We start from the raw sequence: 115,343 nt of genomic DNA on the forward strand, positions 1-115,343 counted from the left end.
AGAAGTCCGCGTCGAAGTACTCGATGTTCGGGAACACGCCCTTGGCGCGGACGTACTTCTCGTCCTCCAGCGTCGCCTTGGCCACGCCCATCTCGAGCAGTTCGTCGTCGGTGAAGCGGGAGATCGCGTCGACGCCGTCGACCAGGTTGGCCCAGAAGCGGTCGATGTCCTCGGCCTGCGGGAACCGGCCGGCCATGCCGATGACGGCGATCTCCAGCCCGGTCTCCCGGCGCTTGACGGCCTTGTTCTCCGGCATGGTCAGAGCTCCTCTTCAAGCTCGGCGGCGAGTTCCTCGGCGATTTCGTCCGCGATCTCCAGCAGCAGCGCGCTGGCCGAGAAGGCGCGCTCCTCCTCCTCCTCCTGCTCGGCGGAGGTGTCGTCGGGTGCGGACTCGTCGGCCTGCGACCCGGCCTCGTCGTCGCTGCCCGTGCTGTCGAGGTAGGCGGCGAGCGAGGCGATGGAGGTGTGCTGGAAGAGCTGGACCAGCGGCACGTTGCGGTCCAGCACCTTGCGCAGCCGGTTGTTGATCGTGAGCAGGTTGAGCGAGTTGATGCCCAGGTCGAAGAAGTTGCGGTTGACGTCGATGGTCTCGACGGGCACCAGGTCGGCGATGATGTCGAACAGGATCCGCACCACGTCGGACACCGGGCCGAGGTCCGGCGCCTGCCGGACCGCCTCCGGCTCGGGCCGGATCTCCGCCAGCCGCGTCCGGTCGACCTTGCCGCTCTTGTTCAACGGGATCCGGTCGAGCTGCGCCAGGCCCGCGGGCACCATGTACGGTGCGACCTTCTTCAGCATCGCCTGCCGCACCGCGTCCGGCGCGATCGGCTCGCGGGCGACGTAGTAGCCGCGCAGGCTCTTCTCCCCGTCCACCTCGACGCAGATCACGGCGGCGTCCTCGATGCGGTCCAGCGACCGCAGCACGCTCTCCACCTCGCCGAGCTCGACCCGGAAACCGCTGATCTTGACCTGGTCGTCGGCGCGGCCGAGGTAGTCGAACGTGCCGTCGGGCAGCTCGCGGACGAGGTCGCCGGTGCGGTACAGCCGGTGGCCGGGCAGCGCGGGCACCGTGACGAACGCGGCGAGGTCGAGGTCCGGCCGGTTGTGGTAGCCGCTCGACACGCCGTCGCCGCCCACGCACAGCTCGCCGATCGCGCCCGGCGGCAGGACGTTCAGGCCCCGGTCCAGGACGTGGGCCGAGGAGTGCGCCAGCGGGCGACCGATCGGGATCCGCTCGCGGTGCAGGTCCTCGGCGCGGATCTCGTGCGTCGTGGAGAACGTCGTGTTCTCGGTGGGGCCGTAGCCGTTGGTGATCCTCAGGTTGGGGCACGCGGCGCGGACCTTCACCAGGTGCTGGACCGACAACGCGCTGCCGCCCACGAGGAGGTGCTCCAGCCGGTCGAAGATCGCCGGGTCGTAGGCGCACAGCTGGTTGAACAGCGGCGAGGTGAGCCACATGGCCGTCACCTGGTTGCGCTTGATCGTGTCGCGCATCAGGTCGCCGTCGAGCACGTCCAGCTCGTCGGCCAGCACCAGGGTCGCCCCGAACAGCATCGTCCCCCAGATCTCGAACGTGCTGGCGTCGAACGCGGGCGAGCCGGTGAACATGACGACCTGGCGGTCGTGGAAGTCGAAGAACTCCTGGTCGGCGACCAGGCGCAGGATGTTGCGGTGGGTGATCCGGCAGCCCTTGGGGGTGCCGGTGGAACCCGACGTGTACATCAGGTAGGCGGTGGCGCCGTTGAGGTTGCGCAGACGCGGGAACGGCGGCACGTCGCCGGCGGGCCTCGACACCAGCAGCACCCGGGACGACGACGGCACCTTGTCGGCGTACTCCGGCACCGTGCACAGGTGCTCCACGCCCGCGTCGGCGACGACGTACTCGACCCTGGGCTTGGCGTCCTTGGTGTCGATCGGGACGTAGAAGTTGCCGTTCTTGAGCAGGCCGAGGATCGCCGCGATCAGCTCCGGGCGGCGGTCCGCGAGCACGCCGACCGCCGTGCCCGGCACGACGCCGCGGTTCTTCAGCTCCCACGCGACGGCGTCCGACCAGCGGTCGAGCTCGGCGTAGCTGTACTCCTCGCCCCGCCACACCAGCGCGGTCTTGTCGCCGTGGGACGCGACGACGTCGGCGAACACGTCCACCACCGAGGAGTCCAGCAGAGCGGACGGAGCCGCCTGCGGCGCCGGGGCGTCCTCCGCCCGGCCGTCGCCGAGCGCGATGTCCGCCACCCGCACCCGCGGGTCGTCCACGGCGGCCGTGAAGACGCGCACCAGGCAGCGTTCCAGCTCCCGGATCAGCCCCGGCGCGTAGTGGTTCTCGTTGTAGGCGAACGTGATCGCGAACTCGGCGCCGGGGTTGACCACGATGTGCAGGTCGTAGCTCGTCCGCTCGAAGACCTCCACGCCCTCGAACGCGAGCCCGTCACCCTCGTCGCCGCCGAAGTCCTGCAGCTGCTCGGACAGCGGGTAGTTCTCGAAGGCGACGACGTGGTTGAGGAGCTTGTTCTTCAGCGGGGTGACGCCCTGGATCTCGTGCAGCGCGTAGTGCTCGAAGGCGTTGGCGCGCAGGTAGGACTCCTGCACGTCGCGGCACAGCCCGGCGAAGTCCTGGTCCGCGCCGGCCGTCACGCGGACCGGCTGGGTGTTCGCGAACAGCCCCACCGCCTCGCCGATGCCACTCAGCTCCGTACCGCGCCCGGACACGACGCTGCCGAAGACGACGTCGTCGGCGTAGTTGAACTTCTGCAGCACGACGCCCCAGGCGGCCTGGAAGACGGCGCTCTGCGTCACCTGCGCCTCCTGCGCGAACCGCTTCAGCCCTTCGTGCAGCTCGGCGGGCAGGACGAACCGGTGCGTGGCGCCGCGGTAGCTACCGGGACGCGGGTCGGCGGGCAGCACGGCCTCGTTCTCGTAGCCGTCCAGCACCTCCGCCCAGTACCGCCGGGCGTCCTCGCCGCGCTGCCGCTCGTACCACGCGATGTAGTCGCGGTAGGGCAGCACCTCGTGCCGCGGCTGGAACGAGCCGGAGGTCGTCAGCTCCTCGTAGTAGCCCATCATCGTCCCGAACAGCGGGCCGAGCGACCAGCCGTCCAGGATGATGTGGTGGAAGGTGAAGACCAGGCGCCAGCGCCGGTCGCCGACCCGGATCAGGGTCGCCCGCAGCAGCACGTCGGTGCTGAGGTCGAACCCCTTCGCGCGGTCGGCGACCTTGAACTCCTCGACGTCCCGGTCGAGCTCGGGCCGGTCGCGGTAGTCGCGGACGTCGAGCGCGGGCGCCCAGTCCTTGAGCACGATCTGGTACGGCTCGTCGGTGTTGCGGTACGAGAAGATCGTGCGCAGCACGCTGTAGGTCCGGGACACGCCGGCGAGCGCGGTGCGCAGGTGCTCGACGTCCACCTCGCCCGCGATCACGAAGTCGAACTGCTCCACGTAGGCGTCCGAGCCCGTGTCCACGGCATGGCTGAACAGCATGCCCTTCTGCATCGCGGCCAGGCCGGAGATGGACTCGATGTTGTCTTTGTCAACCATGAACCAGGCTCTCTACTTCGCCCTGACGCGGTGCTCAGGTCGTGGTGGCCGCAGGCCGGTGCTGGGGTGTTCGGTCGTGGTCATGGCGCCGGTCAGTTCCCACCCGCGACATCCAGCAGGATGTCGGCGAGCACGTCCTGGCGGATCGGCGATGACACCTGGAAGCCCCGTGGCCCACCGGACTTCAGGGCGTCGCGGACCTCGTGGTACGACCTGTCCACGGCCGCGGTGATCTTCCGGGCGAGGCCGCTCGACTCCCACGAGCGCGGGTAGCGCACCTCGACCAGGAGATCGCGCCCGCTGCGGGTCACGAGGATGTCGAGGGCGTGCGGTGAGCGGACGTCCGCGTCGGTGGTGATGTCCGCCGGGAGGTGGGTGACGGCGACGCCATCGGAGCCGTCGGTGCCGTCCTGGTCGCCCAGGTAGTTGAAGCAGACGCCCGGCCGGACCGCGGCCAGCGTGCCCCGGTCCGCGCCGAGGCCCTCGTCGAACCGGAGCAGGGGGCCGAACCCGGCGCCCTTGTCCGGCAGCCGCTCGAACGAGCGGCGCACCGCGTCCAGGGTGTCGGCGACACCCCGCTCGACCTCGACCAGGTGCGGGAACGTGCTGGTGAACCAGCCGATCGTCCGGCTGAGGTCGTGGTCGCCCGCGATGGGCTCGCGGCCGTGCCCCTCCAGGGTGAACAGCACGCGGTCCCGGCCGGTCACCGAGGCCAGCGCACGCGCCACGACGGTGAGGACGGTCTCGGCGGCGCTCGCGCCGTGCGCCTCCCGGGCGGCGTCGAGCAGCGAGAAGTCGTCGGCCTCCGCCAGCCGGACGACCGCCGTGGTCGTCTCGGACCGCGTCACGTCGCGCTCGGCGAACACCTCGCCCGCGTCACCCGCGGACCGCGCCAGGTCGAGCCAGTAGGGCAGCTGCGCGCGGAAGCCGCCGTCCCGCGCCCGCCGCTTCACCTCGGCCGTCCACGCCGGGAACGGCATGGTCTTGGCCGGCAGCTCGACGTCGGGGTCCGCGAGGCAGGCGAGCAGGTCCTCCAGCACGACGCCCCACGACACGACGTCCACGGCCAGGTGGTGGATCGCGATGGCGAACTGCCCGCGCCCCTCCCCCAGCCCGGCGGCGAGGCTCACGACCGGGCCACCCCGCACGTCCACCCGTTCCTGCACCGTGCGCAGGTACTCCGCGAGTTCCGCTTCGGACAGCCCGGCCGGTGCTTCCTCGCCGTGCACGAGCGACGGCGCGTCGACGTCCCGGACGGTCAGCCCGCCCTGGTCGTCCACTTCGACGCGCAGCAGGTCGTGGTAGCGCACGAGCCGTTCGGCGGCGCGCACCAGGCGGTCCAGCGGCGCGGGACCGGGCGGGGTGACCAAAAGGCACTGGTTGAACAGCAGTGCCCGGCCGGACTCCTCGTCCAGGAACGCCTGCTGGATCGGGCTCGGCGTGATCGGGCCCGACAGAGGTGCCTGGTCGTAGCCACCCGGACCGGCGCCGGCGGAGTCGGCGAGCTTCTCACCCAACGTCCGCAGCGTCGCGTTGCCGAGCAGGTCCGCGACCCGGACCGCGACGTCCTGCTCCTTGAGCCGGGCCACGATCTGGATCGCCTTGATCGAGTCGCCGCCCAGCGCGAAGAAGTTCGCGTCGATGTCGTCCACCGGGACGCCCAGCACGTGGTGCCACGCGTCGGCGAGCACCCGCAGCGAGTCGGTCTCCGGCGCCGCGGCCGTCGCACCGGCGGTGAAGTCGGGCTTCGGCAGCCGCGCCGCGTCGACCTTGCCGCTGGCGTTCAGCGGCACCTCGTCCGCGCGGATGATGAACGACGGCACCATGTAGTCGGGCAGCCGTCGCGCCAGCGCCGCGCGCAGCACCGGCTCGTCGTGCTCCCGGCCGTCCTCGTAGCCCACCCAGAGGCACAGGCTCCGGTTGCCCTCGGCGACCTCGTGCACGCCCGCGTGCGCCCAGCGGACGTAGGGCTCGTCCAGGGCGACCTGGATGATCTCCGCCAGCTCGATGCGGTAGCCGCGCAGCTTGATCTGCTGGTCGACGCGCCCGGTGTAGTAGAGCAGGCCGTTGGTCTTGAAGGTGACGATGTCGCCGGTCTTGTACAGCCGCTCGCCGGGGACGGCGGGCGAGTGCACGAACCGCTCGGCGGTCAGCTCCGGCCTGTTCAGGTACCCGTCCGCCACGCCCGCGCCGCCGACGTAGAGCTCGCCGCTGACGCCGATCGGCACCGGCCGGAGCTGCTCGTCGAGCACCCGGAGCGAGGTGTCGTTGATGGGCCTGCCGATCGGTATCGCGTCGTCGCGGTCCAGCTCGTCGAACACGTGCACGGCCGCGAAGACCGTGGTCTCGGTCGGCCCGTAGCCGTTGGCGAGCCGGCCCGGCCCGAGCAGGTCGAACGCCCGCTTCACGTGCACCGGCGAGGCCATCTCGCCGCCGAAGATCAACCTGCGGAGGCTGCGCAGCGAGCCCGGCGCGTGGTCGACCAGCGCGTTGAACATCGCCGCGGTGATGAAGAAGCTGGTGACGCCGTGCCGCTCGATCGCCGCGCCGAGCCGGTCGAGGTCCAGCACGGATTCCTTGTCCAGCAGCACGAGCGACCCGCCGTTGGTCAGCGCGCCGTACATGTCGTAGACGGAGCCGTCGAACGAGTAGTCCGAGAGCATCAGGAACACGTCGCTCGGGTCGGCGGCGTAGAAGACGGACCGGTGGACCACGCGCAGCACGCTGCGCTGCCGGATCACCGACCCCTTCGGCACACCGGTCGTCCCCGAGGTGTACATGACGTACGCCTCGTCGTCGCTGCTGCCCGGCAGCGCCGGGTCGTCGGTGGCGGCCCTCGACTCGACCAGCGCCTGCAGGTCCACGATCCGGAGCCGGTCGGAGACCAGTTCCGCGGCCTGCCCGATGCGCGCGCCGGTGGTGAGCAGGATGCCCGCGCCGGCGTCGTCCAGCATCAGCCGCAGGCGTTCGGCGGGGAAGTCGGTGTTCAGCGGCACGTAGTAGCACCGCGCCTTCAGCACGCCGAGGATGGCGACGACCGTGTCGAACGAGCGGTCCACGAGCAGCGCCACCGGCGAGCCGGGCGTCGCGCCCAGCCGGATCAGGCTGTGCGCGACCTTGTTGGCCCTGGCGTTCAGCTCGCCGTAGGACAGGCGCCGGTCGTCGGTGATCAGCGCCGTGCGGTCCGGGTCGGCGGCGGCGTGCTCCTCGAACAGCCGGGCGATGCCCCGGGTGTCCAGGGGTGGCGCCGGTACCGTGGCGAACGACCGGATCAGCTCGGCCTCCCGGGCGGGCATCAGCTCCAGCGCGCCCACCGGGTCGTCGTCCGCGGCGGTGACGAACGATCGCAGCAGCGTCGCGTAGCGCTCCGCGTAGAGCGCCATCGTCTCCTCGCGGAACAACGCGGTGGAGTACTCCCACTCCAGCAGCAGCTCACCGCCGGCTTCCCTGGTGCTGAGGGTGATGTCGTACTTGGCGCTGCCGTCGTCGAACGGGAGGACCTGCTCGTCGTCGGGGTCGAGCCCCATGTCGGTGTTCTGGTGCACGAAGCAGACGTCGAACAGCGGACGGCGGCCGGGCACCCGCGGCGGGTCCAGCTCCTCGACCAGCGCCTCCAGCGGGTACGCCTGGTGCTCGAACGCCTCCAGCACGGTCGTGCGCAGGCCGCCGAGGAAGTCGCCGACACCGGTCGTGGGCGCGGCGGTGACCCGGACGGGCAGCGTGGTGACGAACATGCCCACGAGGTCCTGGTAGGTCAGGTCGGGCCGGCCCATCACCGGCGCGCCGACCACGACGTCGCCCTGCCCGCTCAGCCGGGACAGCAGCTGCTGGAAGACGCCCAGCAGCACCATGTAGAGGGTGAGGTTGTGCTCCCGCGCGTAGCGCTTGGCCGCCTCCAGCGTCTCGCCGTCGACGGACGCGAAGAGCGTCGCGCCCGCCGCGGTGGCCGCCTCCGACCGCTGCCAGTCCGTGGTGAGCTGGAGCGTCGGCGCGCCGTCCGCGAACCGGGACAGCCAGTAGTCGCGGTGCGGCACCATGTCCGCGCCGCCCTGCCGCTCCAGCAGCCCGCGGACCGCCGAGCGGTAGTCCCGGTGCAGCGGTGGCAGTGCCCTGCCCTCCGCGATGGCGCCGAGGTCGCGGAACAGGATGCCCATCGAGGTGCCGTCGGTGATGATGTGGTGGATGTCGATCGCCACGCACGACACGCCGTCGTCGAACTCGAAGTAGCCGACGCGGAACAGCGGCGCGGTGTCGAGGACGAACGGGCGGACGAACCGCGCCATCTCCCGGCGGGCCGCGGTCTCGTGGCTCTCGCCCTCCGCGAGGGCGCCGAGCCGCCGGTGCTCGACCGCGACCGGCACCTCCGCGCGCACCCGCTGGAACGGCTCGCCGTCGCGCAGGTGGAACGTCGAGCGGAGGCTGTCGTGCCGGCGCACCAGCACGCGCAGCCACTCCTCCAGCTCGGCGACGTCGAGCGGGGTGGGGCGGATGGTCAGGCCGCTGACGTTGTACGCCACCGAGTTCTCGTCCACCTGGCCCGCGAAGTACATGCTCCGCTGCGGCGCGGTGAGCGGCAGCTCGTAGTCCTCCAGGACCTGCGCCGGCTGCGCCGGGCGGCGGGCCGACCCGCTCAGCCGCGCCCGGATCAGCCCCTCGTCCAGGCCGAAGTCGCGGATCACCAGGTCGGTGAACTCGTCGAACGTCGGCTTGGCCAGCAACGCGGTCAGCGGGATGTCGACGTCGAGCACCGCGTTGAGCAGCTGCGTGATCTTGACCGACGAGATGGAGTCGCCGCCGAGGGCGAAGAAGTCGTCCTCGCCGCGGATGGTCGGGTAGCCGAGCACGTCGGACCACACCCCGGCGACCACCTTGCGGGCCACCGCGTCCACCGCGGACTCGTCGAGCCCGTCGAGGTGCGGCGGCTGCGCCAGGATGGCGCGGAGCCGGTCGACCGGGTCGGCCGACGCCTCCTCCTCGGCACCGGGTGCCTGCTGGACGCGGACGGTCTCGTCCCACAGCCGCACGTGGTGGAACAGCTGGGGCGGCAGCGGCACCCGCCGCACGTCGGGGTCCCGGGCCAGGCCCGCGAACGGCCGCGCGCGTCCGGCGAGGAAGGCGGTGACCGCGTCGCCGAGGTGCCGGAAGTCGCCGGGCAGGGACGACGGGTCCTCGCGCAGCACGACGCCACCGTCGACCAGGCGCGAGCCGTCGACGTCCTGCGGGCTCAGCAGCCGCCGCAGCCCGTCCAGCAGGCCCTCACGGGTCTCGCACAGGATGACCGCCCGCGCGGCCTGGTGCTCGCGGCCCACCTGCATGGTGAAGCACACGTCGGCCAGGCGGTGCCCGGGATGGCGGTCGAGGTGCTCCAGCTGCCGCGCCGCCGTCCTGGCCAGCAGTTCCTCGTTGCGCGCCGAGATCGGGTAGACCTGCGGCCGACGCGCCTGGTCCGTCGCCGCGCGGGTGGGCGCTTCCTCCAGCACCACGTGGCAGTTCGTGCCGCTCAGGCTGAAGCTGCTCACGCCCGCGCGGCGCGGGGTGTCGGACTCCTCCCACGCGGTGAGCCGGTCGGCGACGTACACCGGGGCGTTGGGGAGGTCGAGCAGCTGGTTCGGCACGTCGAAGTGGATCGACGGCGGGATGGTCCGGCGCTCCAGCGACATCAGCGTCTTGATCAGCGACGCCAGACCCGCGGCACCGACCGTGTGGCCGATGTTCGTCTTCACCGAGCCGAGCGCGCAGAACTGCCTGCGGTCGGTGAACTCGGCGAACGCGCTGGTGAGGCCCTTGATCTCGATCGGGTCGCCCAGCGCCGTGCCGGTGCCGTGCGCCTCGATGTAGGACACCGACTCCGGCGCGATACCGGCCCGCTTCCACGCGCTGACCAGGAGGTTCTTCTGCGCCTGCGCGTTGGGGGCGGTGAGGCCGTTGCTGCGGCCGTCGTTGTTGACGGCACTGCCGAGGAGCACGCCGTAGACGTGGTCGCCGTCCGCCAGCGCGCGCGACAGCGGCTTGAGGTAGACCCCGGCCACGCCCTCGCTCCACACCGTGCCGTCCGCCGCCGCGTCGAACGCCCGCACCCGCTGGTCGGCGGACTCGGTCTCGTTGCCGAGGCTGGACGGCGACAGGAACAGGTTGACCGCGGCGACGAACGCGGTGTCGCAGTCACCGTTGCGCAGCGCCTTGATCGCCGCGTCCACCGCGACCAGGGCGGACGAGCAGCCGGTGTCGATGACGCCGGCCGGTCCGCGGAAGTCGAGCAGGTACGACAGGCGGCTGGCCAGGATGCCCGACCACGACCCGGTGATGGCGGAGAAGTCCAGTTCCGAGAGGAACGGCAGGTACGACGTGATCAGCCGGTGCGTGTGGTCGTTGCCGACGAAGACGCCGGTGTTGGACCCGTACAGCTCGCTCTTGGCGTACCCGGCGTCCTCCATCGTCTCGACCAGCACTTCGAGCAGGACGCGGTGGTACGGGTCGAGCTGCGTGGCCACGTGCGGCGGGATGCCGAAGTACTCCGCGTCGAACAGGTCGACCCGGTCAAGGTAGCCGCCCTTGCGGACGGCGTCCGTGCCGCCTTCGACCCGCCGCAGGTCCTCCAGCCGCTGTGGCGGGAAGTCGCCGATCGACTCGCGGCCCTCGACCAGGTTGCGCCAGAACTGCTCCTTGTCCGACGCGCCGGGGAACCGGCAGGCCATGCCGACCACGGCGACGCGGTCGTCGTCCCGGCCCGCGTCACCGATCGCCCGGATGAACTCCTTGGCCCGGTCGACGTCGAGCGACTCCTGCTTGACCTGCATCAGCAGGTACCGCAGCAGGTCCTTCCTCAGTTCCGCGTTCGACGTCATCGCTGCTTCCTCCCGGCACCATCGGTGTCGGCGAACATGGTCATCAGCTCGGCGTCGCCGATCTCCTCCAGGACGTCCTGGAGCGACTGGTCGACACCCCCCGCGTCCGCGGTGCTCCGCGCCGCACCCGACTCGGCCGCGATCCGCTCGTCGATGTAGCCGGCGAGGCTGGTCACGGTCGCGTAGGAGTACAGGTCGGCGATGTCGATCCGGCCGGGGTAGACGTCCTCGACCTTCTGCAGCAGCTGCGCCGTCATCAGCGAGTTGCCGCCCAGGTCCTGGAAGCTGGCGTGGGCGTCGACCTCCGCCAGGCCGAGGACCGCGCCGTAGACCGCGCCGATCCTCAGCTGGGTCTCGTCCGGGTCGGACAGGCCGAGGAGGCGGACCTCGGTCACCTCGCCACCGGTGGACGCACCGCCCGCACCGGCCCGCGCGACGGCGTCGGCGACGTCGTCTTCGAGCAGGAACGGCATCTCGTCCAGGCGTTCCCGCAGCACACCCAGGTCGAACCGGGACGGGATGACCCCGTCGGCCGGGTCGCGCAGGAAGTGGCTCAACCAGGCCACGCCGTCCTTGACGGTGAGCGCGCGGAACGGCGAGTCGCCGTCGCCGACCCCGTACTGCACCGCCATGCCGACCTCGGCCCACGTCGGCCAGTTGACCGACAGCGCGCGCACGCCCTCGGTCCGCGCCCGCGCGGCCAGCGAGTCCATGAACGCGTTGGCGCTGCAGTAGTCGCCCTGCCCCTGCCCGCCGGTGACCGCGGTGATCGAGGAGAAGAACACCAGGAAGGCGCCCGGGTGCTCCTTCACCAGCTCCACCAGGGCGACGCTGCCGTCGACCTTCGGTGCCAGCACGGCGTCGAACACCGGCCGCGGCTTGTTGGCCAGGAACCCGTCGCCCGCCACGCCCGCCGCGTGGACGACGCCGCCGAGCGCGACCGACTCCTCCCGCAGGCGGGCGGCCAGCCCGCGCACGTCGTCTTCCCGCGACACGTCGCACACGACGTACTCGGCGCCGGCGATCTCCCGGACGCGCCGCGCGGTCTCGTCGTCCAGGGTCCGGCGGCCCAGCAGGATGATCCGCTCGGCGCCCTCGCGGGCCATCTCCTCGGCGACGCTGAGCCCCAGGCCGCCGGCACCGCCGGTGACCACGAACGTCCCGCCCGCGTACAGCGGCTCGCCCGCCTCGGCGCCGGACTCCTCTGGGGTGGCCTCGGCGTACCGCAGGCGCCGCAGGTAGGTCTCCGAGCCGCGGATGGCCCGCAGCACACCGCCCGCGCCGCTGAGGGCCTCCTTGAGCAGGAAGCCCGGCTCCGCGTCGGCCCGCGCGTCGACCACGTCCACCTGCAGGTGCCGGTGCTCCTGCCCGACGACCTGCGCGAGCGCCTCGGTGGCGGCGGAGTGCGGGTCGGTGGCGCCGTCGCCCGGCACGACCTGCCAGGCGTCCTTGCCCAGGACCTTCAGGCCGTGCGCGAGCTTGACCCGGTGCGACACGAACGCGCGGTACAGCTCGAACAGCGCGTCCACGCCGCCCGCCCGCCGCCGCGCGTGGGTGAGTTCGTCGTCGGCGGTGAAGTCGGTCGCGAACAGCACGCCCTCGACCGCCTCCTGCCGCAGCCGTTCGGCCAGCAGCGCCGCGCCGTCCTCGTCCAGGGCGAACACGTCCCGGCCGGTGTCGGTCCGCTCGCTTACGTAGCACGGCACGACCCGGTGCCCGAGCGCCTCGACCTCGGCGACGAGCCGCCTGCCCGCCGCGTTGTCCAGCACCACCGGCGCCCACACCGCGGGTTCGACCGCCGCCTCCGGCCGGGGCACCGCCAGCCACTCGACCTCCAGGTACCGGCGCGGTCCCGTCAGGCTGAACCGCCGCCAGTCCACCTTCTTCACGGTGTAGTCGGTGATCCGCGCGAACGGCACCCCGTCGACGTCGACCAGGTCCACGTCGTAGGTGATCGTCTCGCCGTCGCGGCTGTCGTCGCGGACCGTGCGGATCCGCGCGTAGCACGTCTCCGGCATCGGCCGGTGCAGCACGAAGCTCTTGTACAGGTACGGCAGGAACGTCTCGCCGCTGTTCTGCGAGATCAGGTTCACCGCGTTGTCGAGCTTGGCCGGGTGCAGCCCGAAGGTGTCGCCCGGCACGCCCTCCGGCAGCCGCAGCAGGGTCAGCGCGCCGGTCTCCTGCTTCCACACCGCGCGGACGTTGTCCCAGCGCGGGCCGAACTGGAACACGCCGGTGTCGGTCTCGGTGGGGTACGGGTCGGTCACCTCGATCGCGGCGGCCTTGAGGCCGTCGACGTCGACGGCGTCCAACGGGGCAACGTCACGCAGAGGGCTGATCCGGCCCTCGACATGCGTGACCCACTCCCCGGCCTGCGCACTGGCCACCTGGAACGAGTAACCGCGCTCGACCCGGTCCAGCCGGGTGCGCACGGTCGCCTCCTCCCCCTCCTCCACGGCGAGGGGCACGAGGAAGAACACGTTCTCGAACCGCATGCTCTGCGTGTTCTCCAGCGCGGCCAGCGCGGCCCGCGCCATCTCCAGGTAGGTCGTGCCCGGCACCACCGGCTTGTGGTCGATCCGGTGGTCGGAGAGCACCCAGTGCCGGTCGACCGACAGCTTGTTCTCGAACACGATCCCGCCGTCCGAGCGGCTGACCTCCGTGCCCAGCAGCGGGTTCGGCTCGGCGGTGGCGAAGCCGCGCACGCTGGTCTTCATGGGCTTGGCCCAGTGCCGGATCCGCTCGAACGGGTAGGTGGGCAGCGGCACCCGCCGCCGCGGCTCGTCGGCGTAGAACTCCGCGAACTCGACCCGGGCGCCGCGGACGTAGGCGTTCGCCAGCTCGGTGAGGGCGGAGTGCTCGCCCCGCGCGCGGTACTCGGCGAGCTTGGCGTTGGCGGTGTCGGACAGCCGCTTGCCGATCTGGGCGGTGATGTCGCCGGGACGCAGGTCGCCCCGCTTGTCGCTGACGACGGCGTGCACGCCGTGGAAGATTCCGCGCTGCTCGTCGGTGCCTAGGCCGCGTTCCCGGAGCCGGTCGATCGACTCGGCCAGCTGCTCCTTCGTCGCCGCGACGATCATCACCCGGTGCTCGTGGTGGCCGCGGCCGATGTTGGAGGTGTAGCAGATGTCGGCGAGCGACCACGGGCTGTCCGCCAGCACGGCCGCGTACCCGTCCAGCAGCCCGGTCAGGGCCGCCTCGGTCTTGGCGCTGACGGTGAAGCAGTAGCGCTCCCGCAGCTGCGGCTCGGCGCGGTAGCGGGGCGCCTCCTCCAGCACCATGTGGCAGTTCGTGCGGATGAAGCCGAACGAGCTGATCCCGGCCCGCCGCGGCTCGCCGCCGGTCTCCCACGGCACGAGCCGGTCGTTGACGTACAGCGGGCTGTCGGTGAAGTCGATGTACGGGTTGGGCACGTCGAAGTTCACCGACGGCGCCAGCAGGCCGGACTCCAGCGACTTCACGACCTTGGCCAGCGACGCCGACCCGGACGCGGCCACCAGGTGGCCCATCGTGGTCTTGAGCGAGCCGATGCCGCAGAACTGCTTGCGGTCGGTGTGCCGGCGGAACGCGTTGGACAGGCCCTTGACCTCGATCGGGTCGCCGAGCACCGTCCCCGTGCCGTGCGCCTCCACGTACGTGATCGTCTCGGGCTCCACGTCGGCCTTGGCCCAGGCGTCGAGGATGACCCGCTCCTGCATCAGCGCGTTGGGCGCGGTGATGCTGTTGGAGGTGCCGTCGTTGTTGATCGCGGAGGCCTTGATGACGGCGCGCACGTGGTCGCGGTCGGCCAGCGCCTTCTTCAGCGGCTTGAGCAGCACGATGCCCGCGCCCTCGCCCCACAGCGTGCCGTTCGCGCGGGCGTCGAAGGTGCGCACGCTGTCGTCGCCCGACACGACGCTGTCCATCGTCGCGCCGGACAGGAAGCTGGTCTTCGGCTCGCCGCCCGAGGACAGGTTGATACCGCCCGCCAACGCCATGTCGCACTCGCCCAGCAGCAGCGACTGGATGGCCTGGTGCACGCTGACGCTGCCCGCGGAGCACGCGGTGTCGGTCATGATGCACGGGCCCTTGAGGTCGAGCACGTAGGAGATGCGGCTGGCGACCATGCCCTCCCACGAGCCGGACAGCTGCATCGGGTGCCGCTCGGAGAACATCCGGTAGTACGAGTAGTTCGACTGGTCGCGGCCGAGGAACACACCGGTCCGCGACCCGACCGCGCTCTCGCCGCCGTAGCCCGCGTTCTCCAGCGCCTCGTACGCCACTTCGAGCGCGATGCGCTGGTTCGGGTCCATGTAGTCGGCTTCGAGCGGGGGGATGCCGAAGAAGCGCGAGTCGAAGTGGTCGATCCGGTCCAGGTAGCCGCTCACCGAGTAGAGCCGGTCCAGGTCGGCCTCGTCCACCGGACGGCCCAGCAGGACCTCCGCGTAGTACGGGTTGCGGAGGATGTCGTACATGTCCTCCTTGCGCGACTGCGGGTAGTCGCGGATGCAGTCCCGGCCGACCTTGAGGAACTCCCAGAACTGGTCGACGTTCGTGGCCTCGGCGAACCGACCGGCCAGGCCGATCACCGCGATGTCCTCGTGCAGGTTGGCTTCGGACAGTTCGAGCAGCAGCCTCTTGGTGCGGTCGCGGTCGATCTGCTTGTTGACGAATTGCTCGAGGATGAAATCCTTCACGCTGTCCATCTGGTGTCCGTTTCCTCGAGAAGACCCTGCCTGTCTTCGACCGTGATCGCGCCCTGCTCCAGCAGGTCCAACAGCTTGTCGATGTCGCCCTCGTCGGCCTTGGCGGCGGGCGGCGGGTCCCCGGCGGCCGGTTCTTCGACGTGCAGCTTGGCCTTGAGGCAGGCCACCTGGGCGGCGACGGTGGTGTAGCGGAAGAGGTCCGTGATGTCCATCAGGCCCGGGTAGCGCTCGTCGTAGAGCTTGAGCACCTGCGCGGTCAGCAGCGAGTTGCCGCCCAGGTCGCCGAACTCCTCGTGCGCGTCCAGCACGTCGAGGTCGAGCGCTTCCGCCCAGATCGCCGCGACTCCCCGTTCGAGGTCGCCGACGTCGTCCAGGCCGTGCAGCTCGACGGCACGCCCACCGGCGCCCCGGTCGGCCTCGCGCGGCGCCTGCCGGACCGGCTTGCGCATCCGGCCGGGCATGACCACCGGCACGGCGTCATCGGACGTCATCAGCGCGTCGAGCAGGTCCACCGCCTCGGCGGTGTCCAGCGGCGGGAACAGCTCGTCCTCGTCGGCCGCGCCCATGCGCTCGGCGATCCCGGTCTCGCGCCACGCGGGCCACTGGACGCTCAGCCCCGGCAGTCGCGCGCGGTCGCGGTGCTGGGCCAGGCTGTCCAGCACCAGGTTCGCCGCGGTGTAGTCGGTCTGGCCCTGGTTGAGCAGCAGCCCGGCGATGCTGGAGAACGCCACGAAGTAGTCCGGCTCGTCCACCAGCGTGGCCTCGTGCAGGTGCACACCGCCCAAAGCCTTGGGCCGGTACACCTTCATGAACCCGTCGAAGTCCTTCGTGTACAGGAACCCGACACCGGGGCGCCCGGCGAGGTGCAGGACGCCGGAGATCCGGCCGTGCCGCTCGCGCACGTCGCGCACGGTCCGCTCGACCGCGTCCCCGTCGCCCAGGTCGAGCCGGACGACCTCGAACACGTCCAGGTCGCGCTCGAACTCCGCCCAGTCCGCCCGCGTGCCGTCCGCGGTGTCGGAGCCGAGCAGGACGAGCTTGCGCACACCGCGCGCCACCAGGTGCCGCGCCACGGCGGTGCCCAGGTCGCCGGTGCCGCCCGACACGAGCGTCACGCCGTCGCCGGGCAGCGGTGCCCGTTCGGCGCCCCGCAGCGGGATCGGGTGCCGCTTCACGTGCGGCTCGTGCGGCTGCCCGTCCCGGTAGAGCAGGAACGGCGGCCGGTCGGCGCCGGTGGCCTCGGCCACCAGCAGCGCCGGTCCGGTGTGCTCGTCGCTGTCGACGCACCGGATGCCGAGGGCCTTGTACTCCAGCGCCGCGACGCGCATCAGGCCCAGCACACCGGCCTGGCCGGGGTGCAGCGCGGTCTCGTCACCGGTGACCGCGAGCGCGTTGTGCGTCAGCACCAGCAGGCCGTCCGCGAACGCGAACTGCCGGTCGGAGATGAGCTTGAGCAGGCCCAGGGCCCGCTCGACCGGCTCGGTCGTGGCTTCGGCGAGCGAGGCGTCCCGGTCGGGCAGGCAGGCCAGCACGCCGAAGGCGAACTCACGGCGCTCGTCGGCGACCGCGTCCTCGGCGCTCGACACCACGACGCAGTCGTAGCCGGAGGCTTCGAGAGCGCCGCGCACACCGTGGAACGCGGTGCCGAAGTCACCGCAGAGCAGGACGGTCCCGTTGCCCTGACGCGGTGTCGCCGGAGCGACGCGCCGGTAGGCCTGGACGTACCCGTACTCGCCCGGCCCCTGCACGTTCACGTCGTCCGCCGACTTGATGCAGTAGTTGTCCACCGTCAGCAGCACCCGGCCGGTCGGGTCGACCACCGTCACGTCGAACGCGTACAGCGCGCCGTCCACCGACTCGGGCCGCTTGCGGAAGTGGGCCAGCACGCGGGCGGGCAGCGAGTCGCGGACCGTCAGCACGCCGTAGGAGAACGGCAGGTACAGCCGCTCCTGGTCGTAGACGTTGCTGGGCGCGTTGATCACGGTGTCGAACAGGGAGGGGTGCAGGACGTAGTCCGCCAGCTCCGACCGGTACCGCGCGGGCAGCTCGAACTCGTACAGCAGCTCGGTCGACTCGCCGTCCGCGTGCCCGTCGCCCAGCGTCCCGGTCCAGCGGTCGCTGACGTCCAGGCCCTTGGCGTGGTCGGAGCCCTCGGGCTCTTCGAGCTCGCGGTCCAACCGCCGCCGCAGGTCGTCGACGTCGAGCGGCGCGACCGCCTCGGCGACCGTGCCGCGGACCAGTTCGGCCCGCGCGTTGCGCACCCAGCCACCCTCGGCGTCCCGGCTGGCGATGGTGACGGCGGTGACGTCGTCCTCGGTCTCGAAGATGACGTGCACCTCCTTGACCTCGCCGTCGGCGACCGCGAGCGGCGCGGCGAACAGCACGTCGCGCAGCGTCACGTCCGACCCGGCCAGGCCGAGCCGGCGGGCCGACGTCACGACCATCTCCACCAGCCCGGTGCCGGGCAGCACGCTGACACCGTGGATGCGGTGCTCGGCCAGCTCCCAGAAGTGCTCCGGGTCGAGCCGGCACACGACGGTGTCGCGGTCGAGCGAGCGCACCACCTCGGCGCCGTCGACCAGTCCCCGCCTGCCCTGCTCGGCGGGCTCGACCCAGCACCGGGACCGCTCGAACGGGTAGGTGGGCAGCGACGTCCGCCGGGCGCCCCCGGGCGCGGCCCGCCGCCAGTCGACGTCGGCGCCGCGGGTGTAGAGCGCGGCCAACCGGCGCAGTGCGGCACGGTCGGCCTCCGGGGCGACCACGGACGCGGCCTCCCGGTCCAGCTCGTCGCGCTCGGCGTGGCTGAGGTCGTGCGGCTCGCGCTTGTCGCCGTCGTCCAGCACCAGCCGGAACGAGCCCCGGCTCACGTCCGGGTTCGCGGCGGCGCCGTCCTCGATGAACTGCGCGAGCAGCGCGTCGAGTTCCGCGCGGCTCTCGAAGACGAACGCGGCGCGCACGCCGTGGTGCAGCCGGCCGACCGACGCGGTGAACGCGAGGTCGGCGAGGTCGACCTCGTGGCGGGCCAGGAAGTCGCGGTAGCGCTCGGCGAGCCGGACCAGCCCCTGGGCGTTCTGGGCGCTCAGCGGCAGCAGCGAGCACGACACCTCGGCGCGTTCCCGGGCCGGCGGGGCGTCCGCGCTGCGCAGCACGAGGTGGCAGTTCGTCCCGCTCAGCCCGAAGCTGTTGATCCCGGCGTACAACGTCTCCCGGTCGTCGTCCGACCAGGGCACGGTCCGGTCGTTGACGAACACCGGGGTCTGCGCGAACGCGATGTTCTGGTTGGGCTCCTCGAAGTTGAGGCTCGCCGGCAGGACGCGGTGCTTGAGCGACAGCACGAGCTTGGCCAGACCCGCCAGGCCGGACGCGTTGTCCATGTGGCCGATGTTGGTCTTGACCGTGCCGATGCCGCAGAACTGCTTGCGCGCCGTCTGCCGGGAGAACGCCCGCTCGATGCCGCTGACCTCGACCGGGTCACCGAGCCGCGTGGCGGTGCCGTGCGCCTCGATGAAGCTGATCTGCTCGGCCCTGACCCCGGCGTCGGCGAGGGCCTCGGTGATGAGGTCCGCCTGCGCGTCGGCGTTGGGCGCGGTGATGCCGTTGGACGCGCCGTCCTGGTTGACCGCGCCGCCCACGATGACGGCGTGCACGTTGTCGCCGTCGCGCCGCGCCCGTTCCAAAGACTTGAGCACGAACACGACGCAACCCTCGGCGGTGCTGGTGCCGTCACCGCGCCGGTCGAACGTCCGGGTGCGGCGGTCGCCCGCCAGCGTGTCCTGGATGTCCTTGATGCCGATGCCGGACTCGTCGTCGGCGTCGACCGGGAGCAGGTCTGTCTTCACCGCGCCGACGATCGCCATCGAGCACTCGCCGTTCTGGATCGCGCGGTAGGCCGTGTAGGCGGCCACCAGGCCCGACGAGCAGGCCGTGTCGACCAGCAGCGACGGTCCGCGCAGGTCCAGCAGGTAGGCGATCCGGCTGGCGATCATCGACCGGATGTTGCCCGCGACGGCGATCTCGGGTGCGCCGGGGTCGACCGCGGCGATCATCGCCCGGTAGTCCTCGCCGAAGTCCGCCGACATGCCCGCGTAGACGCCGACCTTGCCGCCGCCGATGTCCTTGTTCAGGTAGCCGGCGTCCTCGAGCGCGGCCCAGGCGGTCTCCAGGAAGATCCGCTGGTTCGGGTCGATGGACTTGGCCTCCTGCCGGGACAGCGAGAAGAACCGGTAGTCGAACTCGGACACGCTGGGCAGGCGGGTGCCGCCGGAGTAGCGCTCGGCCGCGATCGGCAGCCGCACGCCGCGTGCGGCGAGGTAGGCGTCCACGTCGGCGCGTCGTTCGTCCGACAGGTCGCGGTACCCCTCCTCGCCGCGCAGCAGGCTCGACCAGAACCGGTCGAGGTCCTCCGCCTCGCCGACCCGGCCGCTCATCCCGATGATGGCGACGGGTTCGGCCTTCTTCCGCGGGCTGGAGTGCGTGACGCGGACACCGGAGTCGTCGTCCGGCGGTCCGGTCAGGTCCAGGTCGTCAAGACCGAGCAGGGAGGTCATGTGGCGAGCGCCCCCGCGATCGTCCGGAGGCCGACGTCACCCGTGCGCCGCAGGATCGACTCGACGCGGTCGAGCTGCTCGTCCTCGGGGACCCGCTTGGTCCTCATGATGGTGAGCAGCAGGTCCAGCGCGGTCTGCTTCTGCTCGTCGGTGAGCGCCTCGGGGTCGAGCTTGGCCAGTTCCTGGAGCTTGCGGTAGGACGCCACGACGCCTTCGTCGTACTCCTCGGCGTCGAAGTTGCGGTTCCGCGTGGCCGCGGCGGCACCCAGGAACAGCCCGACCAGCCCCGGCTCGCGCTTCTTCAGCTCCACGAGCTGGTCGAGCACCGCGTGGACCTGCTCCGGCTCCTCGTCCAGGCTGTAGACCTCGCCCGAGCCGACGGCGCCGGTGAGCATCTTCTTGAGCACCTGCTTGGGCCCGACCTCGATCCACACCGCGGCCTTGCGCTCCACCAGGGACGACACGATGGCGCTCCAGCGCACCGGGCTGGTCAGCTGGACGGCCAGCGCCTCCCGGATCGCCTCGGGGCTCTCGTACACCTCGCCGGTGACGTTGCTGTAGACCGGCACGGCGGGCTCGGCGAACTCGACCGCGTCCAGCGCCTTGGTGTACTCCGGCAGCGCGTTCGCCATGAACGTGCTGTGGAACGCGCCGGCCACGTTGAGCTTGACCACCTTCGCCCCGCGGTCCTCCAGGTGGGCGGTCATGCCCTTCAGGTCGTCCACCGTGCCCGACAGCACGGTCTGCGTCTCGGCGTTGTAGTTGGCGACCTGCACGGTGTGGCCGGCGGAGTTGAAGTCCTCGACGCACTTCTCCACGTCGGTGACCGGCATCCGCACCGCGGCGATCATGCCCGTGCCGCCCTCGGCGACGCAGCTCTCCATCGCCTCGCCGCGCACCTTCACCAGGCGCACCGCGTCCTCGAACGACAGCGCGCCCGCCGCGGCCAGCGCGGTGATCTCACCGAGGCTGTGCCCGGTCATGGACGACACCGGGATCTTGCGACCCTCGGTCATCACCTCGTACATCGCGTAGCTGAGCACCAGCAGCGACACCTGGGCGTACCTGGTCCTGGTGACCTCGGCGGGAGGCGCGGTGAAGCACAGGTCGGCCAGCGAGTAGCCGACGATGTCCGAAGCCTGCGCGAAGCGGTCCCGGACGCTCTCGTGCCCGTCGAACCACTTCTTGCCCATGCCCGCGAACTGGGAGCCCTGCCCCGGGAACACGATCACGAGATCCTTCATGACTGCACCTTCTCCTTCGACGCGGGCTTGGCCAGGATTCCGAGGAGCTTCACGTGGCCGCCCAGCAGCTGTTCCACCCGCGCGGGGTCCACCTCGCGGGCGTAGTCGATCCGGACCGCGACCGGGTCGGACTCGACGTCGACGGCGAACACGACGTCGAAGTGGCCGAGCAGGTCGGCCTCCTCCACCTGCCGGGCGCTGCCGCACGCGATGGACACCGTGCGGTCGACGCCGCGGCAGGCGACGAACCGTTCGAGGTCGAGCCGGTCGTTGCCGTCGAGCTGGCGCCGGTAGTCGTCCAGCACCTCGGCGAGGTCGGCCTTGCCGGCGAAGTCGAACCGGACCACGGCCACCCGGCCGTCGTCGTCCACGACGCACAGCGAGACCTCGTCCTCGCCGAGCACCTTGTTGAGCGTGACCGCGAGCGCGACGTGCGCCAGGTCCGCCGGGTCGTGGGCACCGGCCTTCCGCAGCCGTTCCAGGGTGGCCCTGGTCCGCGCGGGCAGCGTGGCCTCGACCCGGCCGTCCGCCGTGGCGTCGGTGGTGAACCACGACTCGGGCAGCCGCACGCCGAAACCGGTCAGCAGCGCGTCGGCGTCACGCCGGGCGAGCCTCGACTCCAAGTGCTTCTGCAGCTTGCCGATGGTCGGGTTCGCGAACAGGTCGCTGACGTCGAGCATGCCCGGGAACTGCCGGTGCAGCTCCTCCAGCAGCAACACGAGGCTGAACGAGTTGCCGCCGAGGTCGAAGAAGCTCTCGTCGTAGCCGATCGGGATGTCGCCGAGCACCTTGCGCCAGGCCGCGACCAGCTCCTGCGCCACGCCCGTGCGCGGCTCGTCCGCCCGCCCGGTCTCCACCGGTTGGTCGGCCCGCGCCTCCAGCGTCCTGCGGTCGACCTTGCCGCTGGTCGTCATCGGGATGTCCGCCACCGGGGACAGCGTCGCGGGCACCATGTAGTCGGTCAGGCGCTCGGCCAGCCAGTCCCGCAACGCCTCCGGCGCCAGGTAGGCGCCCTCGCGCACCTGGTAGAACCCGCGGATGACCTGGCTTCCGCTCGGCAGCTGCTGGACGATCACCGCCGCGCCGGTCACCAGGTCGTGCCCGGTGATCGCGAGCTCGATCTCGGCCAGCTCGACGCGGTAGCCGCGGATCTTCACCTGGTCGTCCACCCGGCCCAGGCAGTGCACCTCGCCGCCCTGCCACAGCGCGCGGTCGCCGCTGAGGTAGATGCGGCCGTACCCGAACGGGTTCTCGCGGAACCGCTCGCCGGTCAGCTCGGGCCGGTGCAGGTACCCGGGCGACACCCCGAGTCCGCCGATCCACAGGTTCCCGGCCGTGCCCTCGGGCACCAGCCGGAGGTTGTCGTCCAGCACGTAGAACGTCGTGTTGACGATCGGCGTGCCGATGGTGACGGGCCCGGTGGCGCCGGTGAGGTCCTTGACGCTGGACCAGATGCACGTCTCGGTCGGGCCGTAGACGTTGTACAGGCCCAGCGAACCGTGCTCCCGCAGCTGCGGCAGCAGGTCTTCGGGGAAGCCCTCGCCGCCGACGATGAGCTTCTCCAGCCGCGCCAACGTGGTCCGGGCGGCCTCGGGGTCGGCGTACAGCAGGCGCAGCCGGGTCGGCGTCATCTGCAGGTACTCGACGCCGTTGGCCGCGACGAACCCGGCGATGTCCGCGGGCGTGCGGACCTCCGACTCGCCCGCCACCACGACCGTGCCGCCCTTGGCGAGGGTCAGCAGGGTCTCCAGCAGGAAGATGTCGAACGACGGGGTGGTGAGGCAGCCCACCGCCTTGTGCTCGGCCCACCCGAGCGCCTCGGGCATCCCGACGAGGAAGTTCGCCAGCGACCCGTTCGTCACCGTGACGCCCTTGGGGGTCCCGGTCGAGCCGGACGTGAAGATGACGTACGCGAGGTCGTCCGGCCCGGACGGCGTCGCGGTGGCCGCACGCCCGGCGGGCGGACCGTCCGGCGGCGGCACCAGCGCGAGGTCGCCGAGGTCCACCGCGGCGGCCAGCGCCTCGGTGCACACAACCTTCTTCGGCTCGGCGGTGTCGATCACCAGCCGCAGCCGCTTGGCCGGGTCCTTCACGTCCATCGGCAGCCACGCGGCGCCGATGCGGTTGACCGCCAGCATCAGCGTGAGCAGTTCCGGTGACGGCGGCAGCAGCAGCCCGACCAGGTCGCGCTCGCCGAGGCCCTGACCGCGCAGCAGACCGGCGTACCGGTCCACCCGCTCGTCCAGCTCGGCGTAGGTGATGTCTTCACCGCCGAAGCGGATCGCGGGACGTCCCGCGTGGTCGCGCAACGCCGTGTCGAACAGCTCGGCGAGGGACGGCACGTCCGTCACGACCGGCCCGGTGCCCCAGGCCAGCAGCCGGTCCCGGGTCTCGTCGTCCAACCGGGACAGTTCTTCGACGGTCTGGTCGGGCTCGCGCACGACCCGGGCGATCAGGTCCACGTACCGCTCGACCAGCTCGGTCATCCGCCGCTCGCCGTACACGCCGGAGAAGTTCAGGTCGCCGAACAGGCCACCGTCGCGCTCGGTGAGTTCCAGGGACAGCGCGAACATCGAGCGCGGTACGCCGAAGTCCTCCGACGTGCCCTCGACGTCACCGAACCGGTGCACGCGCTCGCGGGCGTTGGTGAAGGTGAACATCACGTCGAACAGGGCGTTGCGGCCGAAGTCGCGGTCGAGGTCCAGTTCCTGGACCAGCACGTCGTAGGAGTACGACGAGTGGTCCACCGCCGCGAGGCTGGTGTCGCGCACCGCTTGCAGCAGGTCCGGCACGCGGGTGTCCGCGGTCGGGCGGATGCGCAGCGGCAGCGACTGGGCGAACATGCCCACGGTGTCCTCGAACGACCCGATGATCCGCTGGTCCAGGGGGATGCCGACGCACAGGTCGTCGGAGCCCGTGGCGTCGGCCAGCAGCACCGACCACAGCGACAGGTAGAAGATGAACGGCGTGGTGCGGTGCCGCTCGATGACCGCCTTGGCCGCCTGGTGCAGCTCGTCGTCGATCCGGAAGTAGTGGTGCGTCCCGGCGAAGTCGTTCACCAGCGGGTACGGCGAGTCGGTCGGCAGGCTCAGCGGCGGCGGGACGGTCTCGAACTCCCGCAGCCACCACCTCCGGTGCTCCTCGTACGCGGGCAGGCCGACCGAGCGGACCTGCTGCCGCACGAACGCCGGGTAGCCGGCTGAGCGCACGTCCGCCAGCTCGCCGCGGGCGAGGTACTCGGCGAGGTCGTCGAGGATGATGTCGATCGACCCGCCGTCGGCGATGATGTGGTGCAGCGAGAGCACCAGGTGGTGCGTGCCCTCGGCGTCGATGACGATCCCGCAGCGCCACAGCGGCGGGTTCGCCAGGTCGAACGGCCTGTTCATCACCGCGACGACGTCCTCGCGGCGCAACGCGGGGTCGCTCGCCTGGTCGAAGACGTGGAACTCCGGGGTGACGTCCGGCGCGACGCGCGCCTTGATGTCGGTCGCGTCGATCTCGTAGTAGCCGCGCAGCTTCTGGTGCTTGCGCGCGATCGCCCGGAACGCCTCGGCGATCCGCTCGCGGTCCGGCGCGCCGTCGAACCGCAGGCCGGTCACGATCTGGTAGGCCTCGTTGCCGCCGCGCATCCGCGACAGCACGTAGACCCGCTTCTCCTGCTCCGACACCGCGGTGTCGGCGATCGGCGCCAGGACCGGACGCGTGCCGGACGCCACACCGCGCGGTGCCGTCGAGGTCGACCGCCGGAAGTCGAACCCACCGGCGCGCAACGCCTCCACGCTGGTCCGGATGACCTCGAAGATGCGGTCCTGGTGCTCCTGCGTGTGCGCCAGGGAGAAGAACGCGGTCCGCCGCTCCCACACGTACACGCCGTGGAACACCATGAGCTTGAAAAACAGGTTTAGCGTCAACGACAGCTGCGACATGTCGCGCGGGACGACCGTCTCGTACCGGTACAGCGACGAGAAGTGCGCCACCTTCAGCGGCACTTCCTCCGCCTCGAAGTAGTCGTTCACGCGCTCCGCGAAGTCCGCGGTGAGCTGGTTGACCCGGGCCAGCTCCTCGGCGCCGTGGTCGCGCAGGTGGGTCAGCGCGGCCTTGCAGGCGGCCATCGTCAACGGGTGCTTGCAGAACGTGCCGGCGAAGAACGTCGTGGGCACCGCGGGCTTGGAGTCGTCCACGTCGCTCCACGCGCCGCCGTCCACGGCGTCGAGGTACTTGCTCTTCCCGGCGATGATGCCGATCGGCATGCCGCCGCCGACGAGCTTGCCGTACAGCGACATGTCCGACTCGACGCCGAAGTACTCCTGCGCGCCGCCCAGCGCGGCCCGGAAGCCGACGATCATCTCGTCGAAGATCAGCGCGATCCCGTGCTCGGTGCAGATCTCCCGCAGCTCGCGCAGGAACTCGGTGGGCTGCAGCGCCGGGTTGCGCGACTGGACCGGCTCGACCAGCACGGCGGCCAGCTCGGCGCCGTGGCGCCGGAGGCGGTCCAGCGACTCGGGGCTGCCGTAGGTGAGCACGATCGTGTCGTCGACCGCCGACTGCGGGATGCCGATCGAGGTGGGGATGCTGTCCTCGCCGTCGGCCTCCGCCAGCACGGCGTCGTAGCTGCCGTGGAAGGAGGTGAGGAACCTGGCCACCTTGTCCCGGCCGCTGACCGCGCGGGCCAGCCGCACCGACACCATCACGGCCTCGGTGCCGGTGTTGCAGAAGGCGACCCGCTCGGCGCCGGTCATCTCGTGGACCAGTTCCGCGACCTCGCCCGCCACCCGGTTCTGCGGGCCCAGCTCGTAGCCGCGGTCGAGCTGGTCGCGCACGGCGTCGACGATGAAGTCGGGCTGGTGGCCGAAGAAGTGGACGCCGTAGCCCATCGCGGTGTCGATGTACTCGTTGCCGTCCACGTCCCAGAACTTCGCCCCGCGCGACCGGGCCGACACGACGGGGTAGACCGTCTCCTTGATGCTGGGGTTGAAGTTGAGCGAGGCGATCCAGTCCGCCAGCACCTCGCGGTGCTCACCGGTGTACACCTTGGACGTCGGGGTCTTCGCGGTGAACCGGGCCACGAAGTCGCGGATGAACTCGGCCTGCTCGGGGGTGAGCCGGTCGTCGACCAGCTCGATGTTGTTGGTGTACGTGCCGACCTTGCGCGCCTCGGGGGCCGGGCGGCGCGTCTTCGCCTTCGGCGCGGGTGCCTGGACCTCCGCACTCGTGGTCGCGCCCGCGAGCACGTCCAGCTGCTGCTGCATGATCTCCAGCTGCGACCGGATGATGCCCTCGATGCCGGGCGCCTGCGCGGCGGCACCGACCTCGAGCCGGGCGCGGACCTCGGCCACCGGGGCCACGGCGGCACCCGGCTGCGGGGACGGCGTCGGCTCGGCCGGGATCAGCGGCGCCGCCTCGGCGGGCCGGTGCTCCAGCACGAAGTCGGCCAGCAGCCCCGGCGTGTAGAGCGACTCGAAGAACGCCTTGATCGGGATGTCGAGGGAGTACTCCGCCTCGACGCGCTTGCCCAGCTGGACCAGCATCAGCGAGTCGATGCCCAGCGCGAACAGCTGGACCGACTCGTCGATCGCGTCCGCGGCGACACCGGTGACCTGGCTGATGCACTGCTTGACGAACGCGACGACCACTTCCCGCTCGGCCATGCGCCGCACACCGGTCCTTTCCTCCTCGGCGACGACGGGACGCGCCACCACCTCACCGCTCTGCTCCCCGGCCCGGTCGGAGTACCAGGTCCGGCGCCGGTCGAACGGGGTGCGCGGCAGGTCGCGGACGAGGGTGCCGGACCCGCCGCCGGGCAGCCTGCCCCACTCCAGCGAACGCCCCAGTTCCCACAGCACGGCCGCGCTCTCCAGCAACTGCCGGGTGTCGGACCGTCCTTTCCGGAGGCTCGGCAGGACGACCGCGGTGTCCGCGAACTCCTGCGCGACGAGACCGCCGACCGTGGCGGTGGCGCCGATCTCCAGGAAGACGCGCGCGCCGCCGTCGATCGCGCTGCCGACCGCCGCCCGGAACAGGACGGGCTCGACCAGGTGCCTGCTCCAGTACGACGCGTCGATCGGCGAGTCCGCCGCGACCGGCTCGCCGGTCACCGCGGAGATCCACGGCAGGGCGGGCGGGTCGAACGCGTGGTGGCGGATCTGCTCGTGCAGGTCGTCCGCCGCCTGGGCCATCTGCGCCGAGTGGTACGGGTGCGTGACGTCCAGCCGCTCGGTGAAGATCCGCTGCTTGCGCGCGGCCTTCAGCACCGCGGCCAGGCTCTCGGTGGCACCGGCCACGGTCGTGTTCTCGGCCGCGTTCACCGCGGCGACGGAGACGTCCGGGTAGTCGGCCAGCAGCTGCTCCGCCCGTTCCCGGGAGCACAGCAGCGTCGCCATCGAACCGTCCTGCGTGGACGCTTCGACCACGCGCGCCCGGCGGGTCACCAGGTCGACCGCCTGGGTGAGGCTCATGACCGACGCGAAGCAGGCCGCCGCGTACTCGCCGATGCTGTGGCCGATCACGGCCGAGGGCGCGACGCCGAGCGCCTGCCAGTACCGGGCCAGCGCCAGCTCGACGGCGAAGATCATCGCCTGGGTGTGGCGCGGCGACCGGAACGGTGCCTCGTCGTCGCCGAACATCGCCTCGATCGGGGAGACGTCGCCGATCCGGCGGAACACCCGGTCGATCTCGTCCAGCTCGTCCCGGAAGACCTCGGCGTGCTCGTACAGCTCACGCGCCATGCCGGGGTACTGGGTGCCCTGGCCGGAGAACACGAACACCTGGCCCGCGTCGGCCTCGGGCCGGGTCGCGAGGGAGCCCAGCGCGGTCTCGACCGCGGCCGGGATGCCGGTGACGGAGTCGCTGACCAGCGCCGCCCGGTGCCGCAGGGCCGCGCGCCGCTCCCCCAGCGTGTGGGCGATGTCGGCGAGGTCCGCGGTGGTGCCCTCGCTCCACTCGGCCAGGTTGCGCAGCGCGGTGCGCAGCGCCGCGTCCGACTTCGCCGAGACGGGCAGCAGGCGCGCCAGGCCGGGCGTCGACCGCGCCGGGACGGCCTTCGGCTCGTACTCCTCCACGATCATGTGCGCGTTGCTGCCGTTGATGCCGAACGAGCTGATCCCGGCCCGGCGGCGGTCGCCGACCGGTTCCCACGGCACCTCGTCGGCCACCACCTCGATCGGGATGGCGTCCCAGTCGATCAGCCGGTTGCCCTCGCGGAAGTGCAGCGTCGCCGGGAGCCGGCCGTGCCGCATGGACACGATGACCTTGCACAGCGCCGCCATGCCCGCCGCGGACTCCAGGTGCCCGAGGTTGGACTTGACGCTGCCGACGCGCAGCTTCTCCCGCCTGCCCGCGAAGACCCGGGCCAGCGCGTTGACCTCCTGCGGGTCGCCGATCGGCGTGCCCGACCCGTGCGCCTCGACGTAGTCGACGTCCTCGATCCCGACGCCCGCCTCGGCCATCGCCGCCTCGACCACGCGCTGCTGCGCGGTGCCGCTCGGCACGGTGAACCCGCCGCCCTGGCCGTTGTGGTTGATCGCCGAGCCGCTGATCACGGCCAGGATGTCGTCACCGTCGCGTTCGGCGTCCGACAGGCGCTTGAGGACGACGACCGTGCCGCCCTCGCTGCGGATGTAGCCGTCCGCGCCGTCGTCGAAGCTGCGGCACCGCCCGGTCGGGGACAGCGCCTGCAGCCGCGACCACGACACGTGGCCCTCCGGGCTGAGGATCAGGTTCACCGCCGCGGCCACGACCATGTCGCAGCCGCCGTGCTGGAGTTCCCGACCGGCCTGGTGCAGCGCGTACAGCGAGGACGCGCAGGCCGCGTCGATCGCCTGGCTGGGTCCTTCGAAGCCGTAGGTGTAGGAGATCCGGCCGGCCGCCGAGTTCGCCATGTTGCCGGTGTAGCTGTACCGCTCCGCCGGATGCCCGAGGTTCTTCGCGACCTGGACGTAGTCGTTGGTGTAGATGCCGACGAACACGCCGACGCGCCGGTCGCGCCCGGCGGCGGTCGGGTCCATCCCCGCGTCTTCGAGCGCTTCCCAGGTCAGCTCCAGCAGCAGGCGCTGCTGGGGGTCGATCGACTCGGCCTCGGTGGGCGAGATGTTGAAGAACAGCGGGTCGAAGCCGTCCACCTGGTCGAGGTAGCCGCCCTGGGTGGTGGTGACCTCGCTGGTGTCGAGGTCGCTGTGCGCCCACCGGTCGGCGGGCACCTCCCGCACCACGTCGACCTTGCCGCTCAACGTCTCCCAGAGCTGGTCGCGGGTCTGGATGCCGCCGGGCAGCCGGAACGCCATGCCGACCACCGCGATGGGCTCGGCGGAGAACGTGCCCGCCGCAGGCACCGGGCCGGAGCGCACCTCGGCCGGCGCGCGGTCCCGGTCGACCCGTCGGGTCAGCTCGTCGGTGAGCGCGTTCGCGGTCGGGTGGTCGATGATGAACGTGCTCTCCAGCGAGACGCCCAGCTCACGGGCGAGCCCGCTCTGCAGCCTGATCAGCTGGACCGACGTGCAGCCCAGCTCGAACAGGCTCTTCTCGTAGTCGTCCTGGCGCAGCTCGGTGCCGATGCCGAGCACGTCGGCGACGTGCTGCGACACCAGGTTCGCCAGCGACGCGCCGCCTGCGGGCTTGGCGGGCGCGGCGTCCGCGCGGGAGTCGGCGGCGGGTGCGTCCAGGTCGGGCAGGTCGATCGTCCGGCCGCGGCCGGCGAGCACCGGTTCCCAGTCCACCGCCAGGCCCTGCACGTGCGCCTCGGCGAGCGAGGTCAGGAAGTGGTCCAGGCGCTGCTCGTCGCGCCGCAGGGAGTTCAGCACCGGCACCGCGACGCCGACTGCCTCCGCGGTCTGCCGCAGCGCCAACGTCAGCACCGGGTGCGCGGTGACCTCGACGAACGCCTGGTAGCCGTCCGCCAGCATGGCCCTGGTCGCGCTCTCGAACAGCATCGGCTGACGCAGGTTGCGGTACCAGTACTCGGCGTCCAGCCCGGCGGTGTCGACCGCCGCGCCCGCCATGCCGGAGTAGAACGGGACGTCCGACGCGCGGGGGGTGATCGACGCCAGGGAGGTCAGCACGGTGTCCCGCACCTCCTCGACCCGCGGGCAGTGCGCGGCCAGCGGCACGGACGTCACGTGGGCGTAGACGCCCGCGGCGCGCAACTGCTCCGCCGCCAGCGCGAGCACCGCGCGGTCACCCGAGACGACCACCGTGCGCGGCGCCATCACGCCCGAGACGTCGACGTCGTGGCCGTGCTCCGCGAACCACGAGGTCACCTCGTGCACCGGCAGCGCCACCACGGCCATGCCGCCCCGACCGGCCAGCGTCGACTGCGCGCGGCTCCACAGCACGGCGGTCTTCGCGGCGTCGTCCAGCGACAGCGCGCCGGACACGCAGGCCGCGGCGACCTCGCCGATGCTGTGCCCCACCACGGCCCGCGGCCGGACACCGTAGGACCCCCACAGCTCGGCCAGGGCCACCATGATCGCGAACAGCACCGGCTGCACGACGTCCGTCTGCTCGTACAGGTCCGGCGCGTCCGACCTCAGCACGTCGACGAGCGACCAGTCCGCGTGCGGTGCCAGGGCGTCGGCGCACTCTTCGATGCGCCGGGCGAACACCGGTGCGGTGTCGAGCAGTTCGGCCGCCATGCCCGGCCAGATCGCGCCCTGGCCCGGGAAGACGAACGCGGTGCGTGCCGCGTCGGTGGCCGTTCCCTCGACCACCCGCGGGCTCGGCCGCCCTTGGGCGAGCAGGGTCAGCGGTTCGGCGAAGTCGTCGCCGGCGCCCAGCAGCACCGCGCGGTGGGCGTGCGGCGGACGGGTCGTCGCCAGAGTGCGACCCACGTCCCACGCGTCGACGCCACCGCCCACGGCGAAATCGCGCAACCGCCCGGCGACGTCGCGCAGCGCCTGTTCGCTCGGCGCGCCCAGGATCCAGGGAATCGTCATCGCCGCCTCACCTCCCGGTCGCACGGGGTGCTTGCCATGACGGCCTCCGGTGTGTTCGCGGCGCGCGGGATCTGACACGGTTCATTGGCTCTGGTTCTTCCTGGCGTACTTCTTGTAGCCGAAGTCGGCGATCATGACCTGCTGCAACTGCGAGGTGCCCTCGATGATCTCGAGGATCTTCGCCTCCCGGAACAGGCGTTCCGCCGGGAATCCCGACCAGCACCCGTTCCCGCCGAGCACCTGCACCGCGTCCGACGTCGCGCGTTGGGCGATCGTGGACGAGAAGTACTTGGCGATGTTGGTCTCCATGGCCGCGTCGGCGTTGCGCGGCGCGAGGAAGCGGCCCGCGCGCCGACACAGCTCCCGTGCGGCGGCGACGTTCGTGACGGCGTCCGCGACCATCTTCTGCACCAGCTGCTGGGTGCCGATCTTGACGCCGAACTGCTCGCGGCGGGTGGCGTAGGAGCACATCTCCTCCAGCGCCGCCTGCGCCAGCGCGACACCCGCCCACGCGATGCTGTACCGGCCGTGCAGCAGGGCGGTGTTCACCACGAAGCCGAAGCCGGCGCCGATACCCGCGATGAGGTTCTCCGCCGGCACCTCGACGTCGGCGAAGGAGACCTCCGCGATGTGCGTCGCCCGGTTGCCCAGGAACCCGGACATGGGCCGGGTCTCCACGCCCGGCATGTCCCGTTCCACGACGAACGCGCTCGTGACACCGTTGTCGGAGGCGATGACCAGGAACAGGTCGGCGATCCCGGCGAAGGACGTCCACTTCTTGCGTCCGTTGAGGACGAAGGTGTCGCCCTTCCCGGTGTAGGTCGTCTCGACCGCGGCGGCGTCGGACCCGGCGTTCTCCTCGGACAGCGCGAAGCAGCCGATCTTCTCGCCCCGCGCGAGGGCGGTGAGGTACTTCTCCTTGAGCCGCTTGGACGCCAGCTCCAGCAGCGTCGTGGCCACGATGGACGTGTGCACGGTCAGCAGCGCCCGCGTGGAGGCGCACGCCTTGCCGATGATCTCCGTGAGTTCGCCGTACGCCAACGGGTCCAGGCCGAGGCCACCCCACTTCGCCGGGATCGACGCGCCGAGGAAGCCCTCGTCGGCCATCCTGCGCACGACGTCGTGCGGCAGGCGCTCCTCGCGGTCGAACTCCGCGGCCCGCGGTGCGAGTTCGGTCTCGGCGAACGACCGCGCCCTCGCGATGACGTCGGACCGGTCGACCTCACTCACCTGATGTTCGCTTCAGGTCGGCGACCATGTCCGCGAGGCGGCGGACCGAGCTGAAGTTGCGCAGCATGATGTAGTCGTCCGGCACCTCGACGTCGAACGTCGACTCGACGTAGTGCAGGAGCTGCATGGCGAACAAGGACGTGAAGAAGCCGCGCTCGAAGATGTTGTCCTCGTCGTCGAGCTCGACGTCCTTGAACGCGGTCATGTTCTCCCGCAGGTAGGCCCGGATGTTGGCCGCGTAGTCCGCCACCGTGACGTCTGCCATGTTCACCACCGCCTCGTCATGCATCGATCTCGACCTTGATGTACTCGGGGTATTCCTGGCGCACCGCGAGATCGTTCTCGTACAGGTAGTCACTGCCCTCGTGCGACACCACGCGGAAGTTCGCCAGCTGGTAGGTCACCAGCATCTGGCGGTTGCGGTCGGTGCGGCGGAAGCGGGCGAACAGGCGCTTGCCGTTCTCCGCGGCCTGCTTGAGCAGGAACGACAGCAGCACCGTGCCGACGCCCTTGGACACCGTCCGGCAGGACATCAGCAGGAGGTTGATCGTCCAGCGGTCGTCCTGCTTCTCCACCAGCGCCATGCCGATCTTGCCGTACGAGCCGTAGCGGTCGGTCAGCTCGCACACCCACAGGTCGTGGTCCGGGCTGTGCATGAGCTCGTCGAGCTGCTCGTAGGAGTACTGGATGCCGGTGGAGTTCAGCTGGTTGGTGCGCTCGGTCAGCTCTTCGAGCCGGCGCAGGTCGTCGCCCTTGGCCCGGGAGATGTGGAAGATCATCCCCAGGCTGCCGAGGAACTCGTCCGCGGCGCCCTGGTAGTCCAGTTCGGCCTCGCTGCGCGCCTGGTCCTCCAGGTACATGAGCCGACGACGGCTCGCGTCCTCGGTCACCACCTTGGGGCTCAGGCGCGGCATCGTCAGCAGCGTGGCCAGTTCCGCCGAGTCGACCGTCTCGACCTCGGGGTGGGCGAAGGCGACCTCGTCGCGCTCGAACGGCTGGTCGTCCACGAACATGATCGTGTCGATGCCGATGTTGAGCTTCTGCCGGATCGCGGCGACGGAACTGGACTTGCTGTTCCAGTTGATCTGCGGGTACAGGAAGTACTCGGCCAGGCCGAGCTCGTCCAGCTTGCGCATCGCGTCGTCGTGGTTGTTCTTGCTGGCCACCGACTGGAGGATGCCGCGGGCGTCCAGCGTCTTGACCAGGTCCACCACACCCTCACGCAGGACGAGGTCGTCTCCCGCGGACAGGGTGCCGTGCCACAGCGTGTCGTCGAGGTCCCACACGACGCACTTGACCATCTTCATGTATCGACGTCTCCCAATGTGAACCCTGCTTCGGCGGTTCTGCGGTTCAGCGAGCCGAGTACGTGTAGAACCCCTGACCGCTCTTCCGGCCGAGCAGACCGGCGGCGACCATCTTCTTCAGCGTCGGGCAGCAGCGGAACTTGCTGTCCTGGAACTCTTCGTAGAGCACGTTCAGGGAGTTCACGACGGTGTCGAGGCCGATCAGGTCGGCCGTCTCCAGCGGACCCATCCGGTGCCCGTAGCCCAGCTTGAAGATCGCGTCGACCTGCTCCGGCTCGGCGACCCCGTCGTGCACCAGGAAGGCGGCCTCGTTCATGAACAGGTGCGACAGGCGGTTCGACACGAACCCCGGCATGTCGTTGACCACGATGGACCGCTTGCCGAGCGAGCCGACGAACTCCTCGGCGCGCTTGATCGTGTCGGCGGAGGTGTGGAAGCCGCGCACGACCTCCGCGCACTCCAGCAGCGGGACGGGGTTCATGAAGTGGATGCCGACGACGTCCTCCGGGCGTGCCAGGGCGGCGCCGAGCTTGGTGATGGAGATGCAGCTGGTGTTCGCGGCGACCTTCACGCCCTCGCCGCAGACGTCGCGCAGGTCGAGGTACAGCCGCTCCTTGGCGGCCAGGTCCTCGACGATGTTCTCCACGATCCAGTCGGCCTCGGCCAGGTCGCCCAGGTCGGCGCTGAAGCGGATGCGGCCGAGGATTTCGTCGGCTTTCCACGAGCCCGTGGTCGGCGACATCATGCGGAACTTCCGGACGAGCTGACGGGCGTCCCGAGGTGCCGCGGCGAGCACCGCGGGATCGTGATCGGACAAAATAACGTCGTAACCGTTGGCCGCGCAGGTGATGGCCACGTCCTTGCCCATCACACCCGCGCCGATAACTCCTACTGTCGCCATGCCCCAGTCGCCCCTGTAATGAATGAGAGTGCGCGCAGCGCGCCCTAACGTCCCCACACGTTATTCCGCGCGCGCCACCTGCCGACGTGACGCCAAGGGCTGGCACAACGTCGGCGGAGAGACTTCGCGCCCTATTACCCCATCCTTCGGACCCGCACATCCGAAATAAGCGGACCCAGCTCGCCCGAACCATGCGAGATCAACCCCTCCGGAGGCCATTCGTCCAGGAGGAGGCTTTCACTACGCCGTTTGCGAACTACGTCCGGTTAGTACCTTCCGTGCGAGGGACGATACACAGAACGCCGCAGGCACGTAAAGGTTTCACCGAAGCTACGGGAGGTAGTCGCACGATTGCGGCCCGTACGTGCGCGTACATTCCCGGTAGCGACCGAGAAGTCATGCAGATAACGAGTCGCGCACTTCGGACCACCGAAGTCGATCTTGACGGTTGGTGCGCGGCAATGCCGCCGGGACCGGAAGTGGATCTTCATCCCGACGTTAGTCCACCACGCCTGGACTAGCGGAACCGTTGTGCCACAGGGATTTCCCCGAACCCTGCGGAGTACTCACATTCGAGCCCGCGGCGGCCCACCGGTCGGTACCCGGCACGTCCCGCGGGCTGGACGGCCGCGGTGAGCGACGTCAGGACAGCGAGCCGGACACTGAGGCGCTGACCTGCACCGAGCCGCCCTGGGTTACCACGCTGCGAGGTCGCCTCGTCACCCTGCGTCGATCCGAACCCAGGTCCGCGGGTACGTTCTAGGGGGACGTCCGACACCGCCGTGGACAGCCTTTCCCCGGGATTCGACGTGGATTTGTGTGAAGTTAAGAGAAGGGCAATGGAACTGCCACGGCCTACCTCGTGACGGGCCCGGAAGTGGCCGGATGACCACCCAATCCCTCATTCGGACCAACGTCGTCTCAATTGGCTCGGATTGACCGGCCGCACTCCACCCCGACCGGAGTCGATCCCTTCCGCAGGTCAGCACGCCGTGCACCGGACCCGGTCGACCCACCGACCGGAACCCCCATACCAGGCCGGACGCCCGCGCCGCAGGGAATCCACCAACCTGCTCGAACCAGGGTCGAACCAGAAAAACTTTCAAATCCGTCCGACCCACTCCCACGTCCACCGAACAGCGTTCGCCATCGCCGGGCGGACGGGTCGCCGACAAATGCCGCCGGCAGGCACCGGCCCTCTCCCCCGATGTATCGGAACGTGTTCACCACGCGTTAACCCGAAGTCATACCCGCAAGGGGTCGAACGCACCCTTGTCGCGTTCCCGGGCACCCTCTAACATGCCCCCAGCCGAAGGGGGGCTTTCGCGGGTTCTTCGCGCGTTCCCGCGCGCGCCCGGCACCGACTCGTGGTCCATCGCCGATTCGCCCCGGCGAAACTCCCGACTTTGAAGGAACAACCGTGGACAGAACGTTTGCCGAAGACGTGGGCGATTGGCTGGTCGCCCAGGCCGATGATCTCCTCAAGGTCGGCGGCACCAAACAGCTCATGGGATTGAACTGGACCGTCCTGCCCGAGGTGTGGCCGCCCGACCCGGCGACCGAGGTCTTCACCTCCTCCCTGCCGCTCGGTCCGGGCACGCGGTTCCTGGAAATCGGGTGCGGTGCGGGGGTGACGAGCGTGATGGCCGCCAGGAGCGGCTGCGAGCGCGTCGTCGCGGCCGACATCAACCCGGCCGCGGTGGCCAACACCGAGCTCAACGCCAAGGCGCACGACGTCGGGCACAAGGTGGAAGCGCTGACCAGCGACCTGTTCCACGAACTCGGGCCGGACGACGTGTTCGACCTGATCGTGTCGAACCCGCCGCTCGTCCGGGCGCGCGAGGACCGCACCTACGACCGGCCGATCGAGCAGTCGGTGTTCGACCCGGGCTACTCGATCCACCAGCGGTTCTTCCAGGAGGTGAAACCGCACCTGGTCGAGGGTGGGCGCATCTACATGAACACGAGCGACACCATGGGCGACCCGCAGGCCATCGTCGCCCTCGCGGTGAGGATGGGCTTCCTGGTGCGCAAGCACCACTCGAACCGGATCGAGATCCCCGGCGCGCTGATCGGGTGGACCCCGGCGATCGCCGCGGCCGCGAACGAGCACGGCATGGTCCACATCGAGTCGTCGATCTACGAGTTCCAGCTGATCTGACCGACCTGGGGTCGCCCGGATCCCGTGCTCCCGACGTCCCGGCCGACCCCGCGGCCCGCCGCACCCGGTTCACGTCGAACCCACTGGCGGCAGTCGTGGGGCGGTGTGGCCGGCCTCGCCGGTGAGCCGGTGGTGCTGAACGCCTCGTACGGCGACGTCCGGGCGTGGCGGGTCGCGGACGGCACGCGGCTGTTCACGCTGTCGGCCCACGTGTGGAGCGGCCCACCGGCGCTGGGCGACGTCGCGGGCAGGGCCGTGCTCGCCACGAGCGGCAACGACGAGCTCATCGGCGAGGGCAGCGACGAACCGGTGACGGCCACCCGGACGTGGCTGGTCGTGGACGGCGGGCTGATCGGCCACGGCGACCGCGGCCTGATCCGGTTGTGGGACCCGGTCGACGGCGTCGAGACCGGACGGATCGAGGTTCCCGGCGGTGTCGTCACCGACCTCGCGTGGGGTCGCTGGAACGGGCGGGACGTGCTCGCGGGCTCCGTCGACGACGGCCTGGTCCGGCTGTGGGACGTCGAGGGCGCGGTGGTGGCGTCGTTCCCCGGCACCGCACCGCTCGCGTGGGGCGAGGTCGACGGACGTGCCGTGCTCGCCACCCGCACCGCGGACGGCGACGCGCAGGTGTGGGACGGCGAACCGCGGACGTTGCGCACGCCGGACGGGGTGACCGCGCTGGCGTGGGGCGAGGTGGCGGGCCGACCGGTGCTGGCCTGCGCCGGGAAGCGCGGGCGCGTGCGCCTGTGGTCCGACTTCGCCCGGCGCCCGGCGGCCGAGCTGACGACCGCGTTCACCTGGGACCCGACCGGTCGGCTGCTCGCCGCCGGGTCCGCGGCCGGGCGGGTCGCGGTGCACGGACCGGACGGCGCGTCGTCCTTCACCGCCCACGACGGTGTCGTCGTGGCATTGGCGTGGGGCGCGGCGGCGCTCGCCACCGCAACCGCGGAGGGCGAGGTGCGGCTGTGGGACCCGGCTACCGGGGCACTGGTCGCCGAACCGCCCGTGCGGCCGGGCTACCCGATCCTGTTCGACTGGGTGCGCCCGGCCGAGGGCGACCGCCTGGTGGTCGCCCGTGGGTCGGCGGACGTCGAGCTGTGCGCACCGGACGGCACGTCCCGGCCGCTGGACCTGCCTCCGTGGGGCCACCCGGTCCGGTCGCTCACCAACGCGTCGACCGACGCCGGGGAGGTGGTGCTGTCCGCCGCGGGTGACGAGCTGCGGCTGCTCGACCCGGACACGCTGGAGCAGGTGGACGTGCTGCGGCAAGGGATGCGGTACGCGGACGTCGACGCCGAATCCGCAGTGGCAGTCGGGATCACACCGGACGGCGTGGGCGTCGCGCGCGGCGGGGACGCGGGCTCGCTGAGCTTCTGGGAACCCGGCACGAGCCTGCTCCACCCCGGGACCTGGATGCGGGACGTACCGGTGGACCACGCGCACGACGGTCGGGTGAACGCGGTGGTGTGGCTCCCCCACCACCCCGATGGGCCCCGCGTGGCGACCGGCGGTGACGACGGCGCGGTCCGCCTGTGGGACCCCGCGGAACCGGACCGGCCCTCCGGCATCACCGGTGCGGGCGGAGCGGTCCGCGCCTTGGAGTCGGTCGGTGACGTGCTCGTCGTCGGCACGGCGGACGGCACGGTCCGCGTGCACCGCGTCCCGGACGGGGACGAGCCGCACGTGCTGCCCGGCACCGGTGCGGCGGTCGAGTCGCTGGCCTCCGTCATGACCGACAGCGGGCTCTACGTCGCGATCGGCACGGGCGACGGCACGCTCCGGCTGTGGAGCACGTGGTCCGGCGAGGTCCACGACGAACCCGTGGACGCCGGCGCGATCCTCGCCCTCGCGTGGGGCGAGGTCGAGGGGGTGCCGGTGCTGGGCCTCGGCCTCGCCGACGGCAGGGTCGGCTGGTGGAGGCTCTACGAGCCGGACGGCGAGCGGGCGCTCACCGAGTGGACGGGCCCCGCGGTGACCGCGCTGACCTGGACGGCGCACGGCCGCCTGCTGTGCGCCGGTTTCCAGGACGGTTCACTGTGGACGCTCGACCCCACCGGCACCACCGAGGGCCGGGCCGCTCCACCGCCGCCGCACGGGGACGGCGCGATGACCACCGGGCTGATGGACGGGCGGGCCGTGCTGGCGGCCGGTGGCGGCGGTGCGCCGTTCCGGGTGTGGGACATCGAGGAGAGCGCGTTGCTGGTGGTCGACGCGTACCTCGGCACTGACGGCCGCTTGCTGCGGTGGGGCGAGGACCGGGTCGTCGCCGCACGCGGGCCCGGCACGGTGCGGCTGGTCGACCCGGTGGACGGCACCGTGCGGCACGAGGTCGAGGTACCCGAGGACTTCGACGCCCTGGAACTGGCGTTCGGCCGCCTGCACGGCCGTGCCGTGTGCGCGGTGGCCACGAGAGCCGGTGCCATCACCGTGGTGGACGTGGAGGACGGCACCAGGCGGACGGTCGAGTGGCACGAGCCGGTCCTCGGGCTGGCGTTCGGCGCCGACGACCGACTCGCGATCCGCGACGCCTACGGCTGCACGGTGATCCTCCTGCGCTGACACCCCGCCGCGGACCGGGAGGCCGCACGTGGCGCGCACGGCCTCTTCGCGGTGGCCATCCTGGTGGTCCTGTCAGCCGGCCTCCGGTCGCGAGGCGACGCCCCGGCGCCGGAGCCGGGCGAACGGGCTCTCGCGCTGCGCATCCCGGCCCGCTTCGACCGGGCGACGTTCCGGTACCGGGTGGACGCGCCCGAGCAGGCGCAGGTCGCGGCCCACCCGCTGACCGGCCGGGTACTGCCTGCTCTACTGTCCTCTGCGCACACGGCCGGCAGCGGGTTTGCGGCGTTCCAGCAGCCAATCCGTGAGCAGCAGCAGGAGCAGGGGACTGAGCCAGGGCCCGATGCTCGCGGCGCTGTACTGCACCAGTTCCACGCTGCCGCGGTAGGTGGTGTCCACCTGGGGCATGAGCGCGATCGTGGCCACCACGTTGATGATTCGGCTCAGGACGATCGACATGGTGAGCGCGAAGCTGCGGGACATCCACCTCCGGTGTTCGCCGTAACGGCGCCGGCGGGCCATCCGCAGCCCCGCGATCGTGACCGCGAGCCACAGCGCCGAGCCCACGAGGTTGGCCACCCGCACCGAGGGGCCGGCCGCGGTGTGCCAGCCGATGTAGAACCCGAGCAGCGCGGCGGGCAACACCCCGCCGAAGACGTAGATCCGGCCGGTGATCCGGTGCCCACGCGGGTGTTGTGCGCGGAACGCGGGCCAGATCTGGAAGCACGCGGTCGTCATCGCGACGGCGCCGAAGAGGACGTGCGCGACGAGCAACGGGTAGTAGAGGCCGTCGCCCTCCGGCGGTTCCAGGCGGGAGAGGGACGGGTCGAAGGTCAGGTAGGGCGGTACGGAGAAGGCCAGGAACGCCGCGACCACCAGCAGCAGCGGGACGATCCAGGGGCGGCGCCACCAGGCCGGGGCACGGCGGGGCGGTGCCGCGGGAGGTGCGTTCGTCGTGTGGGTCATGACGATCCGTTCGTGAGGTGGCCGGACTGAAACTACGTACAACGTACATCAAAACGTATGACGTACATAGTTTTAGAATGGCGGCGACGACACGGACGGGATGGCGCATGGCGACGCACGACAGCAAGGGTCACGACCTGCAGCGCAGCCTCACGCTGCTGTGGGCCGGGCGCTCCCGGGGCCGGCGCGGACCCCGGCCGAAGCTCACCGTGGCGCAGATCGCGGACGCCGCGGTCCGGGTCGCGGACGCCGATGGGCTGGAGGCGCTGTCGATGCAGCGGATCGCCGCCGAACTCGGCTACTCGACGATGTCGCTCTACAACCACATCCCGAGCAAGGACCTGCTGCTGGAGGTCGTGGCCGACGTCGCGGCCGGGCCACCACCCGAACTCGACGGCACAGGCGACTTCCGCCACGCGGTCCGGCAGTGGGTCGGCGCGCTGTGGGCCGGCTTCCAGACCCGGCCCTGGCTGCTCCGCGTCCCGCTCGACCACGCACCGATCGGGCCCAACCAGCTCGCGTGGCTCGACCGCCTGCTGCGGCCCCTGCTGACGGCCGGGCTGGTGGGTGGCGAGGCGCGGGCGGCGGCCCTGCACCTGACCGCGGTCGTGCGCGGCACCGCGCAGATCACCATGGACATGGCCGGCGCGCAGGCCGCCGACGGGTCGCCGCACAACGAAGCCGAACTGGCACACGCGCTCGCCGAGCTCATCGACCCGGACGCCTACCCCGCGCTGGCGGCCGTCCACGCCGCCGAAACCACCGGCGACCGCTCCGCGCCCGAGCGGGGCGACGGGCGGGCACTGCCCGTCGAGCTCAGCTTCGGGGTGGACCGGTTCCTCGACGGCGTCGAGGCCTGGGTGGCGGCGAAGGCCCGCGGCGGCTGAGCGGCTCGCGTTCTCGTGCGGTGGTCGGTGGCGGACGCCTCAAGGCGGAGCCCGAGGACTCCGCCTTGAGGAACTCGTCGATCGACTGGTCGGGTCGGGCGTGGAGTCAGGCGGGAACTCCGTGGCCGTCGACCCGCTCGACAGCGGCGGTCCGGTACCCGAAAGCCTGTGCTGCCTCGTAGTAGACCTTCGCCAGGGAGTCGCAGGCGGGACGCACCGCGTCGGGGTACGTGGCGCACACCCGCTGCAGGTCGCCGTAGAAGGCGAGGTCGAGCCGGGCCTTGTTGGCCGCGAACCGCTGGGCCGCCTTGTAGTTGCGGTATCCGAAGTCGTGGCGGGCGCAGGCCGACTCGAACGTGAACCCGAGCGGGTTGTCCGGCGCCCAGCTGCAGAGGTTGGTGCTCCAGTCGAACTCGTACGCCGCGTAGGTCGGGTAGAACCGCCCGATGTTCCACGCGTCGTAGCTGCCGGAACCGGGCGAGGTCAGGCTCTCCAGCACCGCCAGCCGGTTGGGCGCCAGGCCGGTGGACACCTCGCCGGACCCGACCGCGACCGACACGGTGCCGGTGCCGAGGCCGGAGCACGCGCTCAGGTAGCGCAGCCCGTTCGGCAGCGCGAGGCAGCCGGTCCAGATGCCGCCGTTGAACGCCTGCAGCGCCAGGTTGAACCCGACCTCCATCCGGGCGCCGCCGTCGTAGACGTACCCGTCGATGATCACCGCGCCGTAGCTGTAGCCGTAGTAGCCGTTGACGAACGAGAACGGGGTCGCCGCCGCGACGACCTGCCCGTTGTACGGCGAGCCGGACGTCCGCTCGATCAGGTACGCCTGCCCGGCACCCGCGAGGTAGAAGTTGCAGAGGACTTCCGCCAGGTAGTCGATCCGCACGCTGAGCCCGACCTTGCTGATCGTCCCGCTGATGTAGGGCGTGCAGCCCGCGTCCTCCTGCTGCGCGCCCCCGACCATGCCCGGTGCCTTGCCGGCCGCTTGGGGACGCAGCGCGATCGCGGAGCCGTTCGCGAGTTCGGCCACCGAGCGCGGGCCGACGGGTCGCTTGGCGCCGTCCGGCTTCTGCTCGGACACACCAGGTGCCGCCGTGACCGCCTGCTCGCCGAGGCCCGGGGCGCCCGCGGCGTGCGCCGGGAGCGTGTTCCCCAGCGCGCCGAACAGCACGAGCGCCACTACCGCTGTCAATGCCGGAATTCGTCTGTTGATCGGTTTCGATCCCATGTCCACCCCGTCCGTGTCGCCTCCTGCCGGCACGCTCCCAGCGGGCGCTGGACGGGGACTGGACATCGTCTGGACGTGGTGGGAGTGGCGTTCACACCGTGATCACGACCTTGGCGCGGGCGTGCTCGTCCTCGACGTACCGGATGGCGTCGGGCACCTCGCCGAGTCCGTAGGTCCGGTCGATCACCGGCACCAGCGTGCCCGCTTGGGCGAGTTCCGCCAGTGTCGCCAGGTTCTCCCTGTCCGGCCACGCGTCGAGGACGAGCACCCGGTGCCGGCGGATGAACGCAGCCGCCAGTTTCGCCCGCACGATGAGGCCCAGTGGCCCGAAGAGGCTGCCGCCGGTGGACACGCCGCCGCCGGACAGGACGAGCGTGCCCCCGGTCTTGAGGGTGCGTCGCAGCGCGGTCAACGAGTGGTTGCCCACGAGGTCGAACACGACGTCGTAGCGACCGGTGTCGCGGGTGAAGTCGTCCTGGTTGTAGTCGATGACGTGGTCCGCGCCGAGCGAGGCGACCAGCTCCACGTTCCTGGTGCCGCACACCGCGGTCACCTCGGCGCCCAGCCACTTGCCGAGTTGCACGGCGAACGTGCCGACACCGCCCGACGCGCCGTTGACCAGGACCCGCTGCCCCGGCCGCACCCGTCCCTGGTCGCGCAGTCCCATGAGCGCGGTGTTGGCGGCCAACGGCAGCGCCGCCGCCTGCTCGAACGTCAGGTTGGCCGGCTTGTGCTCGACGACGTCGTGCGGCGCGCACACGTACTCGGCGAACGCCCCGTCCGCCTCGCCGTACACCTCGTCGCCCGGCCGGAACCGGGTCACCCGCGCGCCGACCGCCTCCACCACGCCGGCGAAGTCGGTGCCCCGGATCCTGGCCCGCGGCCCGCGCAGCCCCATCGCACCGGGCATGAGCCGCGCCAGGTAGGGGTCGCCGCGCATCACGTGCCAGTCGCGGGCGTTCACCGTCGCGGCGCGCACCCGCACGAGCACCTGGTCGTCCGCGGGCGCGGGCCGGTCGACCTCGCTGAGCAGCAGCACGTCCGGCGATCCGTACCGGTCCTGGGTGATCGCCTTCATCGTGCCTCCGCGGACCGATCGGCGGGTGGCCCCCTCGGGCGTCGTCATCGTCATGCCACAGATGGTGGCCGGGAGGACGGCGCCGGATCATCGGGCATCCGGCCACGGCTCCACCGACCGGAAGACCGGGGCCGGCGTCGTACTTTCGGCCACCGGCCCACCCACCGCGTCGAGCGCGGTGTCCTCACCCGCCGGCCCGGGGCGGGCGGGTCGCGTCACGTCGCGCCCGCCCCGGCTGCCGATCAGGCGGTGGTGCAGGTGATGGCGGACGGGGCGGGGTTGCTGCCCGCGAACGAGCCGATGAAGCCGAACGTGGTGGTGCCGTTGGCGTTGAGGGTGCCGTTGTAGCCCGCGTTGCGGACGGTCACCTCCTGGCCGGTGGTGGAGGCCACGCCGTTCCACACGTTGCCCAGCCGCTGCCCCTCGGCGAGCGTCCACCTGACGGTCCAGCCGGTGATGCCGGCGGTGCCGGTGTTGCGGACGGTGACCTCGCCCTGGAAACCGCCGTTCCACTGGCCGACCACCCGGTAGGTCGCGGCGCAGCCGGAGGTGTTGCCGCCCGTGGTGGTCGTGGTCGTGACCGGCGTGCCGCCGAGGGCCTCGTACACGGCCCAGTACGACGGCTTCTTGGCGAAGTTCTCGTCGTAGATCAGCGCGGCGCCTTCACCGGGGAACACCGAGGGGATCCAGGAGTGGCCATCGGAGAAGTCCCAGACGGTGATGCCGACGCAGCGGGTCACGGCCAGGCAGGCGTTGACGACGGCGCGGTAGTCGGCCGCCTGCTGGGCGTCCTTGGTGGCGTCACGGGGCGTGCGCATGCGGATGTCGAGTTCGGTGATGGCGACGTCCACGCCGAGGTCGGCGAAGCGCTGGATGTTCTGCCGCACCGTGCTCGGGATCTGGCCGAGGATCAGGTGGGCCTGCAGGCCGACGCCGTCGATCGGGATGCCCTGCTGCTTGAACGACTTGACCATGTTGTACATGGCGTCGCTCTTGGCGTTGACGCCTTCCACGTTGTAGTCGTTGTAGTAGAGCTTGGCGTTCGGGTCGGCGGCGCGGGCGGCCTTGAACGCCTCGGCGATGTAGCTGTCGCCGATCTTCTGCTGGAACACCGACTGGCGCCGGGTGCCGTCCTCCTCGAACGCCTCGTTGACCACGTCCCAGTGCACGACCTTGCCCTTGTAGTGGCCGGCCACGTTGGCGATGTGGTTGCGCATCACGCCGAGCAGCTCACCGGCGGGCACGTCGTTGACCCAGCCGGGCAACTGGTTGTGCCACACGAGGGTGTGACCGCGCACGATCTGGTCGTGCGCTTGGGCGAACGCGACGATCTGGTCGGCCTGGCGGTAGTCGAACTGGCCGCGGCTGGGTTCGGTGTACTGCCACTTCTGGGTGTTGCCCACGGTGATCTGGTTGAACTCGCTGCCCAGGACCGCGGTGTAGGGCGCGTTGGTCAACGTCGGGTTGTCCGTGGCGGAGCCGAAGTAGCGGCCCTTGGCGGCGGCGAGCTGTCCCAGGGTCGGGCCGGGCTCGGCCGTCGACGGCGCGGCCACCGCCATGCCGACGGCGAGCACGCCCACGACGGCGGCGGCTGTCGCGGCGAGGACGCGCCGTGCACGGCCTGCTGGTGCTGACATGTGTCGTCTCCTGACATCGGTGTCGGGACCGGCCACGCGGTGGAACGCCGGGCAAGTGGCGGCCGGTGGACCATCCACTTCGAAAGTTTCGACTAACCCCCCGAATGTTAACGCGGCCGACAGTAGGGCGGGTCACGGCGGCCGTCAAGGCGTTCGGGCACCGAGCCGAACCGTTCGGTGCGGAGACCGCCGCACTAGACTTCCGCCATGACCTCCACCGGACGCCCGACCGAACCCGCCGGGCGTGGTGGCGCGACCATCGCCCGCATCGCGGAGCTGGCGGGCGTGTCCACCGCCACGGTGTCCAAGGTCGTCAACGGGCACTCGGAGGTCGCCCCGGACACCCGCGCGCTGGTCGAGAGGGTGATCCGGGAGCACGGGTACCGGCGGCAGAAGAAGCCCAACCGCGCCACGCTGGTCGAACTGGTGCTGCACGAGCTCGAAGGCGCCTACGCGATGGAGGTCATCAAGGGCGTGGAGCGCGTGGCGGGCGAGCACGGACTCGCCGTCGTGCTCACCGAGCTGCACGGCCGCCACACGCCCGGCCGCACCTGGATCGAAGGCGTGCTGGCCCGCAAACCCGCGGGCGTGATCACCGTCTTCTCCGCGCCCACACCCTCCCAGCAGGCGCAGCTGGCCAGCCGCGGCATCCCGTTCGTGCTGGTCGACCCCACCAGCGACCCGGGGCACGAGTTCCCCACCGTGGGCACCAGCAACTGGAGCGGCGGCCTGTCCGCGACCCGCCACCTGCTCGACCTCGGGCACCGGCGCATCGCCGCCATCACCGGCCCCTCCCACGCGCTGTCCAGCCGCGCCCGCCTCGACGGCTACCGCGCCGCCCTCGACGCCGCCGAGGTCCCCGTCGACCCCGAACTGGTCCACGTGGGCGACTTCAACGTCGTGGACGGCCTCGCCCGCGGTCGTGACCTGCTACGCCTCGACGACCGCCCGACCGCGGTCTTCGCGTTCAACGACGCGCAGGCCATCGGCGTGTACCAAGCGGCGCACGAAGCGGGCCTGCGCATCCCGCAGGACCTCAGCGTCGTCGGCTTCGACGACCTGCCGCCCGCGCGGTGGGCCATCCCCGCCCTGACCACCGTCCGCCAGCCGCTCAGCGACATGGCGGCGGCGGCCGCGGACATGATCGTCGGCCTCACGCAGGGCACGCCACCGGCCCAGCCCCGGGTCATGCTGGCCACCGAGCTGGTGGTGCGGGCGAGCACGGCCCCGCCCGCTTAGCACCCGGAAACACCACGGGCGATGGCCGAACCGTAAGGCCGTGGTGCCCGTCCTCGCCCTGCTCGGCGGCCCACCGGTGTGGCCAGGCCGTCGCGCTCCGCGTGGTTCAGCGCCCGCCGGGGTTGGCGCGCGTGGTGTCGTCGTCGAACCGGACCGACGCCACCACCTCGGCCTTGTTCGCGTAGTCGACCGGCGGGATCGCGCGCAGCGCCCTCGCCGTGATCTCGTCCCCCCGTTCCTGGGCCGCGTAGATCAGTTCGTCCTTGCTCGCGGGGAAGTCGACCTCTTTCAGGCAGCCCGCCAGCCGTTCGCGAGTGGTGTATGCGGTCATCGCCACCTCCGTGCGTTCCCGGTACGAGCCCGTGTCGGGGCCATACCCGCTCTCACGTCCGGAAAACGCCGCACGGCCGACTCACGCGGGTCACGGGCGCAGGAGGTTTTGATCGCACGGCGCTCGTCCATCGCCCGGTAGCCCTCCGCGGCCTGGTCGAGCGGCAGTTCGAGGTCGAAGACCCGGCCCGGGTCGATCCGCCGGTGCCAGATCAGGTCGATCAGCTCGGGCAGGAAGCGCGGCGGCGACCGCCGCGAACCACCCGGTGCCCGGCACGTCGGACGCGGCCGGGAACGACGGGACCAGGTCGGCGGGTGGCACGTCGGGCGTGGCGACCAGGGTGCCGTCGGCCAGCGGCACGCGCAGGTACTCCGGTCACCGCGACCGACCAGGTGCCGCGCAGAGTGCGTGGAAAAAGTCTCCCGACACTTGCCGGACATTCACACGAATGGCCACACGGGATTTTGACCGTACCCGATCGGAGCATTTCCCGAGGTCGCACCGACGTGGAAGTGTGGTGGACGGCCGACGCCCGGCCACAGGAATCCGGCCCTCGCCGGGATTCGCCCGCGAGTCGACGGAGGCCTGGATGAAGAGACTCGTCGCCACCTGCTGCGCCGTGGTCCTGGCGCTGCTCGGCGCCTCCGGTGCGGCCACCGCGGCAGCGGCTCCCCGGGCGGACATCGCCGCCGCACCGAACTGCCAGCACGGCAGCACGTACGGGATCGTGGTTTCGGCGGCGCACGTCACGAGATATGACGGAGTCGAACTCGGCGCCATTCAACTGTGCCGGGACACCTCGTCGAATTACTGGGCCTTCGTCCTCTTCTACGGCCCGGTGCCGACCGGGAACTGGGGATACGCCTACTTGAACCGCTTTCTCGACGGACAGCCCGTGGACACCTTCGGCTGCAACCCGGGCGGGAACGGGTACGTGGAGCCGCGGCAGACCAAGTGCTGGACGCCGAAGATCTCCGCGCCGAGCTCCCGGGTCACGTTCCTCGCCTCCGGGGTCCAGTGCGAGGGGTCGTTCCCGACCTGCAACTTCATGCTGGGGGAAGGCTACACGGCCCGGATGCGCTGAACCCCGGCCCGGCCAGGTGACGACGGCTCGGCCGACCAGGTGACGGCGCCAGGGCAGCCAGGCGTGCGCAGTGGGCGGATGGCGGGTCGCCGTTGGCACCGCAGTCGGACAGCAGCACGTCTCGGGCACCACCAACGATGTTCGATGTTGTTGAATCTGCTATCACAGCGCCTGATCTGTGCCGGATTTCGTTGAATTTCGGTTGACAACGTTGACCAGCTCTGGACATCCCGGCTTACCGCGGTTACGGTCGTGCCACTGATGTTTGCGTAAACACCGCCTCGGGGCTCCGGCACCGAGGCCCTGCCCGCACCAGTGGTCGCATCCCGGCCCGGCCCTTTCACACCGTGGTGAAGGAGACCTGCCATGCCCGTGTCCCCCGCTCTGGCACGGCCGCACCGCCCGAGGTCCCGCGACGCGGTCCCGGGCGCACCACCCGGGTCGACGGCCTGATCCACTCCGCACTTCGCCGCGGGCGCGATCGGCCGCACCACGCGGGTTCCGCGATGTCCGGATCGACTCCTCCCCGTTCCGCGGACCCGCGACCCGGCCGTGCCCGCGTTCCCCGACCGCTGACGGCCGCCGCCACCGCTCAGCGATGACCGACTCCCCGCAGGAGGACTCATGATCAACCGCAGAACGGTGTTGGCCTCGGCCGGTGTCGCGGCGGCGAGCGGCGCGCTGGGCACGGGCACCGCCCGTGCCGACGCGACCATCGGCGTGAACCCCGGCGTCGACTACGGCACCTGGGAGGGCTGGGGCACCTCGCTCGCCTGGTGGGCCAACGTGTTCGGCGACCGGGACGATTTCGCCGACCTGTTCTTCACCACCAGGACCGTCACCTACAACGGCGTGGCGATGCCCGGTCTCGGCCTGAACATCGCCCGCTACAACCTCGGCGCGTCCAGCTGGAACGCGGTGAACGGCGAGCGCATGATCGCCTCACCCAACATCCCGCGGTTCAAGCAGATCGAGGGCTTCTGGCAGGACTGGAACAACGAGGACCCGAACTCGACCGCGTGGAACTGGAACGCCGACGCCAAGCAGCGCGCCGCCCTGGTCAAGGCCACCCAGCGCGGCGCGATGAGCGAGCTGTTCGCCAACTCGCCGATGTGGTGGATGTGCCTGAACCACAACCCTTCCGGCGCGGCCAACGCCGCCGACAACAACCTCCAGCCGTGGAACCACCGCCAGCACGCGCACCACCTGGCCGTCACCGCGCGCCGCGCCCGTGACCAGTGGGGCGTGAACTTCCGCACCGTCGACCCGTTCAACGAACCGTCCTCGAACTACTGGCACGCCAACGGCACCCAAGAGGGCTGCAAGATCGACGCCACGACGCAGCGCAGCGTGCTGGCCCACCTGCGCACCGAGCTCAACCGGCAGGGCTTGAGCGGCACCAGGATCTCGGCGTCCGACGAGACCAGCTACGACCTGGCCCGCACCACCTGGAACAGCTTCGACGCCACCACCAAGGGCCTGGTGAACCAGGTCAACGTGCACGGCTACCAGGGCACCGGCGGCCGACGCGACCTGCTGTCCAACGACGTCCGCGCGGCGGGCAAGGTGCTGTGGAACTCCGAGCACGGCGACGGCGACGGCTCCGGCCTGCAGACGGCCCGCTGCCTGCTGCTGGACTTCAACTGGCTGCACCCCACCGCCTGGTGCTACTGGCAGGTCATGGACCCCACCGCCGGCTGGGGCGCCATCAAGTACGACGGCAGCACCCTGCGCGCGGGCGCGGTCGAGACGAAGTACTACGTGCTGGCCCAGTTCACCCGCCACATCCGACCCGGCATGCGCATCCTGCACACCGGCAGCGATCTGGCCGTCGCCGCCTACGACGCCACCGCACGACGCCTGGTCGTCGTGGCCGCCAACACCGGCTCCGCCCAGACCCTGACCTTCGACCTGACCCGCTTCGGCCAGGCACCCGACGGCGTGGTCACGCGCTGGTCCACCGCCACCGCGGGCGGCGACCGTTACGTCCAGCGCCAGGACACCCGCGTCGGCGGCAAGGTCCTCCGCGTCCCGTTCGGCGCCGGTCAGGTGCAGACGTTCCAGGTCGACGGCGTGGTGGTCTGAACCCCGCGAGCCGTGGTGCGGGTCCGCGTGCACACGTCGGACCCGCACCGCCGTGCCCGCCGGGAAGGGTTTCGGTCGGACCGTAGGAAAAGCGCGCGAGCGTTGTGACGACCGCCGGCCGGCTGCGACCCTGACCGCGGTTTCCGCGAGGTGCGGGAACGGAGTCGACGTCAGACGGGGGAACACGATGGCGGACGGTGTGGACCTGGGGTCCCGACTCGACGACCTGTCGGCCCGGGTGCGGGAGCTGGAGGCGGTCCGCGCGCTCACCGAGCTGCGCCACGCCTTCCACCACTGCCTCAACCGCCGGGACTGGGCGGGGCTGGGCGCGCTGTTCACGGTGGACGCGCTCCTGGACTACGGCGAACTGGGCGAAGCGCGCGGCAGTGCGGCGATCCGGGAGTACTACACCGAGCTGCTGCCGAAGCTGGTCGAGATGCGGGGCGCCTCGAAGCTGGAGCTGAAGAACTTCAACCACGTCCACCAGGTCGAGGTCGACGGCGACCGCGCGACCGGCGTCTGCTACTTCGAGGAACACATCCGGTTCGACGAGGAGGAGTTGGCGCACCAGAGCGTCGGCCGGTTCTCGGACCGCTACGTGCGCCAGGACGGCCGGTGGCTGTTCGAACGGGTCGAGCTGGAGCACTACTGGGTGGTGCCGCACAACAAGGGTTGGCACTGGCCCTGGTGACCGCGTTTCACACGTTCGCGTGAAGGTGGCGGGCATGACCGGAGACCGCGTTGACACCTCCGCGAAACTGCCACTAACCTCGTTGCAGTTCGACCGGCGCGGTTCCGGTCGGCCTCCTTCCTCGAGACGGGTGCGGCAGTGGGCGTCAGCAGCAGGAGCGCGGTCGCGATCCACGCACTCACCATGCTCGCGCGCTGGGGCGAGAAGCAGTTGACCTCGGCCGAGATCGCGGACAGCCTGGTGAGCAACCCGGTCCTGGTGCGGCGCATCCTCGGCAGCCTGAGGGTGGCCGGGCTGGTCCGGTCGACGGAAGGGCGCAACGGGGGCTGGACGCTGGCGCGCCCGGCCAAGCGGATCACGCTCTACGACGCCTACGCCGCCGTCGAGGACGGCCCGGTCCTGTCCCGGCACCCGCACCCGCCCAGCGCCGACTGCGAGGTGGGCCGCAACATCCAGAGCCTGCTCGAAGTCGAGTTCCAGGACGCGGAGCGGGCCATGGCAGAACGGTTGGGCCGCACCACGATCGACGACCTGGTCCGGGAAGTGCTGGCGATCGAGCGCCGACTGCCGGCGCGGCACCGCTAGCGAGAGCCGAGGCGGAGGAGTGATCCTCCGCCGTTTTTCCACCCTAAATGTAACCACGATGGTGGCAGTAAGCCACGCGAAGGACGTCCCGCATGACTTCCACGTCGACCACGAGCGAGCGCACCGGGCCGGGGCTGGCGCTGCTGGCACTGGTGCTGCCCGCGATGCTGGCCACGGTCACCGCCAGCGACATGGTCAACCTGATGCTCCCGGCCATGGGCACCCAGTTCGGCGCCACCGAAGCCGAACTCGCCTGGGTGGTCACCGGCTTCCTGCTCATGTTCTCCGTCGGCATCCCGCTCTACGGGCGCGTCTCCGACCGGGTGAGCCTGCGGCGCCTGTTCGTCTTCGCCCTGCTGACCTACGCCGTCGGCAGCGCGGTCTGCGCCCTGGCCCCGAACCTGTTCGTACTGGTCACGGGCCGGATCGTGACGGGTATCGGCGCCGCGGCGATCCCGGTGCTCTCGATCATCGCGGTCACCAGGCTGCTGCCCGCCGAGAAGCGCGGGGTCGGCATCGGCGTGGTCTCCGCGGGCGCGGGCGTCGGCACGGCGGCAGGTCCCGCGGTGGGCGGGCTGGTCGGCCAGTGGCTCGGCTGGCCGGCGCTGTTCTGGATCATGCTGGTGGTCGCGCTGGTGCTGGTGCCGCCGGCGCTGCGCGTGCTCCCGGACGACTCGCCGGCGGGCCGCGGCCCGATCGACATCCCCGGCGGCATCCTGCTCGGGCTCGGCGCGGGCCTGGTCCTGTTCGGCATGACCCAGGCGCAGGTCTCCGGCTTCGCCGCGCTGTCGGCCTGGGGCAGCCTGCTGGTCGCAGTCGTGGCGCTGGTCCTGTTCGCGTGGCGCACCGCCCGGGTCGACCACCCGTTCGTGCCACCCGCGCTGTTCGCCAACCGCGTCTACCGCACCGGCCTGCTGGTGGCGTTCCTGGCCATGGTGGTCAACCTGGGTGGCCTGGTGTTCGTCTCGCTGCTGGTGGTCGAGGTCAACGGCCTCACGCCCGGCCAGGGCGCGCTGGTCATGATCCCGGCGGGTGTCGCGGTCGCCGCCCTCTCGCCGCTGATCGGCCGCCTGGCCGACCGGGTCGGCACGCGGCCGCTGGTGCTCGCCGGCCTCACGCTGGTCGGGTTGTTCTCGCTGTTCCTGTCCACGTTCACCGGCGGCTCCTCGCCGGTGCCGGCGGCCATCGGGATCCTCGGGCTCAGCATCGGCTTCATCCTGGTGATGACGACCCTCATCGGCGCCGCGGCGGCCGAGCTGCCCGGCGACCAGGTCGGTGTCGGCCTCGGCATCCTGCAGGGCGTCCAGTTCCTGGGCGCGGGCACCGGCCCGGCGGTGTTCGGCGTGCTGGTGTCCGCCCGGCTGGAGAGCGGCGCCGGCGCGGTCAACCCCTTCTACGCCCGGCCCGAGGGCACCGCGTACTCCGACGTGTTCCTGGCCATGGCCGTGGTCATCGTCCTCACGCTGGTCGTGGCGTCGAGGATGCGCCCGTCCGCGGCACCCGCGGCGGCGACCCAGGAGGCCGGGACCGTCCACTGAAGACACTGCCATCAACGGGAGGGATCGGCATGGCCGTGCAAGATCGGACGTTCTCCAGCGAGAACAAGGACTTCGAGGCGCTGTACGCGGGTCGTGCGGCGTTCGGCGGGGTCGAGCCCGGTGACGAGGTGATCCCCTGGGACATCGGGGAGCCGCAACAGGCCGTGGTGGACCTGGCGCGGACGGGCGCCTTCACGGGCCGGGTGCTGGACGTGGGGTGCGGGCTCGGCGAGAACGCGATCCTGCTGGCGGAGCACGGTTGCGACGTGACCGGTGTGGACGGTTCGCCCACCGCGATCGCGGAGGCGGGCGACCGCGCCCAGGCGCAGGGTGTGGCGGTGCGGTTCCTGGTGTCCGACGCCACGGAGCTGGACAACGTCGGGACGGGTTTCGACACCGCCCTCGACAGCGGGCTGTACCACTGCCTGGACGACGGGCAGCGGGCGGCGTACGCGGCGGCGCTGCACCGGGTGTGCCGGCCGGGTGCGGTGCTGCACCTGTTCTGCTTCGCCGAATCCGTGCCGTCCGGGACACCGATCGCGGCGGAAGCGCTGGTCGGCAGGGCGAACCTGCACGCGAACCTCGGCCTGCACTGGGAGATCCTCGACATCGCCGACGCCGAGTTCGCCACGACGTTCACGCCGGAGCTGCTCGCCCGGATGGCTGCCGCGGCCGAGCCGACCGGCGACCGCAGGCCGGGCCCGGAGGCGGTCCGGCTGGACGAGCGCGGACGCGTGCTGACCCCGATGTCGTACGTGCGGGCGCGGCGGAAGTGAACGACGGCAGCCCTCTTGGAGGAGGACCTCGGTGAAGACCATCGTCGTGACAGGTGGCACGTCCGGGATCGGGCTGGCGCTCGCGCGGACCTGCCTGGACCGGGGTGATGAAGTGGTCGTCGTCGGCCCCGACCCGGTCAAGGGCGAGCGGTACCTCGACGCCGCACGGCGGGCGGGCGCCGCCGACCGGGCCCACTTCCTGCAGGCCGACCTGAGCCTGGTCGCCGAGAACCGGCGGGTCGTCAAGGAGATCACCGCGCGGTTCCCGGTGGTGCACGCGCTCGTGCTGTGCGCGCGGTACTTCCGCAGCCGCCGGGTGGTCACCGCCGAGGGGTTCGAGCACAACTTCGCGCTGTACTACCTGAGCCGGTACCTGCTGGGGCACGGCCTGGCCGACCGGCTGGACCAGGCCGAGCACCCGGTCGTGGTGAACCTCGCCGGCCCCGGTGTGGGCACGCCGGACATCCGGTGGGACGACCTGGAGCTGGCGCACGGCTACGACGGCTGGTCGGCCATGTTCCAGGGCGGGCGGCTCAACGACCTGCTCGGCGTCTCGTTCGCCGGTCACGGGTACCGCGCCCGGTACGTGCTGCTGTTCCCCGGCGGCACGCGCACCGGGTTCGCGGGCGACTTCGATCCGGCCTCGGCGGCCCAGGCCGACCGGATGAAGCGCGCCGGGCAGCCGGTCGAGCTGACCATCCCCCGGATCGTGGGGTTGATCGACTCGCCGCCGCGCGAGCCGCTGAGCGCGTTCGTGGAGGACACGCGGATCGGCCTGGCCCACCCGTCGTTCGACCAGGCCGCCGCGGCACGCCTGGAGGGCATCACGAGGGACCTGCTGGGCGACGAGCCCCGCGTCCGATGACCGATCCGCCGTCAGGGAAGGTGGCGACACCCATGACCGAACCGGTTTCCATGCCCCACAACGACCGTGCGGCCGGTTGCCCGTTCCGACCCGGACCCCGGCTCGTCGAGTCGCACGGCGACCCGGTCCTCCCCCGCGTCCCCGTGCCCACCTCGCAGCTCGGCGCGATCGACGCCGTCCTGATCACCCGGGACGACGACGCCCGCGCCGTGCTGTCCGACCCGCGCTACGAGGTCGGGTTCGCGTTCGACCCGCACACGACCGGTCCCCGTTCGGTGATGAACCAGCCGGGCGTGCTGCTCAACTACGACGGCGACGAGCACACGCGCTACCGCCGCATGCAGGCCGGTGCGTTCACGATGAAGCGCGTCCGGTCGCTCAGCGGCGTGATCGAGAAGATCGTCACCGAGCACCTGGACGCGGTGGAGGAGGCCGGTCCGGGTGTCGACCTCATCGCTGCGTTCGCCGAACCGCTGCCGCTCATCGTGATCTGCGAGCTGCTGGGCGCGCCGCAGGAGGACCGGGCGGCCATCCTCGAACGCAGCTCGATCGCGAGCAGCGTCGACACCACGCTGGAGGTGCAGCAGGACAACTTCGCCGCGATGATCGACTACATGGCGGAGCTGGTCGCCGCGCACCGCCGCGAGCCGGGTGACAACATCCTCGGCGACCTGGTCCGCCACCACGGCGCGGAACTGTCCGACGACGAGCTGGTCGGCATGGGGCTGGAAATCCTCGTGGCGGGCCACGGCACGCTTTCAGGCATGATCGGCACCAGCGTGCTCGCGCTGCTGGCGCACCCGGAGCAGCTGGCCGTCCTGCGTGACGACGAGTCGGCGGCCGGCGGTGCCGTCGAGGAGCTGTTCCGGTTCCTGGCGGTGGCGCCGCCGCTGATCCGGCGGGCGAACACGGACCTGTCGGTCGGCGGCGGCCAGTGGATCCGGGCCGGCGAGTGCGTGGTCGTGTCGAGCCTGATGGCGAACCAGGGCGCCGACCTGCCCACCCCGGCCGACGAGCTGGACCTGCGCCGCAAACCCGTGCCGCACCTGGCGTTCGGCTACGGCAGGCACCAGTGCGTCGGCCAGCAGCTCGCCCGCCTGGAACTGCGCCTCGCCTTGACGGGGTTGGTGCGCCGCTTCCCGGACCTCCGGCTCGCGGTGCCGTTCGAGGACGTCGAGTACCGCACGGGACAGCTGGTGTTCGGGGTGGAGAGCCTGCCCGTGACGTGGTGATCAGGGAATCGACACGGCCAAGAGGGGAAACCACATGGACGAGTCACGACGGGTGGCGTTGATCAGCGGCGCGAGCCGGGGCATCGGCGCGGCGACCGCACGGGAACTGGGGCGACGCGGGTACCACGTGGTGGTGAACTACCGGCGCGACACCGCCGCCGCGCACGGGGTGGTCCACGACATCCGGGAGGCGGGCGGCTCCGCCGAGGCGCGGCAGGCCGACGTCTGCGACGGTGCGCAGGTGGCCGACCTGGTGCGGCACGTGCACGCGGACCACGGCCACATCGACGTGCTGATCTGCAACGCCAACACGGTGAACCCGCCGTTCGAGCCGTTGCTGTCCCTGTCGTGGGAGTCGTTCATCGGGAAGGTCGGCGGTGAGCTGGCGGCGTCGTTCTTCCTCACCCAGGAGGTGCTGCCGGCGATGCAGCGGCGGCGGGCGGGGCGGATCGTCTACATCTCCAGCACCGCGGCGGACTGGGTGGGCAGCGTCGCGGCGCACTCCACCGCCAAGGCCGCGTTGAACACGTTCAGCCGCCACGTCGCGGCGGCGGCGGCCCAGCACGGCGTCGCGGTCAACACGGTCGCGTTCGGCACGGTGAAGACGGACGCGACGGCGGCGGTGCTCAACGAGGACCTGCGCAAGTACACGGAGGAGCGTTCGGTGCTCGGCAGGCTGCTGGACGCCGAGGACGCGGCGAGAGCGGTGGCCGCGGTCGCCGACGGCTTCGACGTGGCGATCGGTCAGGTGATCCGGGTGGACGGCGGCTACGACGTGCTCGACCAGCAGCTGCACGCCACCGCCAAGTTCTTCCAGTGAGCCGAGGACAGCGGGGCCGGGGGATTCGCTCCCCCGGCCCCGCTGTCGTCCAAAGTGGACCCGTGCCGTTACACCGCATGATGTTGGCGATAACATACGGTCCGGACCAGGACCGTCAGGGGCAAGAAACGCCTGCCCATCCGGCCAGCTCAGCCGACATGTGAGCGATCAAGAATCGAATTGGTTCGACAGCCCCCATGTCTGTTAGCGATAACAGAGGGCTTGCCGGACACCGGAGACCTCTCGTATGGTTCCGGGAAGCGCTCCCAGCGGGGTGGTACCCGGCAACCCGGCCGGTCGCGCTTGACGATTCCTGCTCGCAAGGAGGCGACGCATGGGTCCGCGCACGTACAGAGCTGCCGGGCTGCCGTGTTCCGACAGCCCCGCGCCGCGCCCGTCAGCCCATCGGCGACGGAGGCCGGCGCACCCCCGCTGAGCCCGATCACACCGCACCTGCTCCGCGCCCCGGCACCGCCGTGGCGTCGGGCCGGGTGCTGCCGTCCACCCACGCCGCCAGCTCGCCGCCACCACCACTCCAACCGAGGGATTCGAGGAAACCGTGGTCGCATTGAGAAAACTGGCCCTGACGTTGATGACCACCGTGGCCGTCACGGTCGCGCTCGCGCCGCACGCGTCGGCCTACCCCGGGCCGGGTCACGTCACCGGTGACATCGGGGTGCACGACCCGAGCGTGGTCAAGCGCCCGGACGGGAGCTACCTGGTGGCGCACACCGGGAACAACATCGCGCTGAAGACCTCCACCGACCGCACCGCCTTCCGCAACGCGGGCTCGGTGTTCCCCAACGGCGCCTCCTGGACCACCACCTACACCAACGGCAGCCGCAACCTCTGGGCACCGGACATCTCCTACCGCAACGGCCAGTACTACCTGTACTACTCGGCCTCCACGTTCGGCTCGAACCGGTCGGCGATCTTCCTGGCCACCAGCCCCAGCGGCAACTCCGGCACCTGGACCCACCGCGGCCTGGTCGTCGAGTCCCGCACCAGCGACAACTTCAACGCCATCGACCCCGACCTCGTGGTGGACGACCAAGGCCGCTGGTGGCTCAGCTTCGGCTCGTTCTGGTCGGGCCTCAAGATGATCGCGCTCAACCCGTCCACCGGCCTGCGGTCCGACTCCACGATCCGCTCCATCGCCGGCCGCAACGGCGGCGCGATCGAGGCGCCGAACATCTTCAAGAAGGGCTCCTACTACTACCTGTTCGTCTCGTTCGACCGCTGCTGCCAGGGCGCGGCGAGCACGTACCGCGTGATGGTCGGCCGTTCGACCAGCGTCACCGGCCCGTACGTCGCCCGCAACGGCACGGCCATGACCTCCGGCGGCGGCACCGAGATCCTCGCCGGCCAGGGCAGCATCCACGGCCCCGGCCACCAGGACGTGTTCGCCGACACCGACAACGACATCCTGGTCTACCACTACTACGCCGACAACGGCGCGTCGCTGCTGGGCATCAACTGGCTCGGCTGGGACTCCGCCGGCTGGCCCTACGTCCGCTGATGACCGGTAACCCGGGCAACGTCGCAGGGAGCGCACCTTGACACCGATCAGCAGAGCGGGCCGCCGGACGCCTCTCGTCCTCCTGGCCACCGCCGCCTTCCTCGGCGGCGTCACCTCGGCCCTGCCGCCGACCGCCGCCGCGGCCGTGGTCGACACCACCGCGTCCTACGTCCTGGTCAACCGCAACAGCGGCAAGGCGTTGGACGTCTACGACCTCGCCACGAACGACGGCGCGCGGATCTCGCAGTACACGCGCAACGACGGGGCGTGGCAGCAGTGGCAGTTCGTGGACTCCGGCGGCGGCTACTACCGCCTGAAGTCCCGGCACAGCGGGAAGGTGCTGGACTTCCCGTCCACGGCCGACCGCACCGGCCTGGTGCAGAACACCGACGCCAACCGCACCGGTCAGCAGTTCCGGCTCGCCGACTCCGCCGGCGGGTACGTCCGGCTGCTCAACCGTGCCAGCAACAAGGCCGTCGACGTGCTGGACTTCTCCACCGCGGACGGCGCGCAGGTGATCCAGTGGCCGGACACCGGTGGCACGAACCAGCAGTGGCAGCTGGTGCGGCTGGGCGCGCCGGCGCCGGGCACGTTCACCAACCCGATCAAGCGCAACGGCCCGGACCCGTGGCTGCAGTACCACGACGGGTACTACTACCTGGCCACCACGACCTGGAACTCCACGATCACGATGCGCCGGTCCCGCACGCTGGCCGGCCTGTCCACCGCGGCCGACCAGGTGATCTTCAGCCTGACCAGGCCCAACGGGTGCTGCAACATGTGGGCGCCGGAGTTCCACCTGCTCAACGGCCGCTGGTACCTGTACTACGTGGCCGGGCAGAACGTCCCGGACTTCAACCCGACGCAGCGGCTGCACGTGCTGGAGAGCGCGGGCACCGACCCGATGGGCCCGTACAGCTTCAAGGCCGACCTGGGCAACACCTGGGAGCTCGACCCGAGCATCCTGCGGCACAACGGCCGGCTGTACCTGCTGGGCAGCGCGACGGACGGTACGCAGTCGCTGACCATCACCCCGCTGTCCAACCCGTACACGATCAGCGGCGCCCGCCGCACCATCTCCCAGCCGACCCTGTCCTGGGAACGGCAGACCCACCCGGTCAACGAGGGCGGCGAGCCGCTGTACCACAACGGCCGCACCATGATCGTGTACTCGGCCAGCGCCTGCTGGGGCCCGGACTACAAGCTGGGCCTGCTCACCCTCACCGGCACCGACCCGCTCAACCGGGCGCACTGGACCAAGTCGCCCAACCCGGTGTTCCAGCGCAACGACGCCAACGGCGTGTACGCACCCGGCCACAACGGGTTCTTCAAGTCGCCTGACGGCACCGAGGACTGGATCGTCTACCACGCCAACGACTCGGCCGGCGGCGGCTGCGACATGAACCGCTCCACCCGCGCCCAGAAGTTCACCTGGAACGCGGACGGCACACCGAACTTCGGCACGCCCGTCCGCCTCGGCACCACCCTCACCGCACCCTCCGGCGAACCCGCCAACTGAAACCGCACGGCGGTTTCCCCGACAGGTGCCGGTGGTCCCCCACCACCGGCACCTGTCGGCGGCAGGATCAGTCGTCCTCCGCACGCCGACCCGTCGACAGACCGCGCCTACCCCACCGAGGCGCGGTGCGCGGGCGGTGTCCGGGTGCCGACCGCAGTCGGGCCCCGGACGGCGGCCCTGATGGCGGGGATCAGGTGGTCGAGGCCCTCGCGCTCGGTCAGGTAGGCCAACGCGCCGAGGTCGACGCACTTGAGCGCGGTGGCACTGTCCGCGTGCTGCGAGTAGACGACGACCCGGCGGCTTTGTCCACCGGCCTGCGCAGCGCGGCGAAGTCCGGTCGACCGGGCACCAGCTCCAGGTCGAAGATCACCACGTCCGCGGCGGCACCGCGTAAGTCGCCGGCTGGACTAGCGGGAAGTCGTGGTCGCCCCACCGGCGCACCAGGTTGGCGCGGCCGAGCCCGCCGACCACCACCCCCGTGACCGGCAGGGTCGCGACCCGCAGACCGGACAGCAGCTGCACCCGGACCGTGTCACTCATCGCGACGCAACGACGTTACCCGCACCGGGTCCACGTGGGACACGCAGGTCAGGGCCTCGCCCTTCGCCGAACGGCAGTTCCGCTCGTCGTCAGGGGCGAGGTCTTCCCGCCCGACGACGTGCGCCTACGGGTGCATCCGCGCGCCCTTGAGCACCTTGTCCACCGCATTGCGCGGGCCGTGCACGCCGATGCCCACGAGATCGAGGGCGTCGCGCGGCACGGCGCGCACGGCGGCCCGGTTGTCCACGTCGTTGCCGGTGGCGAACAGGTCCGAGGTGAACACCGCGAGCGCCAACCCGCGCCCGACCGCCTTGGCGTGGGCGCTCACCAGCACCTCCTTGCCGCCGTTCAGCACCAGCACCGGTCGGCCGAGCATCGGCAGGTATTTCGTGCCGTCCGCGTCCTCGTACGGCTCACCGACCGCCTCGGGCACGGCCGCGGTGAGGCCGCTCGCCAGGAAGGCGGTCACGTTCAGCGCCTGCCACGGCGCCAGGTCGTCGCGGAGCAGGACGGCGAACTTCGTCTCGAATCGTTCCACGCCGACACCGTCGCCGACCGGGGGCGACCCGGTCTTGTACGTTCTTGACGTGGGCCCCGACATCTCCGCGTGGCGGCCCGTCGTGCCCGGCATCGTCGAGGTGCTGCACGCGCGCTTCACCGACCACGCCTACCCCGCGCACACGCACGACGCGTGGACGCTGCTGCTGGTCGACACCGGCACGGTGACCTACGGCCTGGACCACCGCGAGCACGGCGCGCCGCCCGCGTCGGTCGCCCTGCTGCCGCCGCACGTCCCGCACGACGGCCGCAACGCCACCGCCGAGGGCTTCCGCAAGCGGGTGCTCTACCTGGACACGTCCGTCTTGGGCACGGACCTGGTCGGCGCGGCGGTCGACCACCCGGCGTTCACCGACCCGGCGCTGCGGTCGCGGGTGCACCAGCTGCACGGCGTGCTGCACGGCGGCGACGAGTGGGAGGCCGAGTCCAGGCTGGCCCTGATCCGCGACCGGCTGCGCACCCACCTGACCCGCCGCGCGCCGTCCGCGCCGGCCGTTCAGCCGGGCCTGGCCCGCACCCTGCGCGACCTGCTCGACGCCCACGTGACGGACAACCTGACCCTGGCCGACGCAGCCGCCCGCCTGGCCGCCGCCCCCGAACACCTGGTCCGCTCGTTCAGCCGCGAGTTCGGCCTGCCACCGCACCGCTACCTGACCGGCCGCCGCGTCGACCTCGCCCGGCGCCTGCTGCTCGACGGTGTGCCTCCGGCCCGGGTCGCACCGGCGGTCGGCTTCTACGACCAGTCCCACTTGACCCGCCACTTCCGCCGGATGCTGGGCACCACCCCCGGCGCCTACGCCCGGTCGGGTGCCTCCCGGACGTCCCGCTAGGAGAGGCCGAGCATCCTGGTGCAGCGGTGGATGGACTCCGGCGGGCCGTCCACCTTCACGTCACCGGTCACGATGGCGTCGAACGGGGTGAGCAGCCGGGCCCCGATGCGCACGAACACGCCCGCCGCGCAGGTGATCGTCAGGTCGGGCGTCGCGACCGGCCCGAGGACGAACGAGATCTCGCCGCCGCGCACCTCGATGGCGTAGCTGCTGTCGCCGACGCGGAACTCGTAGGTCTCGTCCACGTCCGGGATGTGGTCGTGGTCGATCATCGCCTGGAGCGCGAGGAAACCCCACTCGTCGCGGACGGCCTTCTTGCTGTCCTCCTCGGCCAGGAAACCCATGCCCCACTTGGCCAGCGCCAGCACCGGCTCGCGCAGCTCCGCGCCCTTCTCGGTGAGCCGGTACATCCTGCCGCGCGAGTCGCCTTCCACCGGCAACTGCTCGATCACGCCGTGCTCCGACAACATCCGGAGCCGGTCGGTGAGCAGGTTGGGGCCGATGCCCGGCAGGTTCTCCAGCAGGTTGTTGAAGCGCATGGGCGCGATCAGCAGCTCGCGCACGATCAGCAGGGTCCACCGCTCACCGATCACGTTCAGCCCGCCGGCCAGTCCGCAGAACTGGCCGTAGTCACGCCGAACGCCCATGGTGCGCCGAGCCTTCCTCACAGGGGTGACTGACAAGTCGGATAGTAGCATCACGCAACGTGCGTTCAGCACTACACCCCTGCATAGCCGGGCTATGCACCCACTCTCCCCACAAGAGTCCAGGAGAACCGCTCACCGGGTTCGGCCGCCCAACCCCGGCACCGCCCCACTCTCCGCGCCAATCACTTCATACTCGAATAGTAACCGCACTCGACCTACGCCGCGCACTCATTCTGTTCCGGGGAAAGGGCGGCACGCACTTCACGGCCGAGTTCGCCGCCGCGGACGAGGTCGGTCGCCTTCTCCAGGTCGGGCGTCTGGTAGCGGTCGTCGCCCAGCGGCGCGATGTGCCGGCGGACCGCCTGGTGCAGCCGGTCCGTGCCCGCGCCCAGCGGGAACCCGGCCATCTTGTCCTTGATCAGGTCGATGCCCTGGGCCGCCATGAGCACGTGCACCGCCAGCACGGTCTCCAGCCGGTCCAAATTGGCGTGCAGGGCGCGCACCGAGGCCATCGCCATCGTGTTGTGGTCCTCCTGACCGAACTTCGCCGGGCGGGACAGCGTGCCGGCGGGCGTGGCGAGTTGCTGCATCTCCGGCACCAGCGCCACCGCGACGGTCTGCACCTGCACCAGGCCCGAGTTCAGCCCGACCTCTCCCCCGGCGAGGTTGGCGGGCAGGTGGTAACTCCACTTGTCGGCCAGCAGCCGCGCGGACAGTTCCTGCGACAGCACGCCGAGGTCGGCGATCTGGGCGTTGAGCGAGTCGATCTCGTGGCCGAGCAGCGCGGCGTCCCAGTTGCCGCCCATGACGAACTCGTACCCGCCGCCCGCTTCGGGGAACACCAGCGGGTTGGACGTCGAGGCGTTGGCCTCGCGTTCGAGGTGGCCTCGGGCGTCGGCCAGCCGTTGCCGCAGCGCGCCGACGACGTGCGGGGTGGCGCGGATCGACACGGCGTCCTGGATGCGCGGGCCTTCGTCGCCGCTCGCCTTGCGCCCCTCGTCGGTCATCCAGCCCGTGCCGCAGATCAACGCCCTGGTGACGCGGGCCGCCTCCACCTCGGCGGGGATGCGGCGCTCGTCGTGGGTGCGGGCGTCGAACGCGCCCTGCTCGGCCCGGGTCGCCTCCAGGAACAACGCGAACGCGCCGTCGTAGGTGTCGAGCAGCCGTTCGGCGCGCACCACCGCGTCGACGTACCGGGCGGTCACCACGCTGCTGCCACTGATCAGAGGCAGCGCTTCGCCCTGCTCCAACTGGAACGCCGGCGTGAGCCCGGCGGCGGCGAGGATCTCGGGCGCGGGTCCCTCGCGGCCGTTGAAGCGGGCGGGCGCGGGTTCGCCGGTGAGCACCAGGCCCGCCGCCGCCATCGGTTGCAGGTCGCCGGTGCCCAACGACCCGATCTCCGGCATCCGCGGCGTCACGCCCGCGTTGACCAGCCCCAGGATCCGGTCCACGAACTCGGGCCGCACACCCATCGCGCCGCGCGCCATCGTGTTGGCCCGCAACACCAACGCCAACCGCGCCACCCGGTCGGACAACGCCGGGCCGACGCCGGCGGCGTGCGAGCGGAGCACCCGGCGCTGGAACTCGACCCGGTCCGCCTCGGGCAGCGGCTGGTCCTTCAGCGGGCCCAGCGCCTGGTTCCAGCCGTACACCCGCTGCCCGGCAGCCAGTGCCGCCTCGGCGCCCTGCCTGGTGGTGATCATCGCCTGGCGCGACTTGAGTCCGAGGCGGACGGTCACGCGGTCGGCTTCGAGGACCTCCACCATGCGGTCCCAGGTCAACGAATCGCCGTCCAGTTCGAGCGAGTGGCCTTGGTGCCGGGTCACGACCTCGGCCGGCGCGGCGGCCGTGCTCGACACCGTGACGGCGCCGACGGCGAGGACGACCAGGAAGCGCCACGGGACCAGCATTCGTTCTCCTCCGTCGTGCACGGGCCGGGCTGTCGCCGGCCGATCGTGGCACCGCTCGTTCCCGGTGGCCGGACGTGCGCGGGCGAACCGAGCGATCGGGTGACGCCGTACACCAATCAATACGCCCGGCGCCGAACCTTCTCGTCGGGCAAGTTCTTCGCTACCGTCGTCTGGGAGCGTTCCCAGACACTGGAGGAACAGGTGCAGACCACCCGTCAGCGGTCGGCGGTGGCCGGCGCGGTCGTCGCCGCGGTGACCGCGTCCCTGATCGCCGCCGCCGTCACCACCGCACCCGCCCAGGCGGCCGCCGGTTGCCGGGTCACCTACCAGGTGGCGAGCCAGTGGACGGGCGGTTTCGGCGCGAACGTCACCGTCACCAACCTCGGCGACCCGATCCCGAGCTGGCGGCTGGCGTGGTCGTTCGCCGCCGGCCAGCGGGTCGGGCAGCTGTGGAACGGCACCGTGCGCCAGTCCGGTGCGCTGGTCGAGGTCGACAGCGCCTCCTGGAACGGACGCCTGGGCACCGGCGCGAGCGCGGGCTTCGGCTTCAACGGCTCGTGGTCCGGCTCGAACCCGGTGCCCACCGACTTCACGCTCAACGGCACGCCGTGCACCGGAACCACCGTCACCACCACGACCACGACCACCACCACTCCCCCGGTGTCGGACATCCTCAGCCGGACGCACACCGTGGGCCGGGTCCGCGCCACCGCGGACACCGCGCGGTACACGTGGCCGGGCGTCTACTTCGAGAGCCGGTTCCGCGGCACCGGCGTCGGCATCGTGCTCAACGACGCCGACAACGACTACGACGTCCAGGTCGACGGCACCACCGTCGCCAGCCTGATCACCCCCGGCCGGGTCACCCGGTGGATCAACGGCCTGACCGACGCCGAGCACACCGTCCGCCTGGTCAAGCGCAGCGAAAGCCCGTGGGCCGCCGGGGAGTTCGGCGGTTTCCTGCCCGCCGCCGGCGGCGAGATCCTCGCCAAGCCCGCCGCCCGCAGCCGGCAGGTCGAGTTCATCGGCGACTCGCTGACCGCCGGCTACGGCAACCTCTCCACCACCCGCGACTGCTCGGCCACCGGCGGCGTCGACCGCAACACCAACACCGACCTCGCCTTCGGCCCGCTCGCCGCCCGCGGCCTGGGCGCCGACTACCAGGTCAACGCCCACTCCGGCCGCGGCATGGTGCGCAACTACAACGGCGGCGAGCCCGGCACCAGCTTCCGCACCTACTACGACCGCGGCCTGCAGAACGTCGCCGGCGACGTGTGGCGCAACCCCGACACCTGGCGGCCCCAGCTCGTCGTGGTCGGCTTGGGCACCAACGACTTCTCCACCGCCATCAACCCCGGCGAGCCCTGGACCCCCGACAGCCTGACCGCCGCTTACCGGACGGCGTACCAGGGCTTCCTGGACAAGCTGCGCACGCAGTACGGCCCGGGCACCGTCATCGTGGTCAGCGCCACGAACCTGTTCGCCGCGACCGCCGAGCAGGTCGTCAAGGACCGCAACGCCCGCGGCGACGACCGGGTCCGCTTCTGGAACTACGACAACCCCGGCCTCGACCGCCTGGGCTGCGACTGGCACTTCTCCGGCAACGACCACCGGCTCATCGCCGGCCTGCTCACCGACTACATCGCCGCCCTGCCGCTCTCCTGGTGACCGCTACTCGCAGCCGACGCCGTCGTTGTTGCGGTCCAGGTCGTACTCGTCCGGTCCGATGACCTTGATCGGGCCGGTCACGTACGCCGGTCCGTTGCCGCTGCCGGGCCTGCAGTCGACGTCGTCCGCGATCGGCACGCACGGCGTGTAGCCGGGGTGGCAGCCCTGGTTCTGCGCGGGCTGCTGCGCCACAGGCGGCGGTGCCTGGGTCGCCGGTTCCGGCCGCGGCTTCGGTTCCGGGTTGGGCTGTGAGGCCGGCGCAACGGTCGTGGTAGTGGTGGTCGTAGTCGTCGTGGTCGGCACGGTGGTGGTCGTGGTCGTGGGTGCCGCGGTCGTGGTCACCAAGGCGGCGGCGTCCTGAGTGGACGGTAGGTCGTCCGCGAACGCGCCGATGACCCAAGCCACGGCCGCCGACCCGGATCACGGATGCGCTGCCATCCAGCCGGACCTCGATGGCGCACTGGCCTACTCCCCGAGAGAGTAACTGAACACTCACCAATCGCACTCTCGGAAACTCCCGTCCCTGGTCGCCGCCCCGGCCGGGAACTCGTTGCGCTACAACGGTTCCGCGCCCGGTCCACTGGTGAAGCTCCGTGAGGGCGACCGGGTCCGGCTGGAGTTCCGCAACGACCTCGACGCCGACAGCAGCCTCCACCTGCACGGCCTGCCCCTCGCGCCCGCCGTGGACGCGCCGCTGACCCACCTGCCGCCCGGCGCGACGAGCGCGCAGGAGTTCACCGTGCCGGACGGCGTGGCCGGCACCTACTGGTACCACCCGCACGCGCACGGCGACGTCGAACGACAGCTGCTGGCGGGCCTCGCCGGGCCGATCGTGATCACCGGCACGACCGACGAGTCGCTGAAGGCGTGCGACGACCGGGTGCTGGTGTTCACCCGCACCGGCCAGGACGTCAGCGTCAACGGCGCCGTCCGCCCCGTGCTCACCCCGACCAGCGGCCGGACCCGCCTGCGCCTGCTCAACGCCACCGCGGGCGACCACCTGCTGCTCGGCGTGCTGCGGTCGGGTGAGCGCACTCCCCTCCACCTGGTCGCCACAGATGGCGGGTTCGTTGACCTGGAGGCCCGCCTGGGCACGCTGGAGGTCTGGGACGTCGTCAACGAGCACACCACCGACCACCCGTTCCACCTGCACAGCTACTCGTTCCAAGTGCTGTCCCGCGACGGCGCCCCGGAACCACTGCGCGCCTGGCGCGACACCGTGAACGTCCCGCCGGGCGCCACCGTGTCCATCGCCGTCCCGTTCCGCGGCGAACCGGGCCGCACGGTCTACCACTGCCACATCGCCTCGCACGAGGACCTGGGCATGATGGGCGTCCTGGACGTCGTCTGGGCGCCGGCCGGGTAAAGGCCGCGCCGCTGCGATCGTAAGCACAAACCACTTGTTCGAACGCACATAATTTGCGACGGTTGCTCGCGTGAAGAGCGCCGACCGCCACCGCGTGATCGTCGAACGGCTCCGCTCCGGCGCACAGGTCGCCGTAGCGGACCTGGCGGCCGTCACCGGCGCGTCGGAGATGACCATCCGCCGCGACCTCGACCTGCTCGCGGCGGGCGGTGTGCTGCGCCGGGTGCACGGCGGGGCGGTGCCGCTCAGCCCGGCGGGCGTGGAACCACCGTTCACCGCCCGCACCGCCACCGCGAACACCGCGAAACGCGCCATCGCCGCGGCGGCCGTCGAGCTGATCCGGGACGGCGAGACGCTCGTGCTGGACAGCGGCACGACGGCGGTCGAGGTGGCCAGGCTCCTGCGCGGCCGCCCGGTCACCGTCATGCCGCTGTCCCTGCACGCGGTGCGTGAACTGCTCGACGCCCCCGAGGTGCGGCTGCTGCTGCCCGGCGGCGAGCCGCGACCCGGTGAACTGGCCATGGTCGGCCCGCTGGCGCTGGCGTCCCTGCGCGCGCTGCGGTTCGACGTCGCCGTGCTGAGCCCGTGCGCGGTCGACCTGGACGCCGGGCTCACCGCGCACAACCTGGCCGACGCCGAGGTCAAGCAGCAGGCGATGGCCGTGTCCGGGCGCACGATCGTGCTCGCCGACAGCACGAAGTTCGACCGCACCGCGCTGGCCCACGTCTGCCCGGCGGACCGGCCGGACGTGCTCGTCACCGATGCCGACACCCCTGCCGACGTGCGCGCCGAACTGGTCGCGCGCGGGGTACTCGTGCACGTAGCCGAACGACTGGAGAGCCTGTGACCGCCCCCCTGCCCCGCGCGGCCCGCGTCGCCACCTGGGTCTACTTCACCCTCAACGGCTTCGCCGTCGGCTTGTGGGTGGTGCACATCCCGAACGTGGAACGGGCGACCGGCATCTCGCACAGCGCGCTGGGCGGGCTGCTGCTGGTGCTCGGCGGTGCGGCGTTCATCGGCATGCAGGTCGCCGGCCCGCTCGCCGACCGGTGGGGCCAGCGCAAGCTCCTGCCCGCGGCCGGTGTGCTGCTCGGCATCGCGCTGTTCTTCCCCGGTCTGGCCGACTCGTGGTGGACGTTGGGCCTGGCCCTGCTGTTCTTCGGCTTCGGCAACGGCACGATCGACGTGGCGATGAACTCCCACGCCGTGATCGTGGAGCGCGCCTATCCGCGGCCGATCATGGCGGCGTTCCACGCGATGTGGTCGATCGGCGGCGCGTTCGCGGCGGTGGTCGGCGCGGCCACGCTGGGCGCCGAGCTGCCCACGGCGGTGACGTTGAGCGCGTGCGGTGTGTTCACCATCGTGGTGTCGCTGGTCACCGGCCGCTTCCTGATGGACGGCCGGCCCGAGCCGGAGGAGACGACGGCGGAGGCACCCTCCGCGAAGCCGTCCACCAAGCTGGTGTGGCTGCTGGGCGCCATCGCGTTCGCCATGATGCTGGCCGAGGGTGTCGCCAACGACTGGGCCGCGTTGCACGCCGAGGACGTCCTGGGCACGTCCACCAGCACGGCCGCGTTCGCGTACGGCTCGTTCGCGGTGGCGATGACCGTGGGCCGGTTCGCCACCGACCGCGTCGCCGCGCTCGTCGGTCCCGTCGCGATCGTGCGGTACGGGGCGGCGCTGGCGGCGTTCGGGCTCACGCTCGTGGTGTTCTCGCCGTGGGTGTGGCTCGCGTTCACGGGCTGGGCGTTGTTCGGCCTCGGCCTGTCCGGCAGCGTCCCCCAGCTCTTCTCCGCCGCCGGCAACCTGGACCAGCGGTCGTCCGGTGCGCTGATGGCCCGCGTCGTCGGCCTCGGCTACGTGGGCCTGCTGGCGGGTCCTGCCCTGATCGGCGGCCTGACCCACTGGATCCCGCTGAACGTGGCCTTCCTCGTGCCGGTCGTGCTGTGCCTGCTCGCGGTGGGTTTCGCCAACGTCCTCGCGCCACGCCCGGTGCCGACCGGGGAACCCGTCACCACGCGGTAACCCTGTCGCCTCCCGGCTCGCACCGGCCTGGTCCCGGATTCCGGATGTCGGCGGCCGTCAGCCGTTCGGGGACGCCTGTGACCGCCTCCTTGTCACTCACACAGGTGGTGTATGCCCGAATCGAGGCTCGCGACCGGACGAGGGCCGCCGGTCGTGCTGCACTCGATGGGTAGGCACTCACGGGCCGCCACGACGGCGACGCCGTGGCATCCACGAAGGAGGCTTCCATGGCTGCTCACACTGGGATCCGACCGGTCGTCGCACCGGCGGACATCGCGCAACTCGGCAGGTTGGTGGCGGAGCCGGAGCCGGCTCTGGCCGACCCGCCGCTGCCCGAGCCGAACGCCGCAGGCATCCTCCTGCTGCTGCTCTCGCCCCCGACGCCGAAGGAACCGCGGAAGTAGACGGACGCCACCCGAGACCGATGGACGCGTCGTCCTGCGCGCGCGATGCCGCGCACTTGGCCGGTCGGGTGCTCGGTGCGCTGCGCGGTGGAAGCGACGCGGACTTGGCCGATTTCCTCGACTCGTGCGCCGACCCGGCCGCCGGTCTCGGGGCGGTGCGGCTGGTGGGCGCGGACGTCTTCCTGCCGCACCTGGTGCTGAACCGCCCGCTCGACGCCCGCGACGTCGACGTGGTCGTCGCGTCCTTCGAGTTCTTGTCGTCGGTCACGGCACCGGTCACGACCGAGCAGCGGGTGTTGGCCTGGCACGACTGGTCGACCGCCCGGCTGCTGGCCGGTCTGACCGGTGACGTGCCCGCCGCGACGCCGGAGGACCCGACCGCCGTGCTCGGTCCGGCCGAGGACTGGCAGCGCTGGTCGGTCGCGGTGGCCCAGCTGTCGTCGCTGGCGCACCCCGGCGCGACCGGCCCGGTGGTGGACGTGGTCGCGGCGCAGCCGTTGGCGCTGTGCCGAGGTGTGGTGCGGACCGTGCTGCGCCGCGACTTCGCCACCGCGAGCCGCCTGACCCGCTGGCTCTGCCTGCTGCACGCCGCGGGCGTCCGCCTGCCGGTGGACCCGGTGCTGCTGCTCGGGCACATCGAGCCCCGGGTCGGCGCCGAGCCCCGCCGACTGCTGGACCTGGCCGTCGCCCGTCACCTCGTGGGGGCGGCATGAGCACCGTCGTCCGCACCGCCCACGAGGTCACGGCGAGTGCCCTGGGCTGGTTGCACGCCCACCGCGAGCTGGGCGCGTTCGAGGACGACGCCACCGCCGACCTCGGCGATAACGACAGCGTCTACAAGCCGCTGTGCGAGCTGGCGCTGGCGTCGTCGCTGGTGCTGCGCGAGGGCGTGGCCGGCAGCGCGGAACTGCGGGCGGCGCGCGAACTGCTGGAGTTCTCCTGGCGCCAGCTGCGCGCGGGTGACCTGCTCTACGAGCGTCAACTGCGGCACGGCCTGGTCACCGACCCGCTGGAGACCTACGTCCACCACGCCCGCGGCGGCTTGCGCCACGAGGCGCTGGAGCAGCTCTTCGAACAGACCTCCGCTGCGGACTCGATAACCGAGGTGTTGCCCAACCGCCGGCTGGCCGTGGCCAACGCGCACCGCGTGGCGGGCCTGCGTCGCGACGACGACTTCCAGGGCATGCTCCGGCAGACGTGGCTGGGCCGCACACCACAGCCCTGGGCCCTGGACTGGTACACCGCCTACTACATGACCCACGCCGTGTTCCACGTGACCGACTGGGGCGCGATGCCGGGTGAACTGCCGCCCGACGTGGTCGGGTACCTGGAGAACTGGCTGCCGGCGTGGTTCGAGGTGTGGGCGGAGGCGGGTCAGTGGGACCTGGTCGGTGAACTGCTGATCGTGGGCGCCTGCCTGCCCGAGCCGTGGTGCGAGCCGGCGCGGTGGGAGCTGTTCGCCGGCGTCCAGCACGGCGACGGGCTCGTGCCCCGGGACGCCGAACCGGTCGACGACGACCCGTGGCGGCGCTACCACGACCACCAGCACACCACCGTGGTGGCCACCATCGCGGGCACGCTGACCACGTCCCGGCTGCTCGGCGGCGGCACGTGAAAGACCTCGTGGCGCACCTCCCGGCCGCCGTGCCCGGTGCCACGGGAGTCGCGGTCGCCCTCCGGCGGAGCGGTCGGGGGCTGGTCCTGGTCGGCGGCACGACCGGCGGGCGGGACCCGCGGCCCGTGACCGGACGCACCCGCTTCGAGCTGGGTTCGCTGACCAAGACGTTCACCGGCCTGCTGCTGGCCGAGATGGCCGACCGGGGCGAGGTGGACCCGACCGACCCGGTCGTGCGCCACCTGCCGCCGGGCGCGGCACCCGGACTGGGCCGCGAGGTCACCCTGGAGCGCCTGGCCACCCACACCGCCGGCCTGCCGCGCCTGCCACCCGGCCTGTGGCGGGCGGCGCTGCCGCACTGGCTCACCAACCCCTACCGCGACTTCGGCGCCGACGACTTCGACGCGGCGCTGCACCGCACCCGGCCCGGGAATCCCGGTCGGTACCACTACTCGAACTTCGGCGTGGCGCTGCTGGGCCGGGCCCTGGCCGGTGCCGCCGGCCTGTCCTACGGGCAACTGCTGGCCGAGCGCGTGCTGGGTCCGCTGGGCCTGCACGACACCGACCTCTCCGCGTCCGCACAGGTCACCGGGCACCTGCGCGGACGTCCTCGGCCGCGGTGGGAGATACCGGGCCTGCCCGCCGCCGGCGGGTTGCGCTCCTCGGCATCCGACCTGCTGCGCTACCTGACCGCCCACCTGCCACCGCCGTGCCCCTCACCGCTGGGCAGGGCCTGCGCCGACGTCGCCCGGCCGCGAGCGTCGGCCGGTCACCACGAGGTGGGGCTGGTGTGGAACGTGCGCCACCGATCGGGCCGTGACCTGCTGTTCCACTCCGGCGGCACCCGCGGCTGCACGGCGTTCGCCGCGTTCAGCCCCACCACCGGGACCGCGTTCGTTGCCCTGGCCAACGCCGGCCCGACGGTGGGCAGCCGGTTCGTGCAACACGCCTACGAGGCGGCGTGGGAACTCGTGGAGCGCGAAGCCCACCCGGTCGAAGGGCCGGTCGCCACCACGACCGCGCCCGGTCAGCGGCCTTCTTCCTCGGTCAGCTGCCCGAGCAGCGCGAAACCGTGCTGATCCACCGAGATCGCGGTCGCGGAGAGGAGGACCACCGCGGTACCGGCCGCACGGTCCAGGCCCAGCCAGCTGCGGAAGCCGCCGGTGCCGCCGTTGTGCCAGGTGACGGCACGGCCGTCGCGCTCGATCGTGATCCACGCCGCGCCGATGCGCACCACCCGGCCGGTGAAGTCCTCGACGGCGTCCAGGGCGGTGATGCCGGGGGCGGTGCCGTCGAGCAGCGCGGCGGCGAAGCGGGCCATGTCACCGATGCGCGCGCGGACGCCTCCGGCCGGCCCCAAGGCTTCACCCGTCCACGGCTCGCGCTTGCGGCCCCACCTGGTCGTGCCGGTGAGCGCGGCCGGTCGCAGGTCGGCCGGGGTGGCGGGCGCGTAGCAGACGTCCAGGCCGAGCGGAGTGGCGATCCGGTCCCGGAGCAGGCCCTGGAACGTCGTGTCGGCGGCGCCGGCCAGGGCGTGCCCCAAGAGCTGGAAGCCGAGGTTGGAGTACCGGGGGCGGGACGGTCCGGGGCGCACGCCACGGGCCTGCGTGAGGAGCTGGTCGAGCGTTTCGCCGTACGGGTTCGTGCCGTGCAGCCACAGCGCCAGCGACCTGCGCACCGGCGAGGCCGCGGCGGGCAGGCTCGGCAGGCCCGAGCGGTGGGTGGTGATGGAGGACAGCGTCACGCCGGCCACCGGGGTGCCGTCCAGCGGCAGCAGGTCGCCCAGCGTGGTGGACGACCCGACCTCACCGCGTTCCCGCGCGTCGGCGTAGAGGAGGCCGGTGATCCCCTTGGCGATCGAGCCGATCTCGAAGTCGGCGTCGGCGGACGCGCCCACGCTCGCCACCGAGGTCCCGGCGGGCGAGACCGTGGCGACGGCGGCCACCGGGTGCCGAGGCCCCAGGCGCGTGACCGACTTCTCCGCAAGCGTTGCACCCGACAAGACCCACCCCTTGGAACTCTTCACGCGACGACGGGCAAACCGTAGTCGGCGTGCCTGTGGACGACACGCTCCGATCGGCTACCGGTGGTGCGACTTTGGTATGAGCCCGGCCCCGCTCATCCCCTCAGGTAGGAACGCCCGTCGTAGCCCTCGTCGTCGTCCGGCGCGGGTCGCGCGGGGCGGCGCAGGTGGCGGTCGACGTTGTCCGAGATGGCCCGTGCCGCGGCGGACTCGGTGCCGACCGTCTCGGCGATGATCTCCTGGGAGCGGTCCGCGACCTGGCCGCGCGCCGCGGCGAGGGTGGCCATGATCGCGCGTGCCACCGCGTCCGGGGTCGCGCGGTTGATCCGGTCGGACAGCCGCAGGTCGACCAGCGCCCCGGTGGAGTCCACGGTGACCTCGGCGATGCCGCCGGGATCCTGCGCGGTGACCCGGATGGCCCGCATCCGGTCGCTCATCGCCTGGGTGTCGGCGGCCAGCTTGTCGATCCGGCCCTTCCAGGCGGCCATCCGCTCACGGGCCCCGTCCGGGTCGAGAACGCCCTCGTCCATGTCCCCCAGCCCTCACCTCGCGTGTGCCGTGGTGGGGGGAGTGTAGGGAGCCGCGAGTCCGGCGGGGGCCGGAACGGGACCGGTTCACCCGACCGGTCGCAGGCCCGGCGGCACGCGTTCCGCAGTCAGGCCGGTGATGTCGACGTGGGGGTCGAGATGGCCAGCAGCTCGTCGACGAGCACGGCCAGCACCGCTGGTTCGTATTCGGCGATCAACCCCGTCGCCTTCGTCCACCGCTGCTGGTTGAGGACCGCCACGATCGGCTCCGTGCAGTGGGCCGGCCCGGCGTGCCTGACCCAGGCGACCCACGCGACGCACTGGTTGTCGGGATCGGGTATCGACCGGATGAGTTGCGCCGCTCGGTCGAAGGAGCCCTCGGCGATCAGGACGTCCAGCGGTGAGGGCTCGCCCCGGAATGCGGGTCTCTCGTCGACGGGGTCGGTCGGCGCGACCCCGCGCAGCTCGGTCAGCGCCAAGTACCGCCGGTGTGTATTGGTGATCGAGTTGGCGAGCGCTTCGGCTCGCGCCAGACCGTCGGCGATGGCGACCGTCTGGATCAACCCGGACCTTTCCCAGGTCGTGTCGTCGACCGCGTCGACCAGCGCCCCGGCTTCGCCGATCAGCCGGTCGACCTGTGCCGGATCGCCGACCGCGGCCGTCATCCCGATCAGCTTGACCAACGTCCGGAACCGTGTGCCGACCGGGCTGATCGTGCCGGCCAAGGTCGTGACCCGGGCGACCAGCTCGCTGGCTCCCCGGCGGTCGCCCGCTCTCACCATCGACCACGCGATGCCGATGAGCACCCGGCAGCGCTCGCCGGGTTCCGGGACGGTGTCGGCCAGTCGCACCGCCCGGCCGGGGTTCCCGTTGGCCGCCAACGCCTCCGCCAGGAGGTGCAGGGCCTCGGTGTGCTCGTCGGAGGCGGGAATCGACTCGGTGAGCGCCTCCGCCCAGTCCAGATCACCGATCCGCACCACGGCTCGTACCAGGGCGAGCAGAGCCTGCTTCCGCTCGATCTCGCTCACGGCCAACCGGGCCTGAGCCTCCGCGGTGGTCCCGATGGCACGGGCCGTGTCCAGGTCTTCGTCCGCCACCGCGTTCATCAGCGCGGTCAGCGCCTGGACCCGCTCGTAGTGCCCGGTGATCAGCTCGGCGACGGCGAGCAGCCGGTCGAGTCGGTCGACGTCGACCGCGGCCTTGATCAGCGCGACCAGGGCCTGGCCGTCACCGACCGGGTTGCCGATCTTCCTCGCCAGGACCTCGGCCTCGGTCGCGGCGTCACGCGCCCGGTCCAGGTCACCTCGCGCGATGGCTTCTCGGGCGAGGAGGATCAGTTGGTCGCAGTCGCCGACCTGGTCGACCGGCACCCCCTCGAACTCCGAACGTGCACCGGGGTCCGGGGCCGGCTTCGGACCGACCGGCCGGGAGCGGATCATCTTGGCCGGCACGCGTGACCCGTCATCCTCGCCGGCGACGATGCGCGCCTTGGACAGCGCGTTCTCGGCCGCGCGAGTCACCTCGGACTTGGACAGCGTTCTGGATGCCGAGACCGCCTCCGAGGCGAGATCGCGCGCCCGCTCCCCCTGGCCGTGGTCCGCGGCTGCCTCCGCGATCGCGGTGAGCGCGCGCACCAGCCAGAGCCGGTTGTCGATCGACCTGGCACACGCCTCGGCCTGGTCGACGTCCCCTGCCTCGGCGATCGCCCGCGCCACCGCGCACAGCGCCCGGCTTCGCGCGATCAGGTCGGTGATCAGCCCGGTGATGGCCCGCGCCCGCTCGTGGTCCCCGGCCCCGGCCAGTGCCTCGACCACGATGACCAGCGACTCGTGCCGTTCGACCGCGTTGGCGATGGAGTGCGCCACCAACTCGGCGCGGTCGAGCTCCCCGGTGGCGACGAGCGCCTCGACCAGCGCGACCTGCGCCCTGCGCCGCCAGTACGGGCTGGTGATGGACTGCGCGAGGGCCTCCGCCCTGTTGACCTGGCCCAGCGCCGCCCAGACCGCGGGCAACTCGAGCGGGATGTAGGAGTTGCGCTTGCGGAGGTGGTCGCGGTGCACGGCCAGCCTGGCCATGGCCGCCACCGCGGCGGTGCCCGCGAGTGCCCCGTCCGCGATGGTCTCCTGGGTGCTGACGATCTCGGCGATGGCCGCGACGTCGCCACCGGAGACGTCCAGCATCCGGTTGTGGCGAGCCAGGTCCGTGCCGCAGGTGATCATAATCGGGAGGTCGCCGACCGCCTTGAGCATGTTGAAGTAGCCGCTCAAGAGGTACTCCGGGGAGGATGGCGGCCATCCCGCTTCGCGGTAGCGCACGTACATCCGGTGGAGTCGGTCGCGGTAGCCCTCGATCCGGGAGTCCCCGAGCATGGTGATCGCGGCTGTCTGGAGTTCTTCGTGGCCCAGCACGTAGACCGCGGTGTCCGGCTGCCAGTGCGCGTCCCTGAGGGTGAAGCTGCGGCCGGTGACGGTGCGCAGGTGGTCGTCCACCTCCCACTGCGACCTGCCGGTCAGCTCGGCCAGGTCCCGAGGGCTCAGCCCGCCACCCGCCGCGGCGACCAGCCCCAGCAGGTCCTGTTGGACGTCGGTGCCGGTGAGCAGCTCTTTCAGCTCGCGTTCCATCTCCGCGCGGATGGCCGTCGCCCTCGCGGAGGTGGCGAGCGTCCGGGCGATACCGGCGTCGCGGAGCGGGTGGTGCTCGGGCACGTCGGGCGGGATCGGCGGTTGCGGCCTGCTGGAGACGACCACGCGCAGTCCGGGCGGCAGCTCGGCCGGCAGCAACGCCGCGATGCTGTGAGCGTCCGGGCCGGTGGTGACCCCGCGGTCCTCGTCGAGCCCGTCCACGACCAGGACCAGCGACTCCCCGCGCTCCTGGCAGACGTGGGCGGCGTCGGCGAGCAACCCGAGCATGTGCGCTTCGCGGGTGTGCACCGTCAACAACGCCGGCAGTGCGTCGTCCAGCAGGGTGGCGAGCTGTTCGAGCACGTTCTCCACGAACGCCGCGCGGTCGTTCTGGCTGGACATCCGCGCCGTGATGAAGAAGGACACCATTCGCACACCGGGCGGCGGGTGGAGGACGAACCACGACAGCAGGGCCGACTTGCCCGCCCAGGCGGGCGCCCGCCAGAGGGCGTAGCTGCCCGCGCACGCCGGGTCGGTGGCGAACGCGGCGAGTTCGGCCCGCTCGGCGTCGCGGTCGACCAGCTCCCCGGGCGCGATCTGCTTGACCTGCTCGCGGTACCGGGTGCGCACCGGCGCACCGGTCCGCAGGTTGATGTCACCGATGTGCACACCGGTGTTGGCGACGTAGCCCGCCGCGCCACCGGTCCGGGCGGCGCTGTGCACCCCGCCGGCGACACTGGCCGCCTGCACCACCGCCCCGATGACATCCATCACCGTCCACGGAGTTCGTCACGTCGCCCGGTGGCCGGTGCGCATCGTCGGACATGGCGCCAGTATCCCGTCACCGCATCGCACGATTGAGGGCATCACCCACCGCGTACCCCGAACGGGCGATTCAACGACCGGTCCGTCCCGGTACCGGTCGATGAGCCGACCGGGGGAGAAAACCCGAACCCCCGCTCCGCCTGTCGCGGACCGGGGGTCGGGAGGCCGTTCCCGGGAGGTCACCGCAGGGCGGCGAAGAACGTCCGGATGTCGTCCACCACGATCTCCGGGACTTCGAGTGCGGCGAAGTGGCCGCCCTTCTCGAACCGGCTCCAGTGCACGATGTTGGAGTTGTCGCGTTCCGCGAACACCTTGATGGTCTGGAAGTCGTCGGCGAACACGGCCACGCCGGTCGGAGCGGCGTTCACCGGGGCGGGCTCGTCGGCGGGGGCGGCCGCGTTGTCGAAGTAGGACCGGGCCATGCCCGCGGCGGCGTTCGCGAACCAGTTGACCGACACCTCGGTGAGGATCGTCTCCAGCGGCACCAGGGACGTGCCGTTGCCGAAGGAGTTGAACAGCTCGCTGTAGGCGAGCATCCCGATCGGCGAGTCGCTGAGCCCGGCCGCGACCGTCTGCGGCCTGCTGGCGTTCATGGTGTTGTAGCCGCCGACCTTCTGGAACCACTGCATGTGCTCCAGCCCGGCGTAGTCCTGCGGCTCCAGTCGTTCGAACTCCGCGGGGTCGCCCGAGGGGAAGGAGAACAGCTGCAGCACGTGCAGCCCCAGGAACCCCTCCGGGGCGAGGATGCCGAGTTCGCGGGCGACCATCGCGCCGTGGTCGGAACCGTGGACGCCGTAGCGCCGGTAGCCGAGCCTGCGCATGAGGGTCTCGTAGGCGCGGGCCACGCGGGCGGTGGTCCAGCCCGCTTCGGTGACCGGGTTGGAGAAGCCGAAGCCGGGTGCGTCCGGCACGACGACGTGGAACGCGTCCTCGGCGCGCCCGCCGTGGGCGACGGGGTCGGTGAGCCTGCCGATCAGGTCGAGGTAGTCGACCGACGAGCCGGGGTAGGTGTGCGCGAGCAGCAGCGGCGTCGCGCCCTCGTGCGGCGACTCGACGTGGATGAAGTGGATCGGCTGGTTCTCGATCTCGGTGATGAAGTGCGGGTGGGCGTTGATGCGCTCCTCGGCGGCGCGCCAGTCGAACGCGCGCCACGCCGTCACGGCCTCCCGCAGGTAGTGGTTGGGGGTGCCGTGCTCCCAGGTGTCGCCCGGCGCCGGCTGCGGCAGGCGGGTGCGGTCGAGGCGACCGGTCAGGTCGTCCAGCTCTGCCTGCGTGACCTCGATGCGGAAGGGGCGGATCTCCGTGTTCGTCATGACACAGACGTTAGAGTGCGTATAGGAAAGAACGGTTCCTATATCGTGGAGGTTGTCGCAGTGACCGCGGACACATCGGCGCGGCTCCTCGCGCTCCTGGGGCTGTTCCAGTCGCGGCCGTCGTGGAGCGGCACCGAACTCGCCGACCGGCTGGGCGTCACGACCCGCACCATCCGCAACGACGTGGAGCGGTTGCGCACGCTCGACTACCCCGTCGAGGCCACCCGCGGCGCGACGGGCGGCTACCGGCTCGGAGCGGGCGGCAAGCTGCCCCCGCTGCTCCTGGACGACGAGGAGGCGGTGGCCGTGGCGATCGGGTTGCGCGCCGGCCGCGGCATCGCCGGGCTCGAAGCCTCCAGCGCCCGCGCGCTGGCCAAGCTCGAACAGGTCCTGCCGCCACGCCTGCGGCCGACGGTGGAGGCGCTGGCCTCGGTCGTCGACCACGCGCCGGAGAACACCGACACCGACGCACCGGACCCCGAGGTCGACCACGCCGTGCTGCGCACCATCGCGACCGTGATCCACGACGTCGAGTGGTTCCGCTTCGACTACCGCGACACCTCGCTGCTCGTCGAGCCCTACCGCCTGCTCGCCTGGAAGCGCCGCTGGTACCTCGTGGCCCGCGACCCGTCCACTGGCGAGTGGGACGTCTACCGGGCGGACTGGATCACGCCACGCATGCGCACCCACCGCCGTTTCGCCCCCACCACCCTCCCCGACGACGAGGACTACACGAGCTTCACCATGCGCCGTGTCGCGTTCACCGGCTGGCAGGTACACGCACGCCTGCGGGTCGACGCCCCGGCCCAAGCCGTCCTCGACCGGATCCACCCGGCAGTCGGCGTGGTCGAGACCGTCACCGACACCACCTCGGTCCTCGTCACCGGCGCCGACTCCCTGGACACGATCGCCGCCTACATCGGCATGCTGGGCATGGACTTCACCGTCGAGTCACCCAACGAACTCCGACCACTGCTGCACACCCTCTCGAAGCGCTACGCCCGCGCCTGACCACCACAATTACCCGGGAGGTCGTGGGCGGCATGAGTGCGTCGGTGGCTGTCTGCTCGGCCAACGGAGCCTGCGCTGTGGCGCCGGACGGTTGGGCTGACGAGGCCGCGGGCGTCGGTGCGACCGGGCTAGAGTGGTGGCGGCTGCCAGGAAGCCACCGGTCCGCGGGAAAGGGCTCAGCCCTCCTGGCGCGTGCACCACGTGTCACCATCGCTCTCCTTTCGGCCTGACCGAGCGGACATCAGGCAGTCGAAAGGAGATCATCGTGCCGACCCTCGGCATGCCCGACCGTCCCCACCTCGACGCCTTCCGCCGGCAGGCCCGTACCTTGCAGCGGAACGTCCGGGCCGGTGACCCCGACGCCGCCGCGCGGGTGGCCCGGCACCACCCCGGTGTCCCGTCCGACCAAACTGGCGGGTTCCAGCTCAGCGCGGCGCAGTGGGTCGTCGCCCGCGAACACGGGTTCGCCAGTTGGCCGCGGCTTGTGCGATACCTGGACACCGTCGCCGAACACGGCTGGGACACCAGGCTCGGCGCGGCGCCCGCGGCCGGACCGGCGGAGGAGTTCTGCCGCCTCGCCTGCCTGACCTACAGTCGTGAGGACGGGCCGGACCGGTGGGCGCGGGCCCGGCGGCTGCTGGCCGAACGTCCCGAGCTGACCACCCGCCACATCTGGGCCGCGGCGGCGGCCGCCAGTCCGGACGATGTCGGCCGGCTGCTCGCGGAGCGGCCTCGGCGGGTGACCGAGCGCGGTGGCCCGTTCCGGTGGCGGCCGCTGTTCTACCTCGTCTACTCGCGCTTCGACCCAGACGTGCCGGCCGAGCGCGTGCTCACGGTGGCCCGGCAACTGCTCGACGCGGGCGCCGACCCGGACGACGGCTACCTCTTCGACGGCCTGCCGTCGCCGTTCACGTTGCTGACCGGGGTGTTCGGCCACGGCGAGCTCGGCAGCCGACGCCAGCCCCGCCACCCGCACTGGCAGGCGTTGGGCCGGCTGCTGCTGGAGGCGGGCGCCGACCCCAACGACGCCCAGACCCTGTACAACAGGATGTTCGAGCCGGACGACTCGCACCTGGAGCTGCTGTTCGACTACGGGCTGGGCACCGGCGACGGCGGCCCGTGGAGGACACGGATCACCGAGCTGGACACACCCGCGCAGTTGCTGCGCACCCAGCTCCGCTGGGCGGTCGAGCACCGCCGACCCGCCCGCGTGCGGCTGCTGGTCGAGCACGGCGTCGACTTCCACTCGCCGTTCGAGGACGACGGGCCCGCGTGGAGTCCGGGCGACGGCCGGACACCGGTCGAGCTGGCCCGGCTCGACGGCGACCCGGAGATCGCCGACTACCTCGTCACCCAAGGCGCGACGCCACCCGACCCCGATCCCGTGCGCGACCTGATCGCCGCGGCGTTCCGCGCCGACCGGTCCACCCTCGACCGGGTCCGCGCCGATCATCCCGACGCCGTGACCGACGCCCGCCGCAGCCGCCCGGGCCTCATCGTGTGGGCGGCGGCCCACGCATCCACCGAGACGGTCACGTTGCTCGCGGAACTCGGCTTCGACGTGAACGCCTACGGCCGCGGCGACGCGCCGGTCGAACAGCCGTGGGAGACCGCACTGCACCACAGCGCGATGGCCGGCGACGTCGAGCTCACGCGCCGGCTGTTGGACCTGGGCGCCGACCCCGACCTCCGCGACCGGCGCTTCGACGCGACCCCACTCGACTGGGCCCGGCACTTCCACCAGCTGCCGACCACCGACCTGCTCGAACCGGTCACCGCGCCCCCGCCAAGCGGCGAACGGGGGTGAGGCCGCGGTCGTTCGGTTCGAGACCGCCGGAGTAGCCGCGTGATCCCTCGCCCGCCGCAGCGCGTAACCCGACTGAGCGCTTTCCCGTCCTCCCGGTCGGTGCCAGGGTGGGAGGTGGACGACCGGGGGTGACCGTGGCCGGTGGGGTGATTGGCGCACGTGTGAGCCGTGCGGAGGACGTGCGGCTGCTCACGGGGCGGGCGGTGTTCATCGACGACCTGCGGCCGCCCGGTGTGCTGGAGGCGGCGATCCTGCGCAGCCCGCACCCGCATGCCCGGATCGTGCGCCTCGACACGACCGCGGCCGCCGCGCACCCCGGTGTGTTCGCCGTCGTCACGGGTGCGGACGTGAAGTCGCTGGTGCGGCGGCCGCAGCCGTTGATCTGGCGGCTGGCGCCCGGCGGTCCCGAGACGGTCGCGTACCCGCTCGCGGTCGACAAGGTGCTCTACACCGGGCACGGTCTGGCGGCCGTCGCCGCGGTCGACCGGGCCACGGCCGAGGACGCGCTGGAGCTGATCGACGTCGAGTACGAGCCGTTGCCGGCCGTCACGACGCTGGAGCAGGCGCTGGCGCCGGACGCGCCCCGGCTGCACGAGGACTGGCCGGACAACGTGGCGGGCCGCGCCGTGGTGGCGCAAGGCGACGTGGAGGCGGCGTTCGCGGGGGCCGACGTGGTGCTGCGGGAGACGTTCCGCTTCGCCCGGCAGTGGGGCGCGTCCCTGGAGACGCGGGGCGTCGTCGCGACGTGGGACCCGTTCACCTCGCACCTGGACGCGTGGGTCAACACCCAGAGCCCGCACCTGATCCGCGAGCTGTTCGCCGAGGTCCTCGGCTTGTCGGTGGACAAGGTGCGGGTGCGCGTGCCCGACATCGGCGGCGGCTTCGGCAGCAAGTCGGGCTTCTACGGCGACCAGGTGGTGGCCGCGGTCCTGTCCCGCGTGTCCGGGCGGCCGGTGAAGTTCCTCGAGGACCGGCGGGAGAGCTTCGTCGCCACCGTGCACGCGCGGGAGCAGCGCATCGACGTCGAGGTGGCGGCGCGGACAGACGGCACGATCACCGGCCTGCGCGGCACCGTGCACGGCGTGCTCGGCGCCAACTTCAGCACCGTGGGCCTCAGCCCGTGCTGGACGACCGCCGCCATCATGACCGGGCCGTACGCCATCCCGGCGGTCGAGCTGGACGTCGTCGGCGTCGTCACGAACAAGCCGCCCTACGGCGCGTACCGGGGGTACGGGCTGCCCAAGGCGAACTTCGTGCACGAGCACGTGGTGGAGGCGCTGGCCCGGCACCTCGGCCTCGACCCGCACGAGGTGCGGCGGCGCAACTTCGTGACCGAGTTCCCCTACCAGAGCCCGGTGTTCGTCTACGACAGCGGCCGGTACGCCGAGTGCCTGGACCTGTGCCGCGACGCCGTGCGCCGTGCCGGGTGGGCCGACCGGGTGGCCCGTGCGCGTGCCGAGGGCGCGCACATGGGCATCGGATACGCCTTCCACAACGAGGTGTCCGCGTTCGCGCCGTCCCGGATCGTCAACATGTCGGGGCTGGACCACTCCGGGTTCGACGAGGCCGCGGTGCGCATCGACTCGAGCGGGCGCGTGACCGTCCACACCGGACAGACGTCGATGGGTCAGGGCATCCACACGGCGCTGGCGCAGGTCGCGGCGCACGCGCTGGACGTGCCGCTGGACCACGTCACGGTGGTCTCCGGTGACACCGACTCCGCCCCGTACACCGGGTACGGCACCGCGGCCAGCCGTGCCGCCGCGGTCGGTGGCGCGGCCGTGCTCAACGCCGCCACCCGACTGCGGGCCAAGGTGCTGCGCATCGCCGCCCACGTCTTCGAGGCCTCGCCGGACGACCTGGAGATCAGCGACGGCGTGGTGTCGGTCAAGGGCGTGCCGGGGCGCAGCGTGACCTTGGCGGCCATCGGTGACGCGGCCTACCGGCGACCGCACGGCGTGCTGCCCGACGACGAGGAGCCGACGCTGCACGAGCGCGAGGTGTACGACCCCGTCAACGTCGCCACGGCGTTCGGCTGCACGGCCGTGCTCGCCTCCGTCGACGTGGAGACCGGTGCCGTGGAACTCCTCGGCTACCTCATCGCCCACGACTGCGGCACGATGATCAACCCGATGATCGTGGAGGGGCAGCTCCAGGGCGGCGCGGCGCAGGCCATCGGCGGCGCGCTGTACGAGCGGCTGGCCTACGACGCGTCGGGGGAAGCGCTGACCCGGTCGTTCGCCGAGTACCTGCTGCCGACTGCCGGCGTGGTGCCGCCGTTCGGCATCAACCACATGGAGACGCCCGCCGACCACATCCCCGGCGGCTTCAAGGGAGCCGGGGAGGCCGGGGTGATCGGTGGCGGTGCGGCGATCGCGCACGCCGTGGAGGACGCGCTGGCGGAGTTCGGCGTGCGGATCACGTCGCTGCCGATCACACCGCCGGACCTGCTGGCCGCGATCCGGGCGGGGGCCGAGCGGTGAAGGCGGCGCGGTTCGACTACGTCCGGGCGACCACGGTGGACGTGGCGGTGGACGCGCTCGCGCGGGGCGCCGTCGCGTTGGCGGGCGGCCAGAGCCTCGTCCCGCTGCTGAACGCGCGGTCGCGGCGGCCGGAGGTCGTGGTCGACGTGTCCCGGTTGCCGTTGACCGGCGTCGAGCAGGACGGTTCGACGCTCGTGCTCGGGGCACTGACCCGGCTGCGCGCCGCCGAGACGTCCCCGGTCGTGCGGCGGGCCGTGCCGCTGCTGGCCGAGGCCCTGACGCACGTCGGTCACGTGTCCGTGCGCAACCGCGGCACCGTGGGCGGCAGCGTCGCGCACGCCGACCCGGCGGCGGAGCTGCCCGCGGTCTTCCTGGCGCTGGACGCGGTCTTCACGGCCCGGGGTCCCGGTGGTACGAGGGAGGTCGACGCCCGCGACTTCTTCCTCGGCCCGTACCGCACGGCGTTGGCCCCGGACGAACTGCTCACCGACATCCGCGTCCCACTGCCACCGCCGACTGCCCGGCACGGCCTCGCCGAACTGAGCCGCCGCCCCAACGACCTGGCGATCACGGCGGTCTTCACCTCGGTCACGCTCACCGACCGCGTCGTCACCGAGGCCCGCATCGCCGTGGCCGGTGCGGCGCCCACTCCTATCCGTGCTCACGCGGCGGAAGAGCTGCTGCGGGGCCAAGCCCTCACCCCGGAGGTGTTGGCCGGGGTCGCGGACGCGGCGGCGGACGCGACCGATCCCGTCGACGACGTGCACGCCCCGGCCGCGTACCGCCGCGACATGACGGCCGTGCTCACCCGCAGGGCGCTGCGGCAGGCGGTGGGCGGGTGAAGATCACCGTCACGGTCAACGGCCAGACCAGCACCGCCGACTGCGAACCCCGCCGCACGCTCGCCGACTTCCTGCGCCACGACCTGGGCCTCACCGGTGTGCACGTCGGCTGCGAGCATGGCGCGTGCGGCTCGTGCACGGTCCTGCTGGACGGCGCGACGGCCCGCTCGTGCTGCGTCCTGGCGGTTCAGGCGGACGGCAGCGAGATCACCACGGTCGAAGGCCTGGCGACCACGTCCCTGTCCCCGCTGCAGGAGTCGTTCCGCCGCCACCACGCGCTGCAGTGCGGCTTCTGCACACCGGGAATGCTGGCCGTGGCGACGGAACTGCTGCGCGACAACCCCTCCCCCACCGAGGCCGAGATCCGCACCGCGATCTCCGGCAACCTCTGCCGCTGCACGGGCTACCACAACATCGTCACCGCCATCGCCGCCGCCCGCGACCAGGGCGACTCGCCGAACGCCGACACCCCACCGCAGCCACCCGAAGCCTGACCACGGCCTCCCGCCCCGGCTGGTTCGACACCGACCGCGGAGGTCTACCACGCGTGGACCTCTACCCCGGCTCCCGTCACATCAGCCCGGCTTCAACCCGACGAATCGTCGCGTGCCGGCCGGAGTTGACCGGGCAGGTGGGGCAGACCCGGGTCACCAGCGGTAGTCGAGGAACTTGCCGTCGAAGGTGACCACCACTCGGTCGCCGTCCGGGTCCGGGCGGCGCGCGATGTCGACCTTGAAGTTGATCGCGCTCATGATGCCGTCGCCGAACTCCTCGTGGATCAGCTCCTTCAGCGCCGGCCCGTAGACCGACAGCGCCTCGACGAAGCGGTAGATCGTCGGGTCGTTCATGGCGGCCGGGTCCGTGCCGCGGGACGGCTGGCACCGCAGGCTCTCCGCGACCGCGTCGTCCAGGTCGAGAAGAGCGCAGACCGTAGTGGCCTGTTCCGGCGTCATCGGGTGCTGCCCGAGCAGGGCGGCGGTGACCCACACGACCGGGGCGCCGAGCTCGTCGGCGATCCGCGCCCAGGTCAGGCCCTTGCGCACCCGGGCGGCGACCACCAGGTCGGCGGCCTCGGACTTGCTCATGATCGGGGTCATGACGATCACTCCCAGCTCGCGGCGTGCGCACAGACTTCCGCAGGTTCGTTGCGGCGGTGTAAACGATCACGCCAAAATCACCGACCTCCGGAGTGAGACTGTCGTGATCCGGCGGTCACACGGAGGACACGTCCGGTGCTCAAACTCCATCACCATTCCCACCGAAGGAGCGACGTTCCATGACCTACGTCAACCCGGCGGAGTTGGTCCGGAAGATGATCGACGCCGGTGAGGCCAAGGCGTTCATGTCCACCCGCGACACCGTCATCCGGGCGTTCATGGCCGGTGCGATCCTCGCGCTCGCCGCCGCGTTCGCGGTCACGGTCACCGTGCAGACCGGCAACGCGCTCGTCGGGGCGCTGCTCTTCCCGGTCGGGTTCTGCCTGCTCTACCTGCTGGGCTTCGACCTGCTCACCGGCGTCTTCACGCTCGTACCGCTCGCGTGGATCGACAAGCGGCCCGGTGTCCGGCTGCGCACGGTGCTGCGCAACTGGTCGCTGGTGTTCGTCGGCAACTTCGCCGGTGCGCTCGTCGTCGCGCTCATGATGGGAGTGATCGTCACCTTCGGGTTCTCGGTGGAGCCGAACGAGGTCGGGCAGCGGCTCGGTGAGATCGGGGAGAGCAGGACCGTCGGCTACGCGGAGCACGGCGCGGCCGGGATGCTGACGCTGTTCATCCGCGGAGTGCTGTGCAACTGGATGGTGTCCACCGGCGTCGTCGCCGCGATGATCTCGACTTCGGTGTCCGGCAAGGTGATCGCGATGTGGATGCCGATCCTCGTCTTCTTCTACATGGGTTTCGAGCACTCGATCGTCAACATGTTCCTGTTCCCGTCCGGCCTGCTGCTCGGCGGCGACTTCTCGCTCGGCGACTACCTCTTCTGGAACGAGATCCCCACCGTGATCGGGAACCTGGTCGGCGGTCTGTCGTTCGTGGGGCTGACGATGTACGCGACCCACGCCCGCCCCGGCCCGTCCCGCAGGAACGGGCTGTCCGCGGACGTGGAGGTGCCGGTCAAGACGACGGTCAGGTAGTGACGGCCCAGAGGCGTTGCCACGTCGCTCGTGGACGTGCTGCCACGCACCTGGAGCCGGTCTGGCGCCCGCGCCCGAGAAGTTGGCGCTGAGGCCGATCAGTTCCCGGATCGCTCGGGAGCCCCGGCGTCGTCGATCAGGGCGGCCAGTTCCGCGCGGTTGGAGATGCCGAGTTTCGTGCTGACGCGGTAGAGGTGGTTCTCGACCGTGCGGACGGACACGAACAGCCGCTGGGCGATGTCGGCGTTGGACAGGCCGCCCGCGACGAGGGTGAGGATCTCGTGCTGCCGGCGGGTGAGCTCCGGCGGCGCGGTGAGGGCCGCCAGCGCGGGAGTCCGGGCGTCTTCGCAGGCTTGCGCGAGCTTGCGGGCACGAGCCGTCGCGGTCTGGGCGGACCCGTGGCGGTGGTGCCGGTAGTGGGCGCCAGCCGCCTGTGCCGCGGCGTCCACGGCCACGAGCAGTGCGCCCAGCTGTTCCAGCCGCACCGAGACGGCCTGCAAGCCCGGACCGTCGTCGGCGGCCAGGGCACGGGCGTGCGCGGCCGCGATCCGGGCGCCGGGCCCGTCGACCTCGGTGGCGAGCCGGGCCAGCCGGTCGGCCACCGTGCGGTCGCCGAAGCGGACCGCGGTGTGCAGCGCGAGGACCTCCACCGTCGACTGGCCCTGCGACGCGGCGACCTCGGCCGCCTGACGGGCCACCGCGGCGGCTTCGCTCACCCCGCCCTCCGCCGCGACCACCCAGGATCGCGCCAGCAGCACGTCCGGGGCCAGGTAGACGCAGGTGGGGTGGTGCTCGGCCGTCATCTCCAGCAGGGCACGGCGGGCCGGAGCCGGCTCACCGCGCATCCCGAGGGCGGTGGTGAGGCCCACCAGCGCGATGAACGACCAGCCGTTGGCGTCCGCCTCGCGGTGCGCCGCGACGGCCTGGCGGTACCGGCGCGCCGCGGTCTCGACCTGGCCGCGGACGGTCGCCGACTCCGCGGCCATGAAACTGGTGAAGGCGTCGACCGGACGTCCCAGCGACTCGGTGCACGGCCCGCGGAACCGCTGCGCGATCCGGTCCGCCTGGTCCGGCAGGCCGGCCAGGAGCAGCCCCCGCGTCGCGAACACCACCACGAGTGCCCGCTCGTGCAGCCCCACTCCCGGCGCTCCGACGTCGGTCCGCCGCAAGGCCGCCTCGATGTCGTCGAGGCGACCGAGTCCTCCGCTCGCCATCGCCAGTCCCCAGCTCGCCCACGGCACCGCGGCGGCGGGGCAGCGCGGGTGGGAGAGCACCTCGGCACTCGCTTCGGCGGCCCGCGCCGTGCGTCCCAGGTGGGCGTCCAGCACCGAGCGGACCCCGGCCAGCACGAGGTCGGCGGACTCGTCGCTCGTCGTGCGCGCCGCGGCGGCGAGCTCGGCCTCGGCCTCCGCCGGTCGGCCGGCCCAGGCCAGGACCTTCGCCCGGGCCATCGCGGCCTGGGCGTGCTGGAGGTCGGTTCGGGCCAGGGCGCGCAGCGCGGCCCACTCGCCACCGGCCTCGATCATGCGGCCGGTCCAGCCGAGGGCGTTGCCCAGCAGCAGCCGCGGCTCGAACCCGCCACCGGCGGACACCGCGGCCCTGGCGAGCCGGGTGGCCAGCGCGAGGTCACCCACTTCGACGGCCCGGCGGGCGGCGTCGGTGAGCAGCGCGACCTCGGGTTGCGCACCGGAGTCCAGCAGCAGGACCGCGCGGCGCAGCGCGTCGTCGGCCCGGCGCCCGCCCGTGGCGCTCAGCGCGGCCGCGATCCGCCGGCGCAGCCGCTGGGCGTACAGCGCGCCGGCCCGCCGCCGCTGCACCTCGCCGAACATCGGGTCGGTCAGGCGGGCCTGCCAGCGCCGCCCCTGCGGGAAGACCTCGATGAGGCCCCTGGCCTCGACCTCCTCCATCGCGCAGGCGCCGGTCAGCTCCGCCAGCAGCGGCACCTCCAGCGGACCGCCGAACGCGAGCACGTCGAGCACGTCGAGCTGGCGCTGCGGCAGCTCACCGATCCGGGTGGACACCAGGTCGAGCAACGCCGGGGACAAACCCGGCCGCCCCGACCACCGCCACACCCCGACTGACTCGCGCAGCCGGTCCGCAGCCAGCTCGTGGTCGACCAGCTGCCGCAGGTACAGGGCGTTGCCCCGGGTGATGGACCACAGCCGCTGCGTCGCGGCGTCGTCCACCGGGCCACCCAGCCTGGTCTCCACCAGGGCCGCGATCTGCCGGCAGGACAGCGGTTCGAGTTCCAGCCGCGGCAGGTGCCCGTCCTTCCACAACGCCGTCACCGCGTCCGGCACCGGCTCGCCCGTCCGCAGCGTGAGCAGCACGCTCGCCGCCTTGCGCAGCACGAGCTGGTGGACCAGCACCGCGGACAGCTCGTCGAGCAGGTGCGCGTCGTCCACCACGACGACCACCCCGGCCGGGCGGGTGTCCGCCAGCAGCTCCTCGACGGCCCGGGGCACCGCCCTGATCGGATCCGGTTCGGCGAGTCTCAGGGTCGCCGCGAAGGCACCCAGCGGCACCGTCCGCGCCGAAGCCGTGCCCGCCACCCACCGGACCAGCGCGCCCCGCCGCTCGGCCGCCGTCAGCGCTTCCTGGGCCAGGCGGGTCTTTCCCACCCCCGCCGCGCCGGTCAGCACCATTCCGGCTGGCCCGTCCGGGCGACGCCGGATCGAGGCGGAAATCAGGTTCAGCTCCTCGGTCCGGCCGACCAGGGGCCAGCTCCAGGCGGACGTGGACGGTTCCTGGTGCACCGGGGTCATGCCGTTCATCCGGGTTCTCCCCCACCGATGACATCACAGCTAGTCAGAGGGGCGAAACCGGGTGGAGATACCCGCGGCCGGACTCATTTTTCCCGGCGAACGCATTTCCGGGAGTGAGTAGCCGACTACTCACGACACAACACCGGGGCGCCGCGACAGTGGGAATCCGAACATCCAGCCAACACGGCAACGCCCGGAGGTACACACCCGATGGATCCCATTCTCTACTGGAACGAGGTCGCCGCCGAGGCCGACCGGGTCACCCACACGACGCTCCCGGCGAGCGAACTCGGCGTCCGCGGCGGTCCCGGTGGGGCACGCGGCAACGCGATCGTGCACCTGGCCATGCACGACGCCTACTTCGGCATCGACACCGGCCAGTACGAGCCCTACCTGGGTGACGACCTGCCCGAGGTCTCCCCCGACGCCGACGCCGCCGCGGCGGTCGCCAGTGCCGCCCACGCCACGCTGAGCGCGCTCTACCCGACGCAGAAGGCGTTCTTCGACGCCCGGCACGCCGCGGCCGGCCTGACCGCCGGCAAGGGTGACGTGGCAGGTCACGACTTCGGCCGGAAGGTCGCGGCCAAGATCCTCGCGCTCCGCCAGGACGACCCCGGCTTCGGCGACAGCGGGCACAGCTCCTCGGTCGCTCCGGGGCACCACCGGCAGGACCCGGACAACCCCGGTCAGGGCTTCTACGGCCCGTTCTACGGCGCCCGGTCCGCCTGCTTCGCGGCCACCACCCGCCACCACCTCGACGCGCCACCGCAGCCGGGCAGCGCCGAGTACGAGCAGGCCGTCGAGCAGGTGCGCGCTAAGGGCGTCGCACCGCACCTCATGGGCACCTTCCCGGCCGACCTGGTGTCCGCGCGTACGCCCAACGAGACCGCGATCGGGCTGTTCTGGGGCTACGAGGCGGCCAAGGGCATCGGCACGCCGACGCGGCTGTACAACCAGATCATCCGCAAGGTCGCGGTCGCCCAGGGCAACGACACCGCGCAGAACGCCCGGCTGTTCGCCCTGGTCAACGCGGCCATCGCCGACTCGACCATCCTGGCGTGGGCCGACAAGTACGAGTACGACCTGTGGCGCCCGGTGCTCGGGATCCGGGAGCACGACTCGTCCTCCGGCCCGGCCGGGGTGGGCGACGCCGCGCTGGACTCGGACGCCGACCCGTTCTGGCTCCCGCTCGGCGCACAGGCGACCAACGTGACCGGCGGGCGGAACTTCACGCCGAGCTTCCCGGCGTACCCGTCCGGCCACGCGTCGGAGGGCGGGGCGGCCTTCCAGATGGTCCGGCACTTCTACGGCCAGACGCAGAACGGGCCCGACAACCTGGCGGACAACCTCGAGTTCGTCTCCGACGAGCTGGACGGGATCAGCACCGACACCACCGGGACCGTCCGGACGCGCGTCGTGCGCACGTTCCCCGGCGGGATGTGGCAGATGATGATCGAACAGGGCTTCAGCCGGGTCTACCTCGGGGTGCACTGGGTGTTCGACGCCTTCGCCGTGGACGAGGCCGGCGACGTGGACCTCTCGCGCAACATCGGCGGCGTCAGGCTCGGCATGGACATCGCCGACGACCTCGCCGCCAACGGGCTCAAGGCGGCCAACGCCGCCGGACCGGCCGTGTGACCGAGCGTCGCGGCGAGGGCTCCCGGCGGCGCCCTGACCGGGCCTGCCCCGTCGAACCGCACGGGGCGGGCCCGGACGGCCGGCAGCCGCACGAGGAGACGTACCGCACGGTTCGTCGAATTCATCCTTCCCGGTTCTTCGCGACGGGCTCGCCGGCTGCCGGGCGATTCGGCAGACGCATTTCGACCAGACGATCGGACGACGAAAGGAACGGTGATCCCGGTGCCGGGTAGCGACTCCGCCGCGGCGGACGTGTACGACGTGGCCATCCTCGGCAGTGGCATGGCCGGCGGGATGCTGGGCGCGGTGCTGGCCCGCAACGGGGTGAGGGTGCTGATCATCGACGCCGGCACCCACCCGCGGTTCGCGGTCGGCGAGTCCACCATCCCCTACACCTCGGGGATGATGCGGTTGATCGCCGACCGCTACGGGGTGCCCGAGCTGAAGGCGCTGTCGAACCACGACGGGACCGTCCGGGTCTCGCCCTTCTGCGGGCAGAAGCAGAACTTCGGCTTCGTCTACCACCGGGAGGGCGAGCCGCAGGACCCCCGGCAGGTCAACCAGCTCGTGGTCCCCGTGGCCTTCCGCACCGAGTCACACCTGTTCCGCCAGGACGTCGACGCCTACCTGTTCCACGTCGCGGTGAAGTACGGCGCCGAAGCCCGCCTGGCGACCCGGATCACCGACGTCGACGTCGATCCCGCCGAGGGGGTCGTGCTGCGCTCGGACCGGGGCGAGGAGTTCCGCGCCTCCTACGTGGTGGACGGCAGCGGCCACCGGTCGCCGCTGGCCGGGAAGTTCGGGCTGCGGGAGACGCCGACGCGGGCGAGGACGCACTCGCGGTGCCTGTTCACGCACATGGTCGGGGTGCGCCCGTTCGACGAGTCGCCCACCGCCGCGAACCACGAGCAGCCCAACCCGTGGCACCACGGCACGCTGCACCACGTCTTCGACGGTGGATGGCTCTGGGTGATCCCGTTCGACAACCACCCCGGCGCGGTCAACCCCTTGTGCAGCGTGGGTCTGACCCTGGACCCGCGCAAGTACCCGAAGGGCTCGCTGCCGCCCGAACGCGAGTTCGCGGGCTTCCTCGCCCGCTTCCCGGAGATCGCCTGGCAGTTCGAGGGGGCGCGCGCGGTGCGGCCGTGGGTGTCCACCGGCCGGTTGCAGTACTCGACGAGCAAGGTCGTCGGCGATCGGTACTGCCTCACCTCGCACGCCGCAGGGTTCATCGACGCGCTCTACTCGCGCGGGCTGGCGAACACGCTCGCGGTCGTCAACGCCCTCGGCAGGCGGCTGATCGACGCGTCGCGGGACGGCGACTGGTCGACCGAGCGGTTCGCCTACGTGGAGGACCTGCAGCAGGGCCTGTTCGACTTCCACGACGACCTGGTCTACAGCTCGTTCGTCGGGTTCGGCGACTACGAGCTGTGGAACGCCGTCAACCGCACCTGGATGCTCGGCACGATGAGCGGCAACATGATGCTGGAAGACGCTCACCACCGGTTCCGGCACAGCGGCGACGACAGCGTCTTCGCCGAGGTCGAGCGCTACGGCAACCCGGGATCGCCGTTGCCGATCAGCGAGAACTTCGTCCGGCTGGGCACCCGGACCCGGGAACTCTGCGAGTCCGTCGAACGCGGCGCGCTGGCGCCGTCGGCCGCGGCCGCGGAGATCCTCGACGCCGTCCGGAAAGCGGACTTCTTCCCGCACGCGGACCAGTTCGGCCTGCCGGAGAACGGCTGCTACCACATGACCCCGGACCGGGTCGAGGGAGCGAAGCTGTGGGCACGCGCGAGCGCGCCGGCGGACATCGGGCCGCGCATGCTCAACGCGCTGGACAACATGGCCGTCGCCAAGGCGGAGGAAGGGTCGTGAGCCGCCGGCCCGCAGGGGCGGAAACCCCGTCACCGCAACACCACGACGTCGACGTGCGGCGACTGATGGTCGGGTTCCCCACGGGTGTCTCGGTCGTCACGGCGCAGGCCCGGGACGGCAGGCCCTGGGGGATGACGTGCACGTCGCTGTGCAGCGTCGCCCCCGACCCGCCGTCGCTGCTCGTGTGCCTGCGCCGCGGCAGCCCCACCCTGGACGCCGTCCTGGGCAGCTCGGCCCTGGCGGTGAACCTGCTGCACCGCGACGCCCGGTCGACCGCCGAGTTGTTCGCCTCCGGGGCACCGGACCGGTTCGAGCGGGTCCCCTGGCTCGCCTCGGACGGCGGCCCGCACCTGACCGACGCGGCGCACACCATCGCGGACTGCGCGGTGAGCGCCGGGCACGCGGTCGGCGACCACGTCGTCGTCCTGGCCGAGATCGTCAGGATCACCAGCCTCCGCACGCCCGCGCCTTTGCTGTACGGCATGCGCCGGTACGGGGCCTGGGCCGAGGACGCCGACGCCGCTGCCCTCTCCTCCGACTTCACCTCGTGACAGCACCAAGGAGCCAAGGTCCATGAAGGCAGCAGCCCCGGGGACGAACCCCGAGCTGGAAGCAGTGACCCCGCCGCGGCGGGGGACGGCCGAGCGCGGGCGCAACGCCGTCGCCGTCGTCGCGCTGTCGGCCGTGATCGCGGTCGGCATGATCCACGCCGTCCCCACCTTCGGGCAGTTGCGGCGCCTGGGTGACGGCGGCTGGGCGCTCGTCGCGCGGTTCCTGCTCGCGGTCGCGCTGATCATCGCGGTGGGGCGCCTCGGCGGCTGGGTCGCGGCCCGGTGCCGCCAGCCGCGGGTCGTCGGCGAGATGGCGGCCGGGATCGCGCTGGGGCCGACCTTGCTGGGCCAGTTCGCGCCGGCGGTCCAGCACGCCCTGTTCCCCGCCGACCTGGTGCCGGAGCTCGGCTTGGTCGCGCAGCTGGCGATCATCTACTTCGTCTTCCTCCTCGGCACCGATCTCCCGCTGGACCTGCTGCGCGGGTCGGGTGGCCGGGTGGCCGCGCTGGGAGCGGGCATGGTGGCCGTACCGCTCGGCTGCGGGCTCCTGCTCGCGGCCGGCCTGGCCGCGGACTACCGGCCGGCCGGCGTCGGATCGGTGCCGTTCCTGCTGTTCGTCGGCACCGCGATGAGCATCACCGCGTTCCCCGTCCTGGTCCGGATCCTGGCCGAGCACGACCTGATCCGGACCCGGATCGGCACGCTCGGGCTGGCCACCGCCGGCGCGGGGGACGCCCTCTCGTGGTTCCTGCTGGTCATGGTCGTCGCGCTGGCACACGGCGACTCGGCCGCCGCGGTTCTCCCGACAGCGGGGTGGCTGGTCCTGTTCACCGCGGTGACGCTGATCGTCGTCCGCCCCGCGCTGCGCCGGTTCCTGGCCGCCGCCGAGCACACCGCCGGTGGTCGGCGGATCGCGATCGCGGTGCTGGTGCTGTGCGCGCTGTCGGGCGCCGCCGTCACCGACTGGATCGGCGTCCACGCGATCTTCGGGGCGTTGCTGGTCGGCGCGGTCGTACCTCGCGAGAACAGCGTGGTGCGCGGTCTCGGGCGCACCGTGGGCCGCGGGGTCACGCTCGTCCTGCCGCTGTTCTTCGCGGTGATCGGGTTCAGCATGGACATCGGGCTCCTGGGCGACGTGCGGGACCTCCTGCTCTGCGGGCTCATGGTCCTGGTCGCCGTCGTGAGCAAGGTGGGCACGACGACGCTCGTCGGCCGGCTGACCAAGCTGACGTGGCGGGAGTCGCTCGGGCTCGGCGTCATGGTCAACTGCCGGGGCCTGACCGAGCTCGTGGTGGTCTCCACGGGACTGTCCCTCGGCATCATCGGACCGGACCTGTTCGTCATGTTCGTGGTGATGACGCTGGTGACGACGGCCATGACCGGCCCGCTGCTCGGGTGGCTCCGACTCGGCGCGACCCCGGCGGACGCCCTCTCGGCTGAGCGCTCGGGCACCACGCACGCAACCACCGGAGAACCAGGGAGGACCCGAGGTGTCGAAGATCCGTTCTGAACTCGTCGTCGCGATCGTCGGCATGGGGCCTCGCGGCCTGTCCGTGCTCGAACGCCTGCTGGTGCGGCTCGCGGAACGGCGCGGCCCGGCGGTGTCGATCTGGGTCTTCGACCCCGCGGAGCACGGTGCGGGCCGCATCTGGCGCACGGACCAGCCCGACTGGTTCCTGATGAACACCCCCGCCGGCGAGGTGAGCATGTACTCGGGTGATCGCGACGAGGGACCACCGAGAGCGGGTGCCGGGCCCTCGCTGCACGAGTGGCTCGCGGCGGGCAACGCCGGTCCGCGGTGGGCGGCGCTCGGGCCGAGCGGTTACGCCCCGAGAGCGTGCTACGGCCGGTACCTGCGCGACGTGTTCGACAACCTCGTCGCGCACAAGCCGGACAACGTCACCGTCCACGCGGTGCGGTCACCGGTCGAGCGGGTCCAACGGCACGAAGGACGGCTGTGCCTGACGACCCGTTCGGGCCGCAGCGTCGTCGCCGACAAGCTCGTGCTCACCACCGGCCACCAGGTCACCGCGCCCAGGCCGTGGGAGCGGGAACTGCTCGACCACGCCGACAGCCGGCCGGGCGTGCGGTACGTCCGCGGCGATTCGGCCGCCGACCTGGACCTCGACCCGGTGGGTGCGGGCGAACCGGTCGGCGTCCTGGGGCTGGGGCTCACCTTCCTGGACGTCGTCGTGGCGCTGACGGTCGGCCGCGGGGGCGAGTTCGAGCCCGGCCCCGCGGGCGGGCTGCGCTACCGGCCCAGCGGCCGGGAGCCGCGCGTCTTCGCCGGTTCCCGCAGCGGCCTGCCGATGCTCGCCCGCGGGGTGAACCAGAAGGCGCCGAAGTACCGGTACGAAGCCAAGTTCCTGACCCGCGGCGCACTCGCCGAAGCCCGGCACCGGGCCCGCCGCGAAACCGGGTCCGCCCAGCTCGACTTCCGCCGTGACGTGCTGCCGCTGCTGCGGCTGGAGGTCGAGCACGTCTACTACACCACCCTGATCCGCGACCGCTCCGGCGACGAGGCCGCCCGCCGGTTCGCCCGCCTCCACCTGGCCGTCGCCGGCGGCAAGGCGGCCTACCTCGTCGACAAGGCGCTGGTCGAGTTCGGCGTCGCGCACGCGGCCCCGATCGACCTGGAGCGGATCGCCCGGCCCTTCGCCGGTCGGCGGTACGCGGCTCCGGCCGAGTTCCACCGGGACGTGCTCGACCTGCTCGGGCAGGACCTGGCGGAAGCACTGCGGGGCAACGTGCACGGGCCGGTCAAGGCCGCGCTGGACATCCTCCGCGACCTCCGCGGCGCGGTTCGCGCGGCGGTGGACCACGGTGGCCTGCGGCCGCGGTCGCACCGCGACGACTTCGTCGGCTGGTTCACCCCGCTCAACGCGATGCTCTCCGCCGGTCCCCCGGCGATCAGGCTCGCGCAGGTCCGCGCGCTCATCGAGGCGGGCGTGCTGCACCTGGTCGGACCGGCCCTGCGGGTCGGCCTCGCGCCGGACGGCTTCCTGCTGGACTCGGCCCAGGTCGCCGGAGCCGGTCAGGTGGTCGGCACGCTGATCGACGCCCGCATCCCCCGGCCCTCGGTGCGGCAGGACGCGTCACCGCTGACCCGGCAGCTGCTCGCCGACGGTCTGATCTCCGAGTACGTCAACGCCAGTTCGTGCGCGGACGGCGTCTTCGCCACCGGAGCGGTGGCCACCACCCGGGCGCCGTTCCACGCGGTCGGCGCGGACGGGCGGGCGAACCCGGACCTGTACGTCCTCGGCATCCCCACCGAGAACCTGCGGTGGTTCACGCAGATCGGCAACGGACGCCCCGGACCGCCGAGCGCGTTCCACGCCGACGCGGACGCCGTCGCCGGTGACGTCCTGGACGGCCGGGCCACCGGGGTCGGGCCACCCGCGGCGAACGGGTCCGCCCACGCCGGGAAGATCCGGGTCGACCGGACGCTGACGTGCGCGGCGGGGGCCGACCGTGGCCGCCGGTGACACCGAGCGGTTCCGCGCCGCCCGGGACCTGCTGCTGGAGCTGCGCGAGGACCACGACGCCGCGTACGCCCGGTTCCGGTGGCCGCGGTTCGAGACGTTCAACTGGGCCCTCGACTGGTTCGACCCCATCGCCCGGGACAGCACCCGCGAGGCGTTGCGCATCGTGGACGGCGACTCGGTGGCGTCGTCGACCTACGCGGAGCTGTCCGCGCGGTCCGGCCAGGCGGCCAACTGGCTGCGCGGCCGCGGGGTGGCGCGCGGCACCCGCGTCCTCGTGATGCTGGACAACCGGCTCGCCACGTGGGAGGTCCTGCTGGCGGCGATGAAGCTCGGCGCGGTGGTCATCCCCACCTACACGACGATCTCCGCCACCGACCTGGCCGATCGCCTCGACCGGGGCGGTGTCACGCACGTCATCACCGAGGGCGTGCTCGCCGACCGGTTCACCGGGATCGCCGGCGACCTGACCCGGATCGGCGTCGGCGAACCCGTCCCCGGCTGGGCTCCCTACAGCGACGCCTACGCCGAGCCGGCCGACTTCACCCCGCGGGGCGCCACTCGCGCGGACGACCCGCTCTTCCTGTACTTCACCTCGGGAACGACGTCACGGCCGAAGTTGGCACTGCACACGCACACCAGCTACCCGGTCGGTCACCTGTCCGGCATGTACTGGACCGGTGTGCGGCCCGGTGACCGGCACCTGAACATCTCCGCGCCCGGCTGGGCCAAGCACGCGTGGAGCAGCTTCTTCGCGCCGTTCAACGCGGAGGCGACCCTGCTGACGGTCAAGACCGGGACCGCGCCGGCGCCGACCGTGCTCGACGTCCTCACCACCCAGCGGGCCACCACCTTCTGCGCACCGCCGACCGTGTGGCGGATGCTGCTCCAAGAGGACCTCGGACGCCGTCCGGTCGCGCTGCGCGAAGCCGGCAGCGTCGGTGAACCGCTCAACCCCGAGGTGGTCGACCGGGTCCGGCGGGCGTGGGGGCTCACCGTCCGGGACGGCTACGGCCAGAGCGAGACGACCGCGCAGATCGGGAACACCCCGGGCCTCGCCGTCCGGCCCGGTTCGATGGGCAAGCCGTTGCCCGGCTACCGGATCGTGCTGCTGGACCCGCTCACCGGCGAGCCCGGTGACGAGGGCGAGATCTGCGTCGACCTCGCCGACCGGCCGGTCGGGGTGATGCCCGGCTACCTCGACGCCCCGGAGAAGAACGCGCAGACGTTCGCGGGCGGTCACTACCACACGGGCGACATCGGCCGGCGGGACGTCGACGGCTACTTCACCTACGTCGGGCGTGCCGACGACGTGTTCAAGTCCTACGACTACCGGGTCTCCCCGTTCGAGCTGGAGAGCGTGCTGCTGCGGCACGACGACGTCGCCGAGGTGGCGGTGGTCCCCGCGCCCGATCCGATCGGCCTGGTGGTCCCGAAGGCCTTCGTCACGCTGGCCGAGGGACGCCCGTCGTCGGTGGCGGTGGCGCGGTCGATCCTGCGGTACGCGCGGGAGCACCTGGCCCCGCACCAGTGGATCCGCCGGTTGGAGTTCGGCGCCCTGCCGAAAACGATGTCCGGCAAGATCCGCCGGACAGAACTCCGGGCCGCGGAAGAACGAAATGGCGGCGCAGGCCGCGGTTCCCGTGAATACCTTCTCGACGACCTGCTCGACCCGACCTCGCCCCCACACCACCCGTGACGGTTTTCGATACATCGGCGACAAATTCACCCGGCCTCGATTCGTCCGGCATGTCATTTCACGAATGGGTGCACGCCTGCCGACCGGGCCCGGAACCGGCTACGCTTCGAAGTGCTCTTAACGGGGGAACGGAACCCGATCGGCGACCACTCGCCATCGGGGCTGTCTGGTAAGGAGCACTCTGATGCGTGCTGCCGTCATCACCGCGTCCTCGGCTCCGCTCGAACTGCGGGAGATGCCGATCCCGGAACCCGGCGCGCACCAGGTCCTGGTTCGCATGGAGGCTTGCGGTATCTGCCACGTCGACGTCGAAATCGCCTGCGGCGACTGGCCCGCCCAACCGGCGCTGCCGCTGATCTCGGGCCATGAAGGTGTCGGCATCGTCGAACAGGTCGGCGAGGGTGTGGCCGCGAGCCGGCTCGGCAGGCGGGTGGCCCTGCCGTGGCTCTGCCGGGCCTGCGGGGAGTGCGGGTTCTGCCTGTCGGGCTGGATGGTGCTGTGCGAGTCGCAGCGGAACACCGGCCACCGGATCGGCGGCGGCCACGCCGAGTACGCGGTCGCGGACGCGCGTCACGCCGTCCCCGTGCCCGATGGTGTCCCTCCGCTCGAAGCGGCTCCGCTGACCTGTGCCGGGGTCACCGGCTACAAAGCCGTGCGGGCCGGTCGGGTCGGTCCAGCCGATCGGGTCGCCGTGTTCGGCGTGGGCGGGCCCGGTCACCTGGCGATCCAGTACGCGCGGCACGCGGGCGGCTTCGTCACCGCAGTCGACGTCGAAGCGGGCATGCTGGACCTCGCCCGGGAACTGGGCGCGGAGCAGGTGATCGACGCGCGCACCCGCGACCCGGCCGCGGTGATCCAGGCGCAGGGTGGCGCCGACGTCGCGATCGCGCTGACGGCGGTGCCGAGCGCTCACGAACACGCGCTCCGCTCCCTCCGGCACGGTGGCCGGCTGGTGTGCGCCCGCCCACCGGGAGGCGCGATCCCGGATCCGGTCTTTGAGGCGGTGACCCGGGGAATCACGATGGTCGGCTCGGTCGTCGGCACCCGCGAGGACCTCGTGGAGGTGTTCGCCCTGCACGCCGCGGGCCACACGGTGGTGACCGTCGAACCCCGCAAGTTGGAGGAGATCAACGAGGCCTTCGCCGACATCCTGGCCGATGGCGCACGAGCCCACCTGGCGATCGAGTACTGAGCAGGGCGCTCGCGTGCCGACTTCGCGCGTTTCCGGTACAGCGAGTCCTTCGGTGACTACACTAAGTGATCTTCAACCGACACGGCGGAGTGAACGACCCGGGTTCCTACCTTCGGACGGCGGTGATCATGGGCAACGGATACAACGTCGACGTGGAGCAGTTGCGCACCCACGCGCGCAACTTGGAGGCGATCAAGGACCGGTTCGGCGCGGTGAAGGCCGCCAGCGCCCACATCGCGCAGGACGACCAGGCGTACGGCCTCCTCTGCGGGTGGATCTCCGGCATCCTCGAGGGCCGGCACGCCGCCCAGGACGACCTGCTGGCGTTCGCCGAGAACAACCTCGCCCTGATAGCGACGGAACTGCGGGCCACCGCGGACGAGTACAGCGCCACCGAGGACGGGAACGCCGCCCTGGTCCGCTCGGCCGGCGGCGACCTCGGGGAGGCGCGGTGAACGACAGGTCGCTGGTCGCCCCCGTCCAGTCCTCGCGGGAGGCGTGGACCGGCTCCGGCCTGGCCGACAGCGTCGAGGGCCTGGTCGACGCGATCAAGAGCGAGGGTTGGGTCGACGACGCGTTGGCCGGCGCGGGCCTGGGCGTCGAGGTCGCGGCGACCGTGATGGACCCCGTCAGCGCGTTGCTGGCCAACGGGTTGGGCTGGGCCATGGAGTACTTCGAGCCGCTGCGGCAGGTGCTCGACGAGCTGACCGGCAAGCCCGACGTCGTCCGATCGCACGCGGCGACCTGGAACAACATGGCGACCGAGCTGCACGACATGGCCACCGCCCTCCGGCAGCACGTCCAGGACGACCTGCCCGACTGGCACGGCGAGGCCGCGGACGCCTACCAGAACCTGATGGCCAACAACGTGGAGGCCATCGGTGGCCTGGCCGCCATCTCGGCCGCCATCGCGTCGGCCACCGAGGGCGCGGGCGGGCTCGTGGAGCTGACCCGCGAGATCGTCCGCGACCTGATCGCGGACCTCGTCGCCCGGGTGATCGTGTGGGCGGTCGAGGCGATCTTCGTGGTGACGATCCCGGTGATCGCCGCGCAGATCGCCGCGGCGGTCGTGAAGTGGGCCGGGCGCATCCTCACCTACACCATGGCCCTGATCACCAGCCTGACCAACCTGACCAAGCTGCTGAACGGATAGGGCGACGGCGATGGTGACCCTCCTCGCGCTGCTCGCGATCGCCGTCGCGTTCGCCCTGCACAGGCGGACCCCGGACGGACCCGACCACACCACCGGCGGACCGTCCGGCCGGGACCGGTCGGCCGGCGGCACCCCGGTCCCCCCGGTCGAGGCCGTGGCGCCGGCGCAGGTCATCGCCAGGGACAAGCTGGTGGCCGGCGAGCCGGCGGCGGCCAGGGACTCCCGCGGCCAACCCGTCCCGCCCGGCGTGCAGCGACTGCCCAGCGGCAGACGACCGGCCAACTCCAAGTACGCGGGCCGCAAGTTCGACGGGGACACGTGGACGCCGGAACTGGCCGCGAAGTACCCGGACGGGGTGGTGTTCACCAACGACGGCTTCCCCGACTTCTCGCCGTACGCCACGCACACGGTCACCATCGACCCCCACTTCCAAGGTGACCGCACGGACTTCACCCAGGCCAACCGATTAGCCGGGCTGCGGGGCACCCCGGAGGGCTACATCTGGCACCATCACCAGGACACCCGGACCATGCAACTCGTGCCGCAGGACCTCCACGAAGGCGTTCGTCACGCCGGCGGCGTCGCGATCATGAAGGGCAGAAAGTAGGACCATGACCGTCGGGTACCGCCGCCAGGAGCCCTCACCGCCGCCGGGGCGGATCGCCGAACTGGAACGCCGGATCGGGCGCCCGCTCCCCGCCGCCTACCGCGACTACCTCGCCGGCACCGACGGCGGCCGGCTCGAGGACAACCACGAGGCCGTGCAGACGATCTTCGGCATCGGCGAGGTCCCGGACTGGGCGAACCTGTGGCGGAAGCTGGACGTCTACCGCGGCCGGGTGCCCGAGTGGCTGCTGCCGGTGGCCAACGACGAGTACGGGAACCTGTTCTGCGTCTCCCTGCGCGACAGCGACATGGGGGCGGTGTGGTTCTGGGACCACGAAGAAGAAGCCGACGAAGGCGAGCCTCCGGCCGAGGACAACCTGACGTTCAAAGCCGAGACGTGGCCCGGTTTCCTGGCTTCACTGCGAGCAGTCCGGTAGTCGGCGTGGCTCAGGCGTCGGCTTGACCGGCGCCGGTGGGCTTGTCGAGGTCGTCGAGTTGCCGCTGGACGCGTTCGGCGTCGGTGTCGCGGCCCTGCTGCCGGTACAGGTCCAGCGCTTCCCGCCAGACCGCGCGGGCCTGTGCGTGGTCGCCGAGAGCGGCGTGGGGGTGGCCGAGTGCGTCGAGGCTGTCCACGACCTCGTAGGTGTGGCCGAAGGTGCGGCGGAGGCTGAGGGCCTGGTTGTAGTGGCGGATGGCCTGGTGGTGGTGGCCGGTGCGGTGGTCGATGAAGCCGAGGCTGTCCAGGCTGTACGCCTCGCCGTGGGTGTGCCGGTGGCGTCGGTGCAGGATGAGGGCGGCCTGGCAGTGGTCGCGTGCGGTGTCGTAGTCACCCAGGCGGGCGGAGTACCAGCCGACCGTGTTGAGCGCGTCGGCTTCCCAGGCCGGCTGGTCGAGGCCGCGACAGTCGTCCAGGGCTTGGCGGGCGTGGTTCAGAGCCTGCCGGTCGTCCCCCCGCTGTCCCCACGCCCGCGCGAGGGCGTGGTGGGTGAGAGCCCGCTGGCTGGAGTCGTGGTGGTGTTCCGCCAGGACGAGGGCCTGGCGCAGGTGCCCGATCGCCTCGTCGTGCTGACCCAGGCCGATGTAGGTGCGGCCGAGGAACCGGTGGGCGCGGATGCGGGCGGCGGGATCAGGCAGGTGGGCGGCGGCGTCCAACCCGGCCTGCCACACGGCCAGGTCGTCGTGGCGGTGCCCTCGCGTCTGGTGGAAGGCACCCAGCAACCACGCGAAGTGCCAGACGGGCTGGTGGCGGCAGTGGGCGGCGGCCGTGTGCTGGGCGGCCAGCAGGTGGGCGTGATGGGTGTCCATCCAGGCCAGCGCGGTCGCGTGGTCGGGCAGGGGGTGGGGGTGTGCGCCGACAGCCGGTGGGTCGAGCTGGATCGTCCCGCGGTGCGGGTACAGGTGGTGGTCGGCGGTGTGGGCGGTGTGCAGGTAGAAGTCCACCACCCGGTCCAACGCCGCCCGCCGCACCGGTTGCGGGAGGTCGTCGTGGGCCGTGGTGGTGGCGTAGGCGCGGATCAGGTCGTGCATCGAGTAGCGGTCGTGCGGGTGTCGCTCCAGCAGGGAGTGCTCCTCCAGTGCGCGCAGGACCTTGCGCGTCCGGGCTACGGGTAGGCCGGTGAGGGAGGCGGCGGCGGGTAAGTCGATGTCGGGGCCGGGGGCGATGCCCAGCAGGGCGAAGGCGGTGCGTTGTTCGTCGGTCAGGCCGCGCAAGGACCACGACAGCACGGCGGGCAGGCTCACGGCCGGGTCGTCGTTGTCGAACATGTCCACGCCCAGCTCGCGCAGTTCGGCGGCGAACTCCGCCAGCGGGACGTGCGGGCGGGTGGAGACGTAGCGGGACATGATCGACAACGCCAGCGGGTAGCGGCCGCACAGGTCGACCAGTTCCCTGGCGGCGACGGGCTCGGCGGCCACCCGCCGGTCTCCGATGCGTCGCGCCAGCAGTGTGTGCGCCTCGTCGTGGGTGAGGATGCCCAGTTGCAGGTGACGGGCGCCGTGGCGGTCGATCAGCAACGCCAACGTCGTGCGGCCGGTGATCAGGACCGTGCCCGTGGACGTGCCGGGCAGCAGGGGCGCGACCTGGTCGGCGGTGGCGGCGTTGTCCAGCACCACGAGCATCCGTTTGCCCGCGACCAGGCTCCGGTACAGCGCCGCCTGCGCGTCCAGGTCGACCGGGATGCGGCCGGGATCGACCCCGAGGGCGTCGAGGAAACCGCGCACCGCCACCGCCGGGTTCATCGGCTCACCCTCGGGGCTGAAGCCGCGCAGGTCGACGAACAGTTGCCCGTCGGGGAAGCGGTCGGTGTGGCGGTGGGCCCAGTGGAGAGCAAGCCAAGTCTTGCCGATCCCGCCCGCGCCGGCGAGCGCCGAGATGACCACCGTGGCTGCCTGGCCCGAGGCGTCCAGCGCGGCGTCGAGCCCGTCGAGTTCTTCGTGGCGGCCGACGAACGGCGCCGGTGCCGCCGGTAGCTGGCGGGGTGGCGGCACCCGGCCGGTGGTCTGTTCCGGTGCGGGATCGGTGCCCGGGAGGGTGAGGGTGCGGTCCGCGGTGAGGATCCGCTGGTGCAACTGCTGCACGGCGGGGCCGGGGTCGGTGCCGAGTTCTTCCGCCAGCCGCTGCCGAACGTGCTGGTAGTGCTCCAGTGCTTCGGCCGGGCGGCCTGCGCGGTACAGCGCCAGCATCAGCTGCCCGGCCAGGCGTTCGTCCAACGGGTCCTCGGCGGCGCGCGTGGTCAGTTCGGGCAGCAGTTCGCCGTGCCGGCCGCACTCCAGTGCCCAGTCGATCCGGTCGGCACGGGCCGCGTCCCGTTCCCGGTACAGGTGTTCGCGCGCCGACTGCGCCCACGGGGTGTCCAGCTCGGCCAGCGGCTCACCCCGCCACAACCCCAGCGCCTCGTCGGTCAACGCCAGCGCACGGCGCGGGTCGTCGCTGCCGCGGGCCCGGGTGAGCAGGCGGCGGAACCGGTGCACGTCCACGCGGTCCGGGTCGACGGTCACCTGGTAGCCGGTGTCACGCCACGTGATCACGATCCCGGTCGAGGTCAGGGCCCGGCGCAGGTTGGCGAGGTAGGTCCGCAACACCGACCGCGCCCGCGCGGGCGGGTGCTCACCCCAGACCCGGTCGATGAGCCGGTCCACCGACACCACCCTGCCGACCTCGGTCAGCAGCGCCACCAGCACCGACTTCTGCCGGTTGTGCCCGATCGGCACCGGCACGTCGCCCACGCGGATCTCCAGGTTGCCCAGCACGCCGACCACGACACTCGCTGGCGCGACCCGCTCACTCTCCGCTGTCACTGCTCCTGTGTACCGAACGTGACCAGGCGATTCAACGCAGATTGGGCGGGTTCTGAACCGCGGACCGCGAAAGTGGGTGTGCGGCCGCCCACCAAGGGCGACCGCGGGTCGAGCCGCCACGACCGGTTCCGCACGGCTCACGGAGAAGAAGTCGGAGAGATCATTGATCATCCGCGACGACGGACGGGCGACGGACGAAGAAGGCGTCACCACGTTCACGCTGGTGTCGGTCGACGGTTCCGCGGAACTGTCCATGACGCTGCCGGGCGCGTTCGTCGACGACCTTCGTGAGCACCTGGCGGCGGAGGGGTTTCGCGTACCGCGAGGCGCCGCCCGCTCGGCACTGGCCGAGATCATCGTGGCGACGGCCGAGAACCCGGCCGCGTGGACGGCCGTTGGGGGGACCGTCGTGGCGTTCCTCCGCAGGCACCGCGGCAAGGTGCACCGCTTCGAAGTCGAGGGCGAATCAGTGTCGATCGAGGGGTATTCGTCCCGAGAAGCGGAGCGGCTGGCCGCGCGACTCGCCGAGTCGCGTCGCCGGCGCCACGACGACCCCGAACCCGGCGGGATGACCATCGGACGTCGTTAGCCTCGTCAAATCCCCGTCGGCCCGCATGGAGGAACAGTGCCGCACGCCCTCGTGGTCGGTATCGACCAATACGCCGCGAAACGCATTCCCTCGCTCAAATGCGCCGTCAACGACGCGGAAGAGGTTTCCCAACGGCTGAAGTCCGCCGGGTTCGAGGTCGTCACGCTCACCAACCAGGCCGCCACCCGCCGGGACATCCACTGGGAACTGGAGGTGGGCCTGAACGAGCGCGTCAAGGACGCCGACGAGCCCGTGCTGATCTACTGGTCCGGGCACGGCATGTCCGACCTGCGCGAGAGCGCGGACAGCGACCGCGGCTGGTCGACGTTCCTGCTCCCCCACGACGCGGACATCGACCAGCCACTGGCCTCGGCGTTCCCGGTCCAACAGGTGTGGGCGCTGCTGCACAGGATCAAGACCCGGCGCCTGCTCGTCATGCTGGACACCTGCTTCAGCGGCGCCTTCGCGAGCGACAGCCGCGGTTTCTCGATCGGTGCGAAGGGCGGCACGGTCGACGCGACGGACGACTTCCTGCGCATGGAGGGCCACGGCCGGGTCGTGATCTCCGCGTGCGGCCCCGACGAGGTGGCCCGCGAGAACGACCGGCAGGGGAACGGGCACTTCACCACGGCGGTGCTCACCGTGCTGGACCGCGGCCTCGACAACGGCGACCACCGGGCCAACGTCACCACGCTGATGTCCGAGATCCGCGACCTGGTGCGCCGCGAGACCAGGGACAGCCAGACACCGTCGCTGCACGTGGCCGCCCAGGGCTCGGATTGGAGCATCCCGTTGCCGACCCCCGGCCTGTACCAGCCTCCCCTGCCCAGCTGGGCGTTCGTCGGCACGTCCGGCGGGGTCGGCAAGACGACGTTGGCGATGATGACGGCCGAACTTCTGGCCGAGTCCGGCAACACCGTGCTCTACCTCGACGCCGACATCGCCCAGCACGGCGGCACGAGCGAGTGGTGCCAGCGGGCCAAGGCCGACATCGGCTCGATCCGCACCTTCGCCGACCACGTGGCGGCGTTGTCGAAGGAGCCGACCCGCACCCAGCAACGTCACCTCAACGACAAGTTGCTGGACGTCACACCGGACTACCTCAAGAGGTTCGACTGCGGGAAGATCCTCCTGCTGCCCGCCGCGCGGACCAGCGACAAGCTGTTCGTGTTCAACCTCGTGGCCGAGATCAAGGACCGCCGGTCCAACGCGGTGTGCAGGCAGATCCTCGACGCGGCGTTCGACCGGGGCCTCCGGCAGGGCGCGAGCTGCGTCGTCATCGACTGCGGCGCCCAGTTCGACCCGCTCGTCGTCAACGCCATCACGGCCGCGCACCACCCGTTCGTGGTGGCAGCCGCCAGGGCCGGGGCCAAGGACTCGCGGGAAACCATCCTGAGCAACTGCACCCAGACCGTCGACGACTTCAACCGGATGCGCGTGGAGACCGTGGTCAACCGGGTGCCCAGCAGGGAAGCGCTGGTGCGCCACTGGGGGGATCCCGGCTACGGCAAGAGCTTCCACTGGCTGCCGTTCGACCGCAAGCTCTTCCAGGACTGGGAGGAAGGACGCCCGAACTTCGAGCTCGGCTACGACGACCTGAGCCACTCCTGGCACGAGATCCTCGTCGCCTCCGACCGCAACGGCTGCGACAGCCGGCACCGGGAGTTCCTGCCCAGCGAGTGGGACCGGTTCAGCAAGTGGTCGTTGTGGCTGGTCAACAACCCCGGCTGGGCGGAGATCACCCGGGATCACCTGAGCCGGACGATCCGCCGTTCCTACGTCGTCGCCGGCCTCTACCTCGCGATCCTCGCCACCGGTCTCACCAGCATGCTCATGCACCTGTCGGCCGAGAAGCCGGAGGAGGACCGGTCCTTCCTCCCGCAGTGGCTCGCGATCACCCTGGTGGCCGTCTTCGGACTCGGGTTGTTCGGCAACATCGTCGGCAGGCTGCTCCTGCGCCGCCGTCGCCGGGTGGTCGACGAAGTGGCGAAGCACGCCGTCTCGGTGGACGAGCTCAAGAGGTGGTTCTCCGTACCGCTGACCGATGGCCCGTGGTGGAAGGTCTGGCAGTCCAGCCGCCGTGCCGCGATCCGGTGGCTGCACAAGCAAGTGGTCGCGGCGCGTGCGAGCCAGTTGCCCTCCGCCCAGTCGTTCGAGGTGTCCGGATGAGGACGTTCGACTTCTCTTGCGCCTACGTGCGGTCCGCCGACGAGGAGGCGGGGAGCTCGTGCGGCCGCCGAGCCACCCGACGCAGGCAAGGGGAGCCGAAGTGCCTGGGACACTGGGTGGTCGAGTACCTGCTGAGCATCGCGGGCGGCACCGAGCACGCCCGGAAGACCTGGGCGTTCGCGAGCTTCGTCCTGTTCATCCTCGCGGTGGGTTCGCCTTGGTGGCTGCGCACGGTCACCCTGCCACACGCGATCGCCGCGGTGGTCCTCTCCGGCGGGTTGCTGGCCTGTTTCCTGTGGGAACACCCGCTCGGCGGGATCGCCTGCCTGGTGTCCGCGACGCTGACCGCCCCGATCTGGGCCAGGGGAAGCGCCTTCAAGTACTACCTCTTCAACCCCGAGGCGGAGATTCCGGCGGGCTCCACGAGAGCGCGCCAGCTGCTCGTCACCTCACTGGAGTTGCAGGTGGCTTTCGTCTTCACGTTCTCGGTCGTCGGGTTCGCCATCCTCTACTTCTTCAACAGCAGGTCCGAGACGAAGTTCTGGCGGGGGTTGAGCTTCGCGCTGGGCATCCTGCTGTTCCTGTCGGTGATGGTCCTCGCGGTCGCGACGAGCGGGAGGAGCACGGCCTTGGTGCCCTGGCTGGTCGTGGTGTTCGCGGCCGTTGCCGTCGCCCGAGGCGGCCGCTTCGCCAGGAAACTCGCCGCGATCCTGCGGGTCTAGCGCCCACCCCGCCGATGTCACACGCGACCCGCCGGCCGCGCTGCGGCTGTGCCCGCGTCGCCGACAAGCCCACGCGCGACCTGCCGACCGCGCCGGGTGGAAGATTTCCTCTCGAGCAGCGGCAACCTCGCCGCGTCCGGGGCGCGTTCCTGATGTTGTAGAGGACAACACAGGAGGTCACCGGGGTGAAACGCGCCGAGGAGAACACGTACCGCGAGTACGTGACGGCTCGGATGGAGACGATGCGGCGCACCGCGTACCTCCTGTGCCGGGATTGGCACACCGCGGACGACGTCGTGTCGATCACCATCGGCAAGCTGTACCGGCACTGGCCGAGGGTCGGCGCGACACCCGGTATCGACGCGTACGTCCACAAGGCCCTGTTGCGCACCTGGCTGGACGAGAAGCGCAGGCCGTGGCGTCGTGAGCAGGTCGTCGAGGAGCTGCCCGAGCTGCCGACCGCGGAGGAGTTCGCCGTGGTCGGCCGGGCGCAGCTGCTCGACCTGCTCGACGGGCTGCCGCCCAGGCGCAGGGCCGCGGTGGTGTTGCGCCTCTACTGCGATCTCTCGGTGGAGGAGACCGCCGAGGTCCTCGGTTGCTCGCCGGGCACCGTGAAGAGCCAGACCGCGCGGGGGCTCGACACGTTGCGCGCCAGGGCAGCGCAGTCCGACTAGCGAGAGGTGCGTGATGGACAAGCGACTGTTCGACGACGCGATCGGGGAGGTGCCGCCGTCCACGGTCGACGTGGACGCGGTCATCGTCCGCGGCCGCCGCGCGGCCCGGCTCCGCCGGGTGACGCACCCGGTGGTCGCGGCCGGGCTGGCCGTGGTGCTGCTGACCGGTGCGGTCGCGTACTCGATGACCGGGGACGACGGTGGTGGCGTGATCGTCGGCACGGCACCCCCGACGTCCACCGCGGCACCGCGGAGCTCGGCGCCGGCGACGCCGCACCCGTCCGGACCCACGCCGGCCGACCTGGTCACGACGCTCCCGTCGATGCCGGACCCGGTGCCACCGCCGCGGTGCGGAGAGGGCGACCTGGAGACCGTCGCCGAGGCCGCCGTGCGCCTCACCCAGGTCGCCACGGCGGCCGTGCGGGAACAGCGTGCGGACGTGCAGCTGGTGGCGAACGCGATGTTCCCGGCGGGCACGCCCCGAGGGCCGCTGGAGTTCTACCAGGCGGTCGAGCCGGCCTACCCCGAGGTGTCCGTCTGCGACGTCCGGGCCTCCCTCCACGCTTGGGCGACCGCCCGTACCCCGCTCGGGGACGGCAACATCGGGTTCGAGACCTCGCCCGCCTTCTTCCCCACGCTGAGCCCACCGTGCGACGAGGAGGGCATCCCCGATCGCACCCACTGCGCGGAAGTCACCGGACCCCGCGGCGAGAAGATCCTCACCGAGACGCTCGACTTCGAGCGCGGCACCCGCAAGCACCAGGTGCGGATCATCCGCGCGGACGGCACGTCGCTGCGGATCCACTCGGAGAACGTCGCCATGACGACCGGCGGTGCCGGACCGACCACGCCCGCGCCTCCGTTCACCGTCGAGCAGCTCGTCGCCATCGGCACCGACCCGGCGCTGACGCTGTTCCCGTAGGTCGGCCGGCGAGCAAGTGCCACCCGAACCGGCCCCGGAGGACCACCGTCAGGACCCGGCCGGTTCGGGTGGCCACCAGCGATCACCCGCAGCTTCGCCTCCTACCGCTCCGGCTCGACCGCACTGCACCGCCTTCGACACCTGCCACGCCCTGACCGGTCCGGTACCCGCTCGTCATGTGCGCCGGGCGAACGGGATAGCCGCCTGCCTTCGGGGTGTGTCACGCCCAGCGGTCGACCGGCGATAGGGGGTTGTCGGACCTGACGTCGGGGTGCGGGACGTGCGGAGGGGGTGGTGGCGGCTCGATGGCGTTCGGGCAAGATCGATGGTTCACCACCCTGGTCCGGATCGGGTGCGGAACCGATCCGGCGGCCGGGTGCGACAGCGGAGAGCGCCCTGGTCGGTGCTCGATCGACGAGGGGCAGCGGGCCGCATGCAGCGACTTCAGCATCTGATCGTGGTGATCCCGGGCATCGGTGGCAGCGTCCTGGAGCGGCCGGGTGGCGGCACCTGGGAGCTCACGACGGGCAAGCTGGTGACGACGGTGATCCGGCCCTCGACGTTGAGCCTCGACCGCTTCCCCGAGATGAAGCCCACGGGGTTGATCACCACCTTCACCGCGCTGGGGTCCGTGGTGACGATACCGGGCTACGAAGGGCTGACCGCCCGGCTGGGCGACAACTTCCGAGGTGTGGTCGAGCATGTCCACCAACCCGGAAAGCCCATCCCGAACGACGTCGACGTGCTGTTGTTCCCCTATGACTTCCGGCGTTCGGTGACCGACGCGGCGGAGCGCCTTTCCGCCGCGGTGCACGAGGCGCTGGGCACGGGTGGGCCCCGGCGGGTCCTGGTGTTGGCGCACTCGATGGGCGGTCTGGTGGCGAGGTACTGGCTCGGACCGCTCGGGGGTTGGCGGGTGTGCGATGCGCTGATGACGCTCGGGACGCCGCACCGGGGTGCGCCGAAAGCACTCGAATGGCTGGTCAGAGGGCCTGGTCTCGGGCCAGTGCGTCATGTCGGCGTACGCGATGTGCTGCGGGGGTGGCCGTCGGTGTACGAACTGTTGCCGCAGTACCCGGCGGTGTGGGACGCCGTGGCCGGACGCGAGGTCGAACTGACCGCGTTGCCCGGCAGGTCGCGCTACGCCGGGCAGTTCGCCAGGATGGCGGCCGCGGGACGCCGGGTGCACGAGGACATCGCCGACGCGTGGGCGGCCATCCCGCCGGGCCGCGTACCCGAAGTCCTGCCGTTCTTCGGTCGCGGCCACGCCACCCCGAACCTGGCCACGGTGACGGCGAGCGGCAGCCTGGTGATCACCAAGGAGGATCCGCCCTGGCGGGGCAACGTCGGTTGGGCGGGCGACGGCACGGTGCCCGTGCTGTCGGCGATCCCGCGTGAGCTCGGCGAGACCCGGGCCGTCTGGCGCGGCACGGCCGAACGCCACGGACCGCTCGCCAACACGCTGTCGTTCCTCGACCCTCTCCGCTCCTACTCCGGCGAGTCGCTGCCGACCCGCGGCCGCGAGGCTCCCACCAAGCCGTGGCTCGGCCTGGACGTCGACGACGTGGTGCCCGCGAACGTCGAGGTGCCCGTGAGCCTGACCGTTCACCCGGAGGACGTCGGTGCGGAGCGAGTGCGCATCACCGCGACCCCCGTGCCGGGCGGTACGCCCGTGTTCGACTCGACGATGGGCGGTGCCGGCCGGACGTGGCGGACCACGTTGCCCGCCCTGCGGCCGGGCCGCTACCGGTTGGAGTTCGAGGCGCGTGGTGCGGTCGGCCCGGATTCGGTGTTCGCCGACGTCGACATCGTCGTCCTGGACGCGGACGAGGAACCCGCGGAGGCCGGATGACCCGGCCCCAGTGGAACCGCGCGGAAAACCCCGACCTCCTCCTGCGCTACGTCGAGACCGGCACCGCGGCCTCGTTGCTGCGCTCCCTCTCGCCGCGCGCCGAAGGCCTCGGCGTCGGGGCGGTGGAGCGCGCTCACGAGGTGTTCGAGGCGTTCGTGGACGCGGACATCCGCTACGCGGACGAGCCGGTGGGCACTGGTTCGGGCTGGCAGGAGATCCGGGGACCGACCGAGGTCCTGCGCACCGCCAGGCTGGCGAACTGCGTCGACTTGGCCGTCGCGTTCGCCGGGGCGTGCCTGGATGTGGGCGTGCACCCTCTCATGGTGGTGCTGGATCCGCTGACGGGTGGTCCCGCGCACGCGATCGTCGTGGTGTGGACGGCGGGCATGTGGCCTGGCGCCGGTGCCGCTGCGGACTACCGCGACTTCGCCCCGGACGCGGATGGTGACGTGACGTGGAAGCGCGGTCTCCGTCGCGAGCCGGACGACTTCGGCGCGTTCCTGCCGATCGACGTCACCCACGTCACCCGCGCCGGCGCGACCTTCGAGGAGGCGGTGCGCTCCGGCGCCGAACTGCTGGTCTCGTCGACGTGGCGCACGTCCATCGTGGCCGACGTGGGGCTCAAGTACGCCAAGCAGGGCGAGTTCCGCGCCGAACCGCGCAAACCCACCGGCATCCACACGCACAACGAGGAAGTCGCCGGTCTGGACGGCTTCCGCCAGAACCTCCTGAGCCGCAACCTCCCCTTCGTCCACCCGGCCGATCCGCAGGACCCGACGGAACCCGGACGGCTGTTGGAACGGCTCGACGCGGAGACCGGCCTACCCGGTGTGCTGCTGGTGGGTGCGGCGGGCGTGGGCAAGACGCGAACGTGCTTCGAGGTCGCCGAACTCGCCGTGCGCGAGGGCTGGGCGGTCATGCACGTCGCGTCGGGCGACGCGATGGTCACCAGCGCGGACCTGTTCGAGGCGATCGAGTCCGAGAGGGCCGACAAGGTCCTCGTCGTGCTGGACTACCTCAACGAGTACAGCGGGCTGCACATCCCGACGTTGCGGAATCACCTCCGACAGCAGGGATTCGGCCGGCCGACGAAGGTCGCCCTGATCGCGTCCTGCCGGCCGGGCTGGCACATCACCACCGATGCACCGCTCGGACTCCTCTTCGAGGCGGTCACCCTCGAACCCGACGCGACCAGGACCGCGGCCATCCGTGACGCGATCATCACCGCGGTCGCACCCCGGGCTCGCGCCGAGATCGGGCTGGAGCAGATGCGCCGGACCTGCGGTGACCGGCCGGTCATCGCCATGCTGATCGCCGCCGAAGCCGAACGCCTGCACGAGAAGGGGACGTTGCGCGAGGCCCTGGCCCACATCCGCCCGGCCGATCTCCTCGACTGGCTCGAAAGTCGGCTGGACGAGGACAAGCTGCTGCCGCCACGACCGAAGAACCTGTTCACCGACGACGACACCGGCCCCAACCAGGCGTTGCAGGCCTGCGCGGCGATGCTCCTGGCCACTCCGTTCGACGAGACCGGCCTGCTCGCGTGCGGGCAGGGCCTCACCGTCAAGGCAGGACAGCTCCTGCAAGGGCTTCGGTCGATGAAGTGGGTGGTGGACAGCCCGACCGGACTGGTGCCGGTCCACGATCTCGTGACCGACCAGCTGGTCGAGAACATCCTGCTGGAACGCCACGTCGACGTCGTCAGGACCGAGGTCGCCGACAACGTGCTCAACGCGTGCCTCGTCGCGGGTCGCGCGGTCGGTCGCTACGCGACGAACCTCAGCCGCATCATCCGCGACCTGCACCGGCCCAGGGCCATGGTCCTGCGCACGCAGTGCGCCTCCTGGTTGGCTTCCCGGGCCGAGACCGTGGGGGAGATCCTGGCGGGCGGTGAAGACGAGGGCTCGTACGCACTCGGCGCGGTACTGGACAATCCGTCGTGGTCCACCGTGGCCTTCGCGGAGTGGCCGCTCGTCGTCAACCCCTGGCTCCAACAGCACGCGAGCTCCATCTCCGCTCGCCACCTGCTGTACAAGGGCCTCCGCTCCGAGCTCGGGCGAACCGACGAACGACTGGTCGCCGCCGCGCTGACGTGGCTGACCCAACACGGCACCACCGCCGCGGCGGGTTTCGTCCTCAGCCCGTTGCTGGGACGCCCACTCGACGACGATGCCGCCACCACCGCGGTGGCCGCCGCGCTGACGTGGCTCACCCGCCACGGCACCACCCCGGACGCGGGATTCGTCCTCGACACGTTGCTGGGACGCCCACTCGACGATCGCGCCGCCGCCACCACCGTGGCCGCCGCGCTGAGATGGCTCACCCGCCACGGCACGACCCCAGAGGCGCAGTTCGTCCTCAACTCGCTGCTCGGGCGCCCACTCGACGACGATGCCGCCACCACCGCCGTAGCCACCGCCACCACCTGGCTCACCCACCACGGCACCACCCCAGGCGCGCGATTCGTCCTCAACCGGTTACTGGGACGCCCACTCGACGACGATGCCGCCACCACCATCGTGGCCACCGCGCTGACCTGGCTCACCCACCACGGCACCACCCCAGAGGCGCAGTTCGTCCTCAACTCGCTGCTCGGGCGCCCACTCGACGACGATGCCACCACCACCGCCGTAGCCACCGCCACCACCTGGCTCACCCACCACGGCACCACCCCGGACGCGGGATTCGTCCTCAACCGGATGCTGGGACGCCCACTCGACGATGCCGCCACCACCGCCGCGCTGACGTGGCTCACCCACCACGGCACCACCCCGGGCGCGGGATTCGTCCTCGAACCGTTGCTGAAACGCCCACTCGACGATCGCGCCGCCACCACCGCCGTAGCCGCCGCGAACACCTGGCTAACCCACCACGGCACCACCCCGGAGGCGGGATTCGTCCTCAACCCGCTGCTCACACGCCCACTCGACGATCGCGCCGCCACCACCGCCGTAGCCGCCGCGAACACCTGGCTAACCCACCACGGCACCACCTCGGACGCGCAGTTCGTCCTCAACTCGCTGCTCGGGCGCCCACTCGACGACGATGCCGCCACCACCATCGTGGCCACCGCGCTGACCTGGCTCACCCACCACGGCACCACCCCAGAGGCGCAGTTCGTCCTCAACCCGCTGCTCACACGCCAACTCGACGATCGCGCCGCCACCACCGCCGTGGCCACCGCGCTGACCTGGCTCACCCACCGCGGCACCACCCCGGACGCGCAGTTCGTCCTCAACCCGTTGCTCGCACGCCAACTCGACGATCGTGCCGCCGCCACCGCCGTAGCCGCCGCGACCACCTGGCTCACCCACCACGGCACCACCCCGGACGCGCAGTTCGTCCTCGGCCGCTTGCTCCCCATGCAGCCGGTTGGCGAACTTCGCCGCACGGTCGTCCAGTGGTCGTTGGCCTGGATCGAGGTCAACGGGGTCGGTTCGGACCTCGTGTCCAAGTTCGTGAGCAGACAACGCGAAACCACCATGCACGTCGCCATCAAGTTCATCGACTGGGCGATGGCGAACCCCGAGAACGAGGACGTCAGCTGGCGGCTGACGCGAGTCGCCCGAGACCTCGGCAAGTGGCCGGATCTCGCCGTCCCGCTGCTGACCGCTGTCGAGAGGGTCGTGTGGACGCTGCCGGCAGCCGCGACCACGATCAACTCCGCGTCGGAGGTCGATTCGCTCATGCGGTACCTGTGCCAGGCGCCCGCGTTGACCGTGGGCATACCCGGGGCGAGGCTCGACGACCTGTTGCGCGCTTGGCTCTCCCGGCCGGAGAGCTTGAGTCCGCACTGCTCGCCGGGCACCCACTTCCTGCCGCTCGCCTCCCGGATCTCCAGCCTGTTCGTCGTTCCGGGCAAAGCACCGAACATGCCCCACGAAACGCTCGACCGGCTCGAATCGTGGATTCATCGGTGGAAGTCCGAGGGGGACGAACGAGCCGCGGCGCTCGAATGCGTCAAGCTGGTCCGGCGGTTCCCGTACTCGGAA

At 71.6% G+C, this 115,343-nt stretch carries 76 protein-coding genes (2 of these 76 running past the window's edge); 48 read left to right on the forward strand and 28 right to left on the reverse strand.

What is annotated here, in order from left to right; genetic code table 11:
* From B0I31_RS12425 to B0I31_RS12475, 11 genes are all read right to left on the reverse strand, one after another.
* On the reverse strand, positions 1 to 256 hold the 5' end (the start) of the coding sequence (locus tag B0I31_RS12425; protein WP_106615523.1) for a type I polyketide synthase. 5,660 nt of this gene lie to the left of the window's left edge; only the first 256 of its 5,916 coding nucleotides appear in the window; its start codon is at positions 254 to 256; its stop codon lies beyond the left edge, outside the window.
* A gap of 2 nt (positions 257 to 258) precedes the next feature.
* Entirely contained in the window at positions 259 to 3,531 is a 3,273-nt protein-coding gene (locus tag B0I31_RS12430; protein ID WP_106615524.1) for a non-ribosomal peptide synthetase, read from the reverse strand.
* 92 nt (positions 3,532 to 3,623) lie between these two features.
* A complete protein-coding gene (locus tag B0I31_RS12435) occupies positions 3,624 to 10,376 on the reverse strand; it encodes a non-ribosomal peptide synthetase (RefSeq protein ID WP_106615525.1) in 6,753 nt (2,250 codons plus the stop codon).
* Positions 10,373 to 15,061, reverse strand: a complete 4,689-nt coding sequence (locus B0I31_RS12440; protein ID WP_106615526.1) for a type I polyketide synthase — start codon at positions 15,059 to 15,061, stop codon at positions 10,373 to 10,375. The genes B0I31_RS12435 and B0I31_RS12440 overlap by 4 nt, the downstream gene beginning before the upstream one ends.
* Positions 15,049 to 19,608 (reverse strand): type I polyketide synthase, encoded by a 4,560-nt coding sequence (locus B0I31_RS12445; RefSeq protein WP_106615527.1) that lies wholly within the window; start codon positions 19,606 to 19,608, stop codon positions 15,049 to 15,051. The genes B0I31_RS12440 and B0I31_RS12445 overlap by 13 nt, the downstream gene beginning before the upstream one ends.
* Positions 19,605 to 20,852 (reverse strand): ACP S-malonyltransferase, encoded by a 1,248-nt coding sequence (gene fabD, locus B0I31_RS12450; protein WP_106615528.1) that lies wholly within the window; start codon positions 20,850 to 20,852, stop codon positions 19,605 to 19,607. The genes B0I31_RS12445 and fabD overlap by 4 nt, the downstream gene beginning before the upstream one ends.
* Positions 20,849 to 30,778: a hybrid non-ribosomal peptide synthetase/type I polyketide synthase gene (locus B0I31_RS12455; RefSeq protein ID WP_106615529.1), complete on the reverse strand. Its 9,930-nt coding sequence runs from the start codon at positions 30,776 to 30,778 to the stop codon at positions 20,849 to 20,851. Before B0I31_RS12455 ends, fabD begins: the two co-directional genes overlap by 4 nt.
* 81 nt (positions 30,779 to 30,859) lie before the next feature.
* On the reverse strand, positions 30,860 to 32,008 hold the full coding sequence (locus B0I31_RS12460; RefSeq protein ID WP_106615530.1) for an acyl-CoA dehydrogenase family protein: 1,149 nt from the start codon (positions 32,006 to 32,008) through the stop codon (positions 30,860 to 30,862).
* Positions 32,001 to 32,297 carry a phosphopantetheine-binding protein gene (locus B0I31_RS12465; RefSeq protein WP_219910682.1) on the reverse strand — a complete coding sequence of 99 codons (297 nt, stop codon included), beginning with the start codon at positions 32,295 to 32,297 and terminating at the stop codon, positions 32,001 to 32,003. The genes B0I31_RS12460 and B0I31_RS12465 overlap by 8 nt, the downstream gene beginning before the upstream one ends.
* Positions 32,290 to 33,315 carry an HAD-IIIC family phosphatase gene (locus B0I31_RS12470; protein WP_106615531.1) on the reverse strand — a complete coding sequence of 342 codons (1,026 nt, stop codon included), beginning with the start codon at positions 33,313 to 33,315 and terminating at the stop codon, positions 32,290 to 32,292. Before B0I31_RS12470 ends, B0I31_RS12465 begins: the two co-directional genes overlap by 8 nt.
* A 46-nt stretch (positions 33,316 to 33,361) precedes the next feature.
* Complete coding sequence (locus B0I31_RS12475) at positions 33,362 to 34,216, reverse strand: 3-hydroxyacyl-CoA dehydrogenase family protein (protein WP_106615532.1); 855 nt, start codon at positions 34,214 to 34,216, stop codon at positions 33,362 to 33,364.
* Positions 34,217 to 35,636: 1,420 nt separating this feature from the next.
* Here B0I31_RS12475 and B0I31_RS12480 point away from each other — a divergent pair.
* Positions 35,637 to 36,377: a methyltransferase gene (locus B0I31_RS12480; RefSeq protein WP_219910683.1), complete on the forward strand. Its 741-nt coding sequence runs from the start codon at positions 35,637 to 35,639 to the stop codon at positions 36,375 to 36,377.
* 105 nt (positions 36,378 to 36,482) lie between these two features.
* Positions 36,483 to 38,939, forward strand: coding sequence for a WD40 repeat domain-containing protein (locus B0I31_RS12485; protein WP_106615533.1), 2,457 nt, complete (start codon positions 36,483 to 36,485; stop codon positions 38,937 to 38,939).
* A 243-nt stretch (positions 38,940 to 39,182) separates the two neighbouring features.
* Here B0I31_RS12485 and B0I31_RS12490 read toward each other — a convergent pair whose 3' ends face one another.
* Complete coding sequence (locus tag B0I31_RS12490; protein WP_106615534.1) at positions 39,183 to 39,902, reverse strand: DUF2306 domain-containing protein; 720 nt, start codon at positions 39,900 to 39,902, stop codon at positions 39,183 to 39,185.
* A gap of 107 nt (positions 39,903 to 40,009) precedes the next feature.
* On the opposite strand from B0I31_RS12490, the gene B0I31_RS12495 reads away from it, so the two are divergent.
* Positions 40,010 to 40,789 carry a TetR/AcrR family transcriptional regulator gene (locus B0I31_RS12495; RefSeq protein ID WP_106615535.1) on the forward strand — a complete coding sequence of 260 codons (780 nt, stop codon included), beginning with the start codon at positions 40,010 to 40,012 and terminating at the stop codon, positions 40,787 to 40,789.
* A 106-nt stretch (positions 40,790 to 40,895) separates the two neighbouring features.
* Here the strand turns inward: B0I31_RS12495 and B0I31_RS41695 are convergent, their stop codons facing one another.
* From B0I31_RS41695 to B0I31_RS12510, 3 genes are all read right to left on the reverse strand, one after another.
* A complete protein-coding gene (locus tag B0I31_RS41695) occupies positions 40,896 to 41,981 on the reverse strand; it encodes a phospholipase (protein WP_245949839.1) in 1,086 nt (361 codons plus the stop codon).
* A gap of 127 nt (positions 41,982 to 42,108) precedes the next feature.
* Positions 42,109 to 43,149, reverse strand: coding sequence for an NAD(P)-dependent alcohol dehydrogenase (locus B0I31_RS12505; protein ID WP_342751478.1), 1,041 nt, complete (start codon positions 43,147 to 43,149; stop codon positions 42,109 to 42,111).
* Between the two features lie 188 nt (positions 43,150 to 43,337).
* Positions 43,338 to 44,732 carry a glycoside hydrolase family 10 protein gene (locus B0I31_RS12510; RefSeq protein WP_106615537.1) on the reverse strand — a complete coding sequence of 465 codons (1,395 nt, stop codon included), beginning with the start codon at positions 44,730 to 44,732 and terminating at the stop codon, positions 43,338 to 43,340.
* Between the two features lie 207 nt (positions 44,733 to 44,939).
* Here B0I31_RS12510 and B0I31_RS12515 point away from each other — a divergent pair, with 207 nt between their 5' ends.
* Entirely contained in the window at positions 44,940 to 45,971 is a 1,032-nt protein-coding gene (locus B0I31_RS12515) for a LacI family DNA-binding transcriptional regulator (protein ID WP_106615538.1), read from the forward strand.
* 106 nt (positions 45,972 to 46,077) lie between these two features.
* Here the strand turns inward: B0I31_RS12515 and B0I31_RS12520 are convergent, their stop codons facing one another.
* On the reverse strand, positions 46,078 to 46,302 hold the full coding sequence (locus B0I31_RS12520) for a DUF2795 domain-containing protein (RefSeq protein WP_106615539.1): 225 nt from the start codon (positions 46,300 to 46,302) through the stop codon (positions 46,078 to 46,080).
* A 589-nt stretch (positions 46,303 to 46,891) separates the two neighbouring features.
* Here B0I31_RS12520 and B0I31_RS12530 point away from each other — a divergent pair.
* The 11 genes from B0I31_RS12530 (at position 46,892) to B0I31_RS12580 (ending at position 59,016) form a co-directional block, all read left to right on the forward strand.
* Positions 46,892 to 47,386: a hypothetical protein gene (locus B0I31_RS12530; RefSeq protein WP_106615540.1), complete on the forward strand. Its 495-nt coding sequence runs from the start codon at positions 46,892 to 46,894 to the stop codon at positions 47,384 to 47,386.
* A 624-nt stretch (positions 47,387 to 48,010) separates the two neighbouring features.
* Entirely contained in the window at positions 48,011 to 49,471 is a 1,461-nt protein-coding gene (locus tag B0I31_RS12535) for a glycoside hydrolase (protein WP_106615541.1), read from the forward strand.
* A gap of 187 nt (positions 49,472 to 49,658) precedes the next feature.
* Positions 49,659 to 50,162, forward strand: coding sequence for a nuclear transport factor 2 family protein (locus B0I31_RS12540; protein ID WP_106615542.1), 504 nt, complete (start codon positions 49,659 to 49,661; stop codon positions 50,160 to 50,162).
* A gap of 138 nt (positions 50,163 to 50,300) precedes the next feature.
* Complete coding sequence (locus tag B0I31_RS12545; RefSeq protein ID WP_106615543.1) at positions 50,301 to 50,747, forward strand: Rrf2 family transcriptional regulator; 447 nt, start codon at positions 50,301 to 50,303, stop codon at positions 50,745 to 50,747.
* 92 nt (positions 50,748 to 50,839) lie between these two features.
* Positions 50,840 to 52,285, forward strand: coding sequence for an MFS transporter (locus tag B0I31_RS12550; RefSeq protein WP_106615544.1), 1,446 nt, complete (start codon positions 50,840 to 50,842; stop codon positions 52,283 to 52,285).
* A 29-nt stretch (positions 52,286 to 52,314) separates the two neighbouring features.
* Positions 52,315 to 53,061, forward strand: a complete 747-nt coding sequence (locus B0I31_RS12555; RefSeq protein WP_106615545.1) for a class I SAM-dependent methyltransferase — start codon at positions 52,315 to 52,317, stop codon at positions 53,059 to 53,061.
* 31 nt (positions 53,062 to 53,092) lie between these two features.
* The gene (locus B0I31_RS12560; protein WP_106615546.1) at positions 53,093 to 53,926 is read left to right on the forward strand and encodes an SDR family NAD(P)-dependent oxidoreductase; all 834 of its coding nucleotides are present in this window, start codon (positions 53,093 to 53,095) and stop codon (positions 53,924 to 53,926) included.
* 32 nt (positions 53,927 to 53,958) lie between these two features.
* Positions 53,959 to 55,158 carry a cytochrome P450 gene (locus B0I31_RS12565; RefSeq protein ID WP_106615547.1) on the forward strand — a complete coding sequence of 400 codons (1,200 nt, stop codon included), beginning with the start codon at positions 53,959 to 53,961 and terminating at the stop codon, positions 55,156 to 55,158.
* A 34-nt stretch (positions 55,159 to 55,192) separates the two neighbouring features.
* On the forward strand, positions 55,193 to 55,978 hold the full coding sequence (locus B0I31_RS12570; protein ID WP_106615548.1) for an SDR family oxidoreductase: 786 nt from the start codon (positions 55,193 to 55,195) through the stop codon (positions 55,976 to 55,978).
* Positions 55,979 to 56,570: 592 nt separating this feature from the next.
* Complete coding sequence (locus B0I31_RS12575) at positions 56,571 to 57,497, forward strand: arabinan endo-1,5-alpha-L-arabinosidase (RefSeq protein ID WP_106615549.1); 927 nt, start codon at positions 56,571 to 56,573, stop codon at positions 57,495 to 57,497.
* Between the two features lie 37 nt (positions 57,498 to 57,534).
* Positions 57,535 to 59,016, forward strand: a complete 1,482-nt coding sequence (locus B0I31_RS12580) for a family 43 glycosylhydrolase (RefSeq protein WP_245949841.1) — start codon at positions 57,535 to 57,537, stop codon at positions 59,014 to 59,016.
* 366 nt (positions 59,017 to 59,382) lie between these two features.
* On the opposite strand, the gene B0I31_RS40565 is transcribed toward B0I31_RS12580, so the two are convergent.
* Together B0I31_RS40565 and B0I31_RS12585 are read right to left on the reverse strand one after the other, a co-directional pair.
* Complete coding sequence (locus B0I31_RS40565; protein ID WP_181320133.1) at positions 59,383 to 59,556, reverse strand: hypothetical protein; 174 nt, start codon at positions 59,554 to 59,556, stop codon at positions 59,383 to 59,385.
* Positions 59,557 to 59,680: 124 nt separating this feature from the next.
* Positions 59,681 to 60,094 carry a DUF2000 domain-containing protein gene (locus B0I31_RS12585; protein WP_245949842.1) on the reverse strand — a complete coding sequence of 138 codons (414 nt, stop codon included), beginning with the start codon at positions 60,092 to 60,094 and terminating at the stop codon, positions 59,681 to 59,683.
* 49 nt (positions 60,095 to 60,143) lie between these two features.
* Here B0I31_RS12585 and B0I31_RS12590 point away from each other — a divergent pair, with 49 nt between their 5' ends.
* Positions 60,144 to 60,944, forward strand: coding sequence for an AraC family transcriptional regulator (locus B0I31_RS12590; RefSeq protein WP_106615551.1), 801 nt, complete (start codon positions 60,144 to 60,146; stop codon positions 60,942 to 60,944).
* Here the strand turns inward: B0I31_RS12590 and B0I31_RS12595 are convergent.
* Together B0I31_RS12595 and B0I31_RS12600 are read right to left on the reverse strand one after the other, a co-directional pair.
* On the reverse strand, positions 60,941 to 61,591 hold the full coding sequence (locus tag B0I31_RS12595) for a winged helix-turn-helix transcriptional regulator (RefSeq protein ID WP_106615552.1): 651 nt from the start codon (positions 61,589 to 61,591) through the stop codon (positions 60,941 to 60,943). The genes B0I31_RS12590 and B0I31_RS12595 overlap by 4 nt on opposite strands.
* Positions 61,592 to 61,806: 215 nt before the next feature.
* Complete coding sequence (locus B0I31_RS12600) at positions 61,807 to 63,501, reverse strand: HAL/PAL/TAL family ammonia-lyase (protein WP_106615553.1); 1,695 nt, start codon at positions 63,499 to 63,501, stop codon at positions 61,807 to 61,809.
* Between the two features lie 201 nt (positions 63,502 to 63,702).
* Here B0I31_RS12600 and B0I31_RS12605 point away from each other — a divergent pair, with 201 nt between their 5' ends.
* Positions 63,703 to 65,169 (forward strand): cellulose binding domain-containing protein, encoded by a 1,467-nt coding sequence (locus B0I31_RS12605; protein WP_219910684.1) that lies wholly within the window; start codon positions 63,703 to 63,705, stop codon positions 65,167 to 65,169.
* A 3-nt stretch (positions 65,170 to 65,172) separates the two neighbouring features.
* Here the strand turns inward: B0I31_RS12605 and B0I31_RS12610 are convergent, their stop codons facing one another.
* Positions 65,173 to 65,574, reverse strand: coding sequence for a hypothetical protein (locus B0I31_RS12610; protein WP_106615554.1), 402 nt, complete (start codon positions 65,572 to 65,574; stop codon positions 65,173 to 65,175).
* Positions 65,575 to 65,719: 145 nt separating this feature from the next.
* Between B0I31_RS12610 and B0I31_RS12615 the strand changes: the two genes are divergently transcribed.
* The 7 genes from B0I31_RS12615 to B0I31_RS12640 all read left to right on the forward strand — a co-directional run bounded on the left by B0I31_RS12615 (position 65,720) and on the right by B0I31_RS12640 (position 71,658).
* Positions 65,720 to 66,535 carry a multicopper oxidase family protein gene (locus B0I31_RS12615; RefSeq protein WP_106615555.1) on the forward strand — a complete coding sequence of 272 codons (816 nt, stop codon included), beginning with the start codon at positions 65,720 to 65,722 and terminating at the stop codon, positions 66,533 to 66,535.
* A gap of 70 nt (positions 66,536 to 66,605) precedes the next feature.
* Entirely contained in the window at positions 66,606 to 67,382 is a 777-nt protein-coding gene (locus B0I31_RS12620) for a DeoR/GlpR family DNA-binding transcription regulator (RefSeq protein WP_245949843.1), read from the forward strand.
* On the forward strand, positions 67,379 to 68,560 hold the full coding sequence (locus tag B0I31_RS12625; RefSeq protein WP_106615556.1) for an MFS transporter: 1,182 nt from the start codon (positions 67,379 to 67,381) through the stop codon (positions 68,558 to 68,560). Before B0I31_RS12620 ends, B0I31_RS12625 begins: the two co-directional genes overlap by 4 nt.
* A gap of 227 nt (positions 68,561 to 68,787) precedes the next feature.
* Complete coding sequence (locus B0I31_RS40570; RefSeq protein ID WP_181320174.1) at positions 68,788 to 68,964, forward strand: hypothetical protein; 177 nt, start codon at positions 68,788 to 68,790, stop codon at positions 68,962 to 68,964.
* 20 nt (positions 68,965 to 68,984) lie between these two features.
* The gene (locus tag B0I31_RS12630; RefSeq protein ID WP_106615557.1) at positions 68,985 to 69,677 is read left to right on the forward strand and encodes a hypothetical protein; all 693 of its coding nucleotides are present in this window, start codon (positions 68,985 to 68,987) and stop codon (positions 69,675 to 69,677) included.
* Positions 69,674 to 70,579 (forward strand): DUF6895 family protein, encoded by a 906-nt coding sequence (locus B0I31_RS12635; protein WP_106615558.1) that lies wholly within the window; start codon positions 69,674 to 69,676, stop codon positions 70,577 to 70,579. The genes B0I31_RS12630 and B0I31_RS12635 overlap by 4 nt, the downstream gene beginning before the upstream one ends.
* An 8-nt stretch (positions 70,580 to 70,587) precedes the next feature.
* Positions 70,588 to 71,658, forward strand: a complete 1,071-nt coding sequence (locus B0I31_RS12640; protein ID WP_219910685.1) for a serine hydrolase domain-containing protein — start codon at positions 70,588 to 70,590, stop codon at positions 71,656 to 71,658.
* Here B0I31_RS12640 and B0I31_RS12645 read toward each other — a convergent pair.
* From B0I31_RS12645 to B0I31_RS12660, 4 genes are all read right to left on the reverse strand, one after another.
* Positions 71,607 to 72,581: a serine hydrolase domain-containing protein gene (locus B0I31_RS12645; RefSeq protein ID WP_219910686.1), complete on the reverse strand. Its 975-nt coding sequence runs from the start codon at positions 72,579 to 72,581 to the stop codon at positions 71,607 to 71,609. The genes B0I31_RS12640 and B0I31_RS12645 overlap by 52 nt on opposite strands.
* A gap of 116 nt (positions 72,582 to 72,697) precedes the next feature.
* Entirely contained in the window at positions 72,698 to 73,132 is a 435-nt protein-coding gene (locus B0I31_RS12650) for a YbaB/EbfC family nucleoid-associated protein (RefSeq protein WP_106615560.1), read from the reverse strand.
* Positions 73,133 to 73,257: 125 nt separating this feature from the next.
* Positions 73,258 to 76,521 carry a tetratricopeptide repeat protein gene (locus B0I31_RS12655; RefSeq protein WP_106615561.1) on the reverse strand — a complete coding sequence of 1,088 codons (3,264 nt, stop codon included), beginning with the start codon at positions 76,519 to 76,521 and terminating at the stop codon, positions 73,258 to 73,260.
* 233 nt (positions 76,522 to 76,754) lie between these two features.
* On the reverse strand, positions 76,755 to 77,888 hold the full coding sequence (locus B0I31_RS12660) for an epoxide hydrolase family protein (RefSeq protein ID WP_106615562.1): 1,134 nt from the start codon (positions 77,886 to 77,888) through the stop codon (positions 76,755 to 76,757).
* Positions 77,889 to 77,948: 60 nt separating this feature from the next.
* Here B0I31_RS12660 and B0I31_RS12665 point away from each other — a divergent pair, with 60 nt between their 5' ends.
* The 5 genes from B0I31_RS12665 to B0I31_RS12685 all read left to right on the forward strand — a co-directional run bounded on the left by B0I31_RS12665 (position 77,949) and on the right by B0I31_RS12685 (position 84,525).
* Positions 77,949 to 78,899: a helix-turn-helix transcriptional regulator gene (locus tag B0I31_RS12665; protein WP_106615563.1), complete on the forward strand. Its 951-nt coding sequence runs from the start codon at positions 77,949 to 77,951 to the stop codon at positions 78,897 to 78,899.
* A 265-nt stretch (positions 78,900 to 79,164) separates the two neighbouring features.
* Positions 79,165 to 80,706, forward strand: coding sequence for an ankyrin repeat domain-containing protein (locus B0I31_RS12670; protein WP_106615564.1), 1,542 nt, complete (start codon positions 79,165 to 79,167; stop codon positions 80,704 to 80,706).
* A 161-nt stretch (positions 80,707 to 80,867) separates the two neighbouring features.
* Positions 80,868 to 83,189: a xanthine dehydrogenase family protein molybdopterin-binding subunit gene (locus tag B0I31_RS12675; RefSeq protein WP_245949844.1), complete on the forward strand. Its 2,322-nt coding sequence runs from the start codon at positions 80,868 to 80,870 to the stop codon at positions 83,187 to 83,189.
* Complete coding sequence (locus B0I31_RS12680; protein ID WP_106615565.1) at positions 83,186 to 84,031, forward strand: FAD binding domain-containing protein; 846 nt, start codon at positions 83,186 to 83,188, stop codon at positions 84,029 to 84,031. The genes B0I31_RS12675 and B0I31_RS12680 overlap by 4 nt, the downstream gene beginning before the upstream one ends.
* The gene (locus tag B0I31_RS12685) at positions 84,028 to 84,525 is read left to right on the forward strand and encodes a (2Fe-2S)-binding protein (protein ID WP_106615566.1); all 498 of its coding nucleotides are present in this window, start codon (positions 84,028 to 84,030) and stop codon (positions 84,523 to 84,525) included. The genes B0I31_RS12680 and B0I31_RS12685 overlap by 4 nt, the downstream gene beginning before the upstream one ends.
* Positions 84,526 to 84,678: 153 nt before the next feature.
* On the opposite strand, the gene cynS is transcribed toward B0I31_RS12685, so the two are convergent.
* On the reverse strand, positions 84,679 to 85,128 hold the full coding sequence (cynS, locus tag B0I31_RS12690; RefSeq protein ID WP_106615911.1) for a cyanase: 450 nt from the start codon (positions 85,126 to 85,128) through the stop codon (positions 84,679 to 84,681).
* 179 nt (positions 85,129 to 85,307) lie between these two features.
* Between cynS and B0I31_RS12695 the strand changes: the two genes are divergently transcribed.
* Positions 85,308 to 86,162 (forward strand): formate/nitrite transporter family protein, encoded by an 855-nt coding sequence (locus B0I31_RS12695; RefSeq protein ID WP_106615567.1) that lies wholly within the window; start codon positions 85,308 to 85,310, stop codon positions 86,160 to 86,162.
* A gap of 98 nt (positions 86,163 to 86,260) precedes the next feature.
* Here B0I31_RS12695 and B0I31_RS12700 read toward each other — a convergent pair whose 3' ends face one another.
* Entirely contained in the window at positions 86,261 to 88,936 is a 2,676-nt protein-coding gene (locus B0I31_RS12700) for a helix-turn-helix transcriptional regulator (RefSeq protein WP_245949845.1), read from the reverse strand.
* Between the two features lie 201 nt (positions 88,937 to 89,137).
* Here B0I31_RS12700 and B0I31_RS12705 point away from each other — a divergent pair, with 201 nt between their 5' ends.
* The 11 genes from B0I31_RS12705 to B0I31_RS12755 all read left to right on the forward strand — a co-directional run bounded on the left by B0I31_RS12705 (position 89,138) and on the right by B0I31_RS12755 (position 101,563).
* Positions 89,138 to 90,565, forward strand: a complete 1,428-nt coding sequence (locus tag B0I31_RS12705) for a vanadium-dependent haloperoxidase (protein WP_106615568.1) — start codon at positions 89,138 to 89,140, stop codon at positions 90,563 to 90,565.
* Positions 90,566 to 90,787: 222 nt separating this feature from the next.
* The gene (locus B0I31_RS12710) at positions 90,788 to 92,443 is read left to right on the forward strand and encodes an NAD(P)/FAD-dependent oxidoreductase (protein ID WP_106615913.1); all 1,656 of its coding nucleotides are present in this window, start codon (positions 90,788 to 90,790) and stop codon (positions 92,441 to 92,443) included.
* The gene (locus B0I31_RS12715) at positions 92,440 to 92,994 is read left to right on the forward strand and encodes a flavin reductase family protein (protein WP_245949846.1); all 555 of its coding nucleotides are present in this window, start codon (positions 92,440 to 92,442) and stop codon (positions 92,992 to 92,994) included. The genes B0I31_RS12710 and B0I31_RS12715 overlap by 4 nt, the downstream gene beginning before the upstream one ends.
* Positions 92,995 to 93,016: 22 nt before the next feature.
* Positions 93,017 to 94,504 (forward strand): cation:proton antiporter, encoded by a 1,488-nt coding sequence (locus B0I31_RS12720; protein ID WP_106615570.1) that lies wholly within the window; start codon positions 93,017 to 93,019, stop codon positions 94,502 to 94,504.
* Positions 94,485 to 96,479, forward strand: coding sequence for an FAD/NAD(P)-binding protein (locus B0I31_RS12725; protein WP_106615571.1), 1,995 nt, complete (start codon positions 94,485 to 94,487; stop codon positions 96,477 to 96,479). The genes B0I31_RS12720 and B0I31_RS12725 overlap by 20 nt, the downstream gene beginning before the upstream one ends.
* Positions 96,466 to 98,175, forward strand: coding sequence for an AMP-binding protein (locus tag B0I31_RS12730; RefSeq protein ID WP_106615572.1), 1,710 nt, complete (start codon positions 96,466 to 96,468; stop codon positions 98,173 to 98,175). Before B0I31_RS12725 ends, B0I31_RS12730 begins: the two co-directional genes overlap by 14 nt.
* Before the next feature lie 184 nt (positions 98,176 to 98,359).
* Positions 98,360 to 99,367, forward strand: a complete 1,008-nt coding sequence (locus B0I31_RS12735) for an alcohol dehydrogenase catalytic domain-containing protein (RefSeq protein ID WP_106615573.1) — start codon at positions 98,360 to 98,362, stop codon at positions 99,365 to 99,367.
* 128 nt (positions 99,368 to 99,495) lie between these two features.
* On the forward strand, positions 99,496 to 99,822 hold the full coding sequence (locus B0I31_RS12740; protein ID WP_106615914.1) for a type VII secretion target: 327 nt from the start codon (positions 99,496 to 99,498) through the stop codon (positions 99,820 to 99,822).
* Entirely contained in the window at positions 99,819 to 100,520 is a 702-nt protein-coding gene (locus B0I31_RS12745; protein ID WP_106615574.1) for a WXG100 family type VII secretion target, read from the forward strand. Before B0I31_RS12740 ends, B0I31_RS12745 begins: the two co-directional genes overlap by 4 nt.
* A gap of 10 nt (positions 100,521 to 100,530) precedes the next feature.
* Positions 100,531 to 101,127, forward strand: a complete 597-nt coding sequence (locus B0I31_RS12750) for an HNH endonuclease (RefSeq protein ID WP_106615575.1) — start codon at positions 100,531 to 100,533, stop codon at positions 101,125 to 101,127.
* A 4-nt stretch (positions 101,128 to 101,131) separates the two neighbouring features.
* The gene (locus B0I31_RS12755) at positions 101,132 to 101,563 is read left to right on the forward strand and encodes an SMI1/KNR4 family protein (RefSeq protein ID WP_106615576.1); all 432 of its coding nucleotides are present in this window, start codon (positions 101,132 to 101,134) and stop codon (positions 101,561 to 101,563) included.
* A 10-nt stretch (positions 101,564 to 101,573) separates the two neighbouring features.
* Here B0I31_RS12755 and B0I31_RS12760 read toward each other — a convergent pair whose 3' ends face one another.
* Entirely contained in the window at positions 101,574 to 104,423 is a 2,850-nt protein-coding gene (locus B0I31_RS12760) for an AfsR/SARP family transcriptional regulator (protein ID WP_245949847.1), read from the reverse strand.
* Between the two features lie 163 nt (positions 104,424 to 104,586).
* Between B0I31_RS12760 and B0I31_RS12765 the strand changes: the two genes are divergently transcribed.
* From B0I31_RS12765 to B0I31_RS12795, 7 genes are all read left to right on the forward strand, one after another.
* Positions 104,587 to 105,012, forward strand: coding sequence for an effector-associated constant component EACC1 (locus B0I31_RS12765; protein WP_146173829.1), 426 nt, complete (start codon positions 104,587 to 104,589; stop codon positions 105,010 to 105,012).
* A 36-nt stretch (positions 105,013 to 105,048) separates the two neighbouring features.
* The gene (locus tag B0I31_RS12770; RefSeq protein WP_106615578.1) at positions 105,049 to 107,181 is read left to right on the forward strand and encodes a caspase family protein; all 2,133 of its coding nucleotides are present in this window, start codon (positions 105,049 to 105,051) and stop codon (positions 107,179 to 107,181) included.
* Positions 107,178 to 107,903, forward strand: a complete 726-nt coding sequence (locus B0I31_RS12775) for a hypothetical protein (protein ID WP_106615579.1) — start codon at positions 107,178 to 107,180, stop codon at positions 107,901 to 107,903. The genes B0I31_RS12770 and B0I31_RS12775 overlap by 4 nt, the downstream gene beginning before the upstream one ends.
* Positions 107,904 to 108,088: 185 nt before the next feature.
* Positions 108,089 to 108,577, forward strand: a complete 489-nt coding sequence (locus B0I31_RS12780; protein WP_106615580.1) for a SigE family RNA polymerase sigma factor — start codon at positions 108,089 to 108,091, stop codon at positions 108,575 to 108,577.
* A gap of 13 nt (positions 108,578 to 108,590) precedes the next feature.
* On the forward strand, positions 108,591 to 109,499 hold the full coding sequence (locus B0I31_RS12785) for a hypothetical protein (protein ID WP_106615581.1): 909 nt from the start codon (positions 108,591 to 108,593) through the stop codon (positions 109,497 to 109,499).
* A gap of 433 nt (positions 109,500 to 109,932) precedes the next feature.
* Positions 109,933 to 111,351 carry an esterase/lipase family protein gene (locus B0I31_RS12790; RefSeq protein WP_181320134.1) on the forward strand — a complete coding sequence of 473 codons (1,419 nt, stop codon included), beginning with the start codon at positions 109,933 to 109,935 and terminating at the stop codon, positions 111,349 to 111,351.
* On the forward strand, positions 111,348 to 115,343 hold the 5' portion of the coding sequence (locus B0I31_RS12795; RefSeq protein WP_106615583.1) for a hypothetical protein. Its footprint extends 9 nt past the window's final position; the window shows 3,996 of its 4,005 coding nt (coding positions 1–3,996); its start codon is at positions 111,348 to 111,350; its stop codon lies off the right edge, out of view. The genes B0I31_RS12790 and B0I31_RS12795 overlap by 4 nt, the downstream gene beginning before the upstream one ends.

Origin of the sequence: Saccharothrix carnea, from assembly GCF_003014735.1 — a bacterium.
GTDB lineage: Bacteria > Actinomycetota > Actinomycetes > Mycobacteriales > Pseudonocardiaceae > Actinosynnema > Actinosynnema carneum.

Excerpts from the sequence above, each read along its gene's own strand:
- B0I31_RS12440 (WP_106615526.1), bottom strand. The coding sequence starts at position 15,061 with ATGGACAGCGTGAAGGATTTCATCCTCGAGCAATTCGTCAACAAGCAG.
- fabD (WP_106615528.1), bottom strand. The coding sequence starts at position 20,852 with ATGAAGGATCTCGTGATCGTGTTCCCGGGGCAGGGCTCCCAGTTCGCG.
- B0I31_RS12430 (WP_106615524.1), bottom strand. The coding sequence starts at position 3,531 with ATGGTTGACAAAGACAACATCGAGTCCATCTCCGGCCTGGCCGCGATG.
- B0I31_RS12465 (WP_219910682.1), bottom strand. The coding sequence starts at position 32,297 with ATGCATGACGAGGCGGTGGTGAACATGGCAGACGTCACGGTGGCGGAC.
- B0I31_RS12700 (WP_245949845.1), bottom strand. The coding sequence starts at position 88,936 with ATGAACGGCATGACCCCGGTGCACCAGGAACCGTCCACGTCCGCCTGG.
- B0I31_RS40565 (WP_181320133.1), bottom strand. The coding sequence starts at position 59,556 with ATGAGTGACACGGTCCGGGTGCAGCTGCTGTCCGGTCTGCGGGTCGCG.
- B0I31_RS12550 (WP_106615544.1), top strand. The coding sequence starts at position 50,840 with ATGACTTCCACGTCGACCACGAGCGAGCGCACCGGGCCGGGGCTGGCG.
- B0I31_RS12740 (WP_106615914.1), top strand. The coding sequence starts at position 99,496 with ATGGGCAACGGATACAACGTCGACGTGGAGCAGTTGCGCACCCACGCG.
- B0I31_RS12565 (WP_106615547.1), top strand. The coding sequence starts at position 53,959 with ATGACCGAACCGGTTTCCATGCCCCACAACGACCGTGCGGCCGGTTGC.
- B0I31_RS12650 (WP_106615560.1), bottom strand. The coding sequence starts at position 73,132 with ATGGACGAGGGCGTTCTCGACCCGGACGGGGCCCGTGAGCGGATGGCC.
- B0I31_RS12660 (WP_106615562.1), bottom strand. The coding sequence starts at position 77,888 with ATGACGAACACGGAGATCCGCCCCTTCCGCATCGAGGTCACGCAGGCA.
- B0I31_RS12775 (WP_106615579.1), top strand. The coding sequence starts at position 107,178 with ATGAGGACGTTCGACTTCTCTTGCGCCTACGTGCGGTCCGCCGACGAG.
- B0I31_RS12655 (WP_106615561.1), bottom strand. The coding sequence starts at position 76,521 with ATGGATGTCATCGGGGCGGTGGTGCAGGCGGCCAGTGTCGCCGGCGGG.
- B0I31_RS12455 (WP_106615529.1), bottom strand. The coding sequence starts at position 30,778 with ATGACGATTCCCTGGATCCTGGGCGCGCCGAGCGAACAGGCGCTGCGC.
- B0I31_RS12540 (WP_106615542.1), top strand. The coding sequence starts at position 49,659 with ATGGCGGACGGTGTGGACCTGGGGTCCCGACTCGACGACCTGTCGGCC.
- B0I31_RS12635 (WP_106615558.1), top strand. The coding sequence starts at position 69,674 with ATGAGCACCGTCGTCCGCACCGCCCACGAGGTCACGGCGAGTGCCCTG.
- B0I31_RS12505 (WP_342751478.1), bottom strand. The coding sequence starts at position 43,149 with ATGACGATGACGACGCCCGAGGGGGCCACCCGCCGATCGGTCCGCGGA.
- B0I31_RS12535 (WP_106615541.1), top strand. The coding sequence starts at position 48,011 with ATGATCAACCGCAGAACGGTGTTGGCCTCGGCCGGTGTCGCGGCGGCG.
- B0I31_RS12735 (WP_106615573.1), top strand. The coding sequence starts at position 98,360 with ATGCGTGCTGCCGTCATCACCGCGTCCTCGGCTCCGCTCGAACTGCGG.
- B0I31_RS12520 (WP_106615539.1), bottom strand. The coding sequence starts at position 46,302 with ATGACCGCATACACCACTCGCGAACGGCTGGCGGGCTGCCTGAAAGAG.
- B0I31_RS12720 (WP_106615570.1), top strand. The coding sequence starts at position 93,017 with ATGAAGGCAGCAGCCCCGGGGACGAACCCCGAGCTGGAAGCAGTGACC.
- B0I31_RS12435 (WP_106615525.1), bottom strand. The coding sequence starts at position 10,376 with ATGACGTCGAACGCGGAACTGAGGAAGGACCTGCTGCGGTACCTGCTG.
- B0I31_RS12705 (WP_106615568.1), top strand. The coding sequence starts at position 89,138 with ATGGATCCCATTCTCTACTGGAACGAGGTCGCCGCCGAGGCCGACCGG.
- B0I31_RS12510 (WP_106615537.1), bottom strand. The coding sequence starts at position 44,732 with ATGTCAGCACCAGCAGGCCGTGCACGGCGCGTCCTCGCCGCGACAGCC.
- B0I31_RS12530 (WP_106615540.1), top strand. The coding sequence starts at position 46,892 with ATGAAGAGACTCGTCGCCACCTGCTGCGCCGTGGTCCTGGCGCTGCTC.
- B0I31_RS12470 (WP_106615531.1), bottom strand. The coding sequence starts at position 33,315 with ATGAAGATGGTCAAGTGCGTCGTGTGGGACCTCGACGACACGCTGTGG.
- B0I31_RS12515 (WP_106615538.1), top strand. The coding sequence starts at position 44,940 with ATGACCTCCACCGGACGCCCGACCGAACCCGCCGGGCGTGGTGGCGCG.
- B0I31_RS12790 (WP_181320134.1), top strand. The coding sequence starts at position 109,933 with ATGCAGCGACTTCAGCATCTGATCGTGGTGATCCCGGGCATCGGTGGC.
- B0I31_RS12495 (WP_106615535.1), top strand. The coding sequence starts at position 40,010 with ATGGCGACGCACGACAGCAAGGGTCACGACCTGCAGCGCAGCCTCACG.
- cynS (WP_106615911.1), bottom strand. The coding sequence starts at position 85,128 with ATGACCCCGATCATGAGCAAGTCCGAGGCCGCCGACCTGGTGGTCGCC.
- B0I31_RS12695 (WP_106615567.1), top strand. The coding sequence starts at position 85,308 with ATGACCTACGTCAACCCGGCGGAGTTGGTCCGGAAGATGATCGACGCC.
- B0I31_RS12475 (WP_106615532.1), bottom strand. The coding sequence starts at position 34,216 with ATGGCGACAGTAGGAGTTATCGGCGCGGGTGTGATGGGCAAGGACGTG.
- B0I31_RS40570 (WP_181320174.1), top strand. The coding sequence starts at position 68,788 with ATGGCTGCTCACACTGGGATCCGACCGGTCGTCGCACCGGCGGACATC.
- B0I31_RS12570 (WP_106615548.1), top strand. The coding sequence starts at position 55,193 with ATGGACGAGTCACGACGGGTGGCGTTGATCAGCGGCGCGAGCCGGGGC.
- B0I31_RS12555 (WP_106615545.1), top strand. The coding sequence starts at position 52,315 with ATGGCCGTGCAAGATCGGACGTTCTCCAGCGAGAACAAGGACTTCGAG.
- B0I31_RS12630 (WP_106615557.1), top strand. The coding sequence starts at position 68,985 with ATGGACGCGTCGTCCTGCGCGCGCGATGCCGCGCACTTGGCCGGTCGG.
- B0I31_RS12750 (WP_106615575.1), top strand. The coding sequence starts at position 100,531 with ATGGTGACCCTCCTCGCGCTGCTCGCGATCGCCGTCGCGTTCGCCCTG.
- B0I31_RS12445 (WP_106615527.1), bottom strand. The coding sequence starts at position 19,608 with ATGACCTCCCTGCTCGGTCTTGACGACCTGGACCTGACCGGACCGCCG.
- B0I31_RS12595 (WP_106615552.1), bottom strand. The coding sequence starts at position 61,591 with ATGGGCGTTCGGCGTGACTACGGCCAGTTCTGCGGACTGGCCGGCGGG.
- B0I31_RS12575 (WP_106615549.1), top strand. The coding sequence starts at position 56,571 with ATGACCACCGTGGCCGTCACGGTCGCGCTCGCGCCGCACGCGTCGGCC.
- B0I31_RS12755 (WP_106615576.1), top strand. The coding sequence starts at position 101,132 with ATGACCGTCGGGTACCGCCGCCAGGAGCCCTCACCGCCGCCGGGGCGG.
- B0I31_RS12490 (WP_106615534.1), bottom strand. The coding sequence starts at position 39,902 with ATGACCCACACGACGAACGCACCTCCCGCGGCACCGCCCCGCCGTGCC.
- B0I31_RS12785 (WP_106615581.1), top strand. The coding sequence starts at position 108,591 with ATGGACAAGCGACTGTTCGACGACGCGATCGGGGAGGTGCCGCCGTCC.
- B0I31_RS12600 (WP_106615553.1), bottom strand. The coding sequence starts at position 63,501 with ATGCTGGTCCCGTGGCGCTTCCTGGTCGTCCTCGCCGTCGGCGCCGTC.